The organism is Streptomyces fradiae ATCC 10745 = DSM 40063, from assembly GCF_008704425.1.
GTDB classification, from domain to species: domain Bacteria; phylum Actinomycetota; class Actinomycetes; order Streptomycetales; family Streptomycetaceae; genus Streptomyces; species Streptomyces fradiae.
On sequence record NZ_CP023696.1, the window covers coordinates 5661214 to 5776556 of the forward strand.

The window sequence follows — 115343 nt, forward strand, 5'->3', positions numbered from 1 at the left end:
CTTCTCGACCTGGTCGATGGCGGCGTTCAGGTTGGCCAGCGACTGCGGGCCGAAGGTGGTCGGCTTGGTGTGGTCGAAGCCGTTGTCCAGCGTGATGAGGGCGAAGCGGCCCGCGCCCAGCGGAAGGTCGAAGTGGCGTACGTGCGCCGTCGTCACGACCTCGTCCGGGAACAGCTCGGCCGCGCCCTTCAGCAGCTCGGTGGTGCTGGTCACTTGGTGCCTCCGGCGTCCTTGTGGTTCGGGTTCTCCCAGATGACCGTCGCGCCCATGCCGAAGCCGACGCACATGGTCGTGATGCCGTAGCGGACCTCCGGCTGCTCCTCGAACTGCCGGGCCAGCTGCGTCATGAGCCGGACGCCGGAGGAGGCCAGCGGGTGGCCGAAGGCGATGGCGCCGCCGTACCGGTTGACGCGGGCGTCGTCGTCGGCGATGCCGTAGTGGTCGAGGAACGCCAGCACCTGGACGGCGAACGCCTCGTTGATCTCGAACAGGCCGATGTCGCCGATGGACAGGCCGGCCTTGGCGAGGGCCTTCTCGGTCGCCGGGATCGGGCCGTAGCCCATGACCTCCGGCTCGACGCCCGCGAAGGCGTAGGAGACGAGGCGCATCTTGACGGGCAGCTCGTTCTCGCGCGCGAACTCCTCGGACGCGATGATCGAGGCGGTGGCGCCGTCGTTGAGGCCCGCGGCGTTGCCGGCGGTGACGCGGCCGTGGACGCGGAAGGGCGTCTTCAGGTTCGCCAGGCTCTCCAGCGTGGTGCCCGGGCGCATCGGCTCGTCGGCGGTGACCAGGCCCCAGCCCGTCTCGCCGGCCTCGGCGTTGGTGCGCCGCACGGAGATCGGCACCAGGTCCTGCTGGATCTTGCCGTCGGCGTACGCCTTGGCGGCCTTCTCCTGGGAGCGGACGGCGTACTCGTCGGCGCGCTCCTTGGTGATGTGCGGGTACCGGTCGTGCAGGTTCTCGGCGGTCATGCCCATGAAGAGGGCCGACTCGTCCACGAGCTTCTCGGAGACGAACCGCGGGTTCGGGTCGGCGCCCTCGCCCATCGGGTGGCGGCCCATGTGCTCGACACCGCCCGCGATGACGGCGTCGTACGCGCCGAAGGCGATGGAGCCGGCGGCCGTCGTCACGGCCGTCAGGGCGCCCGCGCACATCCGGTCGATGGCGTAGCCGGGGACCGACTGGGGCAGACCGGCGAGGATGCCGGCCATGCGGCCGATGGTGAGGCCCTGGTCGCCGATCTGGGTGGTCGCCGCGATGGCGACCTCGTCGACCTGCTGCGGGTCGAGGCCGGGGTTGCGGCGCAGCAGCTCCCGGATGGCCTTCACGACGAGATCGTCGGCGCGGGTCTCGTGGTAGATGCCCTTCGGGCCCGCCTTGCCGAACGGGGTGCGGACGCCGTCGACGAAGACGACGTCCCTGACGGTACGAGGCACGATGGCTCTCCTCCAGGGTGCGGGATGGCACTGCTGCGGCACACGCGGCTAAGCGCGCGCTTGCTGCCCCCATGCTACTTACGGGTAACCAGACTGCACAGTCCCCCCGCCGGGAGCGTCGAAGGTCACACCCCCGCCCCCGCGCACACCTCGCCCCCCGGAGCCCGCGCATGCTGCCGCCGGGCGCCGTACCACGCCCCTCTCGCGGCCCGGCGCCGCGCCCCGGGCGTCGGCGTCCCCGGTGTGCGGTGCGGCGGGCCCACGGGCGCCGAAGACGGGGGACGGGCCGGGCGGACCCCCGCGCGGCGACCGGGCCTGATCCGCCCGTGCGGGGTTCCCGGTGGGCGCGGACGATTCCGGCCATGTGACGACGGTGTTCCCCCGCGGACCCGCCGCTGGGGCGCGGGGGCGGCAGGATGCCTCGTATGGCTGACGACACCGGCATACAGGACCCCGCTCGGGCGCGGCGGGGCGGTTCGGCTCCGTTCCTCTTCGTCGTGGTGGAGAGCGCCGTCACGACGCTGCTCGCCCTGAGCTGGCTGGTGACGGCCCTGGCGATGTACCTGGAGTCGTCCACCGCCGTACCGGGCGCCCGGGTGCCGGAGGGGCACGGGGGACTGGCCTGGGCGGCCTGCGGGGTCCTCGGGTCGGTGGTCGTCACATGGCTGCTGCGGCTCGTGCCCGGACACGTGCTGCGGCACGCCGTGGACGGGGTGGCCGTGCTCCGGCTGGTCGCCGTCCTGGTCGTCACCGCCGTGCTGTTCCTGGACCTCGTCGACGGCTGAACCTCCCGGCCGGTGGGGTCCGCGGAGAACCGGGCGGTTGGAAAGCGGGCGGGCGGGCACCCGGCCGAACGCCGCGACCGCGTGTGCCGTTGGACGGACGTGCGCGTGCCGGGCGTTAGCCCCGGCGCCGCGGCGGTCAAGGCTCAGGCGAATCCGTCCCGTACCAGGAGGCCGCATGACGAACCCCCCGATCCCCGGCGCCCCCAGCCCCGAGCCGCCGTCCCTGGACGAGCCCACCGAGGTGCGCGAGCCGCTGCCGCCCAAGCCCGACCAGACCGGCCCGGAGACGGTCGGCCCCACCGGCCAGCCCACCGGCGCCGACCGCGCGCGGGTCGCCCAGTCCGGCGCGTACCTGACCACCGCGCAGGGCGCGCGCCTCTACGACACGGACCACTCCCTCAAGGCGGGCCCGCGCGGCCCGGTCCTGCTCCAGGACCACCACCTGCGCGAGAAGATCACCCACTTCGACCACGAGCGCATCCCCGAGCGCGTGGTCCACGCCCGCGGCGCCGCCGCCCACGGGGTCTTCCGCGGGTACGGCACGGCGTCCGGGGTGTGCCGGGCGGCCTTCCTCGGCAAGGACGTCGAGACCCCGGTCTTCGTCCGCTTCTCCACGGTCCTCGGCTCGCGCGGGTCGGCCGACACGGTCCGCGACACGCGCGGCTTCGCCACGAAGTTCTACACCAGCGAGGGCACCTTCGACCTGGTCGGCAACAACATCCCGGTCTTCTTCATCCAGGACGCGATCAAGTTCCCCGACGTCATCCACGCCGGCAAGCCCCACCCCGACCGGGAGATCCCGCAGGCGCAGTCCGCCCACGACACGTTCTGGGACTTCGTCACCCTGCACACCGAGGCGACCCACCACACGCTGTGGAACATGTCGGACCGGGGCATCCCCCGCTCGTACCGGATGATGGAGGGCTTCGGCGTCCACACCTTCCGCCTCGTCGCCGCGGACGGCTCCACCACACTGGCGAAGTTCCACTGGAAGCCGAAGCTGGGCGTCCACTCCCTCGTCTGGGAGGAGGCGCAGATCATCAACGGGATGGACCCCGACTTCCACCGCCGCGACCTCGCCGACGCCATCGAGGCGGGTGCCTTCCCCCAGTGGGAGCTGGGCGTCCAGACCTTCCCCGACACCCCGGAGCAGACCTTCGAGGGCATCGACCTGCTCGACCCGACCAACATCGTCCCGGAGGAGCTGGCCCCCGTGCAGCCCATCGGGCTGCTCACCCTCAACGCCAACCCGTCCAACTACTTCGCCGAGACCGAGCAGGTCGCCTTCCACCCCGGCCACCTCGTGCCCGGCATCGACATCACCGACGACCCGCTGCTGAGCGGACGCCTCTTCTCCTACCTCGACACCCAGATCAGCCGTCTCGGCGGGCCGAACTTCGGGCAGATCCCCATCAACCGCCCGCACGCCCCCGTCAACGACATGCTCCGCGACGGCATGCACCAGACGGCCGTCCACCGCGGCGTCGCGCCGTACCGCCCCAACTCGCTCGACGGCGGCTGCCCCTTCCTGGCGGGCGCGGACACCGGCGCGTACGTCGAGACGCCCGTGACCGTGCCGGAGGCGAAGAAGGAGCGGACGGCGCCCGAGACGTTCGCCGACCACTTCAGCCAGCCGCGCCGCTTCTGGCTGAGCATGACGCCGCCCGAGCGGGAGCACATCATCGGCGCGTACACCTTCGAGCTGGGCAAGTGCTACGAGCAGGCGATCAAGGAACGCGGGCTGAAGGTCCTCGCCAACATCGACGCCGAGCTGTGCCGCCGCGTCGCCGAGGGGCTGGGCCTGCCCGCTCCCGAGCCAACCGTGCCGGCGGCGGACGTGGCGCCGAGCCCCGCCCTGTCGCAGCTCGGCCGGGAATGGCCGGTGGAGGGCCGGATCGTCGGGATCGTCGCCGCGCCCGACGGCGACCTGGAGGGCGTACGGGCCGCCCGGAGCGCCCTGCTGGAAGCGGGCCTCGTGCCGCTGGTCGTCGCCCCGGCGGGCGGGATGCTCGACGGGGACGGCGGCGACCCCGTCGCCGTGCAGCGCACCTTCGCCACCGCCCGGTCCACCGAGTTCGACGCGCTGCTGCTGGCCGGGGTGCCCGCACGGGGCGGCGACGCCGGCGGAGCCCGCGACGCCAAGGCCGGCGACGCGGCGACCGCGGCGCGGGGCGTCGACCCGCGGGTGCTGCTGATGGCGTCCGAGGCGTTCCGCCACGCGAAGGCCATCGCCGTCTGGGCCGGGGCCCAGGCCGCGCTGGAGGCGGCCGGGGTGCCGCTGGACGCGCCGGGCGTGGCCGTCGCCGAGTCCGGTGAGCGGGCGGTGGCGGAGGTCCTCACGCTGCTCCCGGCCCATCGCGTCTGGGAGCGGTTCCCGGCCACCCTCGGGGCCTCCTGAGCCGCCCGGCGCGGTCCGCGCGGGACCCGCACGGGGGCTGCCCGCCAGACGGGCCCGCGTGACACGCCGCCGCCCCCTCCCCGGCCGTACCGGGGAGGGGGCGGCGGCGCCGTCTCAGGGCTTCGCGGTGCGCAGCGCCCCGGCCAGGGCGGGCGTCACCAGCTCGATCTGCCACGGGCGGGCGCCGTGGCCGGCGAGCACCTGCGCCACGGAGTCCTCCGACGCGTCCCGGGGCGGCTCCCAGCAGACCCGCCGGACGGTGTCCGGGGCGATCAGGTTCTCCTGCGGCAGGCTCAGCGTCTCGGCCAGCGCCGACACCACCGCGCGCGCCGCCGACAGGCGCGCCGCCGCCGCCGGGTCCTTCTCCGCCCAGGCGCGCGGCGGGGGCGGCCCCGCCAGCGCCTGGCCGGGCTGCGGGAGCTGCGCGTCCGGCAGCGCCTTGGCGCGGTCCACGGCGGCCTGCCACTGCTCCAGCTGCCTGCGCCCCATGCGGGACCCGAAGCCGGGCAGCGCGGTCAGCGCCTGCACGTCGGCGGGCAGGGCGAGCGCGGCCTCCACGATCGCCGCGTCGCTGAGCACCTTGCCCGGCGAGACGTCGCGCCGCTGCGCGATCCGGTCGCGGGCGGTCCACAGCTCCCGTACGACCGCCATCTGGCGGCGGCGGCGCACCTTGTGCATCCCGGAGGTGCGGCGCCAGGGGTCCTTGCGGGGCGGCGGGGGCGGGGCCGCGGCGATGGCGGCGAACTCCTGGCGGGCCCACTCGAGCTTGCCCTGCCGGTCGAGCTCCTTCTCCAGCGCGTCGCGCAGGTCGACCAGGAGCTCCACGTCGAGCGCGGCGTACCGCAGCCACGGCTCGGGCAGCGGGCGGGTGGACCAGTCCACCGCGGAGTGGCCCTTCTCCAGGACGTACCCGAGGACGGACTCGACCATCGCGCCGAGGCCGACGCGGGGGAAGCCCGCGAGGCGGCCGGCCAGCTCGGTGTCGAACAGCTCGGAGGGCAGCATGCCTATGTCGCGCAGGCACGGCAGGTCCTGCGTGGCGGCGTGCAGGATCCACTCGGTGCCGTCGAGGGCCTCGCCGAGGGCGGACAGGTCGGGGCAGCCGACCGGGTCGACCAGGGCCGTGCCCGCGCCCTCGCGGCGGAGCTGCACGAGGTAGGCGCGCTGCCCGTAGCGGTAGCCGGACGCCCGCTCGGCGTCGACGGCCACGGGGCCCGTGCCGGCGGCGAACGCCTCGACGACGCGGGCCAGGGCCTCGGCGTCGGCCACGACGGGCGGGACCCCCTCGCGGGGCTCCAGCAAGGGGATCGGTTCCGGGGCCGCCGTCCGGCCGGCTGCGACGCCGTCGTCCGGAGGGCCGCCCCCGGTGGTTCGCAGTGGTGTCTCTTCTGCGGTGTCTTGGGCGTCGGTCACCTGTCAAGGGTATCGGGGAACGCGAGGCGCCCGCCGACGGAACGTTCCGTCGGCGGGCGCGGTGGGGGTCGGGGACGGTCAGTGGATGATGCCGGTGCGCAGCGCGACGGCGACCATGCCGGCCCGGTCGCCGGTGCCCAGCTTGCGGGCGATGCGGGCCAGGTGCGACTTGACGGTCAGGGCGGACAGGCCCATGGACACGCCGATGGCCTTGTTCGACTGGCCCTCCGCCACCAGTCGCAGGACCTCGACCTCGCGGCCGGACAGCTCGCGGTAGCCGCCCGGGTGGCTCGGGGCACCCGGGGGGCGGCGGTGGAGGCGGGCGGCGGCGGCGCCGATGGGGGCGGCGCCCGGACGGGTGGGGTGCCCGATGTTGGTTCGGGTACCGGTGACGACGTAGCCCTTGACGCCGCCGGCGAGCGCGTTGCGCACCGCGCCGATGTCGTCGGCGGCGGAGAGGGCCAGGCCGTTGGGCCAGCCGGCGGCGCGGGTCTCGGACAGCAGGGTGAGACCGGAGCCGTCGGGCAGGTGGACGTCGGCGACGCAGATGTCGCGCGGGTTGCCGATACGGGGGCGGGCCTCCGCGATGGACGACGCCTCGATGACGTCACGCACTCCGAGGGCCCACAGATGGCGGGTCACGGTGGAGCGGACGCGCGGGTCGGCCACGACGACCATGGCGGTCGGCTTGTTCGGGCGGTAGGCGACCAGGCTTGCGGGCTGCTCGAGGAGAACGGACACCAGGCCTCCTGGGAAGGTGCGGGACACTGCCCGGCTCGGGGAGTGGCCGGGGCGAACCGTGCAGATAGGGTCACAGACCTCTTCGGCAGCAATCGCGTGCTCCTTTAGGGGAAGATCGCGGATTACTCGGTAACAATTGGGGCAATTCGGACGGGTGAACGAGCGCCCTACGAGGGAGTGAACGGGCCCGGTCGTCCGGTCCGGGAGGGCCTTGTCCGGGCCCGGTCCGGCAGAGCCCGTAGGGGAGGCGCCGTCCGGGCGTCGCCGCTCGTGGCGGTCTCTTTCCCCGGGGGAGGCGCTTCCGGGCGGGGCCGGTGGTGCCCTTGGGGGGCGGCGTGACCGTGGGAGGCATGACCCGTACGGGTGGCCCCCGCCTGCGCGGGAAGCCCTGCCCGTAGGGGAGCCCCTGCCCTTACGGGTTCGGAAGGGGCCCTCGCCCGGCCTGCCGCCGGCAGGGGGTCTTTCCCGGAGGGGCTTCCGGGGCGGCGAGCCCGTACCCGAGGGGACGGCGTGCGGAGCCCCGGCGCAAGACGGGGCCGGGGCGGGGGCAGGGGAGGGGGAAACGGGGGAGGGGGAAACGGGGAAGGGGAAGCGGGGCAGGGGGGCGAGGCGGCTGCGGGTGGGGGCTTACGGGTGGTGCGGGCCCCGGCGCTGGGGGAGGGACACCACACCCCCGCCGCCCCCGTCCGCGGGCCCCGGCGCGGCCGGCGGCAGGCCCGCCACCTGGCACAGGAGGTCCGCCCATGCCGCCAGGTGCGCCGCGGCGTCCGGCGCGCCGCCCCGGCCCTCCTCCGGCGTCCAGGAGGCGCGGATCTCGATCTGCGTGGCCGGCCGGCGCCCCGCCAGCCCGCCGAAGTAGTACGACCCGGCCTGGGTGACCGTCCCGCTCGCCGCCCCGTACGACAGGCCCCGCGCCTCCAGCGCGCCCGTCAGCCAGGACCAGCACACCGCCGGCAGCAGCGGGTCGGCCGCCATCTCCGGCTCCAGCTCCGCCCGCACCAGCGTGACCAGCCGGAACGTCCCCTGCCACGCCTCGTGCCCGGCCGGGTCGTGCAGCAGCACCAGCCGCCCGTCCGCCAGGTCCTCGCCGTCCTCCACGGCGGCGGCCTCCAGTGCGTACGCCCACGGGGCGAGCCGCCGGGGCGGCCGGGTGGGCTCCAGTTCGATCTCCGGGCGCGGGCGCGCCGCCCGCAGCGCGTCGACCGCGGCCCGGAAGACGGGAGGAGGGACGGGGCCGCCCTCCCCGCCGTCTGTGCCCTCGGTGCCGTCGGAGTGACCGGAGAACTGTTCCTGAGCCGCAGCCATGCGGGGAAGCGTAGGCGGAACGGGGGCCGCGCGCAGGGCAAGACACCCGGACCGCGCGCCCGCCCCGCGTGCCCGCCCACCCGCACATGCGAAGATGCGAGGCGTGAGTGCCAACACCCGCCCCCCGGGCCCCCCGACGCAGACGTACGACTCCGCCTTCCTCAAGGCCTGCCGCCGCGAGCCGGTGCCGCACACGCCTGTCTGGTTCATGCGCCAGGCGGGGCGCTCACTGCCCGAGTACCTGAAGGTCCGCGAGGGCGTCCCCATGCTGGAGTCCTGCATGCGGCCCGAGCTGGTCACGGAGATCACGCTCCAGCCCGTGCGGCGCCACAAGGTCGACGCGGCGATCTACTTCAGCGACATCGTCGTGCCCCTCAAGGCCATCGGCGTCGACCTGGACATCAAGCCCGGCGTCGGCCCCGTCGTCGCCGAGCCGATCCGCCGCCGCGAGGACCTGGCGCGGCTGCGCGACCTGACCCCCGACGACGTCGCGTACGTCACGGAGGCCATCGGCGCGCTCACCGGCGAGCTCGGCGCCACCCCGCTGATCGGCTTCGCGGGCGCGCCCTTCACGCTGGCCAGCTACCTCGTCGAGGGCGGCCCGTCGCGCAACCACGAGAACACCAAGGCCCTCATGTACGGCGACCCCGGCCTGTGGGCGGACCTGCTCGACCGGCTGGCCGACATCACCGCGGCGTTCCTGAAGGTCCAGATCGAGGCCGGCGCCTCCGCGGTGCAGCTCTTCGACTCCTGGGTGGGCGCGCTGGCCCCGGACGACTACCGCCGCTCCGTCATGCCCGCGTCGGCGAAGGTCTTCGACGCCGTCGCCGGGTACGGGGTGCCCCGCATCCACTTCGGCGTCGGTACGGGCGAACTGCTCGGCCTCATGGGCGAGGCGGGCGCCGACGTGGTGGGCGTCGACTGGCGCGTCCCGCTGGACGAGGCGGCCCGCCGCGTCGGCCCCGGCAAGGCGCTCCAGGGCAACCTGGACCCGGCCGTGCTGTTCGCCCCGCGCGAGGCCGTTGAGGAGCAGGCCGGCCGTGTGCTGGACGCCGCCGCGGGGCTGGAGGGCCACGTCTTCAACCTCGGCCACGGTGTGCTGCCCACGACGAACCCGGACGCGCTGACCCGCCTCGTCGAGTACGTCCACACCCGCACCGCCCGCTAGCCGCCGGGCCGCGGCTCCCCGGCCCACCCGGCCCCGGCATCGGCCGAACCGTGCGGGCCGGGCCCCGGCCTACCCGGCCACGGCATCAGCCGAACCGGGCGGTCCGGGCCCCGGCCTACCCGGCCCCGGCATGGCCGAACCGGGCGGGCCGGGCCCCGGCCGTCGCCGCGCGGACCGGCTCAAGCCGTCCACGGCCGACAGGGGCGCGGGCTCGGGCCGGCGGACGCCGACCGGGGCGGGCCCGGGCCGGCGGCCGACGCGCGGGCGGCCGGGGCTCGCGCCGCGGCCGTCCCCAGGGGCGGGCCGGGCTCGGGCGGTCGCCCCGGGGACGGACCCGGGCGGTCGCAGGAGGCCCGGTCTTCGGGCTCGGTCCGTCGCCGGGCGCAGGGGCCCGGGTCAGTCCGTCGCCGGGCGGCCCACCGCCGTGACGTCCACCCGCGCGATCCGGCCCTCCGCGTCGAACGCCACTTCCACCGCCGAGCCGTCCGGCAGCGCTGCGCCCAGACCGCCGTCGGCCACCGGGCGTGCCTCCATCCCGTGCCGGGCGAAGTACCCCGCCACCACGGCCCGCGGCCGCAGGCCGGGCACCAGGCCCACGGCCGTGAGCAGCACGCGCGGCAGCGCCACCGGGTCAGGGGCCGGGAACGGCACCGCCGGGTCGTCCGGCACCAGGTAGGCGCGCGTACCGGGCCCCGCCTCCACCCCGATGTACCCGGCGGCGCCCAGCACGCCCATGGCGCCGAACGCCAGCCGCTCCACCGCCATGCGCGGGTCGTCGAAGCCCGCCAGGGAGACCAGCTCCCGGGCGAACTCAGGCACGTCCCGCTCCTCGCCGAACCGGCGCAGCGCCTCGGCCGCCGCCGCGACGGGCGTGCCCGCGAAGCCCGGGTTGGCCCAGGCCCACATCCACGAGCCGTCCGACTCGTCGTACGAACCGAGCAGGCCCACCCGCAACTCGAGCCCGCCCTGCCGGTACACGCACGCCTCCAGGTCCGCCCCCCACGGGCCGGAGGGCAGGAAGGCGGTGAACGCCTCCAACTGCTGCATGCCCCACCCGGCGTGCGGCTCCGTCGCCCGCACGAAGCCCTCGCTGAAAGAACTGATCATGGACCGACCCTAGAGGGCCCGCACCCGCGCTCGAAGGGCAGGCCCGGGTGTCGGTGGGCACCCTCCAGCGCCAGTTCGTGGCGGCGGGGGGCCGGGCGGCGAGCGGAAGGGGGCCGTCTCCGTCAGCGGCCGGACGGCGGGGAGCCGGTGCGCGTCCAGGGGGGGAAGCGCGGATCGGTTCCGCCCCTCCGGCCGGGCCCGGCGGTCCCGGCGACCGCGTCCGGACCGGGTGCCGACGGGTGGCATGATGATCCGATGGACGCCCCCACCCCGATCGACCTCGACACGTGGCCGCGCCGACAGCACTTCGAGCACTACCGCCGGAGCGTTCCGTGCACGTACGCGATGACGGTGGAGCTGGACGTCACCGCCTTCACCGCGGCACTGCGTCGATCGCGGCGCAAGTCCTACATCGCGCAGGTCTGGGCCCTGTCCACGGTCGTCAACCGCCACGACGAGTTCAGGATGTGTCTCACCGACTCGGGTGAGCCGGCCGTCTGGCCCGTCGTGCACCCGGCCTTCACGGTGTTCAACCCGGAGCGCGAGACGTTCGCGTGCGTGTGGGCTCCCCATGACGCGGACTTCGGAGCGTTCCACGACGTGGCCGCGCCCCTGCTCGCGGAGCACGGCCGGGCCACCGACTTCTTCCCCCAGGGGGAGCTGCCGGCCAACGCGTTCGACGTGTCGAGCCTGCCATGGGCGTCCTTCACCGGGTTCGACCTCGCCATCGGCAACGGCTGGGACCACCTCGCGCCGATCTTCACGCTCGGCCGCTACACCGAGCGGGACGGCCGGGTCCTGCTCCCCCTGGCGGTGCAGGTGCACCACGCCGCCGCGGACGGGTTCCACTCGGCCCGGCTCGTCAACGAGTTGCAGGCTCTCGTCTCGGATCCGAGCTGGCTGGAGGAGAGCCCCCAGACCTGAGGGGAAGGGCTCGTCGCTCCTCCGTGCCGTCCTCGTCGTCGAGCCGGTCACGCCCCGGTCGCGAAGGGGGCGCGGGCCGGGGCCGAAGGGCGCACGCCGTGGCGGCCCGTGGGCCCGGGGCCCAGGAGCCCCGAGGCCCCTGGACCTGGGCCCCGAACCGAGCCCCGAGGCCACGGAAGGGCGCGCCCGCCCCTGAAGGCCCGCCCCCTCAGCCGGCCTCGCGCACCGCCGCGGCGGCCTTGCGGGCGGCGACCTGCACCGGGTCCCACACGGGCGAGAACGGCGGCGCGTACCCGAGGTCCAGCGCGGCGACCCGGTCCACGGACATGCCGGCCGTCAGCGCGACCGCGGCGATGTCCACGCGCTTGCCCGCGCCCTCCCGGCCGACGATCTGCGTGCCCAGCAGCCGGCCCGTCCGCCGCTCGGCGATCATCTTCACCGTCATCGGCTCCGCGCCCGGGTAGTACCCGGCCCGGCTCGTCGACCCGGCCGTCACCGTCACGTACCGCAGCCCCACCTCGCGGGCGTCCCGCTCGCGCAGCCCGGTACGGGCGATCTCCAGCGAGCAGACCTTGCTGACGGCCGTCCCGACGACGCCGGGGAACGTGCCGTAGCCGCCCGCCGCGTTCGCCCCGATCACCTGGCCGTGCTTGTTGGCGTGGGTGCCGAGCGGGATGTACCGCTCCCGCCCCGACACGAGGTCCAGCACCTCCACGCAGTCACCGCCCGCCCACACCTCGTCCCGGCCGCGCACCCGCATCGCCAGGTCGGTGAGGAGCCCGCCGTACGCACCGGTCGGCAGGCCCGCCTCCCGCGCCAGGGTCGTCTCGGGCTCCACGCCGATGCCGAGCACCACCACGTCGGCCGGGTACTCCTCGCCGCCCGCGGCCACGGCCCGTACGCGCCCGTCGGCGCCCGTCAGGACCTCCGTCACCTCGGCGCCGCTGACCGTGGTGATGCCCAGGCCGTCCATCGCCTCGCGGACCAGCCGCCCCATGTCCGGGTCGAGGGTCGACATCGGCTGCTCGCCCCGGTCGAGGACGGTCACCTCGTAGCCCCGCCTCAGCAGCGCCTCGGCCATCTCCACGCCGATGTACCCGGCGCCCACGACGACGGCCCGCCGCCCCCCGGCGGCGTCCAGCGCGTCGATGAGGGCCTGCCCGTCGTCCAGCGTCTGCACCCCGTGCACGCCCGGCGCGTCGATGCCCGGCAGGGCGGGGCGCAGGGGCCGCGCCCCGGTCGCCAGGACCAGCCGGTCGTACCCGGTCCACGACTCGGCGCCGGACTCCAGATCGCGCACGCGCACCCGGCCGCCGTCGAGGTCCAGCCCGACGACCTCCGAGCGGAGCCGCACGTCGATGCCGCGGGCGCGGTGCTCCTCGGGGGTCCGTGCGACGAGCCGGTCCCGCTCGGTGACGTCGCCGGCGACCCAGTACGGGATGCCGCACGCCGAGTACGACGTGAAGCGGCCCCGCTCGAACGCCACGATCTCCAGCTCGTCGGGGCCCTTCAGGCGGCGGGCCTGCGACGCGGCGGACATCCCCGCCGCGTCGCCGCCGACCACCACAAGCCGCTGCCGTCCCGTGTTCCCTCGCGCGCCTCGTTCCATGGGGGCCACGCTACGGGGCAGGCCGCGGCGTTCAGCCGCGGCCCTCCGAGGAAGCCCCGGACTGCCCGGACTCCCCGGACTCCCCGGCCACTTGCGACTCCCCGGCCGCCTCAGGCGTCCCGCCGGTCCCGGAGACCCCGGATGCCCCGGAGACCCCGGATGCGCCGGCCGCCCCGGTGCGAGCGGACGCCTCGGACGCCTCGGGGCTCCCGGAACCGTCGCCCGCACCGGGCACCTCGCCCGCACCGGGCACCTCGCCCGCACCGGGCGCCTCGGACGCCCCCGGCGCCCCGGTGCCGCCGCGCGCCGCCGGACCCCGCGGCGCTCGGGACGCCCCGTGCCCGCCGGAGACCCCGTGCCCCTCCGCCGCGCCGCCCCGCGCGTCCGGCCGGCCCTGCCCCGGTACCGGACCGTACTGCGGGTACACCGGCGTGCCCGCCGGGCGGTGGCCCTGCGGGTGACCGGCCGAGGGCCACTGGGCCGGCGCCGGACGCCGCCGGGCGACGCGTGCCCGGCGCCGCTCCCGCCACGGCCGCAGCACCCGCCGCCACACGACGTACCCCAGCACGGGCAGCGGCAGCCACGGGGCGAGCGCCGCGAGGACGAGCACCAGCCAGGTCAGCGAGGTCAGCAGCGCCGACCAGCCGCCGCGCAGCGCGTCGAGCACCCCCGGTTCGCCGTCCTCCGCCGCCTTCGCGGCCGGCTCGCTCAGCTCCAGGGTGACCGTCGCCAGCGCGGTGCGGTCCTTGAGCGACGCCTGCTGGGCCAGCAGCGACTCCAGGTCCGCCTGACGGGAGCTCAGCTCCCGCTCCAGCGCGACCACGTCGCTCAGCTGCTCCGCCCGGTCCATCAGCTGCCGGACGCGCGCGACGCTCGCCCGCTGCGTGGCGATGCGGCTCTCCACGTCCACCACCTGCTCGGTGACGTCCTTGGCCTCCGCCCGCCGGGACAGCAGCCGGCCCGCACCGGCCAGCTCGGCCAGCTCGGCCACCACACCCTCGTACGCGGCCTGCGGGACGCGCAGCGTGACCCGCGACGTCAGCCCTCCGCCGTCCCCGGCGCGGCGCCGCGTCGACTCGTCCGCGACGTGGCCGCCCGCCTCCGCGGCGATCCGCCGGGCGCGGGCGAGGCGGCGGCGCCGCCGTACCCGGGCTGCGGGCCGCGGGCGCCGCTCCCGGCCTCCGGCGCCGCCGCCCGGTCGGCGCTCGCCTCCGGCGCGGAGCCGCCCGGGCCGGAGCACCCGGCGAGCGCCAGCGAGGCGCCGAGCAGGACGGCCGCGAGCGCGTGCCGTGGACGGGTCGTGATCGGCATGGATGGTCCCCCCAAGGATCGGTGCCGTGACGTGGGTTCGACGTACGGGGGCGGCGGATCGGTTGCGGCGCCCGGTTGCGGATGGGTCACGTTCGGGACTCGTATCGGGGTTTGAGACAGTGGACCCATGAACACGGACAACGCGGACGTCCTGGACCCCGGGGGCGGCGGAGACAGCGGAGACGGCGCGCACGGCGCCCGCGCCGGACGGGTCGTCGTCATCGGCGGCGGCATGGCGGGCCTCACGGCCGCGCTCCGCCTGGCCGGTGCCGGGCGGAGCGTGACGCTGCTGGAGGCCGACGGACGCGTCGGCGGCAAGCTGCTCGCGGGGGAGATCGCCGGGGCCCCCGTCGACCTGGGCGCCGAGTCGATCCTCGCCCGCCGCCCCGAGGGCGTCGAGCTGGCCCGTGCCGCGGGCCTCGGCGACGACCTCCGGCAGCCGGCCACCGCCACCGCCTCCCTCTGGTCCCGCGACGCCCTGCGGCCCATGCCCAAAGGCCATGTCATGGGCGTTCCCGGCGACCCGGCCGCGCTCGCCGGGCTGCTCTCCGGCGAGGGTCTCGCCGCCGTCGAGCGGGACCGCGCGCTGCCGCCCGCCGAGCCCGGCGACGACGTCGCCATCGGCGGGTACGTCGCCGAGCGGATGGGCCGGGAGATCGTCGACCGGCTCGTCGAACCGCTCCTCGGCGGGGTGTACGCGGGCGACTCGTACCGGATCTCCATGCGGGCGGCCGTGCCGAAGCTGTACGAGGCCGTCCGCCGCCACCCGACGCTCACCGACGCGGTGCGCGCGGTGCAGGCCGAGGCGGCGAAGGCCCCGGCCGGGCCCGCGTTCGCCGGCATCGCGGGCGGTGTCGGGCGGCTGCCCGCCGCCGTCGCCGAGGCGGTCGCCGCCGCGGGCGGCGAGATCCGCACGCACACCCCCGTCCGCGGCCTGACCCGCCGCCCCGGCGGCTGGGAGGTCCGCACCGAGCACGAGCTCCTGCACGCGGACGCCGTGGTCCTCGCGACGCCGGCCGGCGCCGCGGCCAAGCTGCTGGCCGCCGTCTCCCCGGCCGCCGCCGCCGAGCTGGCGACCGTCGAGTACGCCTCGATGGCGCTGGTCACGCTCGCCTTCCGGCGCGCCGACGCGGCGGGGCTGCCCGACGGGTCCGGCTTCCTCGTGCCGCCCGTCGACGGCCGGGCGATCAAGGCGTCCACGTTCTCCAGCCGCAAGTGGGGCTGGGTCGACGAGCGCGCCGGCGACCTGTTCGTGCTGCGCACCTCCCTCGGCCGGTACGGCGAGGAGGAGTACCTGGGCCGGGACGACGCCGACCTCGTCGCGGTGTCCCTGCGCGACCTGCGCGACGCGGTGGGCCTGGACGCCCGGCCCGTCGCGACGGCGGTGACCCGCTGGATCGGCGGCCTCCCGCAGTACCCGGTGGGCCACCCCGCACGGGTCGCCCGGATCCGCGCCGCCGTGGCCGGGCTGCCCGGCCTGCGGGTGTGCGGCGCGGCGTACGACGGGGTCGGCATCCCCGCCGTCGTCGCCGACGGGCGGCGGGCCGCGGACGAGATCCTCGCCACGCCGACCCTGGCGCGAAGCACGCAGAGTGACGAGTGAGAATAGCGGTATGAGTGCGCCCGAAAAGATCCCGAACGCCGGTAAGAAGGCGAAGGACCTCAACGAGGTCATCCGCTACACCCTGTGGTCCGTCTTCAAGCTGCGCGAGGCTCTGCCCGAGGACCGCGGCGGCTACGCCGAGGAGGTCCAGGAGCTGTTCGACCGGCTCGCCGCCGAGGACGTGACGATCCGCGGCACCTACGACCTGTCCGGGCTGCGCGCCGACGCCGATGTGATGATCTGGTGGCACGCGGAGACCTCGGACCAGCTCCAGGTGGCGTACAACCTCTTCCGCCGCACCCGGCTCGGCCGCGCGCTGGAGCCCGTCTGGTCGAACATGGCGCTGCACCGCCCCGCCGAGTTCAACAAGTCGCACATCCCGGCGTTCCTCGCCGACGAGACCCCGCGCGACTACGTGAGCGTCTACCCGTTCGTGCGCTCGTACGACTGGTACCTGCTGCCCGACGAGGACCGGCGCCGGATGCTCGCCGACCACGGCAAGATGGCGCGCGGCTTCCCGGACGTGCGGGCCAACACGGTGGCGTCGTTCTCGCTCGGCGACTACGAGTGGATCCTCGCCTTCGAGGCGGACGAGCTGCACCGCATCGTCGACCTCATGCGCCACCTGCGCGGCAGCGAGGCCCGTATGCACGTCCGCGAGGAGATCCCGTTCTACACGGGCCGCCGCAAGGACCTGCCGGACCTCGTGGCGGGCCTGGCGTAACGGCCCGCGGCTCGTTCCCCTGCCTGCGGGCCGTCACCTGACGGGCCTTCGGGCGGGGGCCCCGAGGCCCGAAGGTCCCGCGGTCCCGCGGGTCTTCGGACCGGCCGGCCGGGTCTTCGGACCGGCCGGCGACCTGATGACGGCCGTACGACGTGACGGCCCGACGACCTGGTGGCGTCCGGTGTGAACGGACACCACCCCTCGACCCGGAAGATCAGACGGCGGGCGCGATCCGCCCGCCGCTCCAGCGACACCGGGTCCGGCTCCGGATGCGGCGCGCGGGGACCTCCCCGCGCGCCGCACCGGCGTCACACCACGAGCGCGGCCCGCGCCGCGTGCACCAGCCGGGCCGCCCTGCCCGCCGGGCGGGGGCCCGCGCGCTCCGCCCACCAGCGGTACAGCCGCCGCCGGGCGCGCACGTCCCCCGGCCGCCCCGAGTCGAGCAGGTGCCGGGCGAAGTCCAGCGCGTCCCGCCGGTAGCCGCCCGCCATCGGACGGGTCCGGGCGTACGCGACGAACGCCTCCCGGTAGCCCGCGCCCAGCAGCACCGGCAGCTCGGGCGCGAGCCTCGCGACGACGCCCGCCCGCTTGCGGGCCAGTGCCAGCGCCTGCTGCCGCAGCCGCGCCCCGTCGAAGCCCTCGGGGGCCGGGGTGCCCGCGACGAGCGCCGACAGCAGCGCCGTCTGCCTCAGTGCCAGCCGCTCCCGCGCGGCCTCCGGCGCCGCCTCCCACGCCTCGGCCGGTGCGTCCGTGCGGTGCGGGGCCCGCGCCTCGGTGGGTGCGGTCGCGTGGTCCGGCGCCCGCGTCCCGGCGGGTGCGCCCGCCCGGCCCCGCGCTTCCCCCGGCCCCGGCGCGCCGGCCGGGGCCGCCGCCGGGTGACGGCTCGGACCGGCCGCCGCCGGGTGACGGCTCGGACCGGCCGCCGCCACCCGCTCGCGGATCGCCGCCAGCTCCGCCGCCAGCTCCTCCTCCGGGGGGAAGTCGTCGTCGCGCTCCAGCAGCACGCCCGGCGGCACGGCGCGGGCCGCCAGCTGTGACAGCAGGTCGAGGACCTGCGGCGGCACGGGGTGGGCGTGGGTGTCGTGCCAGACGCCGTCGCGCTCGACCCCGCCCGCCACGTGCACGTACGCGATGGCCTCGACGGGCAGCTCCGCCAGCGCCGCGGCCGGGTCGTCGCCCCGGTTGACCCGGTTGGTGTGGAGGTTCGCCACGTCGATCAGGAGCCGCACGCCGGTGCGCTCGACCAGCTCCGCCAGGAACCGGCCCTCCGTCAGCTCGTCGCCGGGCCAGGCGAAGAGGGCCGCCGCGTTCTCCAGGGCCAGCGGCACCGGCAGCGCCTCCTGCGCGATGCGCACGTTCTCGCACAGCACGTCCAGCGCCTCCCGCGTGCGCGGCACGGGCAGCAGGTGCCCCGCCTCCAGGACGGGCGACGCCGTACGCGGCCCCCCGGCGCGTACGAACGCCACGTGCTCCGTCACCAGCGGCGCGCCCAGCGCCGTCGCGGTCGCGGCGAGCCGGGCGAGGCGGGCCTCGTCGGGGCGGTCGGCGCCGCCGAGACCGAGGGACACGCCGTGCGGGACGACCGTGACGCCCCGCTCGCGCAGCCGGGTGAGGGAGTCGGGGACGTGGCCGGGGCAGACGTTCTCCGCCACGACCTCCACCCAGTCGACGCCGGGCAGCCGCTCCACCGCGTCCGCGATCTCCGGCCGCCAGCCCATGCCTGTGCCGAGCCCCTTCATACGCCCCCTCCTCCGCTCTGCTTGTGGGGTCATGGCCCCGCCGCGGGCCGCCGAACCGCCGGTCGCCGCATTCAGAGCTTCTTCTGAGCTTCGCCGCCCGGGTGGGGGCGCGCCGCCACGGGGCGTGACCGGGCCGGCACGCGGCACGACCGACGCTGCCGCGCGGGCTGACCGGCACTGCCACGCGCCCCGACGGGTGTGTCGGGGCGACCTGGCCGGCGCTCCCGCGCGGGCTGACCGGCGGGCTCAGGCGACTTGGCCGGCGCTCCCGCGCGGGCTGACCGGCGCACTGCCCGCGGGCCGTACCGGCGTTCGCCCAGCGGGCCGTACCGGCGCCCCTCCCCGCGGCCGGCCCCGCGGTTCAGGCGGGCGGGGCGGGCCGTTCGGCGTCGCTCGCCGCCGGCGCTCCGGCGGTCGCTCCGGCGGGCGTCCCGGCGGGCGCCGCGCCGGACGTTCCCGGACGCTCCGGCGGGGCCGCCGCGGCGGGGGTGAAGTCGGAGACGACCGTGGCCGAGCCGGGGGCGATCTCCGTGAAGCCCGCGTCGCGGACCACCGGACGGCCGCTCGCGACCAGCTCCGCCCACCGCCCGGGCAGCGCGGTGCGCACCGCGAGGGGGAAGCCCGCCTCCCGCCACGCCGCGCGGGCGGCGCCGTCCAGCGCCCACCACAGCAGTTGCGCCCCGTGCCCGGCCTGCGCCATCTCCTTGCCCGCGGACATCCGCAGCTCCGGGTTGAGCCACAGCACGGCGCCGCCGGGCGCGGGCGGCGGGGGCACGGCCGGGTCGTCGAGCTCCGTGCCGGAGACCTGGAGACGGGCCAGGTCCTTGGGCCAGCCGTCGAGCGGGACCGGCGGGAAGACCCGTACCTCGGCCTCCTCGCCGGTGACCGTGACACCCGGCAGCAGCGCGGCGCGCCGCCACTCGGCGCCCCTGGCCCGCCGGACGACCTTGCGGATGCGCGCGTCCTCCCAGTCGCGGACGGCCCGCGCCCACGGGCCGTCACCGGTCGAGCGCTCGTCCGACAGCATCACCAGCACGGCCCGCGCGGCGGTCTCCAGCGCGTCCGTGCGGGCGGGCGGCGCGGCCTTCTCGATCCGGACCACGAGCGGCAGGACGAACTGCGGTGCGGTGTCCCGCTCGTCGGTCCCGGTCACGTTCTCGCTGCTCACCCGCCCAGTCTGCCAGTCGCCCCGGTACGGGACTGGCGCCGGGGGCCGGTCGCGGGCCAGCATGCGCGTATGAAGAGCGAGCTGTTCGCCTCCGAGAACCTGGCACGCCAGGCCGAGGCCCCCGGTATGACCCTGCAGAACTCCAAGTGCGTCAAGTACGCCGTGAACGGCGAGATGCACGCCCGCCAGGGCTCCATGGTCGCCTTCCGCGGCGACCTCCGGTTCGAGCGGAAGGGCCAGGGCATCGGCGGGATGCTCAAGCGGGCGGTGACCGGTGAGGGGCTGCCGCTGATGGCGGTGCGCGGGCAGGGCGAGGCGTGGTTCGCGCACGAGGCGCAGAACTGCTTCGTGGTGGACTTCGAGCCGGGCGACGCGCTCACCGTCAACGGCCGCAACGTCCTGTGCTTCGACGCGACCCTGTCGTACGAGATCCGCACGGTGAAGGGCGCGGGCATGGCGGGCGGCGGGCTGTTCAACAGCGTCTTCACCGGCACCGGCAAGCTCGCCCTGGTCTGCGACGGCTCCCCGGTCGTGATCCCCGTCGGGCAGCACCAGCCGGTCTACGTGGACACCGACGCCGTCGTGGGGTGGAGCGCCCACCTCGCCACGTCCCTGCACCGCTCGCAGTCGTTCGGCTCCATGATCCGCGGCGGCTCGGGCGAGGCGGTGCAGCTGATGCTCCAGGGCGACGGCTTCGTGGTGGTGCGCCCCAGCGAGGTGACCGCCCAGCCGGCGCAGGGCTGAGGCGCGTACCGGCCGGGCGGGGCCGGACGTTTCGGCGCCAGCCGGGCGGGGCCCGGCGGGCCGGGGGCCGGTGCGGCCGGGCGCGGGAGCGGCGGTCAGCAGGGGCCCTCGGCCACCTCCAGCGAGGGGCGGACCTCGTCACCAGAGGGCCGGCCGTGGACGTCCCGCGGCAGGTCGCGCACAGAGGGCGTCACCGACACGCAGTACGCGGTGTCGGTGTCGGGTGTCGTGACCTCGTACCGGTCGGCGCCGCCGCCCTCCTCGCGCGCCTCCACCCGCGCCCCGTGCTCCGGCCCCTCGCCGCTCGCGTGGACCGCGTCCCGCAGATGGAGGCCGTACCCGGTCGTGAACTGGTACGCGGGGAGAGGCTCCGACTCGACTGCGCGCTCTGCCTCGTGGACGGCCGCCCGCAGCTCCGCCTCGCTCCACCTGATGTCGTCGGCGTAGTCGTAGAGCCCCCAGGCGACCATGAGGCCGGTCACCACGATCAGCACGCGGCCGACGCGGTTGCGGTGGTTGTAGTGCCAGTGCCCGCCGGTGCGGACGAAGACCGGCTCGTCGCCGGGGCTGCTCGTCATGGCCGCCCAGCCTAGCGGTGGCGCCCCGGCTACAGTCGTACACATGGACGAGACCCGCGACAGCGCGTACCGCGCCCCGGCGGAGCCCGTGACGGGCGAGCGCCCGGCCGACGGGGCCGGCGGGCCGCCCTACGCCGACTGCGTGCTCTGCGGGGAGCCCACGGAGTACCCGGAGTCGACCAGGGGTGCCACGCTCTGCCCCGTGTGCGAGTGGCAGGAGGCCCAGCGGGGCGCCTGCTCGGGCTGACGGACCGGCGGTGCGGCCCCCGGGTCGCCCGGCCCCTCGGTCGCCCGGCGGCCCGGAGCTTCGGCGCCCCGAGGGCCCCGGGAGGCGGCCGCCTTCCGGGGGCGACGGCGATGTGGCGCTCAGCCGCGGTTCTGGCGGTCGCGCCGCGTCTCGGTCAGCCACCGCACGCGCCTGCTCAGCGCCGTCACGCCGGCGGTGAGGAACACGAAGCTGTACAGGACCTGCACCACGACCACCGCGCGGGCCGACTGCCCGAGCGGGGTGATGTCGCCGTAGCCGATGGTCGCCAGGGTCACGAGGGTGAAGTACAGGGCGTCGACGCGCGTCTCAAGACCCGAGAACTCGCCGGGGTCGCGGGCGAGGACGAGGTAGCAGGCGGCGAAGATCAGCACCGAGAGGGCCAGCAGGACGGCGATGACGAGGCCGGATCGGGTGTCGGGCCGGTCCAGCAGGATGTCGTGGATCTGCCGCAGGATCAGCACCGCCATCGCGGCCAGTGTGGCGCCCAGGATCGACCAGCTCAAGCCCGGGCGGTGGGGGCCCAGCCGGTCGAAGGGGAGCAGGAAGTACGCGGCGACCGCCGCGCCCACGAGGAGTACCGCCGCTGCCGTGCCCGCGTGGCGGGTGACGAGGTCCCGGGCGCCGCGCAGGACGCCGGTCACGGCGGAGGGCCCGGCCGTCGGTGCCGCGCGGCCCGCGGGCCCGCCGCACCGGGTGACACCCTGCCCGCCATACCGCCTCCCGACCTTTCCGGCGCCGTCGCGCGCCCCAGTGAACCGCCGCCGCACCGACCGCCGTACGCCCAGGCACCCGGCGGGCCCGTACGTTCACGCCAACGGCCCCGCACCCGCCCGGCGGGCACGTTCCCGGCCGGCGGGCGCGCCCCGGCCGTATGGCGGGGGCGGCCGCCCGGTGGCCGTCGGCCGGCGACTCCAGCCCTCCGCCGTCAGCCCGCCATCAGTTCGGAGACCTTCACGAACCGGTAGCCGCGCGCCCGCAGCTCCGGGACGACGCGGCGGATCGCCTGCTCGGTCACGGGCGCCGCGCTCAGCGTGCAGTGCAGGACCACCACCGAGCCCGGCCGCACGCCCTGGAGGACCTGCCGGGCCACCGCGTCGGCGTCCTTCGCGAACGCGTCGCCGCCCACCACGTCCCACTGGACGGCCGTCACCTTCGCCGGGGCCAGCGCGCGCAGCGCGTCGTCGTCGTAGCAGCCGCCGGGGAAGCGGAAGTACGGCACGACGTTGCGCACGCCCGCCGTGCGGAACGCCGCGAACGCCCGCTCCACGTCCGCCGCCATGTCCGCGCGGCCCAGCGTGGGCAGGCCGTAGCAGGGGGTCCGGAAGGCGTGGTGGCTGTAGGAGTGGTTGGCCACCTCGAAACGCGGGTCGGCGCCGATGGACCTGGCCTGGTCGGGGTACTCCTCCGCCCACCGGCCGGTCATGAACACGGTCGCGTCCACGTCCAGGCGGCGGAGCGTGTCGATCAGCGCGGGGTTGTCGAACCGCTCGCCGCCCGCCGCGCGCGGTCCCTGGTCGGCCGTCATGTCGGCGTCGAAGGTGAGCGCGACGGTCTTCTCGGCGGCGGCCCCGCCGGAGAGGGGGGCGCGGCGCTCGAAGACGGGGGTCAGGCCGCCGGGGCCGGGGGCCAGGGTGGGCGGCACGCGCCGGGCGGCCCCGGCCCCGCCGCGCGCGGGCGCCTCGGACGCGCCGGACGCCCCGGCCGGCCCGGAGGCGGCCGGGGCGTCCGGAGAGGCGACGGGCGAGGGGGCGGCGACCTGGGCCGCCCGGTCCGCCGGGCCGGCCGCGGGGGTCCCGCAGCCGGCCAGCACGAGACCGAGACCGCAGGCAGCCAGCACCGACACACGCCGAGCAGACCGAGCAGACCGAGCAGACCGAGCAGACCGAGCAGACCGAGGAGACCGAGGAGACCGAAGACATCGAACAGATCGAGCAGAAAATCTCACTATCGGAAAGTATCCGATCAGTTGCCCGGCGTCGCAGACGCTCCCCCCGTGTCGCCGCCCCTCGCCCGCACGGCCTCAGGCCCAGGGCCCGGTCACCGCGAACGTCGTCCCCGGGGTGTAGCAGTTGACGTACATCGTCCGGCCGTCCGGCGAGAAGGTGACCCCGGCGAACTCGCCCCACTCGGTGGCCTGGCCGGAGGCGTCGGTCTCCAGCGCCTGCGCGTTGCGGGCCATCGCGTACACCTCGCCGCGCCGCGTCAGCCCGTACACGTGCTGCGCGCCTCCGCCGTCCTCGCACACCATCAGTCCGCCGCCGGGGGCCAGGCAGATGTTGTCGGGCGACTCGCCGGGCAGCCGCGGGTCGGAGTCCGGGCCGAAGACCACGACCAGCGTGAGCCAGCGCAGGTGCGGGTCGTACCGCCAGACCTGCCCGTGGTGGTCGGCGGCCGACCCCTGCGAGGCGCGGGCGAAACTGGAGACGAAGTACACCGACCGGCCGCCCCAGTAGCAGCCCTCCAGCTTCTGCGCGTGCGTGATGCCGCGCCGTCCGAAGTCCTGGAACCGGATCGGGGTGCGCCGTGCCTGGCTGTCCGGTACGGGGACCCACTCCACGCGGTCGAAGCGGGTGCCCGGCTCCCTGACGGCGGACAGGTCCGGCACGCCCGGCACCCGCATCGCCTCCAGGGTGCCGCCCGCGCGCAGCGAGCCGGGGCCGCCGAGGGGCCGGTGCGGCAGGAACCGGTAGAACAGCCCGAAGGGCCGCTCGAACGCGTCCTCCGTCTCGTACACCACGCCCGAGCGGGGGTCGACGGCGACGGCCTCGTGCGCGAAGCGCCCGAGGGCGGTGAGCGGCACGGCGCCGGAGCGGCGCGGGTCGGCGGGGTCCACCTCGAAGACGAACCCGTGGTCCCGCTCGTAGCCGTCCGTCCCGGCGGTGTCCTCGGTCTCCTCGCAGGTCAGCCAGGTCCTCCAGGGCGTCGGCCCGCCCGCGCAGTTGACGGCCGTCCCGGCGACGCCGACGCGCTCGTCGACGACGGCGCCGCGCGGGTCGAGGGTGAGCACGGTGCAGCCGCCCCTGGCCGCCGGGTCGTACGTGAGCCCCGGCACGGTCGGGACGCCGAGCGGGGCGTCCGCGCCGTTCTCGTGGTTGCGGACCAGGTGGACGCGGCCGCGGCGGCCGGCGATGGCGGCCATCCCGTCGTGCCGGCCCGGCACCGCGCCCTCTCCGGAGCGCAGCGGCGCCCCCTCGCGGGACAGCACCCGGTAGCGGAAGCCGCGCGGGAGGTCGAGGAGGCCGTCGGGGTCGGGGACGAGCGGCCCGTAGCCGGTGGAGCCGGTGTGGGCGGAGGCGGCGGCCGTCCCGGCGAACAGTTCGGCGAGCGCGCCGCTGAAGGCGATCCCGGCGAGCGCGGAGCCCGTACGGGTGAGCATCTGACGTCGTGTTGCGGACATGGCGACTCCCTGCTGGCGGACAGGTACACGGACGTGACTGATCCGCACACGTGTACCACGCTGCGTGGTGATCGGAGAACAGTGCGAATCGGGCACAGGGGTGGGGCCCGTGGGGCGGCATCGTCCGGTGGGGCCCGCCCCGCCCGGCGGGGCGGCCCGCCCCACGCGGCGGCGCGGGGTGCCGCTCATGGCCGGTTCCGGACGGTCCCGCCCTGTCGGCCCGCCGCCTCGCCGCCTCGCCGCCTCGCCGTCTCGCCGCCCTGCCGTCTCGCTGTCCGCTGACCTGGTGGGATCGTCGCCCTGTCGCCCTGTCGCCCTGTCGCCCTGTCGCCCTGTCGCCCTGTCGCCCTGTCGGCCCCGTCGGCCCATCGGCCCCGTCGGTCCGGGCGCGGTCGGTCCCGTCGGTCCGGGCGCGGTCGGTCCCGTGCGGGAGAGGGGCCGGGGGCCGGTGGGTCTGCCCGTACGCGGACGCGAGAAGGCCCGGCCGCCGCCCGTCGCGGGGCGGTGGCCGGGCCTCCTGGGCCGTCGGCGCGGGCCGTCAGGCCGCGAGCGTCGCGGTGAGCGTGATGGTCGTGCCCGCCAGGGCCTGGCTGACCGGGCAGCCCGCCTTGGCCTCCTCCGCCGCCTTGGCGAAGGCGGCCTCGTCCACGCCGGGCACCTGGCCCTCGACCGTCAGGTGCACGCCCGTGATGCCCGTGCCGGGCTGGAAGGTGACGTCGGCCTTGGTGGTCAGCCGGGTCGGCGGCGTGCCCGCCTTGCCGAGGACGGCCGACAGGAACATCGAGAAGCAGCTCGAGTGCGCGGCCGCGATCAGCTCCTCCGGGCTGGTCTTGCCGTTCGGCTCCTCGGCGCGCGCCGGCCAGGAGACCGGGTAGGAGCCGATGCCGGAGGAGTCGAGGGTCACGGTGCCCGTGCCCTCGGTGAGGTTGCCCTCCCAGACGGTGTGCGCGTGACGGATGGTGGCCATGCCGGCTTCCCTTCCGGCGCCGTGCGGCGCCAGGACGGTGGACGTTGGGGGCTTGCGGCCACCCAACCTACTGCGCCACCAGCCCCTTCGCGTCGCGCGCGAGGGCGGTGAGGCGGGAGATCGCCCGGAAGTACTTCTTCCGGTACCCGCCGTTCAGCATCTCCTCGCCGAACAGCCGGTCGAACGGCAGTCCGGAGGCGACCACGGGTATCTCCCGGTCGTACAGCCGGTCCGCGAGGACGACCAGGCGCAGCGCCGTCGACTGGTCGGGGACGGCCGTCACCCCGGTCAGGCACACGGCGGCCACGTCCTCCGTCAGCGCCCCGTACCGGCTCGGGTGGACCCGCGCGAGGTGGTCCAGCAGGTCGGGGAAGCGGTCCAGGGAGGCGCCCGGCGTCGCGTGGGCGGCCCGCGTCACCTGCTCGTCCGCGTACGGCGCGGGCGCCTCGGGCAGTCCGCGGTGCCGGTAGTCCTCGCCGTCGATGCGCTGCGGCCGGAAGTGGGCCGACAGGCCCTGGATCTCGCGCAGGAAGTCGGCGGCCGCGAACCGGCCCTCGCCCAGCTTCCCCGGGAGGGTGTTCGACGTGGCGGCCAGCGCGACGCCCGCCTCGACCAGCTTGCCGAGCAGCGTGGACACCAGCACCGTGTCGCCCGGGTCGTCGAGCTCGAACTCGTCGATGCACAGCAGCCGGTGCCCGCTCAGCGTCCGCACGGTCTGCTGGAAGCCGAGCGCGCCGACCAGGTTGGTCAGCTCCACGAACGTGCCGAACGCCTTGAGCGCGGGCTCGGCCGGGGTGGCGTGCCACAGCGACGCCAGCAGGTGGGTCTTGCCGACGCCGTACCCGCCGTCCAGGTAGACGCCGCGCGGTCCGCTGGGCGCGGCGGGCTTGCGGGCGAACCAGCGGCGCCTGCCCCCGGCGGCGGGCTCCCCGCCGAGACCGGCGGCGAAGTCCGCGAGGACCCGGACGGCCTCGGCCTGGCTGGGCTGGTTCGGGTCGGGGATGTACGTGTCGAAGCGCACGCCGTCGAAACGGGGCGGCGGCACCATCTCGGCGACCAGGCGATCGGCGGGGACGTGCGGCTCGCGGGCGCACAGGGACAGCGGGACCGCTTCGGTCAGGGCACTCGTCGACACACCCCCCACTCTAAGGGCCGTGCCAGACTGCACGGCATGCGACGCCTGTTCCCTGTGACCGACCAGACACCGCCCGTTCCCGCAGCTCCGGCCGCCCCCACCGGGCCGTCGGGGCACGCGGCCGCCCCCACCGGGCCCGCCGCCGCGGCGCCCGGCGCACCGGACGCCGCCGCGCCGGCGCCCGCCGGACCGGGCGCGCGGGGAGCGGCCGGCGAGTGGTCGCTCGACGAGCTGGCCGACGCGTACGCCTACCCCGCCGACCCGGCCGCCGCCCCGCGCGGCGCCTGGCTGCGGGCGAACATGGTCTCCTCCCTGGACGGCGCCGCCCAGCACGACGGGCGCTCCCAGCCGATCTCCTCCGCCGCCGACATGCGGGTCTTCGGCACGCTCCGGGCCCTGGCCGACGTGGTGGTCGTGGGCGCCGAGACCGTACGCCGGGAGGGGTACCGCCCCGCTCGCGCGCGGGAGGCGTTCGCCGCGCGCCGCCAGGCGGCCGGGCAGGGGCCCGCGCCCGCCGTCGCCGTGGTCAGCGCCTCGCTGGACCTGGACTTCTCGCTGCCGCTGTACACCTCCCCGCTCGTGCCGACCCTGGTCCTCACGGGCGCCGCCGCGCCGGCCGAGCGGGTCCGGGAGGCGGAGCGCGCCGGGGTCGAGGTGGTCGTCGCGGGCGACGGGCGGGGCGTCGACCCGGAGCGGGCCGTACGGGCGCTGGCCGCGCGCGGGCTGTCCCGGCAGCTCACCGAGGGCGGGCCGAGGCTGCTGGGGCAGTTCGTGGCCGCCGGGGTGCTGGACGAGCTGTGCCTGACCGTGTCGCCGACGCTCACCGCCGGGGACGCCCAGCGCATCGCGGGCGGGCCGTCCCTCGCGGTGCCGTCGCGCTTCGCGCTCGTGTCGGTCCTGGAGGAGGACGGCTTCCTCTTCACCCGGTACCGCCGCGCCGACCCCGACCCCGACGCCGCCCCCGACACCGACGCCGCCCCCGGCACCGCCAGCGCCTGAGTCCACGTGCCGGGGTGGTCCGGCGCGGTCCGGCGGGCGCCTGGCGCGAGCGGACGCACCGATCCGGCAACAGATCGGAATTAACCGTTCCGCTTACCCCCGGCTGGGCACACTTACCTTCGCAGACCCCGTGCGCGCACGGGGGGAAAAGGTTTCCGCAGAAGGGCTCCGAAGGTGTTCACAAGCGTGCTGATGATCGAGAAACCGCTGTCGTCCGTGGACGTGGACTTCGTCACGACCCTGCACGGGGACGAGGCCGTCTCCTTCATCGTGCTCATGCAGCCCCGCGGCGACCAGGCCGACGCACTGCTGCGCGCCATCGACGACGTCGCCGTCGGCGCGCTGAAGGACGCCGCCAGGGAGGGCGAGGAGCCGTCCGGCAGCGAGGCGCGGCGTCCCGCGGAGACCGCCCTGGAGCGGTCGGTGCAGGCCCTGCGCGACGCCGGCTGCGAGGCCGTCGGGCAGGTCGTCGAGGACCACCCGCTGGACAAGATGAAGGCCGTGGTGGAGGAGTCGGAGGCCGACGAGGTGATCGTGCTGACCGCCCCGCACTACGTGGAGGAGTTCTTCCACCGCGACTGGGCGTCCCGCGCCCGCCACAAGGTCGGCGTACCGGTGCTCAAGCTCTTCGCGCACAACGAATAGGCTGGGCCCCCGCACGTACGCCACACCCCCGGGGAGAGAACCGCATGGCACCCGCCATCCCTGCCGCAATGGAACGGCCGCACTTCATCGGCATCGGCGGCGCCGGAATGTCGGGCATCGCGAAGATCCTCGCCCAGCGCGGGGCCAAGGTCGCCGGCAGCGACGCGCGCGAGTCCGAGACCGCCGCGTCGCTGCGCGCCCTCGGCGCGACCGTCCACATCGGGCACGCGGCCCACCACCTCGCCGACGACACCAGCGGCGTCGTCGTCTCCAGCGCCATCCGGGACGACAACCCGGAGCTGGCCCGCGCGCGGGAGCTCGGCATCCCCGTCGTGCACCGCTCCGACGCGCTCGCCGCGCTGATGGACGGCCTGCGCGCCATCGCCGTGGCCGGTACGCACGGCAAGACCACCACCACGTCGATGCTGGCCGTCGCCCTCACCGAGCTGGGCCTCGACCCGTCGTACGCGATCGGCGGCGACCTCGCGGGCCCCGGCACGAACGCCCGGCACGGCGCGGGCGACCTCTTCGTCGCCGAGGCCGACGAGAGCGACCGCAGCTTCCAGAAGTACGTCCCCGAGGTCGCCCTCGTCCTCAACGTCGAGCTGGACCACCATGCCAACTACGCCTCACTCGAGGAGATCTACGAGTCGTTCGAGGCGTTCGTCGCGAAGATCCCGCACGGTGGCACCCTCGTCGTCGGCGAGCACGCGGGCGCCCGCGAGCTGGCCGGACGCGTCTCGGGCCGCCCCGGACTGGACATCCTGCGCGTCGGCGAGTCGGAGGACTCCTCCGACGTGTGGATCCGCCGCATCACCCCGCACGGCATGACCAGCGAGGTCACCGTGGTGCTCGACGGCGCCGAGCACACCTTCACGGTCTCCGTGCCCGGCCGCCACTACGCCCACAACGCCGCCGCGGCCCTCGCCGCCGGCTCCCGCGCGGGCGTCGACCCGGCCGAGCTGGCCCGCGCCCTCACCGCGTACACGGGCGTCGGCCGCCGCCTCCAGTCCAAGGGCGAGGCCGCGGGCGTGCAGGTCATCGACTCCTACGCGCACCACCCCACCGAGATGACCGCCGACCTGGAGGCGATGCGCGCGGCCGCCGGGACCGACCGCCGCCTCCTCGTCGTCTTCCAGCCGCACCTGTTCTCCCGCACCCAGGAGCTGGGCACGGAGATGGGCCGGGCCCTCGCGCTCGCCGACGAGTCGCTCGTCCTCGACATCTACCCGGCCCGCGAGGACCCGATCCCGGGCGTCACCAGCGCCGTGATCACCGAAGCGGCGACGGCGGCCGGGGCGCGGGTCACCGCCGTCCACGACAAGGCGGAGGTCCCCGAGGCGATCGCGGGAATGGCGCGGCCCGGCGATCTCGTTCTCACCATGGGCGCAGGCGACGTCACGGACCTCGGCCCGAGGATCCTCGACCGCCTGGCGCACTGACGGTCCGAGCCGAGGGAGCTGACCAGACCATGCCGTACGAGGTCGACAAGCCGGACGAGCAGTGGCGCGCCGAGCTGTCCCCGCGGGAGTACCACGTCCTGCGCGAGGCCGGCACGGAGCCGCCGTTCACCGGCGAGTACACCGACACGAAGACCAGGGGCGTCTACTCCTGCCGCGCCTGCGGGGCGGAGCTCTTCACGTCCGAGACGAAGTTTGCCTCCCACTGCGGCTGGCCGAGCTTCTACGACCCGAAGGACACCGACGCGGTCGAACTGGTCGAGGACCGCACCCTCGGCATGGTCCGCACCGAGGTCCGCTGCGCCCGCTGCGGCTCCCACCTGGGCCACGTCTTCGAGGGCGAGGGCTACCCGACCCCGACGGACCAGCGCTACTGCATCAACTCGATCTCGCTGAGGCTCGCCCCCGAGGGGGAGTGACCTCGCGCGGACGCCCGTCCGGCGCGGCCCCGGGCGCCCCGCCGCGGAGGCCCGGACGTACCGCGACCGCCGCTCCCCTCGGGGGTGCGGCGGTCGCCCCGTTCCCGGTGGCCGGACGGCCGGGTGGGTCAGGAGAGCTTGCCGTCGTAGTCGGGGAGCTTGAAGGTGCGTTCGGCGTGGCCGCCGGCCAGGTCGCTGGGGCGGTTGCCGATGTTGGCGATGATCTTGTAGCCCTTGGCCTCGATCTCGGCGCGCTTCTCCGTCTTGTACGCGGAGACCTCGGCGAACAGGTCCGGCAGGTCGCGGACGTACAGGCCGTCCACCGGGTAGCCGACGGAGCGGAGGTTGCGGGCCGTCAGGTCGTGGATGATGCCGGGGCGGGCCGTCACGAAGAAGACGTCGACGCCGCGGGTGTCGGCGTAGCGGGCCAGGTCGAGGGCGGGGCGGACGGCCGGGGTCGGGTACTCCCAGAAGTAGTGGAAGTCCGTCTCCAGGGACGTGTTGTCGATGTCCAGGACGATCGCCAGCTTCTCGCCGGAGGCGTTCGCCGTGCGCTGCTCGATGTACGGTCGGGCCGAGGCCAGGGCCGCCGCCACGTCGCGCTGCCAGGCCGTGTAGTCCACGCCCTTGAGGTGGGCGATGCCGCCCGTGGCCGCGACGGCGGCGGCCGGGCGGGCGGGCGCCTCGGCCGGGGCCGCGGCCTGCGCCTGGACGGGCCAGGCCAGGGCCAGGGCCGCGGTGGCGGCGACGGTGAGGGCGCGGCGGCGGGCGGTGCGTCCGGGGAGAGCGGGCTTGCGTCCGGGCAGAGCGGTGCCAGCGGGCATGGAGGTCTCCTTCGTGGGGGGTCGCGAGCGTTCCTTGCCATGCTCGTGTCACATAGTGGACGGAATGCGGCGCTCCGGCTACCGGTCGGTAGCCACCAATCGAGAAACTTCACGCAGCCGGACAACGGAGGCCCCATGGACGCCACGCCCACCGTCGACGCACGGCGGCTCGACGCCCTCACCGCCCGTGCCCGCCGCCTCGCCGTCCCCGGCGCGCGGCGCCTCCTCGGCCTCGCCGGCCCGCCCGGCGCGGGCAAGTCCACCCTGGCCGCCCGCCTGGTGGAGGGGCTGGACGGGCTCGCCGTCCTCGTCCCCATGGACGGCTTCCACCTCGCCGGGGCCGAGCTCGACCGCCTCGGCCGCGCGGAGCGCAAGGGCGCCCCCGACACGTTCGACGCCGCCGGGTACCGGGTGCTGCTCGCCCGGCTTCGGGCCGCCGAACCGGGCGTCACCGTCTACGCGCCCGCCTTCGACCGCGCCCTGGAGGAACCGGTCGCGGGCAGCGTGCCCGTCCCGCCCGACGTGCCCCTCGTCGTGACCGAGGGCAACTACCTCCTGCACTACGACCCCGCGTGGGCACCGGTCCGTCCCCTGCTGGACGAGGTCTGGTACGTGGACACCGACGACGCCCTGCGGGTGCGGCGCCTGGTGGCCCGGCACGTCCGGTACGGCAGGGACCGCGCCGCCGCCGAACGGTGGGTGCGCGAATCCGACGAGGCCAACGCCCGGCTGGTCGCACCCGGCCGCGCCCGCGCCGACCTCGTCGTCCGGGTCGGCTGACGCGGGCGCGCGGGGCGGACTCGGGCGCGGCGGCGAGAGCGGGGCGGGGGGCGGAAGGCCGCGGGGAGGGCGGGCACGGGCGGCGCGCGACGGGGTGCCGGCCGCCATGCGGCCCGCCGGTACGGGGCGCCGGTCGCCGATGCGGCCCGCCGGACAGGCGGGGGCGACCGGGGCGGCGCCGGAGGGGGCTGCCGGGTGCGGGGCGGGGGCCTGACGGAAGGCGCCGCGGCCGTGCCGCCGGGTGCGGGCTCGGCTGACGGGCGCCGGGGCCGACCGGCCAGACTGGGCCCCATGGACGCCCATCTGCTGCGCACGTTCGTGACGGTGACCCGGCTCGCCTCCTTCCCGGCCGCCGCGCGGGAACTCGGGTGCTCCCGCGACACCGTGGCCCGGCACGTCGCCACCCTGGAACGGCACCTCGGCCTGCCCCTCCTCACCCGGCGGCCCGTCGTCCCCACCGTCGCCGGCGCGCGCCTGCTGGAGCACGCCGTGCCGCTCCTGCTGCGCCTCGACGCGGCCGGCGCCGAACTGGCCCGCCTCGCCGCCGCGCCCGACGGCGAACTGGCCGTCGCCGCGGCCCCGCTGGCCGTCGGCGCCCGGCTGCTCGCCGCCCTCCCGGCCGCCACCGCCCGCGTCACCCTGTCCGTACGGCCCCGCGACGAGATACCCGCCGCGGTCGCCTCGGGCGCCGCCGCGCTGGGCCTCGTGGACGGCGTCACCCGCGCCGGGGACCAGGACCCGCTTCCGCCGCCCGGCACCGAGACCCTGACCGCGCTGCGTGTCGCCGAGGCCCCGCTCGCCGTCCACCTGCCCGCGACGCACCCGCTCGCCCATCGGGCCGGCCTGCGCCTGGGCGAGCTGACCGGCGCCCGCTGGGTGGACGCCCCCGCCGCGGGCCTGCCCCTCGACCACCTGCGCGCCGCCCACGGCACGTACGGCTTCCGGCCCGCCCTGCGCTACGACGGCACCGACCTGCGCACCCTCACCGCGCTCGCCGCCGCCGGGCAGGGCCTCGCCCTCCTCCCGGCCACCGTCCCCGCCGCGCCCGCCGCCACCGCCGTCCCCCTCGTGGAGCCCCGCCTCACCCACCGCGTCGTACTGCTCCACCCCGGCGAACCGTCCGCACCGGCAGCGGACCTGACCGCCCGGCTCACGACCGGCTGAGCCCCTGCCCGCCCGGGACGGCACGCACCCGCGCGCCGGGCCCGGGGAGCCCGGCGAGTGAGGCGAAGGGGCGCGCCCGTGCCGAAAGGGAGCGCGCGCGGAGGCCCCGACGAAGGAGGGGCCGAGCACGGGCGACCGTCGGCGCGGGCTCCAGCGCTTCGGAGCCGAACCGAGCCTTAGAGAGAAGCAGCCAGCACCACGCAGGACTCCGCCGGGACCAGCAGCTCCCCGCCCTCCGGGCCCGGCAGCTCCACCGGCTCCCACGCGGCGAGCACCCGCAGCCCGTCCGGCCCCAGCGGGACGCGCGCCGGACGGTCCGCCAGGTTCACCACGACCCGCACGTCACCGCGCCGGTACGCGAACCAGCGGGCCTCCTCGTCGTACGACACGTGCACCGCGGCCAGGTCCGGGTCGGTCAGGTCCGGCTCGGCGGCCCGCAGTGCGACCAGCCGCCGGTACCAGTCCAGCAGCCGGGCGTGCGGTTCGCGTTCCGGCTCGCTCCAGTCCAGGCACGAGCGGTCGCGCGTCGCCGGGTCCTGCGGGTCCGGCACGTCCTCCTCCCGCCAGCCGTGCTCGGCGAACTCCCGCCGCCGCCCGCGCCGCACCGCGTCGGCCAGCTCCGGGTCCGTGTGGTCGGTGAAGAACTGCCACGGCGTGCCGGCGCCCCACTCCTCGCCCATGAACAGCATCGGTGTGAACGGCCCCGTCAGCACCAGCGCCGCCGCGCACGCCAGCAGGCCGGGGGAGAGGGACGCCGCGAGCCGGTCGCCCTGCGCGCGGTTGCCCACCTGGTCGTGGGTCTGCGCGTACCCGAGGAAGCGGTGCGCCGGCGCGTGCTCCACGTCCACGGGGCGGCCGTGCGTGCGGCCCCGGAAGGACGAGAAGGTCCCGTTGTGGAAGAACACCTCCCCGAGCGTCTTGGCCAGCGCGGCCAGCGGCGCCCGCGCGAAGTCCGCGTAGTACCCCTGCGCCTCGCCGGTCAGCGCGGTGTGCAGCGCGTGGTGGAAGTCGTCGTTCCACTGGGCGTGCAGCCCGAGGCCGCCCTCGGCGCGCGGAGTCGTCGTCCGCGGGTCGCACAGGTCCGACTCCGCGACCAGGAACAGCTCCCGCCCCCGCTCGGCGGCCAGCCCGTCCACCGCGGCCGACAGCTCCTCCAGGAAGGTCAGCGCCCGCGTGTCGGCGAGCGCGTGCACCGCGTCCAGCCGCAGCCCGTCGATCCGGTAGTCCCGCAGCCAGGCCAGCGCGCTGCCCAGCAGGTACGCCCGCACCTCGTCCGAGCCCGGCGCGTCCAGGTTCACCGCGGCGCCCCACGGGGTGTGGTGGGTCTCCGTGAAGTACGGGCCGAAGGCCGGCAGGTGGTTGCCGGAGGGGCCCAGGTGGTTGTGGACCACGTCCAGCACCACGCCGAGCCCCAGCCCGTGCGCCGCGTCCACGAACCGCCGCAGCGCCGCCGGGCCGCCGTACGGCTCGTGCACCGCCCACAGCGACACGCCCTCGTACCCCCAGCCGTGCCGCCCCGGGAACGGGCACAGCGGCATCAGCTCCACGTGCGTCACGCCCAGCCGCACCAGGTGGTCCAGCCGCCGCGCCGCCGCGTCGAGCGTGCCCTCGGGCGTGTACGTCCCCACGTGCAGTTCGTACAGGACCGCGCCGCGCAGCCCGCGCCCCGGCGGCTCGTGCCGCCACGCGTACGCGCCGTGGTCCACCACCGCGCTCAGCCCGTCCGGCCCGTCCGGCTGGCGCCGCGACCGGGGATCGGGCAGCACCGGGCCGCCGTCCAGCGAGAACCCGTACCGCGCCCCGTCCGGTACGCCGCCGGAGCCGCCCGCCGCCACCGTCCACCACCCCTCGCGCAGCGGGTCGCGCTCCATGGGGTGCCGGGCACCCTCCAGCTCCAGCTCCACCCGCTCGCGCGCGTTCGGCGCCCACACCTCGAACAGCACCGGAGATCCCCTCGTCGTCGACCGGCCACCCGTACCGGGACCATCCTGGCAAGCCGCGCGGCGGTAGGCACGGCACTTCGCCGCCGGTGCCGCGGGGCCGCCCGGTGCCGCCGGGCCGCCCGGTGCCGCGGGGCCGCCCGGTGACGGCCCGTCTGGACACTGCGGGCCCCCGCGGCCGACAATCACCCTCGTGACGTCGCCTTTCGAGCCCCAGGCGCATCCCGCCCGGCTGTCGGACGCCGAGCGGGACGCGGCGCTGGAGCTGCTCCGCGAGGGCGCGGTGCAGGGCAAGCTGTCCCACGACACGTTCCTGCGCCGCATGGAACTCGCCCTGACCGCCCGCCACTCCGAGGAGCTGGCGGCGCTCACCCACGACCTGCGGGAGCGGGACGGGGCCTGGTCGCGGCGGCTGTTCGGCGCCGTCGAGAAGGTCTCCGCGTTCTCGGTGCGGCTGCGCCACGCCTGGCAGGCCGAGCGGCTGCCGAAGCTGCTGCTGCCGGAGCCGGGCCCGCACCCGCTGCGGATAGGGCGCGACCCGGCGAACGGGCTGCGGCTCAGCCACGAGACGGTCTCCCGGCTCCACGCCGAGCTGGGGATGCAGGGCGGCCTGTGGGTCCTGCGCGACCTCAACTCCACGAACGGCACCACCGTGAACGGCCGGCGCGTGACCGGTACGGTCGTCGTCCAGCCGGGTGACGCGGTCGCCTTCGGCCACATGGCCTTCCGCCTCGCCTCCCGCTGAAGGCCACGGCGGCTCCGGGCAGGCTCCGGAGCGAGCGCCCCGCCGGACCGTCGCCTGCGCCCGTACGCCCCCGCTCACCCGGCGCGGCTCAGCAGCGCCACCGGCCGCTCGGCGAAGATCTCGGCCACCGCGACCGGGCGCCCGCCGTCGAGGATCCGCGAGCCGTCCAGCACGTCCACCCAGCGGCCCCCGGGCAGCGTCAGCGCCGTACCGGCCCAGCCGCCGGCCTCCGCCAGCCGCAGCGACAGCCGCGTCACCGCCGTGACCACCCGGTCGGCGCGCAGGAACGCCACGCAGTGGCCCGCCGCCGGCCCCTCCGCCGCCAGCGGCGTGTACGTCCCCGAGGCGCCGAAGACCTCCGGGTGCCGCCGCCGCAGCCGGAGCGCCGCCCGTGTCACCGCCGTCTTCTCGTCCGGCCGCACCCGCCGGAACGGCGCCCGGTTGTCCGGGTCGACCAGCGCCTCGTACACCGCCTCGGTGCCCTGGTACAGGTCGGGTACGCCCGGCATGGTCAGGTGCAGCAGCGCGGCGCCGAGCACGTTCGCGCGCACATGCGGGTCCAGCTCCCGCGCCAGCTCCGCCAGCGGGTGCGCGCCGGGCCCCGCGGGGCCGCCCGCCACGAACCGCGCCGCCGCCGCCTCGTACGCCTCGTGGGGCTCCGTCCAGCTCGTGTGCAGCCCCGCCTCGCGCACGGCCTTCAGCAGCGCCCCGCCGAGCCGCCCCTCCACCGGGCCCCCGCCCGCCGCCTCCGTACCGCCGGCCGTACCGCCGGCCGCACCCCCAGCCGGGCTGCCGTCCGCCGAGCCCCCGCCAACCCGGCCGACCCCGCCAACCCCGCCGACCCCGCCGCCCGCGCCCGCCCCGCCGTCCGCCCCGCACAGGCCGAGGGCCGTCTGCCACGCCGCCCACGCCAGCTGCCCGTCCGGCGCCGCCACCCGTGCCACGTCGCCCAGCAGCTTCGCCCACCGGCCGGGGCACTCCGACAGCACGGCGATCCGCGCCCGCACGTCCGCGCTCCGCTTCGTGTCGTGCGTCGACAGCACCGTCCCGGTCGCCGGCCAGTCCCGCGCGATCCGCGCGCAGTACGCGTGGAACTCCGCCGGGTCCACCGCCGGCCGGCCCGGATCGCCGCCCACCTCGTTCGCCGAGAGCAGCGGCACGTACCGGTAGAACGCCGTGTCCTCCACCGACTTGGCCCGCAGCGCCGACGCCGTCTGCGCGAACCGCGCCCGGAACGCCGCCGCGTCCGGCCCCTCCCCGAGCCGGCCCAGCGCCAGGTCCCGTACGACGTCCACCGCCGCCGCCTCCTCGGGCACCGCGAACGCCGCCCGCGCCTCGGCCGCCGCCTCCCCGGTCAGCACGTCCTCCCCACCGATCCGGTACGGCCGGTACACCGGCACCCGGATCAGCAGCTCCCGCACCGCCGCGCGCAGCGCCCACGGGGCGTGGTCCCGCAGCCGCGGGTCCGCCGCGCACACCCGCGCGGCCGTCCGGGTCAGGTACGCCACCTCCGCCGCCAGCTCGTGCGTCACCACCTTGTACGCGGCCCGGCGCGCCGTCGCCGCCCAGTGGCCGCCCCGGTCGCCGGGCGGGGCGGCGAACCGCCGGTAGAGCGCCTCCAGTTCGGCCGCGCCCGCCCCGTCCACGAACAGGCCGTCCACGCGGCGCAGCGCGTCGTAGCCGGTCGTGCCCGCGACCGGCCAGCCCGCCGGGAGCCGCTCGTCACCGGTGAGGATCTTCTCCACCACCGTCCAGCAGGCCCCGCCCGTCGCCCGGTCCAGCGCGTGCAGGTACGCCTCGGGGTCCGCGAGCCCGTCCGGGTGGTCGATGCGCAGGCCCTCGACCACGCCGTCGCGGACCAGCTCCAGGATCTTCGCGTGGGTGGCCTCGAACACCTCCGGGTCCTCGACGCGCACCCCGATCAGGTCCGAGATGGTGAAGAACCGCCGGTAGTTCAGCTCGGTGCGGGCCAGCCGCCACCACGCCGGCCGGTACCACTGCGCGTCCAGCAGCTCGGCGAGCGGCAGCCCCGCCGTCCCGGCGCGCAGCGGGAACACCTGCTCCCCGTACCGCAGCACCCCCGCCTCCGCGTCGACCCGCAGGTCGTCCAGCACGTCCCCGAGCCGGGCCGGCAGGACCGGCAGCAGCACCTTGCCGCCGCCCGCCTCCCAGTCGACGTCGAACCAGCGGGCGTACGGCGACGAGGGGCCGTCGCGCAGCATCTCCCACAGCGCGCGGTTGTGCGGGAGGGCGGCCGCCATGTGGTTGGGCACCAGGTCGACGACGAGGCCCAGGCCGTGCGTCCGGGCGGTGCGGGCCAGCTCCCGCAGCCCCGCCTCGCCGCCCAGCTCCTCCCGTACCCGGCCGTGGTCGGTCACGTCGTAGCCGTGCGCCGAGCCGGGCACGGCCTCCAGGACCGGCGACAGGTGCAGATGGGTGACGCCGAGGGAGGCGAGGTACGGCACCGCCTCGGCGGCGGCCCCGAACGGGAACGCGGGCTGGAGCTGGAGCCGGTACGTGGCGAGGGGGGAGCTGGGCGCGTGGGACGTCATGGACACGTACGTACCCGCCCGTGCGCCGCGCCTCTCCTCGCCCCAGCCGATGACCTCGTTCGGCCGACCCGCCCCGGCGGCCCGCACCCCGGTCGCCCGCGCGCCCCGGCGGCCTGCACCCCGGTCGCCCGCCCCTGGTCGCCCGCCCCGGCCGGTGCCGGCCCGCCCCGTCCGGGGCGACGCTCCCCGCCTCCGGCCGCCACCCGCCCCGGAGCGGCCGGGAGCCGGAGCGGCCGGGAGCCGGCGCGGCCGGCGGGGGCAGGGCCGGCCGGTAGCGCGGGTGCTACGCCGGGCGGCGCAGCACCGTCAGACTGCGGCCGACCAGGGTGAGCCGGTCGCCGGCCGCCACCTTGTCGCCCTGGCCCGGCGCGACGCCCTCCGGCTCGGCGGTGTCCACGACGACCTGCCACTGGCGGCCGTGGTTGACCGGGACGACGAACTCCAGCTCGTCGGCGCCCGCGTTGAACATCAGCAGGAACGAGTCGTCGGAGATCCGTTCGCCGCGCGGGCCCGGCTCGGAGATGGCGTGCCCGTTGAGGAAGACCGACAGCGCCTTGGCGTGGGCGGCCTGCCAGTCCCGCGCGGTCATCTCCCGGCCGTCCGGCCTGAACCACGCGATGTCCGACAGGTCGTCGTGGGTGCCCTCGACGGGGCGGCCGTGGAAGAAGCGGCGGCGCCGGAACACGGGGTGGTCGCGGCGCAGCCACACCATCGACCGGGTGAACTCCAGCAGCGCCCTGGCCTCCTCGCGCTCCCGGGCTTCCCGCTCCAGCTCCCGCTCCCGCTCCTTCTCCTTCCCCTCCGCCTTGGCGTCCTTGCCACCGCCCCTGGCGCCCTTCCCGCCGTCGCGCTCCTTCCCGCCCTCGTCCTCCCTGCCGGGCCAGTGCACCCACGACAGCTCGCCGTCCTGGCAGTACGCGTTGTTGTTGCCGCCCTGCGTCCGGCCGAACTCGTCGCCGTGGCTGAGCATCGGCACGCCCTGGGAGAGCAGCAGCGTGGCGATGAAGTTGCGCATCTGGCGCATCCGCAGCGCCCGGACGTCCGGGTCGTCGGTCTCGCCCTCGGCGCCGCAGTTCCAGGAGCGGTTGTGGCTCTCGCCGTCCCGGTTGTCCTCGCCGTTGGCGTCGTTGTGCTTCTCGTCGTACGAGACGAGGTCGCGCAGGGTGAAGCCGTCGTGGCAGGTCACGAAGTTCACGGAGGCGAGCGGTCGGCGCCCGTCGTCCTGGTACAGGTCGGAGGACCCGGTCAGCCGGGAGGCGAACTCGGCGAGCGTCCTCGGCTCGCCGCGCCACAGGTCGCGGACCGTGTCGCGGTACTTGCCGTTCCACTCGGTCCACAGCGGCGGGAAGTTGCCGACCTGGTAGCCGCCCTCGCCCACGTCCCACGGCTCGGCGATCAGCTTGACCTGGCTGACCACCGGGTCCTGCTGGACCAGGTCGAAGAAGGACGACAGCCGGTCCACCTCGTGGAACTGGCGGGCCAGCGTCGCCGCCAGGTCGAAGCGGAAGCCGTCGACGCGCATCTCCGTCACCCAGTACCGCAGCGAGTCCATGATCAGCTGGAGGACGTGCGGGGAGCGCATCAGCAGCGAGTTGCCGGTGCCGGTGGTGTCCATGTAGTACCGGGGGCTGTCCTCGACGAGCCGGTAGTACGAGGCGTTGTCCAGGCCCCGGAAGGAGAGGGTGGGACCCAGGTGGTTGCCCTCGGCCGTGTGGTTGTAGACCACGTCGAGGATGACCTCGATGCCCGCCTTGTGCAGGGCCCGGACCGCCGACTTGAACTCCAGCACCTGCTGGCCCCGGTCGCCCCAGGAGGCGTACGCGTTGTGCGGGGCGAAGTAGCCGATCGTGTTGTAGCCCCAGTAGTTCGCCATCCCCGCGTCCACCAGCCGGTGGTCGTGGACGAACTGGTGGACCGGCATCAGCTCGATGGCGGTGACGCCCAGCTCGGTGAGGTGCTCGATGATCGCCGGGTGCGCCAGCCCCGCGTAGGTGCCGCGCAGTTCCTTGGGGAGCGCCGGGTGGAGCATCGTCAGGCCCTTCACATGGGCCTCGTAGATCACCGTGCGGTGGTAGTCGGTGCGCGGCGGCCGGTCGTCGCCCCAGTCGAAGTACGGGTTCACGACCACGGACGACATGGTGTGGGGCGCCGAGTCGAGGTCGTTGCGGGAGTCCGGCCGGCCGAAGTGGTAGCCGTAGACCGCCTCGTCCCAGTCGATGGTCCCGGCGACGGCGCGGGCGTACGGGTCGAGGAGCAGCTTCGCGGAGTTGCAGCGCAGTCCGCGCTCCGGCGCGTACGGCCCGTGCACGCGGAAGCCGTACCGCTGGCCCGGCATCACCCCGGGCAGGTAGGCGTGGCGCACGAAGGCGTCGGTCTCCCGCAGCTCCACGGCCGTCTCCGAGCCGTCCTCGTGCAGCAGGCACAGCTCGATCCGGTCGGCGGCCTCGGAGAAGACCGCGAAGTTGGTGCCGGCGCCGTCGTAGGTGGCGCCGAGGGGGTAAGCCTGTCCCGGCCAGACCTGCATAGATAAGACTCTTCCATTCTGATCCGGCTAATGGGTCACTCCGCCTGATACTCCCTGAAATCATTCGCTCTGCCTAGGACGCCGGACGGTCCTACCGGGTGACCGGAGAGCGGCGCGGTGCGGTGTTCTGGCCGGAAATCGACCCTCTTGGGAGGCCGGAGAGGGTCCCCTCGGGCCCGCTGGGCGATCGCGCCGGCGCGGCCGGGGGAGGGGCTGCCCGGTCGCCGCCGCACCGGGCGGCCGGTTGCGGCCCGGCGCGGCCCGGGCGGGCGGCCGGGCGGTCGCGCGGGCCCGCCGGGGTGCGGAGGGGTCAACTCCGCACCCTTCGGTACGCCGTTCCCCCCTCACCCGCACGGGTGAGCCTCGCCGGGCCCGGCGACATGGTCGCCCACCACTATGAATCAGCTCACTCCGCCCGCACCGGACTCCCAAACCACCGCGGAAACCAAGGGACGTGGGCGAACGGGCCTGTCCATCGGGCTGCATCGCGTCGCCCTCCCGGAGTACCCTTCCTTGATCGTTGGAGACGGGCGTTCGGAACCAGAAGGCGGTGCGCGGGTGAGCTCGGGAGGGCTGGAGCTGCCCCCAGGTGACTCGGGTCATGAGGGGGACTCCACTGACTCCGCAGATGTCCCGCCCGGCGCGGTCTCACTCGCCCGGCCGATGGAGATCGGCGCGGAGCTGGAATGGGACGCCCGGGACTGGAGCGAGGTGCGCACCCGCGCCCAGCGCGCGGGACGGGCGTATATCTGGCTGAATCTGGTCGAACAGCGCCTGCGGGCGGTCGTGGCCGCCGTACTGCGGCCGGTCTACGAGCCGATGCACGGCGACGACTGGGTCGTCGCCGCCGCCGGTCCCGCGGGGCAGGAGTGGGTGCAGCGGGCCGTCGCCGTCCGCGAGGTGTCCCGCCGCAAGGGCTACCTGCTGGACCCGGCCGACGACAACGTCCTCAGCTTCCTGACGCTGCCCCAGCTGCGCGAGCTGATGGTCCAGCACTGGCCCTGCTTCGAGCCGTACTTCGACGACCGGCGCGAGCTGGAGCTGGCCCTCGACGAGCTGGAGGTCACGCGCAACGTCGTCTCCCGCAACCGGGCCCTGTCCCGCACCGTCCTGGACCAGTCGGAGCGCGCCTCGGCCCGCCTGCTGGAGATCCTGGGCAGCGGCGCGGGCGTGCCGTCCGCGCACCGGCTGCCCGTGGACGCCGTCGAGGACCTGGTGGGCGACCGGTACGCCGACGTGGTGTCCGTCCACCCCGACCGGGTGCGGCTCCAGCGCCAGATGCCCGCCGAGGACCTGTTCGGCGGGGCGCGGCGCCTCGACGCCATCGGCATAGGCCTCAACCTGCTCGTGCAGAACTTCTCCGGCCGCAGGCTCGTCCGCCTCGCCGAGTCCGGGTGCCGGATACGGCTGCTGTTCCTCAATCCGGCGAGCAGCGCCGTCAAGCGGCGCGAGCGGGAGCTGGGCATCAGGAAGGGCGAGCTCAGCCGCTCCGTGGAGATGAACATCCTGCACATGCGGCGGGTCCGCTCCAAGCTGCGCGACCCGGGCGCCTTCGAGATCCAGGTGTTCGACGAGACCCCCCGCTTCACCGCCTACCTGGTCGACGGGGACGGGCCCGACGGCGTCGGCGTCGTCCAGTCCTACCTGCGGCGGGCCCGCGGGATGGAGGCGCCCGTGCTCGTCCTGCGGGGCGGGCGCCGGTCCGTCGTCACCGCGTCGCCGGACGGCGACCACGGGCTCTTCGAGACGTACCGCGAGGAGTTCGAGTCGTTCTGGGCGGACTCGCGCCCCGTCTCCTGACGGCCGGGGAAGGGGCGGCGCTCCGCAGGCCGCTTCCGCCCCCTTCGCTCACCCGTGAGCGCATTGCCCGCCGTTGTCTGGTTCCGAGGGGTGCGGGCCGCGTTGTCAGTGCCGCGTGCGAGGGTGAAAGCCCATTGGGGGAGGGCGCCGCGCGGACCGCGGCGCCGCGAAGGAGGTTCTGGCATGCGCTGGCACGGGGAGACACTCGTCGGCTTCGACCTGGAGACGACGGGGACGGAGCCGTTCGAGGCGAGGATCGTCACGGCGGCGGTCGTGGAGGTGCGGGACGGGCGCACGCTGGCGCGGCGCGAGTGGCTCGCCGACCCCGGCGTCCGCATCCCCGCGCAGGCCGCCGCCATCCACGGCATCAGCAGCGAGCGGGCCGCCGCCGAGGGCCGCCCGGCCCGTGAGGTCGCCGACGAGGTCGCCGACGCCCTGGCCGGGTACTGGGCGCGCGGCGTGCCCGTCGTCGCGTACAACGCCGCCTTCGACCTGACCCTGCTCACCGCCGAGTTGCGGCGGCACGGGCTGCCCTCGCTGCGCGACCGGCTCGGCGGGCTGCCGATCGGGCCCGTCATCGACCCGTACACCATCGACCGGTCCGTCGACCGCTACCGGCGCGGCAAGCGGAACCTGGAGGCGGTGTGCGCCGAGTACGGCGTGGCGCTGGACGGGGCGCACGAGGCCGCCGCCGACGCGCTGGCCGCCGTGCTCGTCGCCTGCGCGATAGCCGAGCGGCACGCGCTGGTGGCCCGGCTGACCCCGCGCGAGCTGCATGCCCGTCAGGTGGAGTGGTACGCGCAGTGGGCCGCCGACTTCCAGGGCTTCCTGCGCCGCAAGGGCAGCCCGGACGCGGTGGTCGACCCGCGCTGGCCGCTGCGGGAGCCCGCCCCCGTACCGGAGGGGCTGGCGCCCTCCGCCCCGGCGGCGGCCACCGGCTGACCGGGCCTCCCGGCCCGCCCACGACCGTCCCGGACCGTCCTGCCTCCAGCACGTCCCGGACCTCCGGGAGTACGCGGCCGGTCCGCGAGCGCCCGGGTCCGGCGCCCCAGGGACGCCCGGCGAGAAAGGCCGGCACTGCCCAAGGCCGGCGCCTCAGGAGTGCTCGGCGAGGAACGCCAGCAGGGCCGCGTTGACCCGCTCGGGCGCCTCCAGTTGCAGCCAGTGCCCCGCGCCCTCGACCCGCTCGTAACGCCAGGAGCCGTCCACGTACTTCTCCGTGCCCGTCATCGCCTCCTCGGTGAGGAAGCGGTCCCCGGTGCTCCACATCCCCAGCACGGGGCCCGGCAGCGAGGGGAGCGGCACATCCGGCCCGAACAGCGCCTTCGGCGGCAGCCCCGCCCGGTAGACCGCCAGCGCCGCGGTGAGCGCGCCCGGCTCCGCCAGCCGCTCCACGGCCTCCCCGGCGTCCGGGTGCTCGGCCAGGAACTCGCGCAGGTGCGCGGCCCCGTCCCGCAGCAGCCACTCCTCGGCGATCCCCTCGTACTGGAACAGCAGCATGTACCAGGAGCGGCTGCGCTGCTCCCAGCCGCCGTCGCCCAGCGCGCCACGGTGGCCCACGGACAGCAGCGACAGGCTCGCCACCCGGTCCGGCACGGCCATGGCCACGCCCTGCACGACGCCCGACCCCCAGTCGTGGCCCACGAGGTGCACCCGGTCCACGCCCAGCCGGTCGAGCAGCTCCACCATGTCCGCCGCCGAACGGCGCGGTGCGTAGGCAGCCGTCCGAGCCGGCCGGCCGGAGCCGCCGAACCCGCGCAGATCGGGGGTGATCGTCCGGTACCCGGCCGCGTTCAGCACGGGCACCTGGCGGCGCCAGCACGCGCGGGTGTCCGGGAAGCCGTGCACCAGCAGCACCGCGGGGCCCGGACCACCGCTGTCCTCGACCTCCAGGGCCACTTCGGCGAGTTCCACACGCATGCGCGCTGCTCCGATGTCCGGCGGGATCTACACGGCTGTGACCGGCCCATCATGGCAGCCCGTCAGAACGGGTACCAGCGGACCTCCGGGTCGTCGTCCCGCAGCGACGCGACGCGGCGGCGGAACTCGGCCAGCGCGGCCGGGCGGGTCTTCGCGTGCTGGGCGACCCACGCGCAGCTCGCCGTCTCCCGCGCCCCGCGCAGCACGGCGCAGCCGTCCCACTCCCGCACGTCCCAGCCGTACGCGGCGGTGAACGCGTCGTACGCCGCCGGGTCCAGGCCGTACCGGTCCCGCGACAGCGCGAGCACCACCAGGTCGTGCTCACGCAGGTCCAGCGAGAACGTCTCCAGATCGACGAGGACCGGCCCGTCCGGGCCCACGTGGACGTTGCGCGGCAGCGCGTCGCCGTGGATCGGGCCCGGCTCCAGCCTCGGCACCAGCGCCGCGGCCGCCCCCGCGAACGCGTCCCGCCGCTCCCGCAGGAACGCCGCGTCCGCCGGGTCGATCGCGTCCCCGGCCAGCCGCAGCCACCGCTCGACGCCGCCCAGCAGATCCCGGCCCGGCAGCGCGAAGGGCGGGGCGGGCAGCGCGTGCACCCGGCGCAGCAGCGGCGCCAGGTCGCGCGGCTCCGAGGGCCTCACGGCGCCGGGCAGCCGCCGCCACACCGTCACCGGGTGGCCCTCCACCAGCCGCGCCCCGGGCTCCGCCGCCCGCACCGCGGGCACCCCCGAGTCCGCCAGCCACCCGGCGACCGCGACCTCGCGGCGCGCCCGGTCCAGCAGCGACGCGTCCCGGCCGACCTTGACCACCAGGTCGCCGACGGCGAACACCGCGTTCTCGCCCAGCGCCAGCGCCAGCGGCGCGGCCCCGCCGCCCGCCGCGAACCCCGCAGCGTCCAGGACCTCCCGCGCCCGCGCCTCGTCCATACCGCGCCCAGCCCTTCACCCCGCGGACCCGCGCCCGCCGCCACCAGTACGCCGCCCAGTCTCCCACCCGGCCCATCCCGCCGCGCCCGGCCCCTGAGCCCCCGCGGCCCCACGGGCTTCCTCAGCCTCCCCCGTCCCCGCCACCTCTCAGCGCGGGCGAGACGCCGCTCCGGCGCCTCGGACGTCCTCAGGGCCCCCGACGTCCCCCTCGTACCCGACGTCCCCCTCGTACCCGACGTCCGCTGCGGCCCCTGCGTCGACGGCGGACCCGGCGGGGGGCGGGGGAGGCCGCCCGGTGTGCCCGCGCACCGGGCCCCGCGCCGCTCCCCGGTACGCCGGGCGCGGCGGCTCCTGCCTAGGGTGGCGGGCATGACGACGACTTCCCGATACGCCCTCCTCCTGCGCGGCGTCAACGTCGGCGGGCGGAAGATGCCCATGGCGGAGTTGCGCGCCGTGCTCGCCGGGCTCGGCCACACCGGCGTGCGGACCTACCTCCAGTCGGGCAACGCCTTCTTCACCACGGCTTCCGGGGAGGACGAGGACGCCCTCGCCGCGGGGATCGAGCAGGCGGTGGCGGAGCACTTCGGGTTCCGGGTCGGCTGCCTCGTCCGGAGCGGGTCCTACCTGCGGGCGGTGGCCGACGCCTGCCCGTACCCCGCCGCGCGGCTGGAGCCCCGGCAGCTGCACGTCACGTACCTCTCCGCGTCCGCGACCCCCGGCCGCTTCGCCTCCGTGGACCCGGCCGCCTACCTCCCGGAGGAGTTCCGGCTCGGGGACCGGGCGCTCTACCTCCACCTCCCGCACGGCATGGGCCGCTCGAAGCTGGCCGAGGCCCTCGCCCGCCCGGCCGTGGTCAAGGGCCTCGTGGCCACCACGCGCAACTGGAACACCGTGCTGAAACTGGCGGACATGGCCCAGGAAACGGAAATGGCCCAGGGAACGGAAGGGTGATTGGCCCGTCCCCCCGGTCCACCGGGCGGCTAGCGTCCCGGACATGAGCACCGAGCAGCCCGCCGCCGTCGACCTCTGGTTCGATCCCGCCTGCCCCTTCGCCTGGATCACCTCCCGCTGGATCCTGGAGGTCGAACGCCACCGCGCCCTCGACGTCCGCTTCCACGTGATGAGCCTGTACCTGCACAACGAGGGCAACGAACTGCCCGCGTGGTACCGGGACCTCGTCGACCGGTCCCTCGGCCCCGTCAGGGTCGCGGCGGCCGCCGCCGAACGGCACGGCGAGGGCGTCCTGCGCGACCTGTACACGGCCCTCGGCACCCGCATCCACCGGGACGGCGACGGCGACTTCGACGCCGTCGTCGCACAGGCGCTGGCGGAACTGGGCCTGCCCGCCGGGCTGGCGAAGGCCGCGGCGGACCCCGCGTACGACGAGGCGGTCCGCCGCAGCCACGACGCGGGCCGGGACCCCGCAGCCGGCGGCTACGTGGGGACCCCGACCCTCCACGTCGACGGCGCCGTCTGGTTCGGCCCCGTCCTCGGCGCGATCCCGCGCGGCGAGGAGGCCGTCCGCCTCTTCGACGCCTTCCGCACCCTCGCCGGACACCGGCACTTCTTCGAGCTGAAGCGCACCCGCACGGGCCGCCTCGACCACTCCTGACCCACCGGTCCCGCGGGCCGCGGTGCGACCGGCGCGCCCGGCGCCCCCCGACGCCGGGCGCACCGGTCACGTCTCCCGCAGCGGCGCGTACGCGTCGGCCTCCAGGCCGAACGTCCACGCCACACCCTGCCGGGCGGTCCGGGTGTCCGGCGGCACCCGCAGCCAGTACGTGCGGCTCGTCCCGTCCGGCTCCGGCGTGGAGTTGACGACCTCCACCATCGCCACGTCCTCGTCGTCGGGCAGGGGAATCCGCCACAGCACCCCCGTGTCGTCCCGGTGCACCGGCTTGGCGCGCGACTCGCGCAGATAGCGGTCGTAGCCGTAGAACTCCAGCATCACCCGGCGCAGTTCGGCGTTCTCCTCGGTCCTGATCCGCTCCGGCGTCAGGGCCCGCAGCTCCGCCGGGAAGGCCGCCGGGACGGGCATGCCCCGCCACGCGTGGAGCGCGAAGCCGTCCCCGTACGCCAGCGCCGGGCCGTCCCCGCGGTCCAGCCGGCCCGCCTCGTCCCGGTGCAGCTCCACCGGGCGCTCGCACACGACGGCCAGCCGCTCGTACGGCCACCACCAGCCCGCCGACCGGGCCACGGCGGCGAGTCCTTCGAGCGGCGAGCCGGGCTCCGTGCCGAACGCGCACAGCCACGCCGCGTCGTGCTGGCCCAGTACCGCGTCGAGCAGCAGCAGCCGCACCTCCGCCTCGTCGGCGGGGCCCCCGGCCGCCTCCTCGACCAGACCGGCCCGGATCCGGTCGGCCAGCCGCTCCGTCGTCTCCCACAGGCGGGCGCCGGTCACAGCCCACCGCCGCCCCCATCCGCGCGCGCCGAGCAGCTCGTTCAGCCGGCCCCGCTCGGCCGCCCACGGCGCGCTGCGCACCGCCTCCCGCACCGACCTCCCCCGCGCGGCGGGCCCGCACGGGCCGTCCGGCGCCTCCCGCAGCAGCCGCAGCGCCGCGCGGGGCGAGCCCGCCCACACGATCCGCTCCGGCTCCGCCAGGCCCGCCCGGCGGTAGGCGAGCCGCACGCCCGCCTCCGCCGCCGCCCGGTCCGCCGGCCCCGTCGCCGCCGCGACGGCCCGCCACCCGTCCACGTCACCCGCCGCCGCGCCCGCCGGCACCCCGGCCGGCTCCGCCGCCCCGCCGGCCCCCACCGGACCCACCGCCCCGGCACCCCCGATCCCCCCGGTCACCCCGGTCGTCCCCGCCGTTCCCACCGTCGCCGTCATCCCCGCACCCGCCGCCATCCCCGTCGCTTCCGTCGATTCCCTCGTCACCCTCGGTCCCGTCACCCGTCTCCCCGCCCCTCAGTCCGCCACGAGCCGCACCGAGCCCGGCACGTACTCCCGCTGCCGCACCACGCGGTACCACCCCTTCGGCAGCGGAATCGCGGCGTGCTCCTCGTGCACCACCCGCCCCCCGTCCGGCAGGTGCAGCAGCAGTGGCCCGACCGCCCCCGGCTCGCGCAGCAGCCGCCCCGGCCCCAGCACGGCGTGGGCGTGCCCCGTCACCTCGCCGAGCGCCAGCACCAGCCGCCCGCGGGCGTCCCGCGGCTCCTGCGGAGCGTCCGCGGCGTGCGGCGGCACGGCCGCCTCGTCCAGCGGAACGATCAGCACGTCCCCCTGCCGGTACATACCTGTCCCCTTCCCCCGCGCCGCCCGGTGCGCCGCGTCGTCCTCCGACCGTAGGGCGGGGGTCTGACAACGGGGCCCGGCCGGGCCCGGTGTCAGTGGCGCTTGCTACAACTGGCAGCACATCGACGGCGACGCACGAGGAACGGCGGACATCCCATGGTGAGTCACAAGAACGAGTGGTGCGGGCTGCCCGTCTACGACTTCCCCGGCCCCGAGGACCAGGCCGGGACGAAGCTGCCCGACGCGGGCGCCGTCGCCTGGCGCGTCTCGGTCGACACCTACGACGCGGAGGAGACCTGGCCCGAGGCGTTCGCCCGCTTCACGGCGGCCGTCGACCCCGGCGCGGTCCGCGCGATCGTCGTCGGAGCCTGGGAGGAGGCGTACGAGAACGGCCCCGAGAAGGTGATCCGGGCGCTCCTGGACGCCCGCGGCCGGCTCACCTCCCTGCGCGGTCTGTTCCTCGGCGACATGGAGTCCGAGGAGTGCGAGATCTCCTGGATCACCCAGGGCGACGTCACCCCGCTGCTCGACGGCTTCCCCGACCTGGAGGAGTTCGGCGTACGCGGCGGCACGGGCCTCGCCTTCTCCGCCGCCGCCCACCGGCGGCTGCGGTCCCTCCTCGTGGAGACCGGCGGCATGCACGCCGAGGCCGTGCGCGGCGTCGCGGCCTGCGACCTGCCCGCGCTGCGGTCCCTGGAGCTGTGGCTGGGCACCGACCAGTACGGCGGCGACTGCGCCGTCGAGGACGTGGCACCGATCCTCGACGGCTCCCGGCTGCCCGCCCTGCGCCACCTCGCCCTGGTCAACAGCGACATCGAGGACGCCATCGCGGCGGCCGTCGCCTCCGCGCCCGTCGTCGCCCGGCTGACCTCCCTCGACCTGTCGAAGGGCGTCCTCACCGACGAGGGCGCGACCGCGCTGCTCGGCGGCCAGCCGCTCACCCACCTCGACAGGCTGGACCTGCACCACAACTACCTCACCGAGCCGCTGCGGCAGCGTCTGCGCGAGACCCTGGAGAGCGCGGGCGTCGTCCTCGACCTCGACCCGGGACACGCCGACGAGGACGAGTGGGACGGCCGCGTCTGGCGGTACGTCGCCGTCGGCGAGTGACGGACCGGCCGTGACGAAGGGAGCGCCGCGCCGCTGGGCGGTCGTCGCCAACCCCGCGAACCGCCGGGTGGCCCTGTTCGCCCGTGCGGTCCGCGAGGCCGGGCTGCCCGCGCCGCGCGTCGTGCCGTGGGCGGACGTGCTGCGCGACGGCGGCGCCGACTTCGCGCCCGACGAGGTCGTACGGCTCGACTCGCCCGGTGAGGACGCCGCCGTCGACCGGGCGCTGCGCGGGGTGGACGACCCGACCCGCGTCGAGGGCGGCGCCCGCTGGTATGAGCGGTTCACCGCCGCCGTGCGGTCGCTCAGGGGAGGGGTGCACCTCGACGACCCCGGTGAGCTGGCCGTCCTCTTCGACAAACGGCGCTGCCACGGCGTCCTGGCCGGCGCGGGGGTGCCCGTGCCCGAGTCGCCCACCTCCGGCGGCGGCACGCCGGTGCGCGGCTGGGACGACGTACGGGCCCTGATGGAGGCGCGCGGCATGCCGCGCGTGTTCCTCAAGCCCGCCCACGGCTCGTCCGCCTCCGGGGTCGTCGCCGTCGAGACGGCCGGGCGCGGCAGGATCAGGGCGACCACCTCCGTGGAGACCGCCGAGGACGGCCGCCTCCACAACTCGCTGCGCGTGCGCCGCGTCACGAGCGAGCGGGAGGTCGCGGCCCTGGCCGACGCGCTCGCCCCGGACGGGCTGCACATCGAGCGGTGGTGGCCCAAGGCGTCCCTGGACGGCCGGGCGGCCGACCTGCGGGTCGTCGTGGTCGCCGGCCGGGCCACCCACGCCGTCGTCCGCACCAGCCGCACGCCCATGACCAACCTGCACCTCGGCGGGCGGCGCGGCGACCTCACCGCGGCCACCGCCGCCGCGGGCCCCCGCTGGGCGGACGCCCTGGAGACCTGCGAGCGGGCCGCGGCCCGCTTCCCCGGCACGCTCTGCGTCGGGGTCGACCTGCTCCCGGCGGTCGGCTGGCGCCGGTTCGCCGTCGCCGAGGTCAACGCCTTCGGCGATCTCCTGCCGGGCCTCACCGGCCTGCCCGGCAGCGGCGCGGAGGGCCTCGACACCTACGCGGCCCAGGTCGCCGCCGTCCAGTACCGCCTTGACCGGAACCACACGAGGAACCACCGTGCACCCGCCTGACCCCGCGCCCCTGCCCGACGACGCACGCGAACCCGACACGTACGGGCCCGGCACGCACGGGCCCGACACGTACGGGCCCGGCACCGCCGGGCCCGACACGCGAGGGCCCAGCACGCCCGGCCCCGCCCCGCACGAGCCCGCCCCGCACGGGCCCGACACAGACGGGCCCGACACGAACGAGCCCGACACAGACGAGCCCGACATGAACGAGGTCGTCGGCCGGGACGACCTGCTCCTGCTCACCCTCGACACCCTGCGCCACGACGTGGCCGCCGAACTGGCCGCCGCCGGGCGCCTGCCGAACCTCGCCCGCCACCTGCCCGGCGGCGCCTGGGAGAAGCGGCACGCGCCGGGCAGCTTCACCTACGCCTCCCACCAGGCGATCTTCGCCGGCTTCCTGCCCACCCCGGCGGCGCCGGGCCCGCACCCCCGGCTGTTCGCCGCCCGGTTCGCGGGCAGCGAGACGACCGCGCGGCGCACCTACGTCTTCGACACGCCCGACCTCGTGTCCGGCCTCGCCGCCGCCGGATACCGCACGGTGTGCGTGGGCGGCGTCGGCTTCTTCACCAACCGGGGCGCGCTCGGCGGCGTCCTGCCCGGCCTGTTCCAGGAGAGCCACTGGGAGCCGGAGTTCGGCGTCGCGTCGCCCGTGTCCTTCGAGGCGCAGGTCGAGCGGGTCGAGCGGATCGTCGCCGGACTCCCGCGGCAGCGGCGGCTGTTCCTCTTCGTCAACGTGTCCGCGCTGCACCAGCCCAACTGGTTCCACCTGCCCGGAGCCTCCCGCGAGGACGGCGACAGCCGCGCCACGCACGCCGCCGCGCTGGAGTACGTGGACCGGCACGTCGGCCGGCTGTTCGCCGCGATGAGCTCGCGCCGCCGCTGCTTCGCCATCGTCTGCTCCGACCACGGCACCGCGTACGGCGACGACGGCTACACCGGTCACCGCCTCGGCCACGAGGCCGTGTGGACGGTGCCCTACGCCCACTTCTTCCTGGAGCCGTCCGCATGAACCCGCCCGCAGCGGCCCGAACCGCCCCCGCCGCAGCCACCCCGGCCCCCACGGCCCCCGCGCGGCTCCCGGCCGCCCCGGCGCGCCAGCCGGCACCGGCCACCCCGGCACCCGAGCCCCCGGCCCTTCCGCCCGTGCGCCCCTACCAGGCGTACGTCTACGCCTACCCGCACAAGACCGCGTACCGGCCGCTGGAGGACCGGCCCGCGCTGCGCGAGCTGTGGCGGGGCGAGGCCAAGGACGCCCTCTCCCTCTACCTCCACATCCCCTTCTGCGAGGTCCGCTGCGGCTTCTGCAACCTCTTCACCCGCATCGGCGCCCCCGACGGGCTCACCGGCCGCTACCTCGACGCCCTCGACCGCCAGGCCGCCGCCGTCCGCGACGCCCTCGACACGTCGGACGGCGGGGCGGGCGGCGGGGCGGGCGGCCCGGTGCGCTTCGCCAACGCGGCCTTCGGCGGCGGCACCCCCACCTTCCTCACCGCCGCCGAGCTGGACCGCCTCTGCGACATCGCGGAGCGGCGCATGGGCGCCGACCTCCGGGCCGTCCCGCTCTCCGTCGAGACGTCCCCGGCCACGGCCACCGCCGACCGGCTCGCCGTCCTCGCCGCACGGGGCGCCACCCGCGTCAGCATCGGCGTGCAGAGCTTCGTCGACGAGGAGGCCAGGGCGGCCGTCCGGCCGCAGCGCCGCGCCGACGTGGAGGCCGCGCTCGGCCGCATCCGCGACTCGGGCGTCCCCGTCCTCAACATCGACCTCATCTACGGCATCGACGGCCAGACCCCCGCCAGCTGGCGCGCCTCCCTCGACGCCGCCCTCGCCTGGCGGCCCGAGGAGCTGTACCTGTACCCGCTGTACGTCCGCCCCCTCACCGGACTCGCCCGCCGCACCGCCCACACCGACCGCGAGTGGGACGAGCAGCGCCTCACCCTGTACCGGCAGGGCCGCGACCACCTCCTCGCGCACGGCTACGAACAGGTGTCGATGCGGATGTTCCGCCGCCCGGACGCAGCCCCGCAGGGCCCCGACGACCACGCCTGCCAGACCGACGGCATGATCGGCCTCGGTTGCGGGGCCCGCTCGTACACCTCCACGCTCCACTACTCCTTCGACTACGCCGTCGACATGGGGCGGATACGGGGGATCATCGACGCCTACACGGCCACCGAGGACTTCGGCCGCGCCGTCCACGGCCGGCGCGTCGACGGCGCCGAGGCGCGCCGCCGGCACCTCCTGCAGTCGCTGCTCCAGGCGCGGGGCATGCCGCTCGCCGACTACCGGGCCCGCTTCGGCACCGACCCGTACGACGACTTCCCCGCCGAGCTGGCCGCCTTCGCCGGGCGCGGCTGGCTCCTCGACGACGGCTCCGGGGCGCTGCGCCTGTCGCCGGAGGGCCTCGCACACTCCGACGCGCTGGGCCCCGAGCTGTTCTCACCCGCCGTCCGGGCCGCGATGGCCGCGTACGAACCGAGGTAGCCGACACCGTGGACCTGACGATCCTGTACCGGGGGCCGCTCGCCTCCTGCGACTACGACTGCCCCTACTGCCCCTTCGCCAAGCGCCGCGACAGCACCGAGCGGCTGCGCGCCGACCGGGCGGCGCTGGAGCGGTTCACCCGCTGGGCGGGGGAGCGGACGGGGGACCGGCTCTCCGTGCTGTTCACGCCGTGGGGCGAGGGGCTGGTCCGCTCCTGGTACCGGCGGGCCCTCGTCGAGCTGTCCCACCGGCCGCACGTGCGGCGCGTCGCCATCCAGACCAACCTGAGCTGCCGCACGGACTGGCTCGCCGACGCCGACCCGGCCACCGTCGCCCTGTGGTGCACCTACCACCCCGGCCAGACCCCCTACGAGCGGTTCCTGGCCAAGGCCCGCGACCTCGCCGACCGGGGCGTCCGCTTCAGCGTCGGCGTCGTCGGGCTGCCCGCGCACCTGGCGCACGCCCGGCGGCTGCGCGCCGCCCTGCCCGCCCACGTCTACCTGTGGGTCAACGCGGCGGAGGGCCACACGTACACGGACGAGGAGGCCGCCCTCTGGACGGCCCTCGACCCGCTGTTCCCCTACAGCCGCCACCCGCACCGCTCGGCCGGGCTGCCCTGCCGCACGGGCGAGTCGGTCGTCTCCGTCGACGGCGACGGCACGGTCCGCCGCTGCCACTTCGTCCGCGCCGAGCTGGGCAACCTCTACGACGGCTCGTACCGCGCGCGGCTCGCCCCCCGCCCCTGCCCGCTCGCCGTCTGCGACTGCCACATCGGCTACGTGCACCTGGAGACACTGCCGCTCTACGACGTCTTCGCGGGCGGCGTCCTCGAACGCGTCCCGGCCGGGCACCCACCGCAGCCCCTGGCCCCGGTCCCGCTCAGCCCGCCGGAGCGCCGCCCGCCCACCCCGCCGGAGGCGGACCGGGCGCCCTAGACGGCGGCGGCCAGCGGGCGGGGTGCGCGGGCCTCGTCGTAGCGGTGGAGCAGCAGCCGGGCCAGCTCGGGGGCCGGGCCGAGGACGCCGGCCAGCACGTCGGCGCCGGCCGCGCCCGCCGCGATGCGGTCGGGCAGCCGGCCCGGGGCGATCACGTACGGGGCGACGGCCACCCGGCGGACGCCCTCGGCGCGCAGCGCCCGCACCGCGTCCTCGGTGCGGGGGAGGGATGCGGAGGCGAACGCGGGCCGCACGGCGCACCAACCGGTACGCCGCAGCTCCCGCGCCGTTTCTGCGAACACCGCGTTCGCCTCCGGGTCGGAGGAGCCCGCGCCGGCCAGGACGATCCCGGTCGCGGGCCGGTCGGCGGGGGTCAGCCCCGCCTCGTACAGCCGCCGCTCCACCGCGCGCAGCAGCAGCGGCGACGGGCCGAGCACGTCCGCCCGGCGGACCCGCAGCGCCGGCGGCGCCTGCCGCAGCGCGGCGGGGAGGTCGGCCTTGGCGTGGAACGCCCGGTTGAGCAGCAGGGGCAGGGCCACCACGTCCCGTACGCCGTCCGCCGCGAGGGCCGCCAGGGCGGCGGGCACGGACGGCACGTCGAAGTCCAGGAACGCCGTCTCGACCCGGACGCCGGGCCGCAGCGCGCCCGCCGCCCGCACCAGGGCGTGGACGGTCGCGGCGTGGCGCGGGTCGCGGCTGCCGTGGGCGACGACGAGGAGGGCGGGGCCGGCCATGGCGCTCAGCCCCTGCCCAGCAGTCCGCGCCGGCGCAGCACCGCGCGCTCCAGCGGGCTGAAGACCAGCAGGTCGACGGCGATGCCGACGAGCAGGATCAGCAGGATCGCCAGGAAGATCCCCGGCATGTCCGCGTTGCTGCGGCCGTTGTCCAGGAGCTGGCCCAGGCCCAGGCCCAGCTCCGGCGACGACGCGATGATCTCGGCCGCCATCAGGGACCGCCAGGAGAACGCCCACCCCTGCTTGAGGCCCGCCAGGTAGCCGGGGAGCGCGGCCGGCATGACGATGTGCCAGGCGCCGCGCAGCCCGGTCGCGCCGAGGGTGCGACCCGCGCGCAGGAAGAGCGGCGGCACCTGGTCGACCCCGGCGACCAGGCCGTTGGCGATGGAGGGCACGGCGCCGAGCAGGATCACGGCGAACATCATCCGGTCGTTGAGGCCCAGCCACAGCACCGCGGGCGGCACCCAGGCGACGGACGGCAGGGACTGCAGGCCCGACAGGACGGGGCCGATGGCGGCTCGTACGACCTTCACACGGGCGACGAGCAGGCCCAGCGGCGTACCGATGGCGAGGGCCAGCACGAAGCCGAGCAGGGCGCGGGACACACTGGTCCACATCACGCCGAACAGCGTCCCCTGCAGCCACATCTCGGACAGGCTGTCCCACACCGCGGACGGCGCGGGGAGTTTGTACGCGTCGGTGACCTCGGCAGACACCAGGATCTGCCACACGGCGAGGACGAGGGCGACCGCCACGACGGGCGGCAGCACCTTCCGCACCAGGGTCTCGCGCAGCGGCGTCCGGCGGGTCTCGACGGCGTCCAGCGCGTCGAGCCCGGCCTCCAGTCCCGCGAGGTCGTCGGCCCCGCCGGACCCCCTGCCCCCGCCGGCCCCCCCGGCCCCGCCGGACCCCGTGCCCCCGCCGGACCCCCCGGCCCCGCCGGACCCCCCGGCCCCGCCGGACACTTCGGTGCCGGCGGTGCCGGTGGCCTCGTTCGGCCCCGGCCCCCGCCCCGGCTTCTCGGGCTCCCGGTCCCCGCCCTGCCCCGGCTCCCGGCCCTGCCCCGTGCCGGACCTCACACCGGCCCTCGCGTCAGTGCTGCCCATGTCGGCGGATCTCCCCCCGCAGTTGTTCCGTGATCTCCAGGGACAGTTCCGCCACCGCGGCGTCCTCGATGCGGCGCGGCTGCGGCAGCCCGACCGTCCACTCGCGGGCGATCCGGCCCGGCCGGGACGACAGCAGCACCACCCGCTGCGCGAGCCGCACGGCCTCGCGCACGTTGTGGGTGACGAACAGCACCGACAGGCCCGTCTCGTGCCAGATGCGGGTCAGCTCGTCGTGCAGCACGTCGCGGGTGATGGCGTCGAGCGCGGCGAACGGCTCGTCCATCAGCAGCAGCCGGCTGTCCTGGGCGAGCGCCCGCGCCATGGCGACGCGCTGCCGCATCCCGCCGGACAGCTCGTGGACGCGCTTGCCGTACGCGCCGCCCAGCCGGACCAGTTCGAGCAGCCGCTCGGCCTCACCGCGCCGGTCGGCCTTGGGCACGCCGCGCAGCCGCAGCGCCAGCTCGACGTTCCTGCCGGCCGTCAGCCAGGGGAACAGCGCGTGCTCCTGGAACATCAGGGCCGGGCGGCCGTCCGTGGCGATCGTGCCGGACGACGGGCGGTCGAGCCCGGCCACCAGGTTGAGCAGGGTCGACTTGCCGCAGCCGGACGCCCCGAGGAGCGTGACGAACTCGCCCGGCGCGACATCGAGGCTGATGTCGTCGAGGACGAGCTGCTGTCCGGCGGGGCCGGCGAAGGACTTCGAGACGCGCTCGATCCGCGCGGCGTACGCGACCGCCGTGCGGTCCTCGGCGCGGGGCGCCGTCGTACCGATCGTGAGGGCCATGGTCGTCACCTCCTGGGAGCTGGTCTGACGGACTGACGGGACGGGTGGGGCGGGTGGGGTGCAGGGGACCCGTGCGGCCGGCGGCGGTTCACCGGACACCGAGCCCGGCGTCCTCGACGGGCGCCCGCCCCAGTGCGGCGAGGACCCGGTTCAGCGGCCGCAGGTCGTAGATCCCGTCCAGCCGGGGCTCCTTCAGCAGCCCGGCGGCCTCCGCGTGGCGGGCCTGCTCGCGCAGCGTCCCGGCCAGCGGGTCGTCGAGGAACCGGATCGTCGGCCAGGCCGAGTCGATGACCTCGGCGGGCAGCGCCTTGCCGGTGAGCTCCTTGATCCGGGCGTTCGTGGCGGCCTTCGCCTGCCCGGGGTGGGCGGTGATCCACGCGTTGGCCTTCAGCGATCCGCGCAGCACCGCCTCGACCACGTCCGGGTGGCGCTCCAGGAAGGGCTGCGCGACCGCGATGTTGGTGATGACGAACCGTCCGCCGGGCCACAGCGACGCCTCGTCCAGGAGCGGTTTCGCGCCCTCGGCGATCAGCTTCGACGCGGTCGGCTCGGGCGCCCACGCCCCGTCGACGGAGCCGGACCGGTAGGCGTCGGGCAGGATCTTGTTGTCGACCCGGAGCACGGAGACGTCGCCCTTGCCGCTCTGCGGGTCCACCTTCCAGCCCCGCTCCGCGGCCCAGTGGAGGAACGCCACGTCCTGGGTGTTGCCGAGCTGCGGGGTGGCGATGCGCTTGCCCCTGACGTCCGCGAGGTCCTTCACCCGCTCCGGGTTCACGACCAGCCGGACGCCGCCGGACGCGGCGCCGCCGACGATCCGCAGGTTCTTCCCGCCGGAGCGGGTGTAGCCGTTGAGTGCGGGGGAGGGGCCGAGGTACGCGATGTCGACCGAGCCGGCGTTGAGCGCCTCCACGGCGGACGGGCCGGCGTTGAAGGTCGCCGTCCGCAGCCGCGTGCCGCGCAGCTCCCGCTGGAAGAAGCCCTCCCGGTCGCCGACGAGGGCCGTGCCGTGGGTGAGGTTCGCGAAGTACCCGACGCGGACGGTGTCCGCCGAGAGCTTCGGCCCCTGGGGTACCACCTTCGCCCGGTTCTCCACCGCCTGCGAGCCGTAGCCGCAGGAGACCAGCGCCGCCAGGAGCAGCGGCAGGACCGCGGCGAGGGCGAGGCGTCCGCGCGGTGCGGATCGCGGGCGGGGGGCGGCAGGCACGGGAGGTTCCTCTCGTCGGCCCGGCCGCTACCCCCCGTACGGGAGGGGCGGCGCGGCCGGGCGGGCGGCGGTGGGCGGTCTTCTTCGGGTACGGCTGCGGGCGCTGCCGCCGGCGCGGTCGCCGGTACGGCCGGCGGCGGTGCCGGCGCGGCGGGCGAGCGGGCGGCGGGTCGTCGGGCGCGGGGTCATCGGGCACATCGCGCGACACCCCCGGTGCCGGCGCCGACGCGCCCGCCGCCGACGCGGCCGCCTTCCTTCGCGAAGGTCGCGAAGGCGTCGAGCACCGCACGGCCGGTGGGCATCAGAAGTCCCAGCCCGCGTCGTCGGCGCCGGCGGCCGGGCCGGCCGGCCGCTCCGTGGCGAACGACTCGCCCGCCATGCCCGCCGCCAGGGTGGTGCCGTCCGCCGGGTCGATCAGCAGGAACGATCCGGTGCGGCGCGAGTCGGCGTAGGCGTCCAGCGCGAGCGGCTCCGCCGTGCGCACCCGGACGGTGCCGATGTCGTTGGCGACCAGCTCTCCCGGCTCCGCGTGCTGGGACAGGTCGTCCAGGGTGAGCCGCGACGGGATCTCCTTGACGATCGCCTTCACCGTGCGGGTCGTGTGCTTCAGCAGCACCCGCTGCCCCACGGTGAGCGGCCGGTCCGCCACGTGGCAGACGGTCGCCTCGACGTCCTGGCTGGTCGCCGGGGCGTCCCCGGACGGCACGATCAGGTCGCCGCGCGAGATGTCGATGTCGTCCTCCAGCAGGAGGGTCACGGACTGCGGCGTCCACGCGATGTCGACCGCGGTGCCCAGCAGGTCGATGCCGGAGATCCGCGAGGTGCGCCCCGACGGCAGTACGGTCACCTCCTGGCCGACGCGGAACGTGCCGGCCGCGATCTGCCCCGCGTACCCCCGGTAGTCCGGGTGCTCGGCGGTCTGCGGGCGGATCACGTACTGGACGGGCAGCCGCGCGTGGCATCCGGTCAGGTCGTGGCTGACGGGCACGGTCTCCAGGTGCTCCAGCACCGTCGGGCCGCCGTACCAGTCCATCGTCGCGGACGGCTCCACCACGTTGTCCCCGGCGAGCGCGGAGATCGGGATGGCCGTCACCTCGGGGACGCCCAGCTCCGTCGCGTACGCCGTGAACTCCTCGGCGATCCGGGCGAACACGCCCTCCTCGTACCCGACGAGGTCCATCTTGTTGACCGCGAGCACGACGTGCGGGACGCGCAGCAGCGCGGCGATCGCGGCGTGCCGGCGGGTCTGCTCGACGACGCCGTTGCGGGCGTCGACGAGGATCACGGTCAGCTCGGCGGTGGACGCGCCGGTCACCATGTTCCGCGTGTACTGCACGTGGCCGGGGGTGTCGGCGAGGATGAACCGGCGCCGGGCCGTGGCGAAGTAGCGGTACGCCACGTCGATGGTGATGCCCTGCTCCCGCTCGGCCCGCAGGCCGTCCGTCAGCAGCGCCAGGTCGGGCGCCTCCTGGCCGCGCGAGCGGGAGGCGTGCTCGACGGCCTCCAGCTGGTCGGTGAGTACCGACTTGGAGTCGTGCAGCAGCCGGCCCACGAGGGTGGACTTGCCGTCGTCGACGGACCCGGCGGTCGCGAAGCGCAGCAGGGTGGTGGCCGAGAGCTGCTCGGCGGCGGTGGTGCTGGACATCTCTAGAAGTACCCTTCGCGCTTGCGGTCTTCCATCGCGGCCTCGGACAGCTTGTCGTCGGCGCGGGTGGCGCCCCGCTCGGTCAGCCGGGACGCGGCGATCTCGGCGATCACGGCGTCGAGCGTGGTGGCGTCGGAGTCCACGGCCCCGGTGCAGGACATGTCGCCGACCGTGCGGTAGCGGATGAGCCGCTTCTCCACGGTCTCGCCCTCCTTGGGGCCGCCCCAGTCGCCGGCCGTCAGCCACATGCCGCTGCGGGAGAACACCTCCCGCTCGTGCGCGAAGTAGATCTCCGGCAGCTCGATGCCCTCGCGGGCGATGTACTGCCACACGTCCAGCTCGGTCCAGTTGGACAGCGGGAACACCCGCACGTGCTCGCCGGGCGCGTGCCGCCCGTTGTAGAGCTGCCACAGCTCGGGCCGCTGGCGGCGCGGGTCCCACTGGGAGAACTCGTCGCGCAGCGAGAAGACCCGCTCCTTGGCGCGGGCCTTCTCCTCGTCGCGCCGCCCGCCGCCGAACACCGCGTCGAAGCGGTGCCGCTGGATCGCCTCGGTCAGCGGCACGGTCTGGAGCGGGTTGCGGGTGCCGTCGGGGCGCTCCCTGAGCACCCCCCGGTCGATGTAGTCCTGGACGGACGCCACGTGCAGCCGCAGCCCGTGCCGGGCCACCGTGCGGTCGCGGTACTCGATGACCTCGGGGAAGTTGTGGCCGGTGTCCACGTGCAGCAGCGTGAACGGCACCGGCGCGGGCGCGAACGCCTTCAGCGCCAGGTGCAGCATCACGATGGAGTCCTTGCCGCCGGAGAAGAGGATCACCGGCCGCTCGAACTCGCCCGCCACCTCGCGGAAGATGTGGACGGCCTCCGACTCCAGAGCGTCGAGGTGGGACAGCGCGAACGGGCTGTCCTGCTGCTCCTCCGTCGCCTTGATGGTCGTGGTCACGCCAGGCCCCTCTCGGTCAGCAGCGCGTGCAGCGCCCGCGCGGACTCCTCCACCGTCTGCCGGTGGGACTCGATCCGCAGGTCCGGCTCCTCCGGCTCCTCGTACGGGTCGTCGACCCCCGTCAGGCCGCTGATCTCGCCGGCGGCCTGCTTGGCGTACAGCCCCTTCACATCGCGCTCGGAGCACACCTCGACCGGGGTCGCCACGTGCACCTCCAGGTACGCCGTGCCCTCCTTCTGGTGGCGCCTCCGGACGGCCTCGCGGCTGTCGGCGTACGGGGCGATGACGGGTACGAGGACCTTGACGCCGTTCGACGCGAGCAGCTCGGCGACGAAGCCGATGCGCTGCACGTTGGTGTGCCGGTCCTCGCGGCCGAAGCCGAGGCCCGCCGAGAGGAACTCGCGGATCTCGTCGCCGTCGAGCACCTCCACGCGGTGGCCCTCGGCGCGCAGCCGGCCCGCCAGCTCGTACGCGATGGTGGTCTTGCCGGCGCTCGGCAGACCGGTGAGCCAGATGGTGGCCCCAGTCACGTGCTTCTCCTGCTTCTCCTGCGAAGAGTGGTCGTTCGTCATGCGTGCAGCCCGCATTCGGTCTTGGCGCGGCCCGCCCAGCGGCCGGCGCGCGCGTCCTCGCCCTCCAGCACGCGGCGCGTGCAGGGGGCGCAGCCGACGGAGGCGTAACCGTCCATCAGCAGCGGGTTGGTGAGGACGCCGTGCTCCGCGACGTACGCGTCGACGTCTTCCCGCGTCCACCGGGCGATGGGGGAGACCTTGACCTTGCGGCGCCGCTCGTCCCAGCCGACGACGGGGGTGTTCGCCCGCGTCGGGGACTCGTCGCGGCGCAGCCCGGTCGCCCAGGCCGCGTACCGGGTCAGGCCCTCCTCGAGGGGCTTGACCTTGCGCAGCGCGCAGCACAGGTCGGGGTCCCGGTCGTGGAGCCTCGGGCCGTGCTCGGCGTCCTGCTCGGCGACGGTCTGGCGCGGCGTCAGCGTGATGACGTTGACGTCCATCACGGCGGCGACCGCGTCGCGCGTGCCGATCGTCTCGGGGAAGTGGTAGCCGGTGTCGAGGAACACCACGTCCACGCCGGGGAGGGCGCGCGACGCCAGGTGGGCGACGACGGCGTCCTCCATGGAGGAGGTGACGCAGAAGCGGTCGCCGAAGGTGCCGGCGGCCCACTTCAGGATGTCGAGCGCCGAGGCGTCCTCCAGCTCGCGGCCGGCGCGCTCGGCGAGGGCCCTCAGCTCGTCGTCGCTCTCCCCGCCGGTCGTTGCGCCGGCCGTCCCGCCGGTTCCGGCGACGGTCTCCGTGTCGGTCATGTCGGGTCCCCTCCGCTGTCGTGGCGCTGAAGGCCCCGGGCCAGCAGGCCCAGGAACCTCAGCTGGAAGGCGCGGTTGCACGCGGCGCACTCCCATGCGCCGTGGCCCTGCTCGCCCGGACGCAGGTCCTCGTCGCCGCAGTACGGGCAGTGGAACGGCGCGGCACGCTCACTCACGACAGGGCCTCCTCGCTCGCGCGGGCCGCCCAGGTGGCGAAGCGCTCGCCGTCCTCGCGCTCCGCGCGGTAGCGGGTGAGGACGCGCTCGATGTAGTCGGGCAGTTCGGCGGAGGTGACCTTCAGTCCGCGCACCTTGCGGCCGAAGCCGGCCTCCAGGCCGAGCGCGCCGCCGAGGTGCACCTGGTACCCCTCGACCTGGCGGCCCTCGTCGTCCAGGACGAGCTGGCCCTTGAGGCCGATGTCCGCCACCTGGATGCGGGCGCAGGCGTTGGGGCAGCCGTTGAGGTTGATCGTGACGGGCTCGTCGAAGTCGGGCAGGCGGCGCTCCAGCTCGTCGATGAGGGAGGAACCGCGTGCCTTCGTCTCGACGATGGCCAGCTTGCAGAACTCGATGCCGGTGCAGGCCATGGTGCCGCGCCGGAACGGCGACGGGTTCACCCGCAGGTCGAGCGCCTCCAGCGCGGCGACCAGCGAGGGGACCTGGGCCTCCTCGACGTCGAGGACCACCATCTTCTGCTCGACGGTGGTGCGGACCCGGCCGGAGCCGTGCGCCTCCGCCACCTCGGCGATCTTGGTGAGGGTGGCGCCGTCGACGCGGCCGACGCGCGGGGCGAAGCCCACGTAGAAGCGGCCGTCCTTCTGGCGGTGGACGCCCACGTGGTCGCGCCACCGCCGGACGGGCTGCGCGGGGGCGGGGCCGTCGACCAGCTCGCGCTTCAGGTACTCGTCCTCCAGCACCCGGCGGAACTTCTCGGCGCCCCAGTCGGCGACGAGGAACTTCAGGCGGGCGCGGTTGCGCAGCCGCCGGTAGCCGTAGTCGCGGAAGATCGAGATGACACCGGTGAAGACGTCCGGGACCTCGTCGAGCGGGACCCACGCGCCGAGCCGTACGCCGATCTTCGGGTTGGTGGACAGTCCGCCGCCCACCCACAGGTCGAAGCCGGGCCCGTGCTCGGGGTGCTCCACGCCGACGAACGCCACGTCGTTGATCTCGTGCGCCACGTCGAGCAGCGGCGAACCGGAGACGGCGGCCTTGAACTTGCGGGGGAGGTTGGAGAACTCGCTGTTGCCGATGACCCGGCGGTGGATCTCCTCGATGGCGGGCGTGCCGTCCACGATCTCGTCCTCGGCGATCCCGGCCACCGGGGAGCCGATGATGACGCGCGGGGTGTCGCCGCACGCCTCGGTGGTGGAGAGGCCGACCTCTTCGAGGCGGCGCCAGATCTCGGGGACGTCCTCGATGCGGATCCAGTGGTACTGGATGTTCTGCCGGTCGGTGATGTCGGCGGTGCCCCGGGCGAACTCCTCGGAGATCTCGCCGATCACACGCAGCTGACGCGTCGTCAGACGGCCGCCGTCGATGCGGACGCGCAGCATGAAGAACTCGTCGTCCAGCTCCTCCGGGGCCAGTACGGCCGTCTTGCCGCCGTCGATCCCCGGCTTGCGCTGGGTGTACAGGCCCCACCAGCGCATGCGCCCGCGCAGGTCGTTGGGGTCGATGGAGTCGAATCCGGCCTTCGAGTAGATCGTCTCAATGCGTGTCCGCACATTGAGACCGTCATCGTCCTTCTTGAACTGCTCATTGCCGTTCAGGGGCGTGAAGTGGCCCCTGGCCCACTGGCCCTCGCCGCGGTGGCGGCCCGCCTTGCGGCGGGGTGCGGCGGGGGTGGGCTTCTCCGGGGTGGCGGCCATGGCTATACGTCCTTCGGGACTGCAGGAGGGCGGCTCTGACCTGCACAATGTCGCGCAGGGCAGGGCTCCTGCGCGACATTGCGCGGTGGGTACAGAAGATCGGGGAACGCGGCGGTGCTGGTTCGCTCAGCTCGCCGGACACATGGCGCTGGACATGCGGCCGAGGTCGACGTGCCGCCGACTCACCAAGGCAATTCCAGCTCGAGACATGACGGAAGCCTGGCATGGGAGTTTGGACTCAGTCCACCTTCGTCCGCATCGCGGACGGAACTGTCCCACATGATGGACGACTGTGGTGCCGGTCACGTTTCACGGGTCATCGGGCGGGCACCTTCCCGCTTCCGCCCCGGCGGGGCGCGCGCCCGGCCCGCGCCCCGCCCCGCCGCGTCCTCGCGCGGCGCCCTGCGGGCCGCCCCCCGGCCACCCCCGGCCGCGGGGCGCTCCGGGGCCTGCCCGGTCAGGCGAAGGCGCCCGGCCAGGGCCCCGGTGTCTCGACGGCCGGCTTGGGCGCGACGCGCGTGTCGTAGAGGCGGAAGCCGCGCCGCTCGTAGTTGGGGAGTGCGTGCTCGCCGTCGAGGGAGCAGGTGTTCAGCAGCACCCGCTTGGTGGGCGTGCGGCCCGGCCAGCGGTCGGCCAGGTCCCAGGCCCGCGCGGTGCCGTACGACAGCAGGTGACCGCCGATGCGCCGCCCGCGGAACGCGGGGACCAGCCCGAAGTACATGATCTCCACGACGCCCTCGTCCTGGGCGTGCAGCTCGATGAAGCCGGCCGGCGTCCCCTTCTCGTACGCCACCCACGTCTCGACGCCCGGGCGGTCCAGGATCTCCCGCCACTGCGCGTACGTCAGTCCGAGCCGGTCCACCCACGACACGTCGCCCCCGACCGCGGAGTAGAGGAACCGGCTGAACTCGGGCGAGGGCACCTCGGCGCGGACGATCCGCACGTCCCCCTCCGGCGCGGCGGCGGGCCGCAGGTCGTCGGGGGAGGTCTGCTCCAGGTACCAGGTGGTGACGTCGATGTGGCTCATGACGGCCAGGGAACCACGGCCCGCACGCCCCTGGCCAGCACGATCTTCCCGGCGGCGGGTGCGCGGGCCCGGGGCCGCCGCCCCCGCGGCCCGCCGTCCGGCCGTCGGGCGCGGTCCGGGCTGGGGGGTGTGGTGGTCCGAGGTGTCCGGATGCTGGGATTCCGTCTCGCCCTGGGGGCGGGCAGGCCCGTGAACCGGCGCGAACCGGTCCCGGCCCGTACCCGCCGGGAAGGCGGCGCGGCGGGTCTGACAGGATCTCCCGCCGTACGGAACCGGCCGTGCGGCGTGCGCCGCCCGGACCGGCGCAACGGGGAAAGCGAGGAACACATGGCTGCGTGGACACGCGCGGTGGCCGCGGCGGGCGCTCTGGCGGTCGTCCTGACGGCGGCGGGCTGCGACGGCGGCTCGTCGAAGGCCGACGGCAAGGGCGGTGGCTCGTCGGCGTCCGGCTCGGCATCGGGCTCGGCGTCCGGCTCCGGAGGGGGCTCCGGGGGCGAGGACGAGAGGACGACGTACCGCCTGGGCGAGGAGAGCCCGGAGGTGGAGAGCGACATGCAGGCGTCCAAGGACGCCAAGTACACCCTCACCCCGCTCCGGGTGAAGACCGGCACCAAGGCCGACATGGACGGCTCGGGCCTGAAGAAGGACGACGAGGGCGGGCCGAAGGTCCCCGTCTACGTCTGGACCAAGGTGACCCACAAGAGCGGCACGCCCATGGAGGTCGGCGACATGGACGGCGACCTGGTCGTCCGCACCGACAAGGGCACGCGCACCCGGGCGCTCATCGTCCTCCTCGGCGAGGCGAAGTGGCCCGACTGCCCCGCGCCCGACACCGAGCGGAAGCTCGCGCCCGGCCAGTCGGCGGAGATCTGCAAGGCCTTCCTCGTCCCCGAGGGGGAGAAGGCCGCGGCGGTGGAGGTCACGCGCGGCTTCTACAAGAAGCCCCTGGAGTGGCCGGCCGCCGGCTGACCCACCCGGTCGCCCGCCGGCGCCCGGTCGGCCCGGCCGTTCCGGTCGCCGCGGCCGGTCGGCCGGCCCGGCACCGGTCGGCCGGTCCGGCACCGGTCCGCCGGCCTGGCACCGGCCGGTCCGCCCGTCCGGCCCGGCGGGGGCCGGCCGCCCCGGTCCACCCCCGCGAGGGCCCAGGCAGAGGTCCGGTCCCGGGCCCGCGAGGTGCCCGGTGGCGAAGGCGGTGCGGTCGCGCAGGTCCACGGACCGGTCCCAGGCGCGCCTCAGCCCCGGTTCAGGCCGGGGCCGGGGGCGCGGCGCCCGCCGTCCGCCGCGTGCCGGGCCTCCCGCACCGCCGGGGCCGCGGAGTGCGGGAGCAGGTCCGCCGGGTCGTCCGGCGCGACCAGCTCCACCTCCACCTCGTCGCGGAACCGGTACGGGCGGTGCGCCAGCACTCCGCCCAGGGTGCGCCGTATCCGGGACATCTCCGCCCGCACGGTCACCGTCCGCGTCGGGTCGCCGAACACGTCCGCCGCCAGCTCCGCCGCCGTACGGCCGTCCCGGCGCACGGCCAGCACGTACAGCAACTCCGCGTGGCGCGGGCTCAGTTCCCGCTCCCAGCAGCCGACCGCGCCCGACACCCGCACCGTCCAGTCACGCGGGCGGCTCACGTCCAGCACCAGCCGGGCGGCGGCGTCGGCGGCGTCCGCGCCCGGACCCGCGCCGTCCAGGGGGCGCAGCAGCCAGCCGCCCGGCAGCGGCTCCACGGCGCACTCGCCCAGGGTCGGCAGCCACACCCGGCCCGCGCCCAGCGACGCGGGCAGCGGCACCCGGTCCACCGGGGCGAGCCCGTGCACCGCCGCCGTCCATCCGTGGCCGTCCACCGCGAGCGCCCGGCCCCCGACGCGGCACAGCAGCGGCGCCGCGACGGCCCGCAGCCGGGCGAGGCCCGCCAGGTGCCGGTTGCGCAGCTCCGCCTCGGCCAGCCGCGCCACCGAACCGACCAGCAGCAGGGTCGCCGGGTGCATCGTCGTCACCGGGCCGCTCACGTCGACGACCCCCATCAGCCGCCCGTCGCGGGGGTCCGTGACGGGGGCGCCCGCGCACGTCCAGGTGTGGTGGGTGGAGACGAAGTGCTCCGCCGAGTGGACCTGCACGGGCCGCCGCGCCACCAGCGCCGTGCCCACGCCGTTGGTGCCGACCGTCGACTCCCGCCAGTCCGCGCCCGGCTCGAAGCCGTGCCCGTCCGCCATCCGCAGCACCGACGCGTGGCCCTCCCGCCACAGCACCCGCCCCTCGGCGTCCGCGACGACCATGATGTGCCGCACCGCGTCGGAGTCCGCGCCGGGCAGCGACATCAGCCCCTCCCGCAGCACGGGCAGCAGCGCCACGAGGGGCGAACGGGCCCGCCGCTCCTCCAGCTCGGCGGGCGACAGCAGCCCGGAGCGGCGGTCGCGGTCGGGGTCGACGCCCTCGCGCAGCATCCGGCGCCACGACGCCTCGATGTCGGCGCGCGGCGCGAGCGACGCCGGTCGTCCCCGCAGCGCCGCGTCCCTGACCTCCTTGAGCAGCAGCGCCGCCTCACGCGAGTCCATCGCGGCGAGCCGGGTGATGTCGATCGTGGTGCTCCGCACCGGGCCAGCCCTCCCCGTTCCCCAACGGCCCCCATCATCCCCCGTCCGAACAACAGCCCGGACGGCCGCCGTACAGAACGCGCCACGGCTGCAACCCCCTGCAACTCTGGCACGGGCCCCCGGACCCGTACGAGAGTGGCCCCGTACCGGTTCGCCGGTACGCGACGGGATGGTGCCGTGTCGGCGCAGCACCATCCCGGCCGCGTCGCTCCGGGCGCGGGGTGCCGGCCGGTGCCCCGCGCCCGTTCGGCTCCCCGGGCGCCGCGCGCCGCGCCCCGGCCGTACACCCGGCCCGGCCCTCAGCCCCCGGCCGTACACCCGGCCCGGCCCTCAGCCCCCGGCCGTCCGCCCCGCCCCGCCCCGCGTCCCGGCCGTCCGCCCCGCCCTACGCCCCCGGCGCCTCGCCCGGCCGGGCGCGGTCCACGATCGCGCGCAGGTCCAGCGTGTGCGGCAGCGTCCCGAACGCCGCGCCCCCGTCGCCCCCCAGCCGGGACGCGCAGAAGGCGTCGGCGACCTCCGGCGGCGCCCACCGCACCAGCAGCGACCCCTGGAGCACCAGCGCCATCCGCTCCACCAGGCGCCGCGCCCGCGCCTCGATGCCGTCCAGGTCGGCCAGTTCCGTCAGCAGCCCCTTGACGGCCGCGTCCAGCCGGTGGTCCGCGCCGCGCGCGAGCCCCACCTCCCGCAGGTACGCGTCGAGCGCGCCCGGCTCCCGCCGCAGCGCCCGCAGCACGTCCAGCGCCTGCACGTTCCCGGAGCCCTCCCAGATGGAGTTGAGCGGCGACTCCCGCAGCAGCCGGGGCATGCCCGACTCCTCCACGTAGCCGTTGCCGCCCAGGCACTCCAGCGCCTCGGCGACCATCGGGGTGCACCGCTTGGTCACCCAGTACTTCGCGGCCGGCACGGCGAGCCGCAGCAGGGCCCGCTCGGACTCCGCGGCGCCCCCGCCAGCGGCCCGGCCGCCCGACTCCACCGCGTCGTACGCCGCCGCCAGCCGCATCCCGAGGACCGTCGCCGCCTCCGACTCCAGGGCGAGGTCGGCCAGGACGTTGCGCATCAGCGGCTTGTCGGCGAGCACCCCGCCGAACGCGCCGCGGTACGTGGTGTGGTGCACGGCCTGCGCGACCGCCTGCCGCATCAGCGCGGCCGAGCCGAGCACGCAGTCCAGGCGGGTCGCGGCGACCATCTCGATGATGGTGGGCACCCCGCGCCCCTCCTCGCCGACCCGGCGCGCCCACGTTCCGTCGAACTCCACCTCGGCGGAGGCGTTCGAGCGGTTGCCGAGCTTGTCCTTGAGGCGCTGGATGCGGAAGACGTTGCGGGTGCCGTCGTCCAGGACCCTCGGCACCAGGAAGCAGGTGAGGCCGCCCGGCGCCTGCGCCAGCACCAGGAAGCCGTCCGACATGGGCGCCGAGCAGAACCACTTGTGGCCCGTCAGCAGGTACTCCCCGGCGGCGTCCAGCGGCTTCGCGGCCGTCGTGTTGGCGCGGACGTCGCTGCCGCCCTGCTTCTCCGTCATGCCCATCCCGAGGAGGGCGCCCGCCTTCCGCGCCGGCGGCAGCAGCTCCTCGCCCTCGTACACCCTGGACGTGAGCTTCGGCTCCCACACGGCGGCCAGCTCCGGGTCGGTGCGCAGCGCGGGCACGGCCGCGTGGGTCATCGACAGCGGGCAGCCGTGCCCCGCCTCCGTCTGCGACCAGACGACGAAGCCGGCCGCGCGCCGCACGTGCCCGCCGGAGCGGCCCCAGGCGCCGGTCAGCCCGGAGGTGACGGCGTGCCCGAGGAGCCGGTGCCAGGCGGGGTGGAAGTCGACCTCGTCGACGCGGTTGCCGTACCGGTCGTGGGTGCGCAGCCGCGGCGGGAACTCGTTGGCGAGGGCGCCCCAGGACTGGGCCTGCACCGAGCCCGCGGTGGTGCCCAGCCCGGACAGCTCCCGCGCGGCCTCCTCCCGCAGGTCGGGCGGAAGGTGTCGTTCCACCGCCTCGGCCAGGGCCCGGTCCGCGCGGAACACGTCGTACCCGACCAGGGGCGGCGGCTGGTTGGTCACGGTGTGGGTGGTGGCTGCCATGCGGATACGGTAAGGAGGTGCAGGCAGCGAAGGAAACACCCGATCCGGCCGGGGGACCCGCGGGACCGCCGGGCACCCCAGGACCCCGGGACCCGGGGAGCCGCGGGGGGCAGGGGGCGGACCGCGCCGCGCCCTCCGGACGGCTCCACCGCGCCCGGGTCCTCTACCGCAACGTCTCGAAGCGGAAGCTGGCCTGGCTCCTCCTGAAGGACACGGTGAACTCGTGCATCGAGTACCGGATCCTCGGCCTCGCCGCCGAGGCCGCGTTCTTCACGCTGCTGTCGCTGCCGCCGCTGATGCTCGGGCTGCTGGGCCTGCTCGGCTACATCGACGACTGGACGGACACGACGACCGTCGCGTCCATCGAGAAGAACATCCTCGCCGCCGTCGGCACGGTCCTCTCCGACCGGGGCGTCAACGAGATCGCCCGGCCCCTGCTGGAGGACGTGACGAGGGGCGGCAGGCCCGACGTCATCTCCATCGGCTTCGCCATCGCGCTGTGGTCGGGGTCGCGCGCGGTGAACGTCTTCATCGACACGATCACCGTGATGTACGGCCTCGACGGGCACCGCGGCATCGTCGCCACCCGGCTCCTCGCCTTCCTGCTCTACCTGGTCGCCCTGGTGATCGGCGCGGTCGTCCTGCCGCTGGCCGTCGTCGGCCCGGACCGGGTGGTGGAGGTGGTGCCGTTCGGCACGGAAGTGGTGTCGGTGCTGTACTGGCCGGTGGTCATCCTGCTGTCGGTGGCGTTCCTGACGACGCTCTACCACGTCTCCGTACCGGTCCGGTCGCCGTGGGTCGAGGACGTGCCCGGCGCGCTGGTGGCGCTCGGCATGTGGGTGCTGGGCAGCTTCGTGCTGCGGATCTACCTCACGCAGACGGTCGAGGGCCCCACCATCTACGGCTCCCTCGCGGCGCCCATCGCCGTCCTGCTGTGGATCGGCATCTCCGCGTTCGCGGTGCTCGTGGGCGCCGCGGTCAACGCGGCCATCGACCGGGTCTGGCCGTCCGTCGCCACCGCCGCCGCCCGCGCCGAGACGGAGCGCGTGCGCGCCGCCGAGGCCGCCGCGCTGGTCGCCCGCGCGCAGGCGGGCGGCGACCCGGACATGCCCTCGGAGTTCCCGGAGCGCTGGTCGCGCTTCCTGCCGCCGGACGACATACGGGCCCGCCTCCAGTGGGAGAAGGCGGAGAAGGACCGCCGCCCCAAGGACCGCCCGGCCGCCCCGGACCGCCCGGCCGCCTCGGAGGACCCGGCCGCCCAGGACCGGCCGGCCACCCCGGAGGCCCCGGCCGCCCAGGACCGGCCGGCCTCCGAGCGGCCGGCTTCCGACCGCCCCGCCTCCGACCGCCCCGCCCCCGAGCGGCCAGACCCCGGCCGGCGTCCTTCCGAGCGGCCCGCCGACCCGGAACCGCCCGGGAACGGGCCGGGCGCAGAGGGCCGTGCCGGGCGGGACGGCGAGAGGCACGACCCCGGAGGGCCCGCCGGGTCCTCCGGGTCCTCCGGGGACGAGGGTCCGGCCGGACGGAGCGGCGGCCGGGGCCCGGCCGGACCGTACGTCTACCGGGGGCCCGCCGGGCCGCACGCGGGAGAGGCCGCGCCCCGCGGTCCGCACGGCGCCCCGTCCGACCGGAGCGGCCGCGGCGACCGGAGCGACGGCGGCGACCGGGCCGACCACCGCGGCGACGGGCCCGCCGGGCGGCGGTACGGCGGCGGGGGCGGGGGCTGAGCCCCCGCTACCGGGAGCGGCCCTCCCGGCTGGACGGGGCCGTCGTCTGGACGGTGGACGGGGCCCGCTCCGGTGCCGAGCCCGGACCGGTCCTCCCCGACGGCTGCATGGACCTGCTGTGGAGCGCGGGGCGGCTCCTCGTCGCGGGGCCCGACACACGCGCGCACGCCCCCGGAGACCCGGCGGCGGCGTGGGCGGGCGTCCGGTTCGCGCCCGGCGGCGCGCCCGCCCTGCTCGGCGTACCGGCGCACGAACTGCGCGACCGCCGCGTGGACCTGGCCGACCTGTGGCCCGCCGCCCGCGTGCGCCGCCTGGCCGGCCGGATCGCCGCGGCCGGGGCGCCCCCGGCGGCGCTGGAGGAGGCGGCCCTGTGCCTCGCGGCGCGGGCGGGCCGGCCCGACCCGTTGGCGCGCGCCGTCGCCGCCCGGCTGGACGCCGGGTGGAGCGTCGCCGCCACGGCCGACGCGGTGGGGCTGGGCGTCCGGCAGCTGCACCGGCGCTCCCTGGACGCCTTCGGCTACGGGCCGAAGACGCTCGCCCGCATCCTCCGCCTCCGGCGCGCCCTGGCCCTGGTACGGGCCGGGACCCCGTTCGCGTCGGCCGCCGCCCTGGCGGGCTACACCGACCAGGCGCACCTGGCGCGCGACAGCCGCGCCCTGACGGGCCGTACCCTCACGGCCCACGTCACGGCCCACGCGCCCGCCCGCGCGTCCGGGGGCACCACCGCCCCGGCGCCGGCCCGCGGGCCGGCCCACGCCCGCGGACCCGCGCCGGCCCGTCCGCCGTCCTAGGCGTCGGCGAAGAGGTCCACCCCGCGACCGTCCGGGTCGAGGACCACCGCGTAGCGCTGGCCCCACGGGGCGTCCCACGGCGCCCGGTGGCCCCGGTACCCGGCCGCCACCAGGTCCCCGTACAGGGCGTCGACCTCCGCCGGGGCGGCGCAGCGGAAGGCGAGCGCCGTCCGGTCGCCGGCGGGGGCGTCGTCCAGGTCGGTGTAGGCGCGCACCGCCTCCTCGGTGTCCCACATCATCCGCAGGCCGCCGGGCAGTACGGCCTCCGCGTGCGGCGCCGAGTCGGCCTCGGGCGGGACGTCCAGGCCGTCGGAGACGACCAGGCCGATCGCGTCGAAACGGGGTGTCACGGTCATGCGGGCACCCTACGGCCGCCGACCGCGCCGGTCTTGTACGGATCGGACGCGCCGGAGGCGTCGGCGGCGGCCGGATCACGGCATGCGTACATATAGGGCATAAGCGGCATGTGTTGGTAAGGTGAGGCCCCTCGCCCCACCCCGTCCCCGCCGCTCCACCGCCATCCCCCACCCCACCCCGTCCCCGTTCCCGTTCCCCGCCCGTCCCGCCACGGAGGTGCCGCCATGGGTACGTGCCGCACCCTCCCGCCCGGCGCAGCCGGGGGGTGATCGTGCACGACACCACGGGGCTCCTCATCGAACTCGGGGCCGTCATCCTCGTGCTCGGACTCGTCGGCCGCGTCGCCGAACGGGTCGGGCTCTCCCCGATCCCGCTCTACCTCCTCGCGGGCCTGGCCGTCGGCGAGGGCGGACTCGTCCCGCTCCACGCGAGCGCCGACTTCGTGGCGGTGGGCGCCGAGATCGGCGTGATCCTGCTGCTGCTCCTGCTCGGCCTGGAGTACAGCGCCGGCGAACTCGTCGGCAGCCTGCGCACCCAGTACCCCGCGGGCGTCGTCGACCTCGTCCTCAACGCCCTGCCCGGCGCCGCCGCCGCCCTCCTGCTCGGCTGGGGGCCGGTCGCCGCGTTCGCCCTCGCGGGGATCACCTGGGTGTCGTCGTCCGGCGTCGTCGCCAAGATTCTCACCGACCTCGGGCGGCTCGGCAACCGGGAGACCCCCGTCGTCCTGGGCCTCCTCGTCATGGAGGACCTGTCGATGGCCCTCTACCTGCCCCTGCTCACCGTCCTGCTCGCCGGGGTGGGCCTCGCGGGCGGCAGCGTGACCCTGCTGCTCTCCCTCGGCACGGTCTCCGTCGTGCTCTACCTGGCGCTTCGCCACGGGCGCCACATCAGCCGCGCCGTCTCCTCCGACAACCCGGAGATGCTGCTCCTCATGGTCCTCGGCGTGACCGTCCTGGTCGCCGGGGTCGCCCAGCGGCTCCAGGTGTCCGCCGCCGTCGGCGCGTTCCTCGTCGGCATCGCCCTGTCCGGGGAGGTGGCGGAGGGCGCCCGCCGCACCCTCGCGCCGCTGCGCGACCTGTTCGCGGCGGTGTTCTTCCTGTTCTTCGGCCTGTCCACCGTGCCCGCGGACATCCCGCCCGTGCTGCTGCCGGCGCTGCTCCTCGCCGCCGTCACCGCGCTCACCAAGCTGGCCACCGGCTGGTACGCGGCCGGGCGCGCCGGGGTGGGGCGGCGCGGCCGGCTGCGGGCGGGCGGGGCGCTCGTGGCGCGCGGCGAGTTCTCGGTGGTCGTCGCGGGGCTGGCGGCCGGGGCCGAGCCGAGGATCGGCCCGCTGACCACCGCGTACGTGCTGATCCTCGTCATGGCCGGCCCGTTCACCGCCCGCTGGACGCAGCCGGCCGTGGACGGGGTCCGCGACCTGGTGGTGCGGGCCGGGCGGCGCCGCACGCAGGCCCCGCCCGGCCGGGGCGACCGGGAGAGGGGCCCCGAGAGCGCCGGGGCGCGCCCGGCGGGCTGACCGCCCGGACCGGTACGGGGCCCGCGGCCCGCGCGGCCCGCGCCACATGTCCCGTCACCCCGCCCCGACGTCCCCGCATCAGCCCGCCCGCGCACCCCGCCCCGCCTCGCACCCGCCCGCCCGCGCGCCCCGCCCCGCACCCGCCCGCGCGGGCGCGCCGCCCCACGGGACTCGCGCACCCGTCGCCCCACACACCCCGCCCCGCGACGCCCGCGCGCCGCCCCGCACCCGCATCCCGCCCCCGCGCGCCCCCCCGCGCGCTCAGTCCCCCCGCACCGCCACCAGCACGCAGCTCGGGCCGTACTGCCAGACGGGCCCCGCCGCCTCGAAGCCCGCCATGTGCAGGAGCCGGACGTGGCGCTGGAGGGTCAGCCCGTTGTCGCCGCCCGCGCCGGGGCCGCGCCGGGCCCGTTCCGCGAGCGGCCCGGCCAGTTCGGGCGCGGCCGACGCCGCCTCCCACCAGCCCCGCCAGTCCTCGGCGGCGTCGGCCCCGTGCCGCTCGGCGTGGCGGCGCCCCACCACCTCGGCGAGCGCGGCCACCGCCGGGTCCTCCTGGAAGAGGTGGTCGCCGTTGACGAGGACGCCGCCCGGCCGCAGCGACTCCCGCACCTGCTCGTACACCGACAGCAGCGCCGGCTCCGGCAGGTAGTGCAGGGCCGTCGCGGACACCACCGCGTCCAGCGGCCGGCCCAGGTCCAGCCCCTCCAGCCAGCCGGGCGCCCCGATCGTCACGTCGGCGAACCGCACGTGCGCCCCGTGGTGCGCCCGGCCCAGCGCCAGCAGCAGCGGGTCGGTGTCCACACCGACCACCTCGGCGTGCGGCAGCCGCCCGGCCAGCCGGGCCGCCAGCGAGCCGGGGCCGCAGCCGAGGTCGGCGACGAGGGGCCGGGGCACGCCCGCCACCGCCGTCTCCACCACGTCGGCGATGACCGTGAAGCGCGCTTCCCGGTCACAGGCGTACCGCTCCTGCTGGAGGTCCCACCGGCGGATCCACTCACCCGCCCGCTCGGGCGTCAGCCGACGCGACATCACTCCTTGAGACATCGTCCCCTCGTGCTCCCTTGCTCATCGTGCTATCGCCGCCCGCCGGGCCGGTCACCGGCCAGGTCGGACAGCACACCGAGGAGCCGGTCGATCTCCTCGGGCGTGTTGTAGACGTGCACGCTCACGCGTACCGAGGCGTCGCTCTCGCCCGCGCGGGCCTGGCACAGGCCGTCGGCCCGCACCAGCAGCCCGTGCGCGGCCAACACGAACCCCAGGTCGTTGGCGCCGACCGCGCGGTGCCGGAACGTCACCAGGCCCTGTCGGCGCTGCACCGGCGAGCCGGCCTCCAGGCTGAGCGGGCAGCCCAGCACCTCGTACGCGCCGAGCCGGCTCAGCCCGTCCGTCAGGCGTACGCCGAGCCCGACCGTCCACTCCTCGATGCGGTCCGGGCCCGCCGCGTCGAGCCAGTCCAGCGCGGCCCGCAGGCTGACGATCCCGGCCGTGTTGGGCGTGCCGTGCCAGCCGCCCGGCCGGAAGGGGCCGCCCCGCCGCCCGCGCGCCCACACCACGCCGGTCCCCGGCAGCGCCATCGCCTTGTGCCCGGAGAACACCAGGAAGTCGACGTCCAGCGCCCCGAGGTCCACCGGCAGGTGGCCCACGCTCTGCGCGGCGTCCAGGCACAGCACCGCGTCCGGCCCGACGGCCTGCCGCACCCGGTGCACGTTCATGTCGGCCCCGTACACGTGGTGGACGTGGGTCACCGCCACGAACCGCAGCCGCTCCCCGGCGGACGCGGCCAGCGCCGCCAGCGCCTCCATGTCGTAGTCGCGCGAGTCCCGCTGGTACGGCAGGGGGTGCACGGTGATCCGCACGCCCCGCTCGGCCAGCAGGTCCCGCGCCTCCAGCCACGGCAGGTGGTTGGCCTCGTGGTCGGCGAACGGCACCGCGATCTCGTCGCCGTCGGCCAGCTCCCGCACCAGCCAGTCCCGCGCGACGGTCCGCAGGCCCTCCGTCGTCCCGCCGGTGAACCACACGGCGGAGCGGTCCGGCTCCGGGTCGCCCAGGAAGGCCTTGACCCGCTCGCGGGTCTCCTCGATCAGCGCCGTCGTCCGGTTCGCCCAGGTGTAGGTGCCGCGCCCGGCGTTGGCGTTGCACCCCGTCAGATAGGCGTGCACGGCGTCCAGCACCGCCCGTGGCTTCTGCGCGGTGGCCGCGCTGTCCAGATAGGCCAGGTCGGGGTGGCCGGTCACGATGGGGAACTGCTCGCGCAGCGGCTCCTGCCACGCGCGCAGCCCGGCGGCCGGCGCGGTGCCCGTCACGGAGGTGGTACGCATCGGCCGCCCCCTCAGTCCCGCACCATCGGCGCGCCCGCGTCCCGCCAGGCGATCACCCCGCCGGCGAGGCTGCGCACGTCCCGGTGGCCCATGCGGGCGAGCAGCGCCGCGTACGTGGCGGACTTCTCGCCGACGGGGCAGACCAGCAGCACCGGCTGGGACCTGCCGAAGGGCGGCCCGCCGTGCAGCAGCTCCTCGAACAGCTCGTCCACGATGTTGACGGACCCCTCGATGTGCAGCGCCTCGAAGGCGAAGGACCCGCGCAGGTCGACCACGAGGGGCCGCTCCGCCGCGATCCACGCCCGTGCCTCCTCGACCCCGACGGAGCGCACCTCCGCCAGCTCGCGCGGCGTCACCGTGGCGGGGGAGTTGGGCCGGGGCGGGCGGCGCAGCAGCTCGGGGCGGCGCTGCCGCACGTAGCTCATGTAGCTCTCGACGCGGTCGCAGACGATGAACACGGCCGTGCCGCGCCGCCCGTCCCCGGCCCGCGCCAGCTCGGCGTCCCGCTCGCGCAGATGGCGCACGGCCCCGAAGTAGGCGGCGCCGCCGGTCGGCCCGCCGAGGATGCCGCAGCGCCGCACGAGCGTCAGCATGCCGTCGATGGCCTCGTCGGCGGAGACCGCCTCCAGCGCGTCGTAGGTCTCCGGGTCGAACAGGCCGACCTCGTGGACCTCGTCGATGTCCCGGATGCCGGGCACGAAGTCGCCCTTCTGCGCGACCAGTCCGACCACGCGGATGTCCGGGTCGTGGGCGCGCAGCGCGCGGGCGGCGCCGGTGGACGACCCGGCCGTGCCCACGCACGCCACGAACCAGTCGGGCGCCGTCCCGCCCAGGTCCTTGATGATCTCCGGACCGGTGCCGGAGGCGTGGGCCTCGGCGTTGGCCGGGTTGTAGTACTGGTCGGTGTGGAGGTAGCGGCCGTCGTCCTCGGTGAGCATCCGGTGGATGCGGGTGAGCGGGTCCTCGGTGGCGGTCGGGTCGAGGCACTCGGCCTGGCCGGGCAGCTCCTCGATCTCGGCGCCCAGCAGGAGCAGCAGGTCCTTGATCTCGGGGACCTTCATCCGGTTGGTGACGCTGCGGAACGGCAGTCCGTGCACGCCGGCGATGACGGCGAGCGCCTTGGCGGTGTTGCCGCTGGACAGCTCGACGACGGTACGGCCGTGCCGCCGGGCGTCCTCCAGGTGCGGGCGCGCCATCCGCCAGGCCGCGCGGTCCTTGACGGAGCCGAACGGGTTGAGCATCTCCAGCTTGGCGTACAGGTCGATGTGGCGCAGCCCGTGCACCTCGGGGGCTATCCGGACGAGGGGGGTGTCGCCGATGGCGTCGGTGATGTGCTCGTACCTCATGCGTCGTCCCCCGCGGTCAGGTGCGGCCAGTACTGTTCGTCGAGGCACCAGCTCCACGGCCCGGTGTCGCCCTCCCGGTGGACGGCGACCTTGCGGGCGATGGGCTGGTGCAGGGCGTGGTCGGCGGTGAAGTCCATGAAGTACCCGGCGGTGTTGGCGAAGGCCAGCAGGTCGCCGGGGCGCGGCTCGTGCGCCAGGTGCACCAGGCGGCGGGTGATCAGGTCGGACTCCAGGCACAGGTTGCCCAGGAGGTACACCCCGACCCCCGCCCCGGCCCCGGACCCGGCTGCGTCCCCGGACCCGGCCGCGACCCCGGACCCGGCCGGCGGGCCGCCGTTCCCCTCCGGCCGCGGGGCCGCCGGGACCAGCACGGGGTCGAGGAGCAGCCCGTGGTCCTCCAGGCCGATGTCGCGTGCGTTCGCCGCGAGCCGCACCAGCCGCTCCCCGGCCGCCGTGACGCGGACCTCCAGCACCCTCGCCAGGGTGAGGCCGCACTGGTCGGTGAGGGCGCGGCCGGGCTCGGTGTGCAGGTCGTACAGGTTCTCCAGGAGCAGCGTGGCCAGCGGGCGGCCCAGCGACGGGGCGGTCTGGGCGAGCAGTTCGTCCAGGTAGCGGGGCCCGGCGACGGGGCGGTGGGCCGGGTAGACGCTCAACGTGCCGCGCAGGGTGCCGTTCTCGCCGCGCAGACCGTAGCCGTGGCCCTCCCAGGTGAGCGGGGGGCGGCGGCCCAGCAGGGCGCGGGTCAGCTCCGTGGTGTACCGCTCCCACTGGGCGCCGTCGGCCAGGTAGTCGACGCCGAACCCGCCGCCGACGTCGACGCACCGGGGCCGCAGGCCGCGCCGCCGCGCCTCGTCCAGGACGCGCAGGCAGCCGTCGAGGGCGGCGGCCTTCTCGGCGAGCCCCATGGTGTCCAGGTGGTAGGACACGCCGGTGAGGTCGACGCTGTCGCCGTGCTTCTCCACCAGGTCGAGCAGCGGCCCGGCGTCGGCGGCCGGGGTGCCGAAGCGGCTGCGCCGGGTGAGGACGCGGGTGCCGGGCGCGGCGAAGTCGGAGAGCCTCGGCAGGACGGGCACGCGCGGCAGCCCGAACCGCTCCACCAGCCGGGCCAGCGAGGTCAGTTCGGCGGGTGAGTCCACGGCGACGGTGACCCCGGTACGGGCGGCGAGCCACAGGTAGTCGGGGTCCTTGGGGCCGGTCGCGACGATCCGGTCCGGGGTCAGGCCGGCGCCGAGCGCGTGCTGGAGCTCGCCGAGCGACGCCACGTCCACGCCGACGGCGGCGGCCGGGCCGGTCGCGGCGAGCCGGCGCAGCAGCGCGCTGGAGCGGTTCGCCTTGTGGGCGTAGAGGACCCGGCCGCCGAGCCGGTGCCGGGCGTACACGGCGCGGAAGGCGCGCACGTTGTCGGCGATCTGGTCCGGCAGCACGAGGTTGAGCGGCGAGCCCAGGGCGGTGACGAGGGGGTGGAGGAAGGCGGGTGAGTCCAGCAGCGACGCAAGCCGCGGCTCCAGGCGTGGTGCGAGATACAGCGGTTCGCTCATGCGGGTCTGGTCCTGGTCCTCTCGGAGGGGCTGGAGGCAGGTGACGGGGGCGGAACTGCGTACTGCGCCCGAGTCTGACCGCGGGGCGCCCGGAGGACGAGCATGCCATCACTTGGCAATGATTGTCATGAGCGTCAGTGCTGTCCCGCACCGATTCCGCGCAAACGGGAGGTGTGACTCCGCAGGCGGGCTGGGGTGCGCCGATGGGTGCGCCCCCCGTGCGGCGCCCCGCCACGCGCCCCCCTGGCAGGCGACGGCATCATGCGATCGGCGTATGCACGTATCGACACCGCCCCGCCGCGCGCCGCCCCCGGATACGGCGGAATGGGGGGCGTACGCATACGTCGATCGCCGTACGGAGGATGCGGCGGGAAAACCGGTGGCGCGGCCGGAGCGGCCCCGGCTAGCGTGGCGCGCGATGACGTTCCGACGCGCCGACCGCGATGGAGCGTGCCGAGACGCGACGCCGCCGCTCCGACGCGAGGGCGACCGACAGGGAGGTGAGGGCATTGACGACTGCCACCACGCGGGTGCTGACCCCGCCCCAGAGACTCATCATTCCCGCTCCCGTGGCCTCCGGCTGACCGAGCAGTCCGCCGCACGCGCCCGACGAGGCGCGCGCCGCCGGGGCCACCCTGCGAAGGGCACCCCTTGTCTACCTCGTCCACCACCGGCTCCTCCTCCTCTTCCTCTTCCTCTTCCGCGCTCTCCCCCCTCCCGTCCTCCTCTCCTCTGTCCTCCTACGGATGGGACACCCACTGGGAGGCGGAGTTCGCTCCGCACGCGGAGCGCGGCCTGCTGCCCGGCCGGGTCGTCCGCGTCGACCGCGGGCAGTGCGACATCGCCACCACCGAGGGCGTCGTGCGCGCCGACACGGCGTTCGTGACGCCCCACGACCCCTTGCGGGTGATCTGCACGGGCGACTGGGCCGCCGTCGACCCGGCCGGGGGCACACCCCGGTACGTCCGGGCCTACCTGCCGCGCCGCACCGCCTTCGTGCGGTCGACGTCGTCGAAGCGGTCCGACGGCCAGATCCTCGCCGCCAACGTCGACCACGCGATCGTCGCCGTCTCCCTCGCCGCCGAGCTCGACCTGGGCCGGATCGAACGGTTCCTCGCCCTGGCCTGGGAGTCGGGCGCGCAGCCGCTCGTCGTCCTCACCAAGGCCGACCTCGTCCCGGACCCGGTCGGGCTGTCGTACCTCGTACAGGACGTGGAGACCACCGCGCCGGGCGTGCCCGTGCTGCCGCTCAGCTCCGCCACCGGGGAGGGCGTCGACGTGCTCCGCGCGATCATCGCGGGCGGTACGAGCGTCCTCCTCGGCGTCTCCGGCACCGGCAAGTCGACCCTCGCCAACACCCTGCTCGGCGAGGACACCATGGCCGTCCAGGCGGTCCGGGACGTCGACGGCAAGGGCCGCCACACGACCACCACCCGCAATCTCCTCACCCTGCCCGGCGGCGGCGTCCTCATCGACACGCCGGGGCTGCGGGGGGTGGGCCTCTTCGACGCGGGCACGGGGGTCGGGCAGGTCTTCTCCGAGATCGAGGAGCTCGCCTCCTCCTGCCGCTTCCACGACTGCGCCCACGCCACCGAACCCGGCTGCGCGGTCCTCGCCGCCGTCGAGGAGGGGGCCCTGCCGGAGCGGCGCCTGGAGAGCTACCGCAAGCTGCTGCGGGAGAACCAGTACATCGTCGCCAAGACCGACGCCCGGGTCCGGGCCGAGCTGCGGCGCGACTGGAAGCGCAAGGGTGCGGAGGGCCGCGCCGCCATGCAGGCCAAGCGCGGCGGCCTCATCCGCTGAGCCCCGCCCCGGCGCCCGCCCGGCGCCCGCCCGCCGGCACGGGCGGGCGGGCACCGCGGGCGCCGGGGCCGGGCGGGGCCCGCACCGGAGGGGCGCGGGGGCCGGGGGGCGGCGGGGTCCGCACCGGCGGGCGGCGCCTCGGGCCGGTGTCCCGCCAGCGTGGCGCGGAGGGCGGGGCCGCGGCCGTACCGGCGGGGCGCGCCGGGCGCGTGCCGGGTCTCCAGGCCGTGCGTAGGCCCGGCAAGGCGGCCACCGCGTGCGTACGGCCCCGGCCCTGACGGTGCGCCCGAAGGCCCCGCCCCGCGCGGCTCAGGCGTCGGGCGGGACGGTGTCGTCCGGCCAGACGCCGATGTGGTCCGGCTCCCGGCGGAGCATCACGCGGTCGCGCATGCCGAGGCCCTCCGTGTACTCGGCGGGGAGCTGGAGGCGCCCGGCCCGGTCGAGCATCGCGTACTCGCGGGCCACCGTCGCCTCCCGGCCCGTCGCCGCGTCGACCTCCGTACGACGCAGGATCTCCGTGGAGGTGCGGCCGTCCCGGATCGCGACGGTGCGGCGGACCTCGCGGGCGACCGCCTGGTCGTGGGTGACGATCACGACGGTCGTGCCCAGCTCGGCGTTGGCCCTGCGGAACGCCGCGAACACCTCCTCGGCGGTCCGCGAGTCCAGCTCGCCCGTCGGTTCGTCCGCCAGCAGCACCGACGGGTGGTTCGCCAGGGCCACCGCGATGGCCACGCGCTGCTGCTGCCCGCCGGACATCTCGTGCGGGCGCCGGTCGCGGCAGTCCGCCACACCGACCACCTCCAGCAGCGCCCCGACCCGTTCGCTCCGCTCCCGCGCGCGCCCCCGGCCCCGCAACTGCGCGGGCAGCGCCACGTTCTGCGCGGCCGTCAGGTAGGGGAGGAGGTTGCGGCGGGTCTCCTGCCACACGAAGCCGACGACCTCCCGCCGGTAGCGCAGCCGCTCCCGCGAGGACATCGCCAGCAGGTCCCGGCCCGCGACCTTCGCCGCCCCGGCCGTGGGCGTGTCCAGCCCGGCCAGGATGTTCATCAGGGTGGACTTGCCGCTCCCGGACGCCCCGACCAGCGCCATCAGCTCGCCCTCGCGGACCAGCAGGTCCAGACCCTGGAGCGCCTGCACCTCCACCCCGTCGGCGGAGAAGACCCGCACCAGCCGGTCGCAGGAGATCAGGGCGTCGTGCCCGTACGCGGGCCGGTCCCGACGGTCCGCCGCGCGCCGCTCCAGCTCGTCCAGCGCGGCCCTGGCGGCCTCCGTCCCGGAGCCGGGGGGCTCCGCGCCGTCATCGCCGGGGCCCGCGCCGGCGGAGGTGTCGGTCATCGCGTGTCTCCAGCCCTGAGTTCCGTCGTCGTACGGCCGGTCGCCGCCCACGCCTGCGCGGCCGACGCCGCCACCGCGAGCACCACCACCGCCGCCGCGGGCAGCAGCAGGCTCCACGGGTCGGCGGCCGGCGTCACCGGCCCCGGCACCCCGGCCGCGGACCGCCCGCCCAGCGCGGTAGCCGTCAGGTCGATGCCCGGCCCGAGCAGCGCGACCGCCGCCCACCCGGCGAGCACACCGCCCCCGGCCGCCGCCAGCGCGAGCGGCAGCGACTCCACCACCAGCAGCCCTCGCCCCTGGCGCCGGGTCAGCCCCATGGTGCGCAGCCGCGCCAGCAGCGCGACCCGCTCGGGCGCGGCCCGGACCAGCGCCAGCAGCAGCGCCACGGCCGCGTACGCGGCGCCCGCCGCGACGGCGGCGACATAGACCAGCTCGGCGCCCCGCTGGGCCGGGGAGTCGGTGAACCCGGCCCGTACCGCCGCCCGCAGCGCCACCTCCGGTGCGTCGGCGCCCGGCGCCCCGGCCGCCGCCCGCAGGGCCGCACCGGACAGGGACGAGCCGCTGACCAGCAGGGTCGTCGGCGCCCTCGCCGCGCCGCCGGGCAGGCCCGCCGCGTCCACCACCAGGAACTCCCCGCCCGACGCGGCGCCCGGCGTCACCTCCCGCACGGCCGCCACCCGCACGGTGAACGGCGCCTCCGCGGGGCCCACCAGCACCGCGTCCCCGCCCAGCAGCGCGGCGACCCCCGGCGACGCGACCGCCGGAAGCACCCCGGACCCACCGGCGCCCGGCGGCGCGCGCAGGGCGTCCGCCCCGAAGGCGCCGAGCCCCGTCCGGGCCGCCAGCCGCGCGTACGACTCGGCCTCGACGGCCAGCAGCGTCACCGCGCCGACCCCACCCGTGTCACGCTCCCGCAGCTCCAGGTCGTACGAGCGGCGCACGGCCGCCACATCGGTCACCCCGGCCACCCGCCGCACCGCCCCGGCCGCGCCCTCGGGCAGCGGGTCGCCGTCCACGCGCGCGTCCGCCCCCACCGCCGCCAGCGAGGCCCGGTCCCGCGCGTCGGCCACCCCCGCCGGCACCGACCCGCCGAACGCCGCCGTCGTCAGCGCCGCCACCAGCGCCAGCAGCGGCAGCGCCCCGCCGCCGCCCGCCCGGCCGGCCCGCGCCAGCGCCAGGAACGCCACCGGGCCGCGCCGCCGCGCCGCCCACCGCGCCGCGAGCCGCAGCGGCAGGGGGAGGAGGCGGACCAGCAGCAGCGTCGCGATCAGGGCGACCAGCAGCGGCGCGGCGCTCGCCAGCAGGTCCACGCCCCCCGCGCCGGCACCGCCCCCGGCCGTCGCGGCGGCGCCGCTCCCGCCCGCGCCGCTCCCACCCGCACCGTCCCGCCGCAGCGCCGCGACCGCGCCCACCGCGAGGACCAGCGCCGTCAGCTCCGCGACCACCCGGCCCCGCGAGCGCCCCGCACGCCCGGCGTCCGCCCGCCCGCCGTGCACCCGCACCCGCCGGTGCGCGAACGCCGCCCGCGCGGGCAGCGCCCCGCACGCCACCACGGCCACCGCGGCGGCGGCCCACACCGACGGCAGCGCCCGGCCCTCCGGCACGGCGGCGAACGCCAGCGCGCAGCCCGCCGCCGCGGCGGGCAGCACCGGCACCGCCGTCTCGCCCAGCAGCCGCCCGGCGACCCCGGCCACCGAGCCGCCCCGCGCCCGCAGCAGCGCCAGCTCGTCGTGGCGCCGCGCCGCGACCAGGCCGCCCGCCATCAGCAGGACCACCCCGGCGACCCCCGCCACGCCGAACGCGGCGACCGCGACCACCGGGTCCAGCCCCGCCAGCGTCCGGTCCACGCCCAGCAGCACGTCGTCCAGGGCCGTCTCGACGAACAGCTCCGGCGAGAACGCCTCGCCCAGCTCCGCCCGCACCGGCCCGTCCTCCACCGACGCGACGGCCGTGCGCAGCGCCCGCGTGTCGTCCGCGCCCAGCCCGGCCGGGTCGACGGCGATCCGCCAGTACGCCTCGCCGTCCGGACTCGCCGACCGCAGCACGGGCGCGGCGTCCGGGGCCATCAGCAGGGCCCCGTGCCAGTACGGCCGCGGCGCCGGCCCCTCCTTGACCAGCCGCACCGGGGCCCGCAGCACCGGCTCGAACGCCCAGTAGCCGCCGTCCGGCCGTACGGGCTCCACCACCCCCGTCACGCGGACGGCCAGCGGCGCGCCGCCCATCGGGCGCGGCAGGTGCACGACGGCGCCCGGACGGATCGCCAGGGTCCGGGCGGTCGCCGCGGTGACGGCCGCCTCCACCGCGTCCGTGCCCTCGGTGACCGACCCGCGGGCCGCCCGCGGCAGCCGCCCCTCGCGCACCACCGCATGCCGGTCGACGCCGTGCTGGGCGGAGAGCGTGAACACGGTCCGCCCGCCGTCGAGCTGCGGCACCCACGGGTCGCTCGCCGCGAGCGGGGTCCCCGTGCGTGCCCCGTACGCCGACTCCGCCGGGTCCGCGCGCAGCGGCGCGGGCAGCGCGGCGACGACCCGCCGGTACCGCTCCGCCAGCACGGCGGGGTCGAGCGGATCGGCGGACGAGCCGCTCTCCTCCCGCCACGGCGTGTCCGTCAGCGCGATCGCGCCGCGCTCGGGCGGGGCGGTCGCCAGCCCGTGCCGCAGCCCGGCCGCCGCGTACGCGTCCATCGCCCGCGGCAGCGCCGCCGCCGGGAACGCCGTCGCGAGGGTCAGCACCAGCAGCGCCACGGCCGCGCCCGGCGCCGTGCGCAGCCTCGTACGGACCCAGGGGGCCACGGCCCTCATCCCACCCCGCCTTCCCGCGCGCCGGCCGCCCGCGCCGGGCCGCCCCGGCGCAGCGCGACCGCCGCCACGATCAGCGCCGGCGCGACGGCCACCCCGGCGAGCAGTGCCAGCACCCGCCCGAGCGGCAGCTCGACGAGGACCTCCGGCACGGGCCGGGTCGCGTGCCCGGTCAGGACGACCAGCGGGATCACGGCCCGCGCCAGCAGCGCGCCCAGCAGCGGCCCGATCACCAGCGCCAGGCCGATCAGCGACGCCTGCTCCAGGGCGACCAGCCGGGCCGGCAGCCGGCGCCGCGCGCCCAGCGCCCGCAGCACGGCGAACTCCGCCGACCGCTCCCGCAGCGCGCCCGCCGTGCTCACCGCGAACCCGACGGCGGCCAGCAGCGCGGCGGCCACCGCCGCCCCGAGCAGCGCCGCCCGCGGGCCCGCGCCGAGCGGGTCGTCCGACAGCCGCCGCGCCAGCTCGTCCCGTACGACGACGCCGGACGGGTCCGTGTCGGCACGGGCCCGCAGCGCCGCCGCCACCTCGGCCGCCGCGCCGCGCTCGGCGAACAGCCACCACTCGCCCGGCGGCAGGGACGCGTCGGGGCGGGCGGCGAGCACCTGGTTGACGGCGCGCAGGTCGAGCAGGAGCGCCCCGCCGTCCGCCCGCTCCGCGGCGGCGGTGTCCTCGGCCGAGCCCGCCGCGCCGGGGCCGGTCGTCGGGACGGCGTCCAGTACGCCGGAGACGCGCACCCTGACCGGGCCGCCCGGCATCGGCACCTCCAGCGTCGTGCCGACGGCGGCGCCGCTGGACTCCAGGAAGCGGGGCGTGGCCAGCGCGGACGGCACCGGGGGAGCGGCCCGCCGCAGCACGGCGCGCACGGTGGCCGACCGCTCGGCGCCCCAGGCGTCGGGGACGGGCGCGACCCCGGTGTGGAACGCCACCTCAAGCGGGGCGCGGGCCGTCGACGCGCCGGCGGTGGCCTCCGGCGCCCGCTCGCCGGCCCCGGTGGCCCGCTCGCCCGCCACGCGCGCCTCCCACACCAGACCGTCCGGTACGGCGACGGGCTCCGTGACGGGGCCGATCGTGCCGTACCCGGCCTCGGCGCGCAGCGCGCGGACCGTGAACCGCTTGGGCGTGGCACGGGCGGGGTTGCCGCGCTCCTCGATCTCCACGCTGGTCACCGCCAGCGGCCCCGCGGCCCGCCCGTACGGGGCGCCGGCGGCCCGGTCGACGTCCGCGGTGACCGTGCGCGTGCCCGGCCCTGGCCCCTCCGCGTACGGGACGGTGCCGAGCGGCAGCCGGTAGGGCACGCCGTACCGGTCCTCCACGATCAGGGCCAGTGCGGCGGCGCCGGCGCCGTGCGGGCCGTCGCCGCCGGGCGGCCGGGTCAGCGCGACGTCCAGGTGGAGCCGCCGGGTGTCGGGCGGCAGGACGATGCCCGTCCGCGGCCGGGTGCGGGGCGCCAGGGACGCCACGAGCCCCGCCGGGTCGTCGCTCTCCGCCAGGTCGTAGCGGAACGGCAGCCGCCGGTGGGCGGCCTCCGTGTCGAGTGCCAGCACCGTCGCAGCGCGGCCGCCCGACAGGCTCATCGCCGTACGGGCCGCCGGCACGGCGGCGCGCAGCCCCGGCATCCCGGCGTACGCGCCGCCCTGCCCGAAGCGGGCCGTCACCCCGCCCGTCACCCGGATGTCCGCACCGGCCCGGAAGTCCGCCTGGTCCTCCTGTGAGCGCTCCCACGACGCCCCGTGCCCGACGGCCAGCATCCCCGTCGACACCGCCAGCACCAGCAGCAGCACCGGTCCCGCGGCCCGCGCCGGACGGCGGCTGAGCTGCCACCCGGCGAGCGGAGCCGTCAACCCCCGCCCGGCCGCCGCGAGCCGCCCGGCGAACCGCGCCACCGGCGGCAGCAGCCGCAGCGTCACCACCGCCCCCGCCAGCAGCGCCAGGGCCGGCGCCACGAGCAGCAGCGGGTCGACACCCGGCGGCCCGCCCCCGCCCAGCACGTCGCCGCCCGCCGTGCGCCGCTCCAGCTGCCAGTAGGCCACCGCCGCGAGGGCCACCAGCGCCAGATCCGCACCGGCGCGCAGCGGACCCGGCAGCGCCCGCGCACGCCCCCGGTCGGCCGCCCGCGCCGCGGTCAGCGCGGGCCACGCCACGGCCGCCGCGCAGGCCACGGCCACGGCCGGGCCGGTCAGCCACACCACCGGGTCCGGCCCCGCGTCCAGGCGCGGCCCGGCCCCCGCCGGCAGGCCGCGCTCCGCCGTCAGCCGGGCCAGCGGCCCCGCCAGCAGCGGCGCGCACACCGCCGCGGGCAGCGCCAGCAGCAGTGCCTCCAGCGCGGCGAGCCACGCGATACGGCTCCGGGACGCGCCCCGCGCCAGCAGCAGCCGCGTCTCGACGTCCCGCTCCGCCGTGAGCAGCCGGGACACCAGCAGCAGCGCGTAGCCCGCGAGCAGCGCCAGCTGCACCGACACGATCAGCAGCGTGGCGCGCGCCACCAGCAGCGACCGCTCCAGCCGGTCCAGCGCCTCCGGCAGCGACGTGCGGACCGTGGCGTCGCCGCCCAGCAGCGGCTGCGCGGCGACATGGTCCCGGCTCCGCCGCGCGGCGTCGCGCAGCCCGTCCACGTCGTCGGCGCGCAGCGCACCGAAGGACGCCGTGGCCGCCCAGCCCAGCTCCTGACGGGCGACCCGGCCCGAGCCGAACAGCGCCGGATCGGCGAGCAGCGGCCCGTACGAGGTGAAGGCGCCGTCCGCGCGCACCCCGCGCCCGCCGCCCAGCCGGTCCAGCCGCCAGTAGGGGTCGGCCGCGTCGGCCGGCCGGTAGACACCGGTGACCCGGATGCGGACCGGGGGCCCGCCGAGCCGGTCCGCGAGCGTCAGCACCCGGGGGCCGGGCCGCATGCCCAAGCGCCGCGCGGCGGCCTCGGGCACGGCCACCTCCACCACACCGCCCGGTGCCGCGGCGGCCGGGCGGCGGCCCGCCGTGAACCGCACGGCGCCGGGATGGACGGCGGCGAACTCGGTGAGGTCCACCGTCCCCCCTGCGCCCGGCCCGGAGCCCTGCCCGGCGCCCGGCCGCGTCGCGCCGCCACCGGCGTCCGCGGTGCGGGGGAGGGCGTACGGGCCCGAGTGGTCGAACCGGCGCAGGCCCACCGGCAGTCCGGCGAACGACCGCTCGGCCGCCCGCCGCGCCTCGCCGGTGGCGGCCTCCGGGTCGATCCCCGCCCTCGGCGTGGTGATCAGAAGGGCGGCGTCGGCGGCGTCCCGGTGCGCGAGCGCGTGGCGCAGGCCCGCGTCCCCGACGGAGCCGGCGAAGGCGGCCAGCCCGGCCAGGACGGTGGTGGTCAGCAGGACGGCGAGCAGCGCCGCGACGAGCGGCAGCCGGTGCGCGCGCGCCCGCCGTACCAGCAGACCCACCACCGCGCCCCCCTCGACCGGCCCGTACGGCCGTCCCCCTCGAAAGTCCTTTCGGAGAGGGGATCATCGCACAGGAGCTGCGGTCAACGGCCGCCGACGACGCAGGACTTGACGCCATCGTGACCGGCGGCGGGAGCGGCACCCCGCGTCCCGCCTCGTGCGGCGCGGCGCCCGGCCGGCCGGGCCGGAGGACGGGATCAGCCCGCCGCGGTCACGGCCGGCGCGGACTCCACGATCACTCCGTCGTGCAGCTCCAGCACCCGGTCCGCGAGGTCCAGCAGCGCCGCGTCGTGCGTGGCCACCAGCGCCGTCACCCCCTCGCCCCGGACGACGGCCCGCAGCAGCTCCATCATGGCCCGGCCCGTCTCCGCGTCGAGCTGCCCCGTCGGCTCGTCCGCCAGCAGCAGCGCCGGGCGGTTCGCCAGCGCCCGTGCGATGGCGACCCGCTGCTGCTGGCCGCCGGACAGCTCGGCCGGGCGCTGCTCGGCGTGCTCGGCGAGCCCCACCATCGACAGCAGCAGCCGCACCCGCTCCTCCCGCTCGGCCGGGGCGGCGCGGCGCAGCCGCATCGGCACGCCCACGTTCTCCGCCGCCGTCAGGATCGGGACCAGCGCGAAGGTCTGGAAGACGAAGCCCACCCGGTCCCGCCGCAGCTCCAGCAGCCCCTCCTCGCCGAGGTCCGCGAGGTCGGTGCCGTCCACGGTGATCCGCCCGCCGTCCGGCGCGTCGAGGCCCCCGACGAGATTGAGCAGCGTCGTCTTGCCGGAGCCGGACCGCCCCTTCACGGCCACCAGCTCCCCGCGCGCCACCTCGAACGACACCCCGCGCAGGGCGTGCACGGCGGCCGGTCCGGAGCCGTACGAGCGCCGCAGCCCCTCCACCCGCACCATCGGGTGCCCGTCGCGTCCGTCGCCGTCGCCCACCGTGAACCGCCCCCCGTACGTCAGCGAAGCCCCCAGTATGCGCAGCCCCGCACCCCCCGACAACGCCGCACGGGACCCGCCCCGGCCGCCGGGGCCCATGGTCCCCGCCCGCGTGTCGTCACTGTCAGACGTCCTTGATCTGAACCTGGTCGCCGCACAGCTTCGACCAGTCGTCGCGATCCGAGGTCAGTACGAGGACGGGCGCCGGGGAGCGAAGCGCCATCGCGGCGACGAGGGCGTCGATGGCGTACTTGTGGCCGTGCAGGCCGCCGGCGTCGCTCAGCAGCTGCACCGCGGTGAGACTGTCCGCCTGGGTGACGTCTCGGACCTGAAGGCGGGAGAGCAGCCAGCGCAGCCGGGCGGTGTCCGTCTTCCCGTGCACGGCCTCCACCACCGTCAAGGCCGACACGAGGACGGGCACGCCTACGCGTCGAGCGGCCTCGATCCGGGTGATCACCTGGCGGTCGTTACGCAGCAGCAGCGACAGCGCTTGGGAGTCGAGCACCAGGGACCTGGCCGAGGGCTCCTTCATGCGGCGCTGTCGTTCGACGCGTAGGGTGCCGGCGCGTCACCGAACAGTTCGCTCTGCGCGGCCTGGACCTCGGCCTCGCTCAGCGGCTCGTGCTCGGCTTCGTAGGCGGCCACGATCTCGGCGAGGCCGTCCATGGCGAGTTGATGACGGACCGCAGCCGTCACGTACGCGGACACGCCGCGCTTACCGGTACGGGTGCGCAGGGCACCGAGGAGATCCGAGGGCATCGAGACAGAGACGTTCTCCGTGCCGCCGGGGCGGGATGACTTCATGGGGGTAGTGTAGTACAGAGATTATTACAGCAGCGAGCCCTCGCCCGTGAAGGGTTCCCCGCCGCGCGTCCGCTCCCGCCGCCCGTGCCGCCCTTCCACCCCGGACCCCGGACCCCGGCCTCACGTGCCGAGCGCCACTCCCGCCCAGGCCGCCGCGACGAGCAGGCACGCGTACAGCTCCACCAGCACGCTGGTGCCGATCGCCCGCATCACCCGCCGCGTCGCGGCGGCCGCCGCCTCGTGACCGCCCCCCAGACGCCGCTCCGCCAGGTAGATGCCGCCCACGTAGCCCGGCACCCCGCCGACGACCGGCACCAGGACGAACCCGAGCACGGCGCCCACCCCCGCGTACACGGCCATCCGCCGGGTCACCCCCACCCCGCGCAGCCGCCGGACCGGCAGCCGCCGCACCTCCGCCCGCGTCACCAGCAGCAGCACCGTCGCACCGGCCAGCAGCCACCAGGCCGCCGCCGACGTGTCCCGCAGCGCCCACCACAGGACGGCCGCCCACACCAGCCACGGCCCCGGGACTCCCGGCACCAGCACCCCGAGAACGCCGAGCAGCAGCACCAGGGCGACGATCAGCTCCGGCCACACACCCACCTGTCCAGCGTGCAGGAAGCACCGGGCCCCCGCCGCCCCGCGGGCCCCCGGTGACCCGACCGGCGCCCATACGACCGGTGGCCCCGCCCCGTCGGCCCGGCGGCAGCCCGCCCGCCCCGGCCGCCCCCACGCCCGGCCGGCCCGCCCCTTCGACGCGCGCCCGAGACCGCCCGCCCGGCGGCGCCCGCCCCCGCGTGGCGCCCCTCCTGCCCCTGCCCGGCTCGGCAGCCCGCTCCCGTTCGATCCGCACCCCCCGACGCGCGCCCGAGCCCGCCCGGCGGCGCCCGTGCCATCCCGCGCGCCCCACGCGGTACCGCTCCCACCCGGCAGGCCCGCGGACGCCCCGCCCCCGCCTCCGCCCCCCGCCCCCCGCCCCCCCGGACCCCGCCCGGACGCGCCCCCCCGGGGCCCCGTGCGCCCCACCCCTCCCCGCCGCCCCGCTCAGCGCACGACCCAGCCCCGTTCGTACGCGTGCCAGCCCAGCTGGAGGCGGGTCGTCACACCGGCCAGCTCCATCAGCCCCTTCACCCGGCGCTGCACGGTCCGCAGCCCCAGGTCGAGCTGCTTCGCCACGCTCGCGTCGGTCATCCCGGCCAGCAGCAGCGACAGCACCTCCAGGTCCGTCGCGTCGGGCCCCGCCGCGGGCTCCTCGGCCACCGTCCCGTCCGCCGCGCCCAGCCGCATCGGCACCGCCTCCCGCCAGACCGCCTCGAACAGCCCGGCCAGCGACTCCAGCAGCCCGCTCGCGTGCACCACGAGCGCGGCCGGTTCCGCGCCCCGCGCCGTCAGGGGCACCATCGCCAGCGACCGGTCCGCGACGACCAGCTTCGTCGGCACCCGGTCCACCACCCGTACCCGCTCCCCCCGGCTCAGCGCCGCACCGATCTCCGCGGGCCCGCCGGGCCGCTCCAGCACCTCCCGCTCCACCACGACCCGGTACGCCACCCCGCGCTCGGCGGCCCGCTCCTCCGCGTCGTTCTCCGGGCCCGCCACCACCACCGGCCGGCCCGTCACCAGCGCGCACACCTCGTCCGCCGCGCCGAGCTGGAGCTGGCGGAACCGGTGGGCCACCGCGCTCGCCCCGGTCACCACCTCCACCAGGTCGTGCACCGCCGGCGGGGCCGCCGCCTCCGCCCGGTACTCACTGGCCAGCACGGCGGCGGCGAGCTCGGCCCGCTCCAGCTCGTGCCGCTGCTGGGTCAGCAGCGCGCCCAGCGCCACCGCGGGCGGCGCCGCCACCCAGCGCCCCGTGCGGCACGAGGACCGCGCGGCCAGCCCCTGCGCCTCCAGCCGCCGCAGCGTCCGCTCCGTCTCCGGCTCCGGCAGCGCCAGCCGGTGCGCCAGGTCCGCCACCTCCGCCGCGCCCAGCGCCACCAGCGCCCGGTACGCGGACTCCTGCCGCTCGTCGAGCCCGATCGCGTTCAGCACCCGGGCCTCCTCCCCTCGGTCCGTGGCGGGAAACGGCCACGGCGCGAATCCGCCGCGCCGGTCGTCCCCACACCACCCGACACTCTGCCAAGGTGACGCCACCGCACCATCGGCGGCCCCTCGGGCACCCCGGGGACGCCCCCCGGCCACCGCGAGGACACCCCGACCGTGGTCCGCGCCGAACGCGTCGCTCCGCACGACTCGGCGGACGGCGCGCGCGACCACACAGGCCCGCCGGAGGCGCCCTCCTTTGATGGGGAAGGAGGGCGCCCCGGCGGGCACCCCGGCCCACCACTCACCGGCCCCCGGCTCCGGCCCGCACACCCCTCCCGGCCCGGCCCACCCACCCGCACATCCCTTCCCGCCCTCCCCGCCCGCCCTCCCCGGCCCGCTCGCGGCGCCGGTCCCGCGCCCCCACGGCGGCGGCCGGTACGCCGACGGGCCCAGCCGCGGGGGCGCTCGGGAGGCGGGGGCGCGCCGGGCGTGGGTGGATGGGGGCATGGGCAGACAGAACGTGGCCGAACTGTTCGTCGACACGCTCGTACGCGCCGGGGTGCGGCGCCTGTACGGGGTGGTCGGGGACAGCCTCAACCCCGTCGTGGACGCCGTGCGGCGCACCCGCGGCATCGAGTGGGTCCAGGTGCGGCACGAGGAGAGCGCCGCCTTCGCCGCCGGCGCCGAGGCGCAGGTGACCGGCCGGCTCGCCGCCTGCGCCGGGTCGTGCGGACCGGGCAACCTCCACCTCGTCAACGGCCTGTACGACGCGCACCGCTCCATGGCCCCCGTGCTCGCGCTGGCCTCGCACATCCCGTCCAGCGAGATCGGGCTCGGCTACTTCCAGGAGACCCACCCCGACCAGCTCTTCCAGCGGTGCAGCCACTACTGCGAGCTGGTCTCCACCCCCCGGCAGACGCCCCGCCTGCTGCGCACCGCGATCCAGCACGCCGTCGGGCTCGGCGGGGTGAGCGTCGTCGTCCTCCCCGGCGACGTCGCCGCCGAGCAGGCGCCCGAGGAGAGCAGGGCGTACGACCTGGCCACCACCCGGCCCGCGGTGCGCCCCGGCGACGCGGAGGTCGACGAGCTGGCCCGCATGGTCGACGCCGCCGACCGGGTCACCCTCTTCTGCGGCAGCGGCACGGCCGGCGCCCACGCCGAGGTCATGCAGTTCGCGGAGCGCGTCAAGGCACCGGTCGGCCACGCGCTGCGGGGCAAGGAGTTCATCCAGTACGACAATCCGTTCGACGTGGGGATGAGTGGGCTGCTCGGATACGGGGCGGCGTACGAGGCCACGCACGAGTGCGACCTGCTGATCCTGCTGGGGACGGACTTCCCGTACAGCGCGTTCCTCCCCGACGACGTGCGGATCGTCCAGGTGGACCTGCGGCCCGAGCGGCTCGGGCGGCGCTCGCGGCTCGACCTCGCCGTGTGGGGGGACGTCCGCGAGACCCTGCGCTGCCTCGTGCCCCGTGTGCGCCCCAAGAGCGACCGGCGCTTCCTGGACAAGATGCTGAGGAAGCACGAGCGGGCGCTGGAGGGCGTGGTCCGGGCGTACACCCGCAAGGTGGAGAAGCACGTCCCGCTGCACCCGGAGTACGTGGCCTCGGTCCTCGACGAACTCGCCGACGACGACGCCGTGTTCACCGTGGACACCGGCATGTGCAACGTCTGGGCGGCCCGCTATCTGACGCCCAACGGGCGCCGGCGGATCATCGGGTCGTTCAGCCACGGCTCCATGGCGAACGCGCTGCCGCAGGCCATCGGCGCCCAGTTCACCGACCGGAACCGCCAGGTGGTGTCGGTCTCCGGCGACGGCGGGTTCTCCATGCTCATGGGCGACTTCCTCACCCTGGTCCAGTACGACCTGCCCGTGAAGGTGGTCCTGTTCAACAACTCCTCGCTCGGCATGGTGGAGCTGGAGATGCTGGTCGCGGGGCTGCCCTCGCACGGCACGTCCTACCGGAACCCGGACTTCGCCGCCGTCGCCCGCGCCGCCGGGGCCTACGGGGTGCGGGTGGAGAAGCCCAAGCAGCTCGCGGGCGCCCTCAAGGACGCCTTCCGCCACCGCGGCCCGGCCCTCGTCGACGTGGTGACCGACCCCAACGCCCTGTCCATCCCACCGAAGATCCAGGCCGACATGGTGACCGGCTTCGCGCTCTCCGCCGGCAAGATGGTGCTGGAGGGCGGGGTCGGGCGGATGCTGCAGCTCGCCCGCTCCAACGTGCGGAACATCCCGCGACCTTGACACCCCGCCGTGCCCCACTGCTCCCCTCCGTGCGCCCGCCCGCGGACGCGCCGCACGCGTGATGCTTGCGGCAGGGGGGCATGGTTCCCCGTGAGCCTGTTCGATGAAGGGCCGACGACATGGGTGGGGGCTATGAGTGGGCGTCAGGCAGGGGTCGGACCCATGGTGGACGGGCGGGACCAGGGCATACCCGGCGCGGCGCGGCTGACCCGCCGGATCGGCGCCGGTGACCTCGGCGCGGTGGCCGGGGTGCGCGGCGCCCTGCGGGAGTTATGGGCCCACCGGGTCGCCGACGACCCGGCGTACACGGCGGAGCTGCTCACCACGGAGCTGGTGACCAACGCGCTGATCCACACGGCGTACGGGGCGGTGGTCACCGCGACGCTCGACGGGGACGTGCTGCGCGTGGAGGTGCGGGACTTCGCCCCCGAGCCCCCCGACCCGTACCTGCCGGTGTCGGAGGAGCGCACCCATGGCAGGGGCCTGCTGCTGGTGCAGGCGCTCGCCGACGCCTGGGGGATGCGGGACCAGGGCATCGGCAAGGTCGTGTGGTTCGAGCTGTCCGGGGTGAAGCCCGCCGCGTGAGGCCCCGCCGGGGGCCAACGCAGAGGGCCCCCGCGCCCGGCTCCCGCGCCGGAGCCCCCGGGCGCCACGGGGCGGAGGGCTCGCCCGTACGGCACGGGGCGCCTCCTCGTACCGAACGCGGCGGCGGGCGCTGGAAGGCCACAGGGCGGTGGGTCCCCTCGTACGGCCACAGGGCGGGGGGTCTCGTACGGCCATGGGGCGGCGGTCACGCCCGTACGGCTTCGGGGGCCGGCCTGCCGAGTGTCCGGCAGGCTCCGGCTGTCGCCCGTACGAGCCCGGTCCGCCCCCCATCCGCTCGGCGCCCCGGTCCGCTCGGCGCCCGCCCGGCCGCCCGGCGGCCCGCCCGGGGCCGGGCCTCAGCCGAACTGCTGCTCCAGGCTCTTGAGCTTCTGCTCCAGGGAGTCCAGGCGCGGGAGGGTCTGGGTGTCGTCCTCCGCCGTCAGGTCCACCGTCCGGGGCTCAGGGCCGCCCCTGACGGCCTGCAGTGAGGGCCGGGGCCGGTGCGGCGGCTGTCCCGGCCCGGATATGGCGGGCTCCGCGACGGACCCGCCCACCGCGGCCTGCCCGGAACCCGGCGCGGCGGTGAGGCCCGGCGCCTCGACCCGGCGTCCGACGCCCCGGCCGAGCCCCCAGCTCCGGTGCTGGCGGTTGAACGCCCGCAGCCGCGCCCGCTCCAGCTTCTGCCGCTCCCGCCGCTCGCGGTGGGCGCGCTCCTTCTCGCGCCGGTCCTCCCGTACCTCCTCGACGGCCTCGTCCAGGGTCCGCACGCCCTCCAGGAGCATCAGCGACCAGGCGGCGAACGTCTCGCGGGGCGCCCGCAGCCAGCGGACGATCCGGATCTGCGGCAGCGGGCGCGGGACCAGGCCCTGCTCGCGCAGCGCCGCCCTGCGGGTCTGCTTCAGGGCCCGGTCGAACAGCACGGCCGCGGACAGGGACATGCCCGCGAAGAACTGCGGGGCGCCGTCGTGGCCGAGGCCGCGCGGGGCGTGCACCCAGTTGAACCAGGCGGCGGCCCCGGCGAACAGCCACACGAGCAGCCGGGAGCCGAGGGCCGCGTCACCGTGGCTGGCCTCGCGCACGGCGAGCACCGAGCAGAACATGGCGGCGCCGTCCAGGCCGAACGGCACCAGGTACTCCCAGCCGCCGGACAGGTTCAGGTTCTGCCGGCCGAAGCCGACCAGTCCGTGGAAGGAGAGCGCGGCGGCGACGGCCGCGCAGCAGAAGAGGAGCAGGTAGGAGGCGATGCCGTAGACGGCCTCCTTGCGCCGGCGGCGCTCCTGGCTGCGCTCCCAGGAGTCGTCCGCCGCGGCCTTCTCCCCGGCGGCGCGCCTGCCGCGCGCGACCACCGCCACCGCGGCGGCGGCCCCGACGAGCATCACTCCGCCCGGAAGCAGCCATTCCAGCGATATGTCGGTCATTCTCATCCGGTGTCCCTGTCGTCGCGGTGGGCCGTTGGGTGCGCCATCCTGGCCGAACGGCGGTGCCCGTCACGGGGTTTCGCGGCAAGAGCACGCCATCGTGGTCCGAGGAGCCGCGAACCGGAGCCGTAGCATCGAACGATGATCTGATGAGCAGGGGTTCTGTTCGATTACGGCCACGCGTGCGGGTGGCGTGGAACGCGTCACGAGCGGGTGCCGGACCGGGCCCGCGGATGTGATGCTGTACCCCGGAGCGGCCGGTTCCGAAAGCCGCCGGGTGCCGAGGTGGAGAGACCATGAGCAGTCAGCGGATCACCGTGCTCGGCGAGTGCGTCGCCGACGCCTTCACCGACCCGCTCCACCCGGCGGAGCCCGACGGCACCGGGCTCACCCTGCGGGTCATGCCGGGCGGCGGGCCCGCCAACACGGCCGTCGCCCTCGCCCGGCTGGGCACCCCCGCCCGCTTCCTCGGGCGGCTCTCCGGCGACGTGTTCGGCACCCTCTTCCGCGACCGCCTGACCGCCTCCGGGGTGGACCTGACGGGCTGTGTGGCCGCGTCCGAGCCGAGCACCCTGGCCGTCGCCGACGTGGACGCCCACGGCCACGCCTCGTACGCCTTCCACGCGGAGGGCGCGGCGGACTGGCAGTGGACCGCCGAGGAGCTGGCCGCCGCCCCGCTGGACGGCACGGTCTGCCTGCACACCGGGTCGCTCGCACTGATCCGCGAGCCGGGCGGCCGACGGGTCGAGGAGTTCCTGGCCTCGGTGCGGGAGCGGGCCACCGTGTGCGTCGACCCCAACGTGCGCCCGCTGCTGGTGCCGCCCGCAGCGTACCGGGAGCGGCTCGGCCACTGGTGCGCGCTCGCCGACGTCCTGCGCGTCAGCGAGGACGACCTGGCCCGGCTCCTGCCGGGCACCGCGCCGGAGGAGGCGTGCGACCGGTGGCACGCGGCCGGGGCCCGGCTCGTCGTGGTCACGCTCGGCGGGCGCGGGGCGCTCGCCTCGCTGGACGGTGCCCGGGTCACCGTGCCCGCCCTGCCGGCGGAGGTCGCGGACACCGTCGGCGCGGGCGACTCGTTCACCGCCGGGCTGCTGCACGCCCTCGCGGGCCTGGGCCGCCTGGGCGGCCGGCTCGACGGGCTGACCCTGGACGAGACCGCCGCGAGCTGCGCGTACGCCGCGCTGGTCGCCGCCCGCACGTGCGCGGTGCCCGGCGCCGACCCGCCATGGGCGGCGGACCTCCCGGCGCCGCCCCGGCCGTCGCGCTGACGGGGGTGCGTCCGGCGCCGCCCCGCCGCGTCGGCGGGGCCGCCGCCCCGCGGCCACGACCGGCGGCTGCCTCCGCGCGGTCCGGGCGCTCCGCCCGGCGCACGACGTCCCGTCAGGCGCCGGGCGCGGCGGACAGCTTGCGGAGCCGGTCCGCGTCGCAGGTGCGCGGGCAGGTGACGCAGGTGTCCTCGGGGCGCAGGGTGTAGAAGAGGCAGCAGCTCGCCCGGTCGCGGGTGGGGAACGTCCTGCCGTCGGGCGCCGTCAGCTCGCGGAACCCGGCCGGGCCCACGTACGGCTTCGCCGTGCGGGGCAGCAGCAGCTCCAGCTCCGCCATCGCGCGGGGCTCCTCGCCGAGCAGCCCCGCCACGTACCAGATGCCCTCGACGACCTCGTCCGTCGCCATGCCCCACAGAGCCCGGCCCCGGCGCCGCATGCGCGGACCGAACCCCTCCAGCACGGGGGCCAGGTGCTCGGCGACGGCGGCCCGCACCTCGGCGCGCAGCGCCTCCTCGTCCGGGACGACCCGCGCGCCCGGCAGCGCGGCGGCGGGGTCGCCGGGCAGGCAGGCGAACTCCCGTACGCGCACGGCCATCCGGCCCAGCTCCCGGTGGAAGGCCACATCGGCGGCCGGCACGCGCGGCACCCGCCGGTGCAGGAACCACGGCACCGTCACCAGCAGGCAGGCGGGCCACGCGTACCGGTGGAGGCCGAAGCTGGCGATCACGTCCGGGCGGGCCGCCGCCCCGTAGTCGCGGAGCGTCTGCTCCTCGTCCCACGCGAGGAAGGCGTCGAGCGCGGGGCCCCCGGCCCCCAACTCGTCCGCGCGGACCCAGCCGTCGCCGTGCGGTGCCGCCTCGCCCTCGGCGAGCTCCCGCACGCGCAGGCCGGGGAAGACCTCGGCGAGGCGGGCGTACGAGGCCGCCACGGGCGACGCCGGTACGGCGGCCGGCGCGGAGGTCGAACGCGAGGCGGACGTGGACGGGAGCAATGCGGAAAGGGACATGCAGGACCACCGAATCGCGATCGTTTGCAGGTTAGCCTTACCTTACCCGATCTGATCGATGTGTGCCCTACCGCGTGGTCCGCCTATGGTTCACGCAGGCCCCGCGGCGCGAGCGGGGCCCGCACGGACAGCGGCAGGAGGACCCCAGTGGAGCAGGGCACGGCCCGTGAGGCGGCGGAGCGGCCGGGGCGGCGCCCTCCGCCGGCTCCGGCGCCCCGCCCCGCGCCGCGCCCCCGCGCCGCGCCGCCCGCCCCGGACGGCCGCGAGCGGCCGGGGGGCGGGACGACCCCGGCGGACCCGAGGGCGCCGGCGGCCCAGGCCGCCTCGGCGGCGCCGAAGGGACCCGGGACGCCTCGGGACGCGGGGGCCTTCGCGGGTGCGGGCAGCCGTGCGGGGGCCGGTCCGGGGGCTCCGCCCCGGGAGGGCCGCCCGGACGCGTCCTCGGAGCCCGCCGCCCCGTACGCCTCCGCCGGACGGGCCGGCGACCGCCTTCCGGGCCGGGCGCCCGGGGCGTACGGGCACGACGAGCCCGTGCCGCTCGGCACCCCCCGCTCCGTCCGGCGGCACTCCGTGCGCGGCCAGGTCCTCGACGCGCTGCGCGCCGCCCTCGTGGGCGGCGACCTCGCACCCGGCCAGGTGTACTCCGCCCCCGCCCTCGGGCTGCGCCTCGGCGTCTCCGCGACCCCCGTCCGGGAGGCGATGCAGCAGCTCGCCGTCGAGGGCGCCGTCGAGGTCGTACCCAACCGGGGCTTCCGCGTCGTCGAGCGCACCCCGCGCGAACTGGCCGAACTGGCCGAGGTCCGCGCCCTCATCGAGGTCCCCGTCATGCTCCGCCTCGCGCGGACCGTCACCGCCGGGCGGTGGGCCGGACTGCGCCCGCTCGCCGAGGCCACGGCCGCCGCGGCCGCCCGGGGCGACCTCGCCGAGTACGGGGAGGCCGACCGCGCCTTCCACCGCGCCGTCCTCGGCCTCGCGGGCAACGAGCAGCTCGTCGCCGTCGCCGACGGCCTGCACCGCCGCTCCCAGTGGCCGCTCGTCAGCCCGCCCGCGCTGCGCCGCGCCGACCTCGTCGCGGACGCGGCCGAGCACGGCGCCCTGCTGGACGCGCTGGCCGCCGGGGACCTGACGGTCGTCGAGTCCCTGGTCAGGGAGCACTTCACCGGCGCCCGGACCTGACCGGCCCGGGGCGGCGGGCGGGCGGGCCGGGAGCACGGACAGAGGGCGGCCGGCGAAGGGCGGCGGACCGACGGTCAGCGCCGCGGAACGGACGGGCGGAGAGGAGACGGCAGTGCGCGCCACGGTATGGACGGTCGCCAACGCCCTCGGCGTGGTCGCCGGCAGCGGCACCCGCGGGGAGCTGCTCACGGCCCTGCTGGGCGCACCCCGGAGCCCCCGGCACGTCGTCCTGCCCGCCGACGCGCCCGGCGCCCGCGAACTGGCGGCCGACCTGCGGGCGCTCGGCGACGTACGGGTCGCCCTCGAAGGGCCCGCGCCCGGCCCGGCCCCACCGCCCGGCATCCCGGCGTCCGGGCGTCCGCGCCTCTCCGACCCGGCAGCCGTCTGCGCGGCCGACCCCGTGGTGGTGACCCGCGCGTACGAGGAGGAGCCCGGCGCGTACGGCGGGCTGGGCGCCGCCTGGCTGAGGGCCGGTCAGGCGCTCGTACGGGACGACCGGACGGCCGCCGACCGGGCCCTGGCGCTGCTGGCCGCCCTGCCCGGGGACGCGGCGGCGGACGTGCGCGACGGCCTGGCCGCCCTCGCGGCGGACGCCCCGTGGACGGTGGCGGGTGCGCGGGAGGGGCGGGTGACGGCGCTGGCCGTGCACGAAGGCCGCCCGGACGCGACCGGCGACCCGCGCACCAGGGCGCTGGCCCGACTCGGCGACGGCACCCGCCTGGCGCTCGACGAACGGGGCCGGCTGCGCACCGGCCCCGAGGCGGTGCCCCGCCTGGTGGAGGCGGTGGCGGCGACGCTCGCGACCCATCCGGCGACGGCGCTGGCGGCGGTCGGGGGCACGGTGGTGACGGGGGACCGGATGGGGTGCGCGCACGCCTTCAGCCTGGGCGGGGTGGAACAGGCGGCGCCGCACTCCGGCAGGGTCACCGCGCTCGCGGCGACGGACGGGCCCCGCGTGTACAGCGGCGGCGCCGACGGCACGGTACGCCGGTGGCTCCCCGGCCGGGAACGGGACCCGGACGGGGGCGGGGCCGGGGACGCGGTCGAAGGCGGTGTGGTGGCCCGGCGCCCGTACCCGGTGGCCGCCCTGCACGCGCGGGGACGGGCGCTGGCGGTGGCGTGGGCGGACGGACTGGTGGAGGTCCGCGACCCGGACGACACGGAGGCGGCCGTACGGTCCTTCCGGCCGGGTGGGGCCGTACGGGCGGTCGCGCTGCTGCCCGACGGCACGCTCGCGGTCGGCACGGACACCGCCCTCGTACGGCTCCGCCCCGCGTGACCCGGCCGGCCGCCTCGGTCCCGGGGAGCGGCCGACCGCTGCACGGGCCCGCACGCCCGCACGCCCGCCCGGCCCTTCGGCCGGTCGGCTGCGTCCGGCCTCCTTCGTGCGGGCGTCCGGTTCGGTCCGGCCTCCGTTCGTGCGGGCGTCCGGCTCGGTCCGGCCTCCGTTCGTGCGGGCGTCCGGCTCGGTCCGGCCTCCGTTCGTGCGGGCGTCCAGCCGTCCGGAGCCGGCCGAACGGCCTGATCCCGCTGGTCCCACCCCCCTCGACCGCTGCGATCAGGCCAGCTCGGCGCCCCCTCCGCCCGCGCGATCCGGCCAACGAGCCCGAGCGGGACCCTGCCGGTCCCGACACGGCTCCGCCCGGTCCGGTCACCGATGGGACGGTGCGGACCGGGCGGGGCCGGTCGTCCGGGAGCCGCGGGCGCGGCCGGGCGCGGTCGGGCGGGGGCGGGGGAGGGCGCGGGTCAGCGCTCGCGGGCCTCGCGGGTGCGGGAGCGGTTCTCCTTGCGGATCGCCTCGGCCAGCTCGGCCTTCGTCATCCGTGAGCGGCCCTCGACGCCGAGGCGTTTGGCCGTGTCGTAGAGGTGCTGCTTGGAGGCGTTCTCGTCGACGCCCTCGCCGCTGCGGGCGGGCTTCCCGCGCGGCGTCCCGGCGCGCGGGTCGGAGGGCCCCTTGCGCCCCCGCTCCTTGCGCTCCCAGTGGTCGCCGACCTTCTCGTGGGTGTGCTTCAGCGCGCTGTAGGCGACGCGGTGGGCCCGCTCGCCTTCGCCGTACTGCTCGACGGCCGAGTCGTGCGCCTTGATCCAGGTCCGCTGGGCCTCCCGCGCGGACCGTTCCAGCGTGGAGGGCAGTTCCTCACGCCCTGGCATGGAGATCACCTCCGGTGGGTGTCGTCCGGACGGACGTCCCAGCCAGGTGCCCCCTCCCCCTGCCGCGAAACGTTCGAACCTCCGTGTGACATCGATGTCACGGGGTGTCGCCGAACGAGGTGAGGAGCGTGCGCAGGAGGCGGTTGAGCTCCTCGCGCTCGTCGCCGCCGAGCGTGTCGAGCATCGCGCGCTGGTTCGCCACGTGCCCCTCCACGACGCTGTCCACCAGGTCCCGGCCGTCCGGCGTGAGCGCGATGTTCAGGCTGCGGCGGTCGCCGGGGATGGCCTCGCGGACCACCAGGCCGCGCGCGGCGAGGCGGTCGATGCGGTTGGTCAGGGCGGCGGAGCCGATCATGACGCTGGCGCCGAGGGCCTTCGGCGTGAGGGGTCTGCCGTTGCGGCGCAGGGTCGCCAGGACGTCGAACTCCCAGGTCTCCATGTCGTGTTCGGCGAAGTAGGACTTCAGCCCGGCGCTCACGTGCCGCGACAGCCGCAGGATGCGGCCGATCGCGCCCATCGCCTCCAGGTCGAGGTCCGTGCGCTGGGCCGCCCATTGATCCATGAAGTGGTCGACGGAGTCACGCATGCGGCACCATCCCTTCATCGTTTCGACATCGAAAGATTTGACTCGATTCTAGTTCGGCCCTTACCTTCTCGATGTCAGATAGTTCGACGTCGAGAGGTATCCCCGTGAGTACCTTAGCGGCAGAAGTCACTGCTGTGGCCCGTGTGATTCGGTCACGCCGCAGCGTCCGCCACTATCGGCCGGATCCGGTCCCCGCCGAGGTGCTGCGGGAACTCACCGATCTGGCGCTGGAAGCGCCGTCGAGCTACAACCTTCAGGGCCGCTCCATCGTCACCGTGACGAGTGAACGCGGGCTCGGCGCGCTCACCGAGGCGACCGGGGGGCAGCCGCACCCGCAGGAGGCCCCGGTCATGCTCGTCTTCGTCGCCGAGTCCGGCGCCTGGCGTGAGGACCGCGCCGACGTGTGGGAGACGGCCCGGAGCCGGGGGGCGTGGAGCGACGCGTTCGCCACCGCTCTGCCCGGCGACGCCCGCGCCTTCCACGAGGACCTGGCCGCCCGCGGCCTGGCCCGCGAGTACGCCGTCAAGGACGCGATGATCGCCGCCTCGTTCCTGATGCTGGCGGCCGAGGCCGCCGGGCTGGCCACCAGCCCGATGAACGGCTGGGACGAGCGGCTCGTCAAGGAGGCCGTCGGCATCGGCGACCGCGACGACCTGCACATCGCCCTGATCATGCCGCTGGGCTACCCGGCCGAGACCCGGATCCATCCGGGCCGGCGCGCACGCTCGCTCACCTGCTTCAGCGAGACGTACGGACGCTGACGGCACGGGGGCGGGGTGGGCGCGGGGGCGTGCCCGCCCGCACCATCCGCATCGAGCACATTCCGTATCGAGTCGACACACACCACTGGGGGGATTCACATGACCGAGGTCAACAAGCTCGTTCAGGTGGCCGGCATCATCGACGCGGCCGAGGCCGACCTGTGCATCGGCGAGGGGGCCGACTGGCTCGGCTTCGCGCTGCGCCTGCCGTCCGGCAAGGACGACATCCCGGAGCAGGACGCCGCCGCCATCATCAAGGGCCTGGAGGCGCCGCACGCGGGTGTGCTGATCAGCTACCTCACGGACGCCGAGGAGGTCAGCCGGTTCTGCGACGAGCTGGGCGTCGTCGCCGTGCAGCTCCACGGCGACGTGGAGACCGAGCAGCTGCGCCTCCTCAAGGAGCTCCGGCCCGAGCTGTTCGTGCTGAAGTCCCTGGTGGTCAAGGAGGACAACGCCGACGAGCTGCTGAAGCTGGTCGACGACACCCACCCCTTCGTCGACATGTACATCACCGACACCTTCGACCCGAAGACCGGCGCCAAGGGCGCCACGGGCCTCACGCACGACTGGAACGTCTCCGCCGAGCTGGTCCGCCGCTCCCCGAAGCCGCTGATGATGGCGGGCGGCCTGAACCCGGAGAACGTCTACGACGCCATCCGCACGGTCAAGCCCGCCGCCGTCGACGCCCACACCGGCCTGGAGGGCCCCGACGGGCGCAAGGACCGCGCCAAGGTCGCCAAGTTCGTCGCCGAGGCGCGCCGCGCCTTCGACGAGATCGGCTGACGGGAGCCCGCGCGGGGCGGCCGGGCCCGTGCCCGGCGCGGCCGCCCCGCGCGCGGCCGGCGCTCGCCGCCCGGTGAGGGGCGCGGCCCCGGTCCGGTGCGCACACCCGGCCGGTGCGGCCCCGCTCGGGTGCCCGGCCCGGACGCGCACGGGATCGGGCCCCCGGTCCGGCCGCGCGCCACGGGCGGCACGCGGCCCGATCCGGCCGCCCCGAGCGGGCGGGTACCGGACCCGGGGCGCGCGGACCGCGGGGCCGTACGGGCGCGACCGGGCGGGTCCGGCCCGCGTGCCCGGTCGGCCGACGCCGTGCCGCACCCACCGGCACGGCCCCGGCCGCCCGGTCGCCGTCGCGTCCGGTACCGGCTCCGGGGCTGGTCCCGGCCCGCGCCGCACACCACCGCCGCCGCCCACGACAGGCGCCACCGCCGACGGCGGGCCCGGCCCCGGCCCGACCCGGAGCCGCGCTCCGGCCCCGACCCCGGCCGCACCGGGTCCCGCACCGGACCGGGGGCCACGCCCCGAGCCTGGAGCCCGGCCGGGCCGTGCCAGGACCGGACCGGCCGGGCCCTGGTGCGGGCCGTGCCGGGACCGGAGCCGGACCCGGCCGGGCCGTGGCGGGTCCGGACCTCGCCCCGGCCCGGACCCGCCCGGGTGCGGTCCAGGACCCGGCCCGGCCCCGTCCGACGGCGGCGCCCTGGCCGCCCGGCACCCCGCCGCGCCCGAACCCGCGGGCGCGGCGCGGGGGCGCGCCCCCGCGAGGAGGCGCCGCCCGCCGGCGCGGCCCGGACCGCCCGGCCCCGCCGCCCGAGCGCCCGGCCGCCCGGCCCCGGGCACGGGTCGCCCCGGGCTCGGGCCGGCCCCGGGTACCGGGGGCCGGACCCCGGTACGGGCCCGGCCCCCCGGTACAGCCCTGATCCCGCACCACGCGCGCCCCCCACCGCGCGGCGCGGCGGGACCCGCACGTACGCCCGGCCCCCGCCCGGCCGCGCCCGCGCCCGGCGGGCGGGCCCGGTGCGGCGGCCCCGCGCGCACGGCGGGCCACCGCGCGCCCGCGGCGCGGCCGGTGAGCGGTGGGTGCGGCCGTACGGTCGCACCCACCTCCCGCTCGCCCTCCCCGTCCCACCCTCCTTCCGTAGCCAGCCAGCCGTTCCAGAGGAGCTCTCCGCCGTGACCACCGGCAAGAACGTGCACCTGCTTCCGCAGACCGACCAGCTCCGCGCCATCCACACCGTGATCCGCGACCGGGACTGCGCCCGCGAGGACTTCGTCTTCTACTCGCGGCGCGTCATCCGCCTCCTGCTCGAAGCCGGGATGGACCTGCTGCCCTTCACCAAGAAGGACGTCACCACTCCGGTCGGCGCCGTCTACCCGGGCCTGGAGTTCGCCTCCAAGCTGTGTGCCGTGCCCGTCATCCGGGCCGGCGAGTCCATGGAGGCCGAGCTGCGCGAGGTCCACCCGGGCATCCGCATCGGCAAGATCCTCATCCAGCGCGACAAGCGGACGAAGCTGCCGCACCTGCTCTACCGGCACCTGCCCGACGACATCGCCGACCGGTACGTGCTGCTGCTGGAGCCGATGCTCGCCACCGCGGGGTCCGCGCTCGCCGCCATCGACGTCCTGCTCGACGCCGGGGTGGCCGAGGACCGCATCATCATGATCAACTTCCTGTCCTCGCCCGAGGGACTGCGCCGCGTCGCCGACGCGCGTCCCCGCGTCAAGATCGTCACCAGCGCCATCGAGGACCGCCTCAACGAGCACGCCTTCATGGTCCCGGGCATCGGCGACTTCGGCGACCGCTTCTTCGGCACCACCGACTCCGGAGCCCGCAAGTGACCGGCCAGCGCATCGCCACGACATCCGCCCTGACGGCCCTCGCCCCGGCCGTGTGGGGATCGACCTACCTGGTCACCACCGAGTTCCTGCCGCCGGACCGGCCCCTGCTGGCCTCCACCGTCCGCGCCCTGCCCGCCGGGCTCATCCTGCTGCTGATGACCAGGAAGCTCCCGCAGGGCATCTGGTGGTGGCGGGCCGCCGTCCTCGGCGTGCTCAACATCGGCGCGTTCTTCTACTTCCTCTTCCTCGCCGCCTACCACCTGCCCGGCGGGGTGGCCGCGCTCGTCATGAGCATCCAGCCGATGATCGTGCTGCTCCTCGGCTCCCTGCTGCTCAAGGACAGGATCCGGCCGGTGCACGTCGCCTCCTGCGTGCTCGGCGCCGCGGGCGTCGCCCTGCTCGTCCTGCAGCCCAACGCCGGGCTGGACGCGGTCGGCGTCGTCGCCGGACTGCTCGGCGCCCTCTCCATGGCGTCCGGCATCGTCCTGACGAAGCGCTGGGGCCGGCCCGAGGGCGTCACGCTGCTGACCTTCACCGGCTGGCAGCTCACCGTCGGCGGCGTCCTGCTGCTGCCCGTCACGCTCCTGAGCGAGCCGCTGCCCACCACCCTCACCTGGGCCAACGTCGGCGGCTTCGCCTACCTCAGCATCATCGGCGCGCTCATCGCCTACGTGCTGTGGTTCCGGGGCCTCGCGCGGCTCCCCGCCCTCGCCGCCTCCTTCCTGTCGTTCGCCTCACCCCTGTGCGCCACCCTGCTCGGCTACCTGTTCCTCGGCCAGACACTGGGCCCGCTCCAGCTCGTCGGCGCGGCGGCCGTCATCGCCGCCGTGGTCATCGCCCAGCCGCGCGGCACGAAGCCCGCCGCGCCGGCCCCGGCGCGGCCCGCCGCAGAACGCGTCTGAGAACCGGACACCACATCTTCATCTAGGGGGACCAACCACATGAACACGCGTGCGCCGATACCCGGCGTCTTCCTCAAGGGCATCTCCCTGCGTGCCCAGCTCGCCCACCAGGCCCGCACGCGGCCGGACGCCGTCGCCGTCACCCACACCGGCGGCGAGCTGACCTTCCGACAACTCGACGACGCCGCCCGGCGCCTCGGCTCCCACCTGGCGTCGCTCGGTGTCGCCCCGGACACCTGCGTCGGCCTGTACACCGAGCCGTCCGCCGAGCTGATGACCGGAGCGTGGGGCATCCTCGCCGCCGGGGCCGCCTACCTGCCGCTCTCCCCGGACTACCCGGAGGGCCGGCTCAGATACATGCTGGAGAACTCCGGCACCCGCGTCATCGTCACCCAGGAGCACCTGCGCGACCGCGCCCGCGGCCTCGCCCCCGAGGGCACCGCGGTCGTCACCCCGGCCGACTGCGCCGAGGCGCCCGCCGAGGCCCTGCCGGAGTCGCGCGGCGACCACCTCGCGTACGTCATCTACACCTCGGGCAGCACCGGCAGGCCCAAGGGCGTGATGATCGAGCAGCGCAGCATCGTCTCCCAGCTCCAGTGGCTCGCCAACTGCGGCCACCTCGGCCCGGACGTGACGATCCTGCAGAAGACCCCGATGAGCTTCGACGCCGCCCAGTGGGAGATCCTGGCCCCCGCCGCCGGCGCCCGCGTCGTCATGGGCACGCCGGGCGTCTTCCGGGACCCGGAGGGCATCATCACCCTGCTCGCCGACAACAGGGTGACGACGCTGCAGGCCGTCCCGACCCTTCTCCAGGCGCTCGTGGACACCGAGCAGCTGGGCGCGTGCGGCTCGCTGCGGCGGATCTTCTCCGGCGGCGAGGCCCTCACCTGGTCCCTCGTGAAGGACCTCCTCGCCGAGCTGCCCGACGTGTCGGTGGTCAACCTCTACGGGCCGACCGAGACCACCATCAACGCCAGCTCGCACTGGATCGACCCCGACGACCTCGCGGACGACCCGGCCGGGATCGTGCCCGTCGGCGTCCCCGCCGACAACGTCACCTGCTACATCCTCGACGACAACCTCCAGCCCGTCGACATCGGCGAGAGCGGCGAGCTGTTCATCGGCGGCGTCCAGGTCGCACGCGGCTACATCGGGCTGCCCGAGCAGACCGCGGAGCGGTTCCTCACCTCCCCGTTCAACCCGACCGAGCGCCTGTACCGCAGCGGCGACCTGTGCCAGTGGAACCCCGACGGCACGATCCGCTTCATGGGCCGCGCCGACAACCAGGTCAAGCTCCGCGGCTACCGCGTCGAGCTGGAGGAGGTCGCCTCCCGCATCGAGAACCACCCCTGGGTCCGGCGGGCCGCCGCCGTCGTCACCGACGACGCCCGCACCGGCGGCAAGACCCTCGTCGCCGCGGTCGAGCTGAACGAGCGCACCGCCGCCGTCATGGACCAGGGCCGCGACGACGCCGCCCACCACCAGTCGAAGGCGTCCAAGCTCCAGGTGAAGGCGCAGCTCGCCAACCCCGGCCTGCGCTCCCCGGAGGAGCTCGACGCCCGCCCGTCGCTGCCCCTGCCCGGCGCGGAGGCCACCGCCGAGCAGCGCCGCGAGGCGTTCGCCCGCAAGACGTACCGGTTCTACGACGGCGGGCCGGTCGCCGCCGCCGACGTGCTGGCCGCGCTCGCCCCGCGCAGGGCCCCGTACGCGCCCCGGCCCCTGACGGAGCTGACCTTCGACGAACTGGGCGAGATCCTGCGCTGGTTCGGCCCGTTCCGCAGCTCCGAGCGGCTGCTGCCGAAGTACGCCTACGCCTCGCCCGGCGCCCTCTACGCGACGCAGACGTACCTGGAGGTCAGGGACCTGCTCGGCCTCGACGGCGTCTACTACCACCACCCCGTCGACCACACGCTGGTGCGGGTCGGGGACGCGGCCGACGGCTTCGCCGGGCCCGGCCTGCGCGTCCACTTCCTCGGCAGGCGGCGGGCGATCGAGCCCGTCTACAAGAACAACATCGTCGAGGTGCTGGAGTTCGAGGCCGGCCACATGGTCGGGCTGTACGAGGAGGTCCTGCCCCGCTACGGCCTGACCATCGGCCCGGACGGCTGCGACCCCGCCCACAAGGCGCTGCTGGACGCCGCCGACGACGACCACTACCTGGGCGCCTTCACCGTCACCGCCGACGACGGCCGGGCCCGACCCGACGCGGTGGAGCTGTACGTCCAGACGCACGGCGACCGCGTCGAGGGCCTGCCGGAGGGCCTCTACCGCCACCGGGACGGCCGGCTGGAGCCGATGGGCTCCGCGATCGTGGAGAAGCGCCACGTCATCGCCATCAACCAGGGCGTCTACGACCGGTCGTCGTTCGGCGTCAGCGCGGTGTCCCGCGCCCCCGAGCGCTGGCTCGACTACATCGTCCTCGGCACCCGGCTCCACCATCTCCAGCGCGTCCCCGGCGTGGGCTTCATGTCGTCCGGCTACTCCTCGAAGACCGGCAACCCGCTGCCCGCCTCCCGGCGTCTGGACGACCTGCTGGCCGCCGCCGGCACCCCGGCGGCGCCCGCCTCGTACTTCTTCGTCGGGGGGCGCATCAGCGCCGACCAGGCCGCGCACGAGGGCATGAACGAGGACGCCGTGCACACCAAGGGCCCGGCGGAGATGATCCGCGACGACCTCGCCCAGTTCCTGCCCGACTACATGATCCCGGCGCGGGTGCTCGTGGTGAACGAGCTGCCGCTGACCGCCAACGGCAAGATCGACTGCAAGGCGACGGCGAACCTGCCCGAGGTGACCGCCGCCCGCACCGCCGCGCCCTACGTCGCCCCGGCCACCCCGACCGAGCGGTGGCTCGCCGCCGAGTGGGGCCGGATGCTCCGGTACGAGGACGTCTCCACCCAGGACGAGTTCTTCGCGTCCGGCGGCAACTCCCTGCACGCCGTGGCGCTCGTCAACCGGATCAACCGCGAGTACGGCGCCTCCCTGCCCCTCCAGGTGATCTTCGAGTCGCCGCGGCTGGCGGACCTCGCCGCTCGCGTCGACGACGGCGCCCCCCGCCGCACCTCCCGCCTCGTCCCCCTCACGGGCGGCACCGAGTCCCCGGTGTACTTCTGGCCCGGCCTCGGCGGCTACCCGATGAACCTGCGCCTCCTCGCCGGGACGGTCGGCGGCGACCGGCTGGTGCACGGCGTCCAGGCGCACGGCATCAACGCGGGGGAGGAGCCGTACGCCTCCCTCCGGGAGATGGCCATGGCCGACGTGGCCGAGATCCGCCGCGTCCAGCCGTCCGGCCCCTACACCCTGTGGGGCTACTCCTTCGGCGCCCGGGTCGCCTTCGAGACGGCCTGGCAGCTGCGGCAGTTCGGCGAGAAGGTCGACCGGCTGCTGCTGATCTGCCCCGGCAACCCGCACGTGCGGACCGGCGACGGCCGCCGGTGGGGCCGCGAGGCGTCCTTCGGCAACCCGGCCTACCTGTCGATCCTGTACTCCGTCTTCGCGGCCACCGTCGAGGGCCCCGACCTGCGGGACTGCCTGCGGACCGTGACCGACGAGGCGTCCTTCACCGCCTTCGTCCACGACCGCTACCCCGCGCTCGATGAAGGAACGATTCGCCGTATCACCCGGATCGTCGCCCGCACCTACGCCTTCGACTACACCGAGCAGGAGCTCGCCGAGCGCCGCCTGGACGTGCCCGTCACGGTCCTCACCGCCCGCGGCGACGAGCCGTCCTTCGCCGAGGAGCACCCGGAGTGCTTCCTCGTGCCGCCGACGGTGATCACCCTCGACAGCGACCACTACACGGCGCTCAAGGCCGGCGGCGTCCCCGAACTCGCCGCGTACATCGAGCGCTTCACCGAGCGCCCCACCGACCGCTGACCCGACCCGCAGAAAGGAGGACCCGCGTGCCGCACCTCAGCGTCAAGCACTGGCCGCGCACGTTCACCGACGCCGAGAAGGCCGACCTGGTCGCCTCGCTCACCGTGGCCGTCACCCGCGTGTTCGGCTGCGACGAGGGATCGGTGTCCATCGCCGTGGAGTCCGTCGACCAGGAGCAGTGGACCGAGCGCGTCCACCGGCCCGAGATCGAGGAACGCGCCGACCTGCTGTGGAAGAAGCCGAACTACCCCCAGCCCGCCCCGTCCGGAGGAACCGCATGAGCACGACCGTCCCCCTCGTCTACAGCGAAGAGGTCCGCGAGGCCCTCCACGAGCGCCGCCCGGTCGTCGCCCTGGAGTCGAACGTCATCACCCACGGCCTGAAGTACCCGCACAACGCCGAGACCGCCCACCGCGTCGAGGCCGCCGTCCGCAAGGGCGGCTCCGTCCCGGCCACCATCTGCGTGGAGGACGGCGCCATCCGCGTCGGCATGACCGAGCGGGACATCGAGCGGTTCGCGTCGGAGACCGGCATCCCCAAGGTCTCCAGCCGCGACCTGCCCGTGGTGCTCGCCCGGGGCGGGCGGGGCGCCACCACCGTCGCGTCCTCCCTGGTCGCCGCCGAGCTGGCCGGCATCCCCTTCTTCTCCTCCGCCGGCCTCGGCGGGGTCCACCGGGGCGCCGAGACCACCATGGACGTCTCCTCCGACCTCATCCAGCTCACCCGCTCCAAGGTCGCGGTGGTCTGCGCCGGGGCCAAGATGATCCTCGACCTGAAGCTGACCATGGAGTACCTGGAGACGCAGTGCGTCCCGGTCATCTCCTACGGCTCCGACGACTTCCCCGCGTTCTACTGCGCCTCCAGCGGGGTGCGCTCCCCGCACCGGATCGACGACGAGGACCTGATCGCCCGGGTCGTCGCCACCCACTGGGCCGCCGGCCACCCCGGCGGCGTAGTGCTGACCACCCCGCCGCGCGCCGAGGACGCCGTCGACCCGGCGGAGGCCGAGGCCGCGATCACCGACGCGCTGGCGCGGGCCGAGCGCGACGGCGTCAGCGGCCAGGGACTCACCAAGTACCTGATGCACGCCGTCGACAAGGCGACCGGCGGACGCACCGCCCAGGCGAACATGGCCGTCCTGATCTCCACCGCCGAGGTCGGCGGGCGCCTCGCCGCCGCCTACGCCCGCCACCTGGCGGAGCAGGACTGACCGCCCGGCCGCGCGGGCGCACCGGAAGCCCGCGCGGCCGCCCCGCACGTCCCGTACACCCCGTGCACCCGCACGCCCGGTACCACCCGTACGCCCCGTGCGACGCGTCTGGTCCGTGCGCCCCGTGCCACGGGGACACCCGCAACGACCCGCAGAGAGAAGACGACATGACCTCGCTGTTCGAACCCGCCACCTTCGGCAAGATCGCCCTGCGCAACCGCCTCGTCATGGCACCCATGACCCGCAACCGCGCCCTGCCGTGCGGCGGCGCCACCGAGCTGATGGCCGAGTACTACGCCCAGCGCGCCTCCGCCGGCCTCATCATCACCGAGGGCGTCCAGCCCTCCCAGGTCGGCCAGGGCTTCCTCAACACCCCCGGCCTGCACCACCCCGAGCAGGTCAAGAGCTGGCGCGCCGTCACCGACGCCGTGCACGCGGCCGGCGGCAGCATCGTCGTCCAGCTGATGCACTCCGGCCGCATCGGCCACCCCTCGCTCTACGAGAGCGCCCACCAGTCCGTGGCGCCCTCCGCCATCGCCGCCGCCGGTCAGACCTTCACCCCGGAGGGCCCGAAGGACTACCCCGTCCCGCGCGAGCTGACCCTCGACGAGATCGCCGAGACGGTCCGGGACTTCGCGAACGCCGCGCGCAACGCCATCGACGCCGGCTTCGACGGCGTCCAGGTCCACGCCGGCAACGGCTTCCTCCTGCACCAGTTCCTCGCGGAGAACACCAACCACCGCACCGACGCGTACGGCGGCTCCGTCGCCCACCGGATCCGCCTCACCGTGGAGGTGACCGAGGCGGTCGCCGCCGCCATCGGCAACGAGCGCACCAGCGTCCGCGTCTCGCCGGGCAACACGTACAACGACATCGCCGAGGGCGACACCGACGCCCTCTACGCGGCGCTCGTCCCCGCCCTGCCGGAGCTGGCGTTCCTGGAGGTGTGCGAGATGGTCACCCGCCCGGTGACGCGCGCCGTGCGCGACCTGTGGAAGGGCGCCCTCGTGGTCAACCCGCACGCCACCCCCGCCTCCTTCCCCGCCTCGCCGCAGACCGCCCTGGAGGTCCTCGACGAGGGCCTGGCCGACGCGGTCTCCCTCGGCGCGCTCTTCCTCGCCAACCCCGACCTGCCCGCCCGCGTCCAGGCCGGCGGCCCGTTCAACCAGGCCGACGAGTCGACCTTCTACGGCGGCGACCACCGCGGCTACACCGACTACCCGGTCCTCGGCCGGTGAAGGCCTTCGCCGCCGGCGGCGACCGCAGACTGCTGCTGTTCACCGGCCGGGCCCACCCCGCGCTCGCCGACAGCATCGCCCGCGAGCTGGGCACCGGGCTCGTCCCCACCCAGGCACGGGACTTCGCCAACGGCGAGATCTACGTGCGCTTCGAGGAGTCGGTGCGCGGCGCGGACTGCTTCGTCGTCCAGTCCCACACGGCGCCGATCAACACGTGGGTCATGGAGCAGCTGATCATGATCGACGCGTTGAAGCGCGCCTCGGCCCGCAGCATCACCGTCGTCGTGCCGTTCTACGGGTACTCGCGCCAGGACAAGAAGCACAAGGGCCGCGAGCCGATCTCGGCCCGGCTGCTCGCCGATCTGATCGCGACCGCGGGAGCGGACCGGATCATCACGGTCGACCTGCACACCGACCAGATCGCCGGGTTCTTCGACGGCCCGCTCGACCACCTCTTCGCCCTGCCGACGCTGGCCGACCACATCGCGGCCCACACCGACCACGAGCGGCTGACCGTGGTGTCGCCCGACGCGGGCCGGGTGCGGGTCGCGGACCGGTGGTGCGACCGGCTCGGCGCCCCGCTGGCGATCGTCCACAAGAAGCGGGACAAGGACGTCGCCCACCGGGTCAGCGCCCACGAGGTCGTCGGCGACGTCGCGGGCCGGGTGTGCGTGCTCGTGGACGACATGGTGGACACGGCCGGCACGATCTGCGCGGCGGCGGACGCCCTGTACGACAACGGCGCCGCCGACGTCATCGTGGCCGCCACCCACGGCATCCTGTCCGGTCCCGCCGTGGAGCGCCTGGAGGAGTCCAAGGTCAGCCGGTTCGTCTTCACCGACACCCTGCCGACGGCCGCGGCCACCGGCCTGGACAAGGTGGAGGTGCTGTCCATCGCCCCGCTCGTCGCGCACGCGATCCGGGAGATCTTCGAGAACGGTTCGGTGACGAACCTGCTCGAGGAGATGTGACCCGACGGCGGTGCGCCCCCCGACCGGGGGCGCACCGCCGGGACGGTCCGGACGGAGCCCGGTCCGTACCGCCGGAGCCGTAGCCGGGGGCCGGCGGGGCGGGACCGGGCGCCGGACGCCGGGCGCCGTGCCCGCGGGCCGCGGACGCGGGGCCGCGCGTGGGGCCGGCGGGGCGGGCACCGGACGCGGGGCCGCGCGCGGGGCGCCGGGTCAGGCGGCCGCCGCGGGTGCGAGCCGGTCGGCGAGCCAGGTCGGCACCCCGCCCAGCAGGCGGAACAGCCGCCGCGCCTCGTCCCGCAGACGGCTCGCCTCCGGCTCCGGCTGGGCGTCCGCCAGCGCGGCGAGCGCCGGAGCCGTACCCACTAAGTACCCCAGCTCCTCCCGCAGGCGCAGCGACTCCGCGAACCCGTGCCGGGCCTCGGCCAGTTCGCCCTCCCGCAGCGCGAGCCCGGCCAGCTGCCGCCAGGTGAACGACAGCAGCAGCGCGTCCCCCTGCGCGGTCGCGCCCGCGTGGGCCCTGCGGTAAGCGGCGCGGGCCGCCTGCGGATTGTCCCCGAGGTACTGGGCGAGCAGCCCCCGCCGGAAGTCCAGCAGCGCCCGCCCCGGCGACGACGGCCCGAGCAGCGCCGCCGCCCGGCCGAGCGCCGCCCGAGCCTCGTCGGCCCGGTCCCGCACCCCGTGCAGGGTCGCCGCGTACGCCAGGTAGCCGCGCTCGCAGGCGGCGGCGCCCCGGTCCTCGTCGGCCCGCGCCACGGCCTCGGCGGCGCGCAGCGCGTCCTCCGCCTCCGCCCAGCCGGACTCCGTGTACAGGCACCGCTCGATCAGGAGGGACGCCCGCTGCACCGCCGCCGGAGGATCCCCCGCGACGGGGGCGAGCAGCGCGGCGGCGTCGGCCCAGCAGGCGCGGGAGCGCAGCCGCCATACCGCGGTCTGGAGGGGATCGTCACCTTCGGTCGTTCCGGAACCAGACATGGCGGTATGCGCCACGTTGCCCTCCCCGCGCACCGTTGGGCTGATGAGTCGGGACGCATCACAGCACGGAAACGCTCACCCGGCCAAGGGGTCGAGTGAAATGATTCACAATCACCGGCCGACCGGGTCGAGGTGCGCCCCGTCGTCCGGGGCCAGCAGCGCCAGGTGACCGCCCTCGTCGAGAGGGGTGGGCACCCTCAGCACACCGGCGGGTGACGTTCCGTCGAAAAGGTGAACCTCCCCGTGGCCGCCCCGGCTGACGGCGACCAGCGGGACGCCCGGCGACG

99 protein-coding genes and 1 pseudogene (2 of these 100 only partly in view) are annotated in these 115343 nt (G+C 76.2%); 43 read left to right on the top strand and 57 right to left on the bottom strand.

The window, feature by feature from the left end; all coding sequences use genetic code 11:
• Positions 1-213: the 5' portion of a 3-hydroxyacyl-CoA dehydrogenase NAD-binding domain-containing protein gene (locus tag CP974_RS24800; RefSeq protein WP_031131790.1), read on the bottom strand. Its footprint begins 1917 nt before the window's first position; 213 of the gene's 2130 nt are visible here — the first part of the coding sequence; its start codon is at positions 211-213; its stop codon lies beyond the left edge, outside the window.
• A complete protein-coding gene (locus CP974_RS24805; RefSeq protein ID WP_031131791.1) occupies positions 210-1436 on the bottom strand; it encodes a thiolase family protein in 1227 nt (408 codons plus the stop codon). The genes CP974_RS24800 and CP974_RS24805 overlap by 4 nt, the downstream gene beginning before the upstream one ends.
• A gap of 425 nt (positions 1437-1861) precedes the next feature.
• Here CP974_RS24805 and CP974_RS24810 point away from each other — a divergent pair, with 425 nt between their 5' ends.
• Entirely contained in the window at positions 1862-2221 is a 360-nt protein-coding gene (locus CP974_RS24810) for a hypothetical protein (RefSeq protein ID WP_031131792.1), read from the top strand.
• A gap of 175 nt (positions 2222-2396) precedes the next feature.
• Positions 2397-4619, top strand: a complete 2223-nt coding sequence (locus CP974_RS24815; protein ID WP_078915602.1) for a catalase — start codon at positions 2397-2399, stop codon at positions 4617-4619.
• Positions 4620-4733: 114 nt separating this feature from the next.
• Here the strand turns inward: CP974_RS24815 and CP974_RS24820 are convergent, their stop codons facing one another.
• The 3 genes from CP974_RS24820 to CP974_RS24830 form a co-directional block, all read right to left on the bottom strand.
• Complete coding sequence (locus CP974_RS24820) at positions 4734-6032, bottom strand: HRDC domain-containing protein (protein ID WP_031131795.1); 1299 nt, start codon at positions 6030-6032, stop codon at positions 4734-4736.
• Positions 6033-6110: 78 nt separating this feature from the next.
• Positions 6111-6773, bottom strand: a complete 663-nt coding sequence (locus tag CP974_RS24825) for a response regulator transcription factor (protein WP_031131797.1) — start codon at positions 6771-6773, stop codon at positions 6111-6113.
• 627 nt (positions 6774-7400) lie between these two features.
• The gene (locus CP974_RS24830; protein ID WP_031129318.1) at positions 7401-8078 is read right to left on the bottom strand and encodes a DUF3000 domain-containing protein; all 678 of its coding nucleotides are present in this window, start codon (positions 8076-8078) and stop codon (positions 7401-7403) included.
• A 103-nt stretch (positions 8079-8181) separates the two neighbouring features.
• Here CP974_RS24830 and hemE point away from each other — a divergent pair, with 103 nt between their 5' ends.
• The gene (gene hemE, locus CP974_RS24835) at positions 8182-9246 is read left to right on the top strand and encodes a uroporphyrinogen decarboxylase (protein ID WP_031129319.1); all 1065 of its coding nucleotides are present in this window, start codon (positions 8182-8184) and stop codon (positions 9244-9246) included.
• 396 nt (positions 9247-9642) lie between these two features.
• Here hemE and CP974_RS24840 read toward each other — a convergent pair whose 3' ends face one another.
• Positions 9643-10353 (bottom strand): DUF6882 domain-containing protein, encoded by a 711-nt coding sequence (locus CP974_RS24840; RefSeq protein WP_031129320.1) that lies wholly within the window; start codon positions 10351-10353, stop codon positions 9643-9645.
• A 255-nt stretch (positions 10354-10608) separates the two neighbouring features.
• Here CP974_RS24840 and catA point away from each other — a divergent pair, with 255 nt between their 5' ends.
• A complete protein-coding gene (gene catA / locus CP974_RS24845; protein WP_031129321.1) occupies positions 10609-11277 on the top strand; it encodes a type A chloramphenicol O-acetyltransferase in 669 nt (222 codons plus the stop codon).
• A gap of 208 nt (positions 11278-11485) precedes the next feature.
• Here the strand turns inward: catA and CP974_RS24850 are convergent, their stop codons facing one another.
• Together CP974_RS24850 and CP974_RS30865 are read right to left on the bottom strand one after the other, a co-directional pair.
• A complete protein-coding gene (locus tag CP974_RS24850; protein ID WP_031129322.1) occupies positions 11486-12886 on the bottom strand; it encodes an FAD-dependent oxidoreductase in 1401 nt (466 codons plus the stop codon).
• A 31-nt stretch (positions 12887-12917) separates the two neighbouring features.
• On the bottom strand, positions 12918-14126 hold the full coding sequence (locus tag CP974_RS30865; protein ID WP_317984133.1) for a DUF4349 domain-containing protein: 1209 nt from the start codon (positions 14124-14126) through the stop codon (positions 12918-12920).
• 303 nt (positions 14127-14429) lie between these two features.
• On the opposite strand from CP974_RS30865, the gene hemG reads away from it, so the two are divergent.
• Both hemG and hemQ read left to right on the top strand, forming a co-directional pair.
• Entirely contained in the window at positions 14430-15800 is a 1371-nt protein-coding gene (hemG, locus tag CP974_RS24860; RefSeq protein ID WP_231717372.1) for a protoporphyrinogen oxidase, read from the top strand.
• A 10-nt stretch (positions 15801-15810) separates the two neighbouring features.
• Positions 15811-16524 (top strand): hydrogen peroxide-dependent heme synthase, encoded by a 714-nt coding sequence (hemQ, locus tag CP974_RS24865; protein ID WP_031129326.1) that lies wholly within the window; start codon positions 15811-15813, stop codon positions 16522-16524.
• A gap of 308 nt (positions 16525-16832) precedes the next feature.
• Here hemQ and CP974_RS24870 read toward each other — a convergent pair whose 3' ends face one another.
• A complete protein-coding gene (locus tag CP974_RS24870) occupies positions 16833-18263 on the bottom strand; it encodes an MbnB/TglH/ChrH family RiPP precursor modification enzyme (protein WP_031129327.1) in 1431 nt (476 codons plus the stop codon).
• Between the two features lie 361 nt (positions 18264-18624).
• Positions 18625-19494: an aminoacyl-tRNA hydrolase gene (locus tag CP974_RS24875; protein ID WP_373276719.1), complete on the bottom strand. Its 870-nt coding sequence runs from the start codon at positions 19492-19494 to the stop codon at positions 18625-18627.
• A gap of 6 nt (positions 19495-19500) precedes the next feature.
• On the opposite strand from CP974_RS24875, the gene CP974_RS24880 reads away from it, so the two are divergent.
• A complete protein-coding gene (locus tag CP974_RS24880; RefSeq protein ID WP_031129329.1) occupies positions 19501-20175 on the top strand; it encodes an AIM24 family protein in 675 nt (224 codons plus the stop codon).
• A 95-nt stretch (positions 20176-20270) separates the two neighbouring features.
• On the opposite strand, the gene CP974_RS24885 is transcribed toward CP974_RS24880, so the two are convergent.
• The gene (locus CP974_RS24885) at positions 20271-20753 is read right to left on the bottom strand and encodes a hypothetical protein (RefSeq protein WP_051839050.1); all 483 of its coding nucleotides are present in this window, start codon (positions 20751-20753) and stop codon (positions 20271-20273) included.
• 43 nt (positions 20754-20796) lie between these two features.
• Between CP974_RS24885 and CP974_RS24890 the strand changes: the two genes are divergently transcribed.
• Positions 20797-21000, top strand: a complete 204-nt coding sequence (locus CP974_RS24890) for a hypothetical protein (protein WP_031129331.1) — start codon at positions 20797-20799, stop codon at positions 20998-21000.
• 119 nt (positions 21001-21119) lie between these two features.
• Here CP974_RS24890 and CP974_RS24895 read toward each other — a convergent pair whose 3' ends face one another.
• From CP974_RS24895 to zapE, 5 genes are all read right to left on the bottom strand, one after another.
• On the bottom strand, positions 21120-21590 hold the full coding sequence (locus tag CP974_RS24895; protein WP_051839060.1) for a potassium channel family protein: 471 nt from the start codon (positions 21588-21590) through the stop codon (positions 21120-21122).
• 356 nt (positions 21591-21946) lie between these two features.
• Positions 21947-22864 (bottom strand): polysaccharide deacetylase family protein, encoded by a 918-nt coding sequence (locus CP974_RS24900; RefSeq protein WP_031129334.1) that lies wholly within the window; start codon positions 22862-22864, stop codon positions 21947-21949.
• A gap of 177 nt (positions 22865-23041) precedes the next feature.
• Positions 23042-24418, bottom strand: a complete 1377-nt coding sequence (locus CP974_RS24910; RefSeq protein WP_031129335.1) for an alkaline phosphatase PhoX — start codon at positions 24416-24418, stop codon at positions 23042-23044.
• A 538-nt stretch (positions 24419-24956) separates the two neighbouring features.
• Positions 24957-25385, bottom strand: coding sequence for an OsmC family peroxiredoxin (locus CP974_RS24915; RefSeq protein WP_031129336.1), 429 nt, complete (start codon positions 25383-25385; stop codon positions 24957-24959).
• A 67-nt stretch (positions 25386-25452) separates the two neighbouring features.
• Complete coding sequence (gene zapE / locus CP974_RS24920) at positions 25453-26520, bottom strand: cell division protein ZapE (RefSeq protein WP_031129337.1); 1068 nt, start codon at positions 26518-26520, stop codon at positions 25453-25455.
• Between the two features lie 36 nt (positions 26521-26556).
• Between zapE and CP974_RS24925 the strand changes: the two genes are divergently transcribed.
• From CP974_RS24925 to msrB, 4 genes are all read left to right on the top strand, one after another.
• Complete coding sequence (locus CP974_RS24925; RefSeq protein WP_051839055.1) at positions 26557-27519, top strand: pyrimidine reductase family protein; 963 nt, start codon at positions 26557-26559, stop codon at positions 27517-27519.
• Positions 27520-27693: 174 nt separating this feature from the next.
• Positions 27694-28164 (top strand): hypothetical protein, encoded by a 471-nt coding sequence (locus tag CP974_RS24930; RefSeq protein ID WP_031129339.1) that lies wholly within the window; start codon positions 27694-27696, stop codon positions 28162-28164.
• A gap of 44 nt (positions 28165-28208) precedes the next feature.
• Entirely contained in the window at positions 28209-29606 is a 1398-nt protein-coding gene (gene murC / locus CP974_RS24935; RefSeq protein ID WP_031129340.1) for a UDP-N-acetylmuramate--L-alanine ligase, read from the top strand.
• Positions 29607-29635: 29 nt separating this feature from the next.
• A complete protein-coding gene (msrB, locus tag CP974_RS24940; RefSeq protein WP_031129341.1) occupies positions 29636-30043 on the top strand; it encodes a peptide-methionine (R)-S-oxide reductase MsrB in 408 nt (135 codons plus the stop codon).
• 128 nt (positions 30044-30171) lie between these two features.
• Here msrB and CP974_RS24945 read toward each other — a convergent pair whose 3' ends face one another.
• Entirely contained in the window at positions 30172-30867 is a 696-nt protein-coding gene (locus CP974_RS24945; protein ID WP_051839057.1) for an HAD family acid phosphatase, read from the bottom strand.
• Between the two features lie 135 nt (positions 30868-31002).
• Between CP974_RS24945 and CP974_RS24950 the strand changes: the two genes are divergently transcribed.
• Positions 31003-31647: a nucleoside/nucleotide kinase family protein gene (locus CP974_RS24950; RefSeq protein ID WP_031129343.1), complete on the top strand. Its 645-nt coding sequence runs from the start codon at positions 31003-31005 to the stop codon at positions 31645-31647.
• A gap of 291 nt (positions 31648-31938) precedes the next feature.
• A complete protein-coding gene (locus CP974_RS24955; RefSeq protein ID WP_031129344.1) occupies positions 31939-32811 on the top strand; it encodes a LysR family transcriptional regulator in 873 nt (290 codons plus the stop codon).
• Between the two features lie 176 nt (positions 32812-32987).
• Here CP974_RS24955 and treZ read toward each other — a convergent pair whose 3' ends face one another.
• Complete coding sequence (treZ, locus tag CP974_RS24960) at positions 32988-34754, bottom strand: malto-oligosyltrehalose trehalohydrolase (protein WP_031129345.1); 1767 nt, start codon at positions 34752-34754, stop codon at positions 32988-32990.
• A 190-nt stretch (positions 34755-34944) separates the two neighbouring features.
• Between treZ and CP974_RS24965 the strand changes: the two genes are divergently transcribed.
• Positions 34945-35496, top strand: coding sequence for an FHA domain-containing protein (locus tag CP974_RS24965; protein WP_031129346.1), 552 nt, complete (start codon positions 34945-34947; stop codon positions 35494-35496).
• A 74-nt stretch (positions 35497-35570) separates the two neighbouring features.
• Here the strand turns inward: CP974_RS24965 and treY are convergent, their stop codons facing one another.
• Positions 35571-38048, bottom strand: coding sequence for a malto-oligosyltrehalose synthase (gene treY / locus CP974_RS24970; RefSeq protein ID WP_031129347.1), 2478 nt, complete (start codon positions 38046-38048; stop codon positions 35571-35573).
• Positions 38049-38331: 283 nt separating this feature from the next.
• Positions 38332-40572, bottom strand: a complete 2241-nt coding sequence (glgX, locus tag CP974_RS24975; protein WP_031134655.1) for a glycogen debranching protein GlgX — start codon at positions 40570-40572, stop codon at positions 38332-38334.
• 558 nt (positions 40573-41130) lie between these two features.
• Here glgX and CP974_RS24980 point away from each other — a divergent pair.
• Both CP974_RS24980 and CP974_RS24985 read left to right on the top strand, forming a co-directional pair.
• Entirely contained in the window at positions 41131-42372 is a 1242-nt protein-coding gene (locus tag CP974_RS24980) for a DUF5919 domain-containing protein (RefSeq protein ID WP_078915788.1), read from the top strand.
• A 183-nt stretch (positions 42373-42555) separates the two neighbouring features.
• On the top strand, positions 42556-43314 hold the full coding sequence (locus CP974_RS24985; protein WP_037938800.1) for a 3'-5' exonuclease: 759 nt from the start codon (positions 42556-42558) through the stop codon (positions 43312-43314).
• A gap of 153 nt (positions 43315-43467) precedes the next feature.
• Here the strand turns inward: CP974_RS24985 and CP974_RS24990 are convergent, their stop codons facing one another.
• Positions 43468-44292, bottom strand: coding sequence for an alpha/beta fold hydrolase (locus CP974_RS24990; protein ID WP_031134661.1), 825 nt, complete (start codon positions 44290-44292; stop codon positions 43468-43470).
• Positions 44293-44354: 62 nt separating this feature from the next.
• Entirely contained in the window at positions 44355-45218 is an 864-nt protein-coding gene (locus CP974_RS24995) for a phosphotransferase enzyme family protein (RefSeq protein ID WP_031134663.1), read from the bottom strand.
• Positions 45219-45587: 369 nt separating this feature from the next.
• Between CP974_RS24995 and CP974_RS25000 the strand changes: the two genes are divergently transcribed.
• Complete coding sequence (locus CP974_RS25000; protein WP_031134665.1) at positions 45588-46169, top strand: DUF1697 domain-containing protein; 582 nt, start codon at positions 45588-45590, stop codon at positions 46167-46169.
• A 43-nt stretch (positions 46170-46212) separates the two neighbouring features.
• Complete coding sequence (locus CP974_RS25005; protein WP_069978647.1) at positions 46213-46830, top strand: mycothiol-dependent nitroreductase Rv2466c family protein; 618 nt, start codon at positions 46213-46215, stop codon at positions 46828-46830.
• Positions 46831-46896: 66 nt separating this feature from the next.
• Here CP974_RS25005 and CP974_RS29785 read toward each other — a convergent pair whose 3' ends face one another.
• On the bottom strand, positions 46897-48048 hold the full coding sequence (locus tag CP974_RS29785; protein ID WP_159311446.1) for a DUF6745 domain-containing protein: 1152 nt from the start codon (positions 48046-48048) through the stop codon (positions 46897-46899).
• A gap of 78 nt (positions 48049-48126) precedes the next feature.
• Complete coding sequence (locus tag CP974_RS25015) at positions 48127-48453, bottom strand: DUF8820 family protein (protein WP_031135359.1); 327 nt, start codon at positions 48451-48453, stop codon at positions 48127-48129.
• Between the two features lie 156 nt (positions 48454-48609).
• Here CP974_RS25015 and CP974_RS25020 point away from each other — a divergent pair, with 156 nt between their 5' ends.
• The 5 genes from CP974_RS25020 (at position 48610) to CP974_RS25040 (ending at position 54111) form a co-directional block, all read left to right on the top strand.
• On the top strand, positions 48610-49563 hold the full coding sequence (locus tag CP974_RS25020) for an STM4015 family protein (protein ID WP_031135357.1): 954 nt from the start codon (positions 48610-48612) through the stop codon (positions 49561-49563).
• Between the two features lie 10 nt (positions 49564-49573).
• Positions 49574-50692, top strand: coding sequence for an STM4014 family protein (locus CP974_RS25025; protein ID WP_031135355.1), 1119 nt, complete (start codon positions 49574-49576; stop codon positions 50690-50692).
• A 202-nt stretch (positions 50693-50894) separates the two neighbouring features.
• Positions 50895-51701, top strand: coding sequence for an STM4013/SEN3800 family hydrolase (locus CP974_RS25030; protein WP_031135353.1), 807 nt, complete (start codon positions 50895-50897; stop codon positions 51699-51701).
• Positions 51702-51835: 134 nt separating this feature from the next.
• Entirely contained in the window at positions 51836-53176 is a 1341-nt protein-coding gene (locus CP974_RS25035) for an STM4012 family radical SAM protein (protein WP_031135351.1), read from the top strand.
• Between the two features lie 8 nt (positions 53177-53184).
• Complete coding sequence (locus CP974_RS25040; RefSeq protein WP_031135349.1) at positions 53185-54111, top strand: STM4011 family radical SAM protein; 927 nt, start codon at positions 53185-53187, stop codon at positions 54109-54111.
• Here the strand turns inward: CP974_RS25040 and CP974_RS25045 are convergent.
• The 12 genes from CP974_RS25045 to CP974_RS25105 form a co-directional block, all read right to left on the bottom strand.
• Positions 54108-54845 carry a sirohydrochlorin chelatase gene (locus tag CP974_RS25045; protein ID WP_031135348.1) on the bottom strand — a complete coding sequence of 246 codons (738 nt, stop codon included), beginning with the start codon at positions 54843-54845 and terminating at the stop codon, positions 54108-54110. The genes CP974_RS25040 and CP974_RS25045 overlap by 4 nt on opposite strands.
• A 5-nt stretch (positions 54846-54850) precedes the next feature.
• Positions 54851-55951 (bottom strand): ABC transporter permease, encoded by a 1101-nt coding sequence (locus CP974_RS25050; protein ID WP_223844404.1) that lies wholly within the window; start codon positions 55949-55951, stop codon positions 54851-54853.
• Positions 55938-56735 carry an ABC transporter ATP-binding protein gene (locus CP974_RS25060; protein WP_031135153.1) on the bottom strand — a complete coding sequence of 266 codons (798 nt, stop codon included), beginning with the start codon at positions 56733-56735 and terminating at the stop codon, positions 55938-55940. Before CP974_RS25060 ends, CP974_RS25050 begins: the two co-directional genes overlap by 14 nt.
• 88 nt (positions 56736-56823) lie before the next feature.
• Complete coding sequence (locus tag CP974_RS25065; RefSeq protein ID WP_031135151.1) at positions 56824-57939, bottom strand: ABC transporter substrate-binding protein; 1116 nt, start codon at positions 57937-57939, stop codon at positions 56824-56826.
• Between the two features lie 301 nt (positions 57940-58240).
• Positions 58241-59584: a sulfate adenylyltransferase subunit 1 gene (locus CP974_RS25070; RefSeq protein WP_031135147.1), complete on the bottom strand. Its 1344-nt coding sequence runs from the start codon at positions 59582-59584 to the stop codon at positions 58241-58243.
• 2 nt (positions 59585-59586) lie between these two features.
• Positions 59587-60525 (bottom strand): sulfate adenylyltransferase subunit CysD, encoded by a 939-nt coding sequence (gene cysD, locus CP974_RS25075; RefSeq protein ID WP_031135145.1) that lies wholly within the window; start codon positions 60523-60525, stop codon positions 59587-59589.
• Entirely contained in the window at positions 60522-61112 is a 591-nt protein-coding gene (cysC, locus tag CP974_RS25080) for an adenylyl-sulfate kinase (protein WP_373276718.1), read from the bottom strand. The genes cysD and cysC overlap by 4 nt, the downstream gene beginning before the upstream one ends.
• On the bottom strand, positions 61094-61843 hold the full coding sequence (locus CP974_RS25085) for a phosphoadenylyl-sulfate reductase (RefSeq protein ID WP_223844403.1): 750 nt from the start codon (positions 61841-61843) through the stop codon (positions 61094-61096). The genes cysC and CP974_RS25085 overlap by 19 nt, the downstream gene beginning before the upstream one ends.
• Positions 61840-62019, bottom strand: a complete 180-nt coding sequence (locus CP974_RS25090; protein WP_031135139.1) for a hypothetical protein — start codon at positions 62017-62019, stop codon at positions 61840-61842. Before CP974_RS25090 ends, CP974_RS25085 begins: the two co-directional genes overlap by 4 nt.
• On the bottom strand, positions 62016-63713 hold the full coding sequence (locus CP974_RS25095) for a nitrite/sulfite reductase (RefSeq protein WP_031135137.1): 1698 nt from the start codon (positions 63711-63713) through the stop codon (positions 62016-62018). Before CP974_RS25095 ends, CP974_RS25090 begins: the two co-directional genes overlap by 4 nt.
• 126 nt (positions 63714-63839) lie before the next feature.
• Positions 63840-63923 carry a putative leader peptide gene (locus CP974_RS30870; protein ID WP_023590579.1) on the bottom strand — a complete coding sequence of 28 codons (84 nt, stop codon included), beginning with the start codon at positions 63921-63923 and terminating at the stop codon, positions 63840-63842.
• A gap of 247 nt (positions 63924-64170) precedes the next feature.
• A complete protein-coding gene (locus tag CP974_RS25105) occupies positions 64171-64740 on the bottom strand; it encodes a GNAT family N-acetyltransferase (protein ID WP_031135135.1) in 570 nt (189 codons plus the stop codon).
• Positions 64741-65067: 327 nt separating this feature from the next.
• Here CP974_RS25105 and CP974_RS25110 point away from each other — a divergent pair, with 327 nt between their 5' ends.
• Positions 65068-65709, top strand: a complete 642-nt coding sequence (locus CP974_RS25110) for a hypothetical protein (RefSeq protein WP_031135133.1) — start codon at positions 65068-65070, stop codon at positions 65707-65709.
• Positions 65710-65972: 263 nt separating this feature from the next.
• Here the strand turns inward: CP974_RS25110 and CP974_RS25115 are convergent, their stop codons facing one another.
• On the bottom strand, positions 65973-67322 hold the full coding sequence (locus tag CP974_RS25115) for a GAF domain-containing protein (RefSeq protein ID WP_037938981.1): 1350 nt from the start codon (positions 67320-67322) through the stop codon (positions 65973-65975).
• A gap of 385 nt (positions 67323-67707) precedes the next feature.
• Complete coding sequence (locus tag CP974_RS25120) at positions 67708-69390, bottom strand: acyl-CoA dehydrogenase family protein (protein WP_031135129.1); 1683 nt, start codon at positions 69388-69390, stop codon at positions 67708-67710.
• A gap of 188 nt (positions 69391-69578) precedes the next feature.
• Between CP974_RS25120 and CP974_RS25125 the strand changes: the two are divergent.
• Positions 69579-70569, top strand: a pseudogene (locus tag CP974_RS25125) (YihY/virulence factor BrkB family protein); the annotation flags it as partial.
• Positions 70570-71113: 544 nt separating this feature from the next.
• Entirely contained in the window at positions 71114-71908 is a 795-nt protein-coding gene (locus CP974_RS25130) for a helix-turn-helix domain-containing protein (protein WP_051839875.1), read from the top strand.
• Here the strand turns inward: CP974_RS25130 and CP974_RS25135 are convergent.
• Positions 71905-72258 (bottom strand): VOC family protein, encoded by a 354-nt coding sequence (locus CP974_RS25135; RefSeq protein WP_031135123.1) that lies wholly within the window; start codon positions 72256-72258, stop codon positions 71905-71907. The two genes, CP974_RS25130 and CP974_RS25135, sit on opposite strands and share 4 nt — an antisense overlap.
• Before the next feature lie 278 nt (positions 72259-72536).
• Between CP974_RS25135 and CP974_RS25140 the strand changes: the two genes are divergently transcribed.
• Positions 72537-73781 carry a cation:proton antiporter gene (locus CP974_RS25140; RefSeq protein WP_051840178.1) on the top strand — a complete coding sequence of 415 codons (1245 nt, stop codon included), beginning with the start codon at positions 72537-72539 and terminating at the stop codon, positions 73779-73781.
• Positions 73782-74042: 261 nt separating this feature from the next.
• Here the strand turns inward: CP974_RS25140 and CP974_RS25145 are convergent, their stop codons facing one another.
• The 4 genes from CP974_RS25145 to CP974_RS25160 are packed head-to-tail and all read right to left on the bottom strand — an operon-like array spanning position 74043 to position 78983.
• Positions 74043-74810, bottom strand: a complete 768-nt coding sequence (locus CP974_RS25145; protein ID WP_031135684.1) for a class I SAM-dependent methyltransferase — start codon at positions 74808-74810, stop codon at positions 74043-74045.
• 44 nt (positions 74811-74854) lie between these two features.
• Complete coding sequence (locus CP974_RS25150; protein WP_031135686.1) at positions 74855-76099, bottom strand: aminotransferase class V-fold PLP-dependent enzyme; 1245 nt, start codon at positions 76097-76099, stop codon at positions 74855-74857.
• A gap of 11 nt (positions 76100-76110) precedes the next feature.
• Positions 76111-77445, bottom strand: a complete 1335-nt coding sequence (locus tag CP974_RS25155) for a pyridoxal-phosphate dependent enzyme (protein WP_031135688.1) — start codon at positions 77443-77445, stop codon at positions 76111-76113.
• Positions 77442-78983, bottom strand: coding sequence for an alanine racemase (locus CP974_RS25160; RefSeq protein WP_031135690.1), 1542 nt, complete (start codon positions 78981-78983; stop codon positions 77442-77444). Before CP974_RS25160 ends, CP974_RS25155 begins: the two co-directional genes overlap by 4 nt.
• A 732-nt stretch (positions 78984-79715) precedes the next feature.
• On the opposite strand from CP974_RS25160, the gene rsgA reads away from it, so the two are divergent.
• On the top strand, positions 79716-80786 hold the full coding sequence (gene rsgA, locus CP974_RS25165) for a ribosome small subunit-dependent GTPase A (protein ID WP_223844412.1): 1071 nt from the start codon (positions 79716-79718) through the stop codon (positions 80784-80786).
• Between the two features lie 309 nt (positions 80787-81095).
• On the opposite strand, the gene CP974_RS25170 is transcribed toward rsgA, so the two are convergent.
• The 8 genes from CP974_RS25170 to CP974_RS25205 all read right to left on the bottom strand — a co-directional run bounded on the left by CP974_RS25170 (position 81096) and on the right by CP974_RS25205 (position 92084).
• Entirely contained in the window at positions 81096-82121 is a 1026-nt protein-coding gene (locus tag CP974_RS25170; RefSeq protein WP_078915782.1) for an ABC transporter ATP-binding protein, read from the bottom strand.
• On the bottom strand, positions 82118-84922 hold the full coding sequence (locus CP974_RS25175; RefSeq protein WP_031134564.1) for an FtsX-like permease family protein: 2805 nt from the start codon (positions 84920-84922) through the stop codon (positions 82118-82120). Before CP974_RS25175 ends, CP974_RS25170 begins: the two co-directional genes overlap by 4 nt.
• Positions 84919-88329 carry an FtsX-like permease family protein gene (locus CP974_RS25180; protein WP_031134566.1) on the bottom strand — a complete coding sequence of 1137 codons (3411 nt, stop codon included), beginning with the start codon at positions 88327-88329 and terminating at the stop codon, positions 84919-84921. Before CP974_RS25180 ends, CP974_RS25175 begins: the two co-directional genes overlap by 4 nt.
• Before the next feature lie 194 nt (positions 88330-88523).
• Complete coding sequence (locus CP974_RS25185) at positions 88524-89216, bottom strand: ABC transporter ATP-binding protein (protein WP_078915783.1); 693 nt, start codon at positions 89214-89216, stop codon at positions 88524-88526.
• 157 nt (positions 89217-89373) lie between these two features.
• Entirely contained in the window at positions 89374-89781 is a 408-nt protein-coding gene (locus CP974_RS25190; protein ID WP_031134570.1) for a PIN domain-containing protein, read from the bottom strand.
• Positions 89778-90053: a hypothetical protein gene (locus CP974_RS25195; protein WP_031134572.1), complete on the bottom strand. Its 276-nt coding sequence runs from the start codon at positions 90051-90053 to the stop codon at positions 89778-89780. Before CP974_RS25195 ends, CP974_RS25190 begins: the two co-directional genes overlap by 4 nt.
• Before the next feature lie 120 nt (positions 90054-90173).
• Entirely contained in the window at positions 90174-90656 is a 483-nt protein-coding gene (locus CP974_RS25200) for a DUF456 family protein (protein WP_031134574.1), read from the bottom strand.
• 441 nt (positions 90657-91097) lie between these two features.
• Positions 91098-92084: a helix-turn-helix domain-containing protein gene (locus CP974_RS25205; RefSeq protein ID WP_031137311.1), complete on the bottom strand. Its 987-nt coding sequence runs from the start codon at positions 92082-92084 to the stop codon at positions 91098-91100.
• A gap of 499 nt (positions 92085-92583) precedes the next feature.
• Between CP974_RS25205 and CP974_RS25210 the strand changes: the two genes are divergently transcribed.
• Positions 92584-94326 carry a pyruvate dehydrogenase gene (locus CP974_RS25210; protein WP_031135890.1) on the top strand — a complete coding sequence of 581 codons (1743 nt, stop codon included), beginning with the start codon at positions 92584-92586 and terminating at the stop codon, positions 94324-94326.
• A 162-nt stretch (positions 94327-94488) separates the two neighbouring features.
• On the top strand, positions 94489-94911 hold the full coding sequence (locus CP974_RS25215; protein WP_031135888.1) for an ATP-binding protein: 423 nt from the start codon (positions 94489-94491) through the stop codon (positions 94909-94911).
• 356 nt (positions 94912-95267) lie between these two features.
• On the opposite strand, the gene CP974_RS25220 is transcribed toward CP974_RS25215, so the two are convergent.
• Positions 95268-96335, bottom strand: coding sequence for a DUF2637 domain-containing protein (locus CP974_RS25220; RefSeq protein ID WP_031135887.1), 1068 nt, complete (start codon positions 96333-96335; stop codon positions 95268-95270).
• Positions 96336-96625: 290 nt separating this feature from the next.
• On the opposite strand from CP974_RS25220, the gene CP974_RS25225 reads away from it, so the two are divergent.
• The gene (locus CP974_RS25225) at positions 96626-97597 is read left to right on the top strand and encodes a carbohydrate kinase family protein (protein ID WP_031135885.1); all 972 of its coding nucleotides are present in this window, start codon (positions 96626-96628) and stop codon (positions 97595-97597) included.
• Between the two features lie 112 nt (positions 97598-97709).
• Here CP974_RS25225 and CP974_RS25230 read toward each other — a convergent pair whose 3' ends face one another.
• The gene (locus CP974_RS25230) at positions 97710-98600 is read right to left on the bottom strand and encodes a (2Fe-2S)-binding protein (protein WP_031135883.1); all 891 of its coding nucleotides are present in this window, start codon (positions 98598-98600) and stop codon (positions 97710-97712) included.
• 147 nt (positions 98601-98747) lie between these two features.
• Between CP974_RS25230 and CP974_RS30500 the strand changes: the two genes are divergently transcribed.
• Together CP974_RS30500 and CP974_RS25240 are read left to right on the top strand one after the other, a co-directional pair.
• Entirely contained in the window at positions 98748-99776 is a 1029-nt protein-coding gene (locus tag CP974_RS30500) for a GntR family transcriptional regulator (RefSeq protein ID WP_224354485.1), read from the top strand.
• A 112-nt stretch (positions 99777-99888) separates the two neighbouring features.
• Positions 99889-101055, top strand: a complete 1167-nt coding sequence (locus CP974_RS25240; protein ID WP_051840027.1) for a WD40 repeat domain-containing protein — start codon at positions 99889-99891, stop codon at positions 101053-101055.
• A 467-nt stretch (positions 101056-101522) separates the two neighbouring features.
• On the opposite strand, the gene CP974_RS25245 is transcribed toward CP974_RS25240, so the two are convergent.
• Together CP974_RS25245 and CP974_RS25250 are read right to left on the bottom strand one after the other, a co-directional pair.
• Positions 101523-101927, bottom strand: coding sequence for a ChaB family protein (locus CP974_RS25245; RefSeq protein WP_031136265.1), 405 nt, complete (start codon positions 101925-101927; stop codon positions 101523-101525).
• 97 nt (positions 101928-102024) lie between these two features.
• Positions 102025-102513 (bottom strand): MarR family winged helix-turn-helix transcriptional regulator, encoded by a 489-nt coding sequence (locus CP974_RS25250; protein WP_031136267.1) that lies wholly within the window; start codon positions 102511-102513, stop codon positions 102025-102027.
• A 143-nt stretch (positions 102514-102656) separates the two neighbouring features.
• On the opposite strand from CP974_RS25250, the gene CP974_RS25255 reads away from it, so the two are divergent.
• From CP974_RS25255 to CP974_RS25295, 9 genes are all read left to right on the top strand, one after another.
• Positions 102657-103274: a nitroreductase family protein gene (locus tag CP974_RS25255; protein ID WP_223844673.1), complete on the top strand. Its 618-nt coding sequence runs from the start codon at positions 102657-102659 to the stop codon at positions 103272-103274.
• 99 nt (positions 103275-103373) lie between these two features.
• A complete protein-coding gene (locus tag CP974_RS25260; RefSeq protein ID WP_031136271.1) occupies positions 103374-104057 on the top strand; it encodes a phosphoribosylanthranilate isomerase in 684 nt (227 codons plus the stop codon).
• A gap of 1185 nt (positions 104058-105242) precedes the next feature.
• Entirely contained in the window at positions 105243-105890 is a 648-nt protein-coding gene (upp, locus tag CP974_RS25265; RefSeq protein ID WP_037937694.1) for a uracil phosphoribosyltransferase, read from the top strand.
• Positions 105887-106792 carry an EamA family transporter gene (locus tag CP974_RS25270; RefSeq protein ID WP_031130999.1) on the top strand — a complete coding sequence of 302 codons (906 nt, stop codon included), beginning with the start codon at positions 105887-105889 and terminating at the stop codon, positions 106790-106792. Before upp ends, CP974_RS25270 begins: the two co-directional genes overlap by 4 nt.
• Before the next feature lie 39 nt (positions 106793-106831).
• The gene (locus CP974_RS25275) at positions 106832-110665 is read left to right on the top strand and encodes a non-ribosomal peptide synthetase family protein (RefSeq protein ID WP_031131001.1); all 3834 of its coding nucleotides are present in this window, start codon (positions 106832-106834) and stop codon (positions 110663-110665) included.
• A gap of 26 nt (positions 110666-110691) precedes the next feature.
• Positions 110692-110946, top strand: a complete 255-nt coding sequence (locus CP974_RS25280) for a tautomerase family protein (protein ID WP_031131003.1) — start codon at positions 110692-110694, stop codon at positions 110944-110946.
• Complete coding sequence (locus CP974_RS25285) at positions 110943-111875, top strand: pseudouridine-5'-phosphate glycosidase (RefSeq protein ID WP_031131005.1); 933 nt, start codon at positions 110943-110945, stop codon at positions 111873-111875. Before CP974_RS25280 ends, CP974_RS25285 begins: the two co-directional genes overlap by 4 nt.
• A 167-nt stretch (positions 111876-112042) precedes the next feature.
• A complete protein-coding gene (locus CP974_RS25290; protein WP_031131006.1) occupies positions 112043-113113 on the top strand; it encodes an alkene reductase in 1071 nt (356 codons plus the stop codon).
• Positions 113110-114084 carry a ribose-phosphate diphosphokinase gene (locus CP974_RS25295; RefSeq protein ID WP_031131008.1) on the top strand — a complete coding sequence of 325 codons (975 nt, stop codon included), beginning with the start codon at positions 113110-113112 and terminating at the stop codon, positions 114082-114084. Before CP974_RS25290 ends, CP974_RS25295 begins: the two co-directional genes overlap by 4 nt.
• 210 nt (positions 114085-114294) lie before the next feature.
• Here the strand turns inward: CP974_RS25295 and CP974_RS25300 are convergent, their stop codons facing one another.
• Both CP974_RS25300 and CP974_RS25305 read right to left on the bottom strand, forming a co-directional pair.
• The gene (locus tag CP974_RS25300) at positions 114295-115071 is read right to left on the bottom strand and encodes a hypothetical protein (RefSeq protein WP_078915553.1); all 777 of its coding nucleotides are present in this window, start codon (positions 115069-115071) and stop codon (positions 114295-114297) included.
• 96 nt (positions 115072-115167) lie between these two features.
• A protein-coding gene (locus CP974_RS25305) for a hypothetical protein (protein ID WP_031131012.1) crosses the window boundary here: on the bottom strand, positions 115168-115343 show its end. It continues 1048 nt past the right edge of the window; 176 of the gene's 1224 nt are visible here — the last part of the coding sequence; the start codon falls outside the window, past its right edge; it ends in the stop codon at positions 115168-115170.

Bases quoted from the DNA above. Each gene is read 5' to 3' on its own strand.
- CP974_RS24990 (WP_031134661.1), bottom strand. From the start codon at position 44,292: ATGCGTGTGGAACTCGCCGAAGTGGCCCTGGAGGTCGAGGACAGCGGT.
- CP974_RS24830 (WP_031129318.1), bottom strand. From the start codon at position 8,078: ATGGCTGCGGCTCAGGAACAGTTCTCCGGTCACTCCGACGGCACCGAG.
- CP974_RS29785 (WP_159311446.1), bottom strand. From the start codon at position 48,048: ATGACGGCGACGGTGGGAACGGCGGGGACGACCGGGGTGACCGGGGGG.
- CP974_RS25175 (WP_031134564.1), bottom strand. From the start codon at position 84,922: ATGAGGGCCGTGGCCCCCTGGGTCCGTACGAGGCTGCGCACGGCGCCG.
- CP974_RS25030 (WP_031135353.1), top strand. From the start codon at position 50,895: ATGAACGAGGTCGTCGGCCGGGACGACCTGCTCCTGCTCACCCTCGAC.
- CP974_RS25260 (WP_031136271.1), top strand. From the start codon at position 103,374: ATGACCGAGGTCAACAAGCTCGTTCAGGTGGCCGGCATCATCGACGCG.
- CP974_RS24810 (WP_031131792.1), top strand. From the start codon at position 1,862: ATGGCTGACGACACCGGCATACAGGACCCCGCTCGGGCGCGGCGGGGC.
- CP974_RS25050 (WP_223844404.1), bottom strand. From the start codon at position 55,951: ATGGGCAGCACTGACGCGAGGGCCGGTGTGAGGTCCGGCACGGGGCAG.
- CP974_RS30870 (WP_023590579.1), bottom strand. From the start codon at position 63,923: ATGTCTCGAGCTGGAATTGCCTTGGTGAGTCGGCGGCACGTCGACCTC.
- hemQ (WP_031129326.1), top strand. From the start codon at position 15,811: ATGAGTGCGCCCGAAAAGATCCCGAACGCCGGTAAGAAGGCGAAGGAC.
- cysC (WP_373276718.1), bottom strand. From the start codon at position 61,112: ATGCGGGCTGCACGCATGACGAACGACCACTCTTCGCAGGAGAAGCAG.
- CP974_RS25290 (WP_031131006.1), top strand. From the start codon at position 112,043: ATGACCTCGCTGTTCGAACCCGCCACCTTCGGCAAGATCGCCCTGCGC.
- CP974_RS25085 (WP_223844403.1), bottom strand. From the start codon at position 61,843: ATGACCGACACGGAGACCGTCGCCGGAACCGGCGGGACGGCCGGCGCA.
- CP974_RS25145 (WP_031135684.1), bottom strand. From the start codon at position 74,810: ATGTCGCGTCGGCTGACGCCCGAGCGGGCGGGTGAGTGGATCCGCCGG.
- CP974_RS25285 (WP_031131005.1), top strand. From the start codon at position 110,943: ATGAGCACGACCGTCCCCCTCGTCTACAGCGAAGAGGTCCGCGAGGCC.
- CP974_RS25045 (WP_031135348.1), bottom strand. From the start codon at position 54,845: ATGGCCGGCCCCGCCCTCCTCGTCGTCGCCCACGGCAGCCGCGACCCG.
- CP974_RS25000 (WP_031134665.1), top strand. From the start codon at position 45,588: ATGACGACGACTTCCCGATACGCCCTCCTCCTGCGCGGCGTCAACGTC.
- CP974_RS24950 (WP_031129343.1), top strand. From the start codon at position 31,003: ATGGACGCCACGCCCACCGTCGACGCACGGCGGCTCGACGCCCTCACC.
- hemG (WP_231717372.1), top strand. From the start codon at position 14,430: ATGGCGGGCCTCACGGCCGCGCTCCGCCTGGCCGGTGCCGGGCGGAGC.
- CP974_RS25230 (WP_031135883.1), bottom strand. From the start codon at position 98,600: ATGTCCCTTTCCGCATTGCTCCCGTCCACGTCCGCCTCGCGTTCGACC.
- CP974_RS25170 (WP_078915782.1), bottom strand. From the start codon at position 82,121: ATGACCGACACCTCCGCCGGCGCGGGCCCCGGCGATGACGGCGCGGAG.
- CP974_RS25150 (WP_031135686.1), bottom strand. From the start codon at position 76,099: ATGCGTACCACCTCCGTGACGGGCACCGCGCCGGCCGCCGGGCTGCGC.
- CP974_RS24850 (WP_031129322.1), bottom strand. From the start codon at position 12,886: ATGGAACGAGGCGCGCGAGGGAACACGGGACGGCAGCGGCTTGTGGTG.
- CP974_RS24910 (WP_031129335.1), bottom strand. From the start codon at position 24,418: ATGTCCGCAACACGACGTCAGATGCTCACCCGTACGGGCTCCGCGCTC.
- murC (WP_031129340.1), top strand. From the start codon at position 28,209: ATGGCACCCGCCATCCCTGCCGCAATGGAACGGCCGCACTTCATCGGC.
- CP974_RS25225 (WP_031135885.1), top strand. From the start codon at position 96,626: ATGAGCAGTCAGCGGATCACCGTGCTCGGCGAGTGCGTCGCCGACGCC.
- catA (WP_031129321.1), top strand. From the start codon at position 10,609: ATGGACGCCCCCACCCCGATCGACCTCGACACGTGGCCGCGCCGACAG.
- CP974_RS25210 (WP_031135890.1), top strand. From the start codon at position 92,584: ATGGGCAGACAGAACGTGGCCGAACTGTTCGTCGACACGCTCGTACGC.
- CP974_RS25250 (WP_031136267.1), bottom strand. From the start codon at position 102,513: ATGCGTGACTCCGTCGACCACTTCATGGATCAATGGGCGGCCCAGCGC.
- CP974_RS25120 (WP_031135129.1), bottom strand. From the start codon at position 69,390: ATGGCAGCCACCACCCACACCGTGACCAACCAGCCGCCGCCCCTGGTC.
- CP974_RS25155 (WP_031135688.1), bottom strand. From the start codon at position 77,445: ATGAGGTACGAGCACATCACCGACGCCATCGGCGACACCCCCCTCGTC.
- CP974_RS25015 (WP_031135359.1), bottom strand. From the start codon at position 48,453: ATGTACCGGCAGGGGGACGTGCTGATCGTTCCGCTGGACGAGGCGGCC.
- CP974_RS25220 (WP_031135887.1), bottom strand. From the start codon at position 96,335: ATGAGAATGACCGACATATCGCTGGAATGGCTGCTTCCGGGCGGAGTG.
- CP974_RS25160 (WP_031135690.1), bottom strand. From the start codon at position 78,983: ATGAGCGAACCGCTGTATCTCGCACCACGCCTGGAGCCGCGGCTTGCG.
- CP974_RS24890 (WP_031129331.1), top strand. From the start codon at position 20,797: ATGGACGAGACCCGCGACAGCGCGTACCGCGCCCCGGCGGAGCCCGTG.
- CP974_RS25020 (WP_031135357.1), top strand. From the start codon at position 48,610: ATGGTGAGTCACAAGAACGAGTGGTGCGGGCTGCCCGTCTACGACTTC.
- CP974_RS25110 (WP_031135133.1), top strand. From the start codon at position 65,068: ATGGCTGCGTGGACACGCGCGGTGGCCGCGGCGGGCGCTCTGGCGGTC.
- msrB (WP_031129341.1), top strand. From the start codon at position 29,636: ATGCCGTACGAGGTCGACAAGCCGGACGAGCAGTGGCGCGCCGAGCTG.
- CP974_RS24945 (WP_051839057.1), bottom strand. From the start codon at position 30,867: ATGCCCGCTGGCACCGCTCTGCCCGGACGCAAGCCCGCTCTCCCCGGA.
- CP974_RS25190 (WP_031134570.1), bottom strand. From the start codon at position 89,781: ATGAAGGAGCCCTCGGCCAGGTCCCTGGTGCTCGACTCCCAAGCGCTG.
- CP974_RS25005 (WP_069978647.1), top strand. From the start codon at position 46,213: ATGAGCACCGAGCAGCCCGCCGCCGTCGACCTCTGGTTCGATCCCGCC.
- glgX (WP_031134655.1), bottom strand. From the start codon at position 40,572: ATGCAGGTCTGGCCGGGACAGGCTTACCCCCTCGGCGCCACCTACGAC.
- CP974_RS25215 (WP_031135888.1), top strand. From the start codon at position 94,489: ATGGTGGACGGGCGGGACCAGGGCATACCCGGCGCGGCGCGGCTGACC.
- CP974_RS24840 (WP_031129320.1), bottom strand. From the start codon at position 10,353: ATGATCAGTTCTTTCAGCGAGGGCTTCGTGCGGGCGACGGAGCCGCAC.
- CP974_RS24985 (WP_037938800.1), top strand. From the start codon at position 42,556: ATGCGCTGGCACGGGGAGACACTCGTCGGCTTCGACCTGGAGACGACG.
- CP974_RS24885 (WP_051839050.1), bottom strand. From the start codon at position 20,753: ATGACGAGCAGCCCCGGCGACGAGCCGGTCTTCGTCCGCACCGGCGGG.
- CP974_RS25195 (WP_031134572.1), bottom strand. From the start codon at position 90,053: ATGAAGTCATCCCGCCCCGGCGGCACGGAGAACGTCTCTGTCTCGATG.
- CP974_RS24915 (WP_031129336.1), bottom strand. From the start codon at position 25,385: ATGGCCACCATCCGTCACGCGCACACCGTCTGGGAGGGCAACCTCACC.
- CP974_RS24955 (WP_031129344.1), top strand. From the start codon at position 31,939: ATGGACGCCCATCTGCTGCGCACGTTCGTGACGGTGACCCGGCTCGCC.
- CP974_RS25185 (WP_078915783.1), bottom strand. From the start codon at position 89,216: ATGGTGCGGGTGGAGGGGCTGCGGCGCTCGTACGGCTCCGGACCGGCC.
- CP974_RS24880 (WP_031129329.1), top strand. From the start codon at position 19,501: ATGAAGAGCGAGCTGTTCGCCTCCGAGAACCTGGCACGCCAGGCCGAG.
- CP974_RS24815 (WP_078915602.1), top strand. From the start codon at position 2,397: ATGACGAACCCCCCGATCCCCGGCGCCCCCAGCCCCGAGCCGCCGTCC.
- CP974_RS24875 (WP_373276719.1), bottom strand. From the start codon at position 19,494: ATGCTGGCCCGCGACCGGCCCCCGGCGCCAGTCCCGTACCGGGGCGAC.
- CP974_RS24870 (WP_031129327.1), bottom strand. From the start codon at position 18,263: ATGAAGGGGCTCGGCACAGGCATGGGCTGGCGGCCGGAGATCGCGGAC.
- CP974_RS25095 (WP_031135137.1), bottom strand. From the start codon at position 63,713: ATGGCCGCCACCCCGGAGAAGCCCACCCCCGCCGCACCCCGCCGCAAG.
- CP974_RS25275 (WP_031131001.1), top strand. From the start codon at position 106,832: ATGAACACGCGTGCGCCGATACCCGGCGTCTTCCTCAAGGGCATCTCC.
- CP974_RS25105 (WP_031135135.1), bottom strand. From the start codon at position 64,740: ATGAGCCACATCGACGTCACCACCTGGTACCTGGAGCAGACCTCCCCC.
- CP974_RS25060 (WP_031135153.1), bottom strand. From the start codon at position 56,735: ATGGCCCTCACGATCGGTACGACGGCGCCCCGCGCCGAGGACCGCACG.
- treY (WP_031129347.1), bottom strand. From the start codon at position 38,048: ATGACGTCCCACGCGCCCAGCTCCCCCCTCGCCACGTACCGGCTCCAG.
- CP974_RS25070 (WP_031135147.1), bottom strand. From the start codon at position 59,584: ATGTCCAGCACCACCGCCGCCGAGCAGCTCTCGGCCACCACCCTGCTG.
- CP974_RS24995 (WP_031134663.1), bottom strand. From the start codon at position 45,218: ATGGACGAGGCGCGGGCGCGGGAGGTCCTGGACGCTGCGGGGTTCGCG.
- CP974_RS25245 (WP_031136265.1), bottom strand. From the start codon at position 101,927: ATGCCAGGGCGTGAGGAACTGCCCTCCACGCTGGAACGGTCCGCGCGG.
- CP974_RS24925 (WP_051839055.1), top strand. From the start codon at position 26,557: ATGCGACGCCTGTTCCCTGTGACCGACCAGACACCGCCCGTTCCCGCA.